We start from the raw sequence: 115,343 nt of genomic DNA, 5'->3' as shown, positions 1-115,343 counted from the left end.
ACCAGCGCGTGCCCATGCTGGCGGCGAGCTGCGAATACATGTGGACGACGGGCGCTGGCTGCTGCCCGGCCAGCACGGTGCCACTCATCTTCTGGCCGTCGAAATCCTGGCCGTGCATCTTCTGGACGGCGGCGAGATACTGTTCCCAGGTCCAGCTGCCGTCTTCCGGCACGGCAATGCCGGCCTTTTCGGCAAAGTCCTTGCGGTAGAGAACCATCTGGCCATAGGCCGCGACGGGCAGCGTTCCGACCTGGCCGCGCCACGTATTCAGCGAATAGAGGACTTCGGGAATGTAGTCCTCGATGTTGGTGTCGCTATCCGCCTTGATGAATTCGTTGAGCGGCGTGATCCACTTGCTCTCGAGATACTGACCAAGCCACATCTGGTCGACGGAGATGACGTCCGCGTCCGGCTCGTTGCTGATGAAGGATGAGGTCAGGCGAGCCTGCAGCGCTTCAAGCGAAATCGCCTCGATTGCCAGCTTGATGCCGGTTTCCTGCTCGAACTGGCCCTTCAGGCCCTCGATTGCATAGTAGAAGGGGTCGCCGGCAAGCAAAACCCGCAAAGTCTTGTCGGCCGCCATGGCTCGGCGGGGCATTAATCCTCCGCCGATAGCCGCGGTTCCGGCCAGCGCCACGCCGCTTTTCAGCAGGCCGCGGCGGGAAAGGTTGAAATCGAATCCAGACTTCATGTTCCCACTCTCCTCTTGGAAGGTTTTTCGGCGCCAGATCTATGCCTGGAGCTCGTTCTTCAATGACGAACGCAATTATGGGTGCGAACAACAGCTTCGGTTCCCGACGAAGCTTGTCGTGGCGTCTCGATCGTCTTGTTAGTATGAGGCTCGCACAAACATTTTAACTCGTCAACGACCCGATGTTCGGCTAAGAATTAATTCGGAGGTCGGACTGGTAGCGCGCGCACCCAGCCGACATTCCGTATAGGAAGCGCAAGACCGGCCGCCTGGCCGTCCGCAAGCAGGACGAGGACAGATTGGAGCGCGAAACTTCCCCGCAGCGTTGGCCTATGGACGAGGAAGACATTCCCGCCGATGTCCGCACCGCCCGGCCGGGGCGTGCGCTGCTTTCCTCTTCGATGGTCGGCTCGGCCAATCGTGGCCGCGTGCTGCAGACCTTGTTTGATCTGGGCCCGACGAGCCGGGCGGAGCTGGCGCGGCTCGCCGGCGTCAATCGCACCACCATTTCCGGGATCGTGCAGCCTCTGCTCGACCAGCAGGTTCTCGTCGAGGGCAAGCCGATCCGGCCGAGCGAGGCGGGCGGCAAGCCGGCGCGTCCGCTGTGGTTCTCGCCGGAGGCGCGGCCGATCTGCGGCATGATGCTGATGCCCGACGCCGTCCAGACCTGCCTCGTGACGCTCGCCGGCACGATATCGGCCGAGGAAAGCGTGCGCTTTCCCGCCGAAAACCCGACCCTCGCCGAGGTGACGCGCGCCATCGAGCAGGCGACGAAAAAAACCCTTTCCGCCGCGCATCGCGAGCCGCTCGGCATCGGCGTCGCCGTTGGCGGCATGGTCGACACGGATCGCCGCGCCGTCATCGCCGTCAATCTCGCGCCGGTGATGAACGGCTTTGAGCTTGGCGACATGCTGACCCGGCGCTTCGGCCTGCCGGCCCTGCTCGACCATCATCCGCGCGCACTGCTCGTTGGCGACCGCTGGTTCGGCAAGGGACGCGGCATGCAGAATTTCGCCGCCGTCTATACCGGAGAGGTTCTGGGCGGGGCGCTTTATCTCGGCGGCCATCTCTATCGCGGCCAGAGCGGCGCCGGCGGCGAGCTTGGCCACACCTTTGTGCAGGTCGATGGCGATCTCTGCGCGTGCGGCAGGCGCGGTTGCTGGGAGACGATCGCCACGGTCGGCTGGCTGCGCCGTCAGGCCCGCGCGATCGGCATCGACGCGCCGGACGCGATCAATTCGGCCCGCCTCGTGGCGCTGGCAGGCGCCGGCGTGCCGGGGGCGGCAAGCCTGCTCGATCTCTATGCGCGCAATGTCGCCGTGGGGATTGCCAATCTGCAGCAGACCGTGGCGCCGAATTTCTACATTCTGCATGGCGATGTCGTCGGCGGCGGGGAAATCATGGCCGAGGCGATTGCCGGACACGTTCGCGCGCTCGTACCATCGCGCAGCGGGGGGGAGATCCGCTTCGCGATTGGGGAGACGGAAGATCGCGCGGCGCTTCTGGGCGCGGCGGGTCTTGTCTTGTCGGAGTTGCTTCAGTTTCCGTTGTAGAGTTCAGGGGGAGTGCTTCATGGTCTACAAGATCGATCCAGAGATAGATCGACACTACATCGAGGAATTCCGCCAGAAGCCGATCGGTGCTCATAGCCCCGGCCTGCAACGGCTCCTCAATACGATGCGCCACGACCCTTCGGGCAAGCAGGTCGTGCTGGTCTGCAAGCGCCCGTTCGAGGAATGGGTGCTGGGCCTGATGCCGGTCGATCGGCGCGAGCCGATCGCGATCGAGGACGGGCCCGTCTTCACCGACATCGAAGAGGCGGAATGGGAAGTCTTCCGTCGCCGCTGGCGCCTTCTGACAGGCGAAAGCATCAATCGGCCGCTCCGCGACTGAGCCTTCCCGTTCGAACAGCAGGTCGCCGCCACGGCGATCCCGTTTCATGCGCCAATCTGGATGATATTCCATGCTCAAGATCGTCGGCTATCCCGAGCGCTACAGCGTCGCCCCTGGCGAGGAGATCGCCTTCAAGCTTTCGCTAGAAGAGGGGGAGACGTTTGAGGCCCGGCTGGTCCGCGTCGTCAACGGCGACTGCAATCCGGCCGGTCCCGGCCTGAAGTTTCCGCACATTCCGACCGAAATCGACGGCATCCATGCCGGCAAGCCGCAGCGCATCGACGCCGGCTCCTACATGATTGCCGCCGACATGCCGGCCGTTGCCGCGCAGCCCTTCTCCTTTCTCGGCTTCGTCTGGCCGACAATGCCGACGCGCGACGAACAGGTGATCGCCGCGCAATGGGATGCGGCCACCCAGGCCGGCTTCCAGATCAGCATCGGCGATGACGGCCGGCTTTCGCTGACGATCGGCGATGGCTCGGGCGAGACGGAAACGGTGCGCGTCGAACACGCCATGCTGGAACGACATTGGTATCAGCTCGCCGTGACCTTCGACCCGGCCAGCGGCGAGGTCACGCTCGACCAGCGCCCCTTGATCCCGGTCGCCGTGATCCGGGATCACGGCCAGTTCCGCGGCCGCATCCGGCTCGGCGTCAAGGCGTCGGCACTGCCGTTCTATCTTGCCGGTCGCCCGGAAGCGGACGGCACCATCGGCCGGCACTTCGACGGCAAGATCGACGGCCCGATCCTGCTCTCCGGCATTCGCAGCCATGCCGATCATGACAGCCTGCTCGCCGGCATCGCTCCGCGCGATGTGCAGACGGCGCGGATCGCGCAGTGGGATTTCTCCCGCGAGATCGAGAGCGTCGATGCCGTCGATATCGGCCCGTTCGGCCGGCATGGCAAGCTGATGCAAATGCCGGCGCGCGGCATGAAGGGGCATAACTGGACGGGCGAGGAGCAGGCCTGGCCGCGAAAGCCCGAGCATTACGGCGCGGTGCATTTCCACCATGACGACATTTATGACGCGGGCTGGGAGACCTCGGTCTCGCTGACGATCCCCGACGATCTGAAGAGCGGCGCCTATGCATTGCACGCCTCAGCCGGCGACAGCGACGAAACCGCGACGCGCGAGACCTACATTCCGTTCTTCGTCCGCCCGCCGCGCGACAAGGCCAAGCGCGGCAAGCGCCCGTCCGTCCTCGTGCTGGCCCCGACCATGTCCTATCTCTCCTATTGCAACCACGCCGAACACATTACGGCGCGGGGCGCCGAGCGGCAGATGGGCCGGCTTCTCACCTTCGGCCATGCCGATCTCTACATGTACGACCACCCCGAGCTTGGCGGCTCGCAATACGACACCCATGCCGATGGCTCGGGCGTCTGCTATTCGAGCCGGCTGCGGCCGAATTTGAACTTCTCGCCGCGCTATCATTCCTGGCTCGGCGGCCCCGGCTCGGCGCTCTACCAGTACAATGCCGATACGCATCTGTTCGACTGGCTCGACCACAAGGGCGTCGACTACGACCTGATCACCGACGAGGACCTGCACGAGGAAGGCTACGACCTTCTCGCCGACTACCGCGTCATTCTCACCGGCACCCATCCAGAATATCATTCGACGGCAATGTGGGATGGTATGAAGGCGTGGATCGATCGCGGCGGCCGGCTGATGTATATGGGCGGCAATGGCTGGTACTGGCGCATCGGCTTCCACAAGACCGAGCCCGGCGTTATCGAGGTGCGCCGCGCCGAGGATGGCATCCGCACCTGGGCGGCCGAGCCCGGCGAATATTACCAGTCGTTCAATGGCGAGTTCGGCGGCCTCTGGCGCCGCATCGGCCGCGCGCCCAACGTCATGGCCGGCGTCGGCTTCATCGCCCAGGGCTTTGATGTTTCGACCTTCTACCGGCGCGCGCCCGACGCGGATAATCCCCGTGCGGCGTTCATCTTCAAGGATGTGCCGGACGAGATCATCGGCGATTTCGGCCTGGTTGGCGGTGGTGCGGCTGGCATCGAGCTCGATTGCATCTCCCAAAATCTCGGCGGTCCGCCCAACATGCTGCGGCTCGCCTCGTCGGATGGTCACAGCGCCATGATGATGCTGGTCAACGAGGAATTCGGCGTCGTGCCGCCCAATCTCGGCGGCGACCAGAACGAGCGCGTCCACGCCGATCTGGCCTTCGGCGAGACGCCCTCGGGCGGCGCGCTGTTCGCTACGTCTTCCATCGCCTGGTGCGGCTCGCTGCTGCACAACGACTATGACAACAACGTCTCGCGCATCACCTGGAACGTGCTGGAGCGCTTCCTGGACGAAACGCCGTTCGTCTAGTGGATGGCGATCCGGATGGTGGCGCCGCCACCATCCGGATTACGGCTTGGCGCTATCCGCCGGAACGGAATCGCGCGAACGTCATTGGACTCCTCGTCCGTGCCCGTCAGGAATGGGTACGGGACACGCGTTTCGTGGCGTAGGAGTACGGCAAATGGCTCCAAGGGCAGTTTGGAAGGGCTTTCTCAAGGTCGCCGAAATTGTCTGCCCCGTGGCGCTGCACACGGCCGCCTCGACGTCGGATCGCATCACCTTCCACACGCTGAACCGCGCCACCGGCAACCGGGTCCGCCGGCACTATGTTGATCAGGATACCGGCAAGCCGGTTGAAACCGAGGACCAGATCAAGGGCTACGAGATCGCCGCCGGCGAATATGTCGAGATCGATCCGGAAGAGATCGCCGCCGCCACGCCGGAAAGCGACAAGACGCTGGCGGTGGAGGCGTTCGTCCGCAGCGACGAGGTCGACGACGTGTTCTTCGACCGTCCCTACTACCTGACGCCGAGCGACAAGGCGGCGGAAGAGGCGTTCGGGCTGATCCGCGAGGGCATGCGCAAGAGCCATGCGGCAGCCATCGCCCGCGCAGTGCTGTTCCGCCGGATGCGCAGCGTTCTGATCCGCGCCGAAGGCGATGGCCTTGTCGCCACGACGCTGAGCTTCGACTATGCGGTCCGCCCCGCTAGGGAAGCCTTCGATGGTATTCCGAAGCTGAAGATCGAAGGCGAGATGCTGGAGCTGGCGCAGCACATCATCCAGACCAAGCGCGGGACATTCGATCCGGCGGCTTTCGACGACCGCTATGAAGCGGCGCTCGCCGATCTCGTCAAGGCGAAGCTGGAGGGCAAGACTTTCGCACCGCCACCGCCGCGCAAGACCGACAAGGTGGTCGACCTGATGGCGGCGTTGCGCGAAAGCGCCGGGGCGATGAAGGCGGCAGGCGACAAGAGGGCGGCGCCCAAGAAGGTTGCCAAGTCTGATCCGAAGCCGGTAGTGCCACGGCGCAAGGCAAGCTGATATGGCCGCGCCGCTCGAAGCCTATCGCAGCAAGCGCGACTTCAAGACGACGCCGGAGCCAGCCGGCGCCAAAACGATCAAGGCGACCAGGTCTGCGAAAGTCGCCAAAAAGGCCGGGCCCAGCTTTGTCATCCAGAAACACGATGCGACCCGCCTGCACTACGACTTCCGGCTCGAGATGGATGGCGTCCTGAAAAGCTGGGCCGTGACGCGGGGGCCGAGTCTCGATCCTGAAGAGAAGCGCCTCGCTGTGCATGTCGAGGACCACCCGCTTGAATATGGCGGCTTCGAAGGCACCATTCCCAAGGGCGAGTATGGCGGCGGCACGGTCATCGTTTGGGATCGCGGCGTCTGGGAGCCGGTCGGGGACCCGCACAAGGGCTATGCCAAGGGCCATCTCGAATTCGAACTGAAGGGAGAGAAGCTGCATGGCCGCTGGCATCTGGTGAAGATGCACGGGCGCCCACGCGAAAAGCGCGAGAACTGGCTGCTGATCAAGGCCGAGGATGAGGAAGCCCGCTCGTCCGGCGCGCCGGATATCCTCGAGGAAATGCCGGATTCGGTGAAGACCGGCCGCGCCATCGCCGATGTCGAGAACGAGGCGCCGGGCTGGTCGTCCAAAACCGGCAAGATTCCGAAGGCCAAGCCAGTCGCCAAGTCGGCGGCCAAAGTAAAGGTCACCGACAAGCCGGAGCCGACTATCGAGGCGGCGCCGTCTCCGCCGTTGCCTGATCCCGCGAAACTGAAGGGCGCGACGAAGGGCCCGCAACCGGCTTTCGTCGAGCCCGCGCTGGCGACGCTCACGGACGCGCCGCCCGCCGGCGAGCGCTGGATCCATGAGATAAAGTTCGACGGCTATCGCCTGCAGGCGCATGTCGCGGCCGGGCGTGTAAAGCTTCTGACCCGCACCGGTCTCGACTGGACCAAAAAGTTCGGCAAGGAGATCGTCGGTGCGTTGCAGGCGCTGCCCATCGGCACGGCGCTGATCGACGGCGAACTCGTGGTCGAGACAGCGAGTGGGGCGTCGGATTTTTCGGCCCTGCAGGCGGATCTGAGCGAGGGGCGTTCCGATCGCTTCGCCTTCTACGTCTTCGATCTGCTCTATCTCGATGGCTATGACCTTCGTGAACTGCCACTTTCCGAGCGCAAGCAGGTCCTGGCGCAGATCGTGGCGGATGGAGCGCCGCTCCTCCGCGTCAGCCAGCACTTCGAAGAAGACGGCGAGGTCGTCTTTCGCCATGCCAAGCGGCTTGGGCTTGAGGGCATCGTCTCGAAGGTTCTGGATTCTCCCTATCGATCCGGCCGCAACAAAAGCTGGCTGAAGGCGAAAAGCTCCGATCGGCAGGAATTCGTCATCGGTGGCTATGTGCCTTCCTCGACCTCGCGCCGGGCCATCGGTTCGCTGGTGCTCGGCGTGCAGGAGGACGGCGCGTTGAAGCATGTCGGTCGTGTCGGCACCGGGTTTTCCGCGCGGCTGGCGGAAGACCTGTTCCAGACGCTGGAGCGCATGCGGGTGAGTGAAAGTCCGTTTGAAAAGCCGCTGACGGCGGAGGAAAGGCGGCAGGTTCGCTTTGTCCGGCCCGAACTGGTGGCCGAGGTGGAGTTCCGCGCCTGGACGGCGGACGGTCATCTCCGCCATGCTTCGTTCCGGGGGCTGCGCGAAGACAAGCCGGCCAGCGAGATCATACGGGAGGCGCCCACCATGGAAGCGAAACCGTCGAGGAAACGGGGGCTCAAGGTGGAGCCTAACTCCACCGTCAAGCTGACGCATCCCGACCGGATCTATTGGCCGGATGCCGGCGTCACCAAGCAGGGGCTTGCCGACTACTATGCCGAGATATGGCCGCATATCGCGCCGTTCATCACGCATCGGCCGCTGTCGTTATTGCGCTGTCCGAGCGGAATCACCGGCGAACAGTTTTTCCAGAAGAACGCCTGGAAGGGCCTGAACGAGGCGATCGTGCTGGTCGACGATCCTTCGACGGATGCGGTGGAACAACTGATCAGCATCGAGAATCTCGACGGGTTGATCGCGCTGGTGCAATCGGCCGTGCTCGAGATCCACCCCTGGGGCTCGACGATCGATGCCTGGGAAAAGCCGGACATGATCATCATGGATCTGGACCCCGGCGAGGGTGTCGATTGGCAGACGGTGATCGACGCGGCGCAGGAAGTTCGGCAACGGCTGGAGGACGCCGGGCTCGCCGCCTTCGTCAAGACGTCGGGCGGCAAGGGGCTGCATGTCGTTTCGCCGCTGACGCCGAAGGCGGAATGGCCTGAGATCAAGGCTTTTACCAAGGGGCTCGCCGACGCGATGGCTTCAGACAGTCCCGACCACTACGTCGCGACGATCAGCAAGGCGAAGCGGCCCGGCAAAATCCTGATCGACTATCTGCGAAACCAACGTGGCCAGACGGCGGTGGCGCCGTATTCGACGCGCGCCCGGGCCGGTGCTCCGGTTTCCGCGCCTCTCGCCTGGGACGAACTGAGTCCTGGCGTCGGTCCCAACTACTTCACAGTCCTTAATTTGCCGACCCGGCTCGCCTCGCTCGGCGTCGATCCTTGGGCTGATTTCCGCAAGGCGGCCAAGCCGCTGGAATTTGGCGCGGCGGCTGGGAAGAAGGGCAAAGTTCGCTCATCATCCTGAGGTGCCCGGCGGAGCCGGGCCTCGAAGGAGGGTTCAGGGAACACGCCTCTCGCCCCTGTGTGCCTCGCTAGATCTCCTTTCGAGGCTTCGCTCGCGCGAATGTCGGAGGCATTGCGGGCCTGACTGGGCTCGACGTCGATGAAGCCCGCCGCCCGAAAAGCCCTCTCCCGCGAGCGGGAGAGGGTGGGGTGAGGGGCTTGCTTGAGCGGTCCGGTCTACTTAACCGCGCCGGCCGTGAGGCCCTTGACGATGTAGCGCTCGAGGAAGATGCCGACGATGGCGAGCGGGGCGATCGCCGCCGTCGAGAGCGCCGCCATCGACCACCAGTTGATGCCCTGCGAACCGGTCTGGCTCGCCACCATGACGGGCAGGGTATTGGCGTTGGTCGAGGTCAAAAGCGCTGCGAAGAAATACTCGTTCCAGCACAGCACCACCGACAGGATGAAGGCGGCGACCATGCCCGGCAGCGAGATCGGCAGCACGATGCGCATGAACGCGCCCCAGGTCGAGCAGCCGTCGACCAGCGCCGCCTGTTCGAGTTCGACCGGGATGCCGCGGAACTGGTCGCGCATGATCCAGATAACGATCGGCAGCACCATCAGCGTGTAGACGACGATCAGGCCGATGCGCGTGTCGAGCAGTGCCAGTTCCTTGTAGAGAACGAGGAAAGGCATGGCGAGGACGACGGGCGGCAGGATCAGCTGCGACAGGAAGAAGAAGGAGATGTCGCGGTTGCGCCAGATGGCGAATTTGTAGTCGAACCGCACCAGCCCGTAGGCAGCGAGCGAGCCGAGAATGACGGCCAGAAGCGACGCGCCGATGGCCATGATGGCCGAATTCAGGAAGCGCTTCATGAACTCTTCGCGCACCGTCGAGGTGCTGAAGATGGTGTCCGGCGACAAGCCGATCGACCGCCAGCCACGCCAGTCGGGCGTGTAGTCGACCCAAGGGATCATATGGCCCTGGGTGACATCAACCGCGACTTTGAACGAGGTCGTGATTGTCCAGTAGATCGGGAACAGCGCGATGAAGGTCCACAGGATCAGCAGCGTGTAGATCGCGACCTTGCCGGCGATGCGTTTGGTGTTGCTGGCGAGCTCGCTCTGCGGTTCGCGGTAGGTGTAGGGACGGGTGGCCATGCCGGATTGTGCTTTCATTGTACTAGCCATCAGCCTGTCACCCGCTTCATCCAGCGGCTCGAACCCCAGAGCAGCAGCGCCACGAACAGGGCGATCAGGATGAAGTAGAACTCGGCCACCATGGTGCCGTAGCCGACATTCGAGCGATCGCGATACTCGCGGAAAATGAAGCTCGAGACGGTGTCAGTCGAGCCGCCGGGGCCGCCGGAGGTCACGGTGATGACGATGTCGGCGAGCTTCAGCTGGAAGATGATGCGGATGATGATCGCGGTGATCGAGACCGGCAGCATCAGCGGGAAGATGATCTGCCAGAACGAGCGCCAGCCATTGGCGCCGTCAACCTTGGCGGCTTCCAGAATTTCCTTGGGCAGCGCCTGCAGGCCAGCCAGCAGCAGGATCATTACGAACGGGATCCAGACCCAGGCGTCCATCGCCATGATCGAGAAGCGGGCGATCCAGGGCGAGGCGAAGAAGGCGGGGTTTTCCCAGCCGAGATGGCGGGCCAGCGTCGCGGCCGGGCCGAAGCGATATTCCATCAGCGACTTGCCGACCATCCAGCCGACGGCGACAGGGCTCAGCATGAACGGCATCAGGAAGGCGACGCGGAAAAACTTTCGCGCCCGGATTTCGGCGTTGAGGAGAAGCGCGAGGCCGAAGGCGATGGCGTACTGCACCAGCACGGCCAGCACATAATAGCCCATGTTGCGCAGGGCGTTCCAGAAGTAGCTGTCGTGCATCAACGCCCAGAAATTGGCGAGGCCGTTGAACGAGCGGCCGTCAAACGAGGCGAGGTTCCAGTCGGTGAAGGCGATGTAGAGCCCGGCCACCGTCGGGAAGATCACCACGGCGACGGTGAACAGGATCGCCGGAAGCACGAACAGCGCGCGCTTGCCGCCTTCGCCGCGCATGAGCACCTGGCCCCAGCCGAGCGCGACGCCCCAGGCGAGATAGGCATAGAGAACCGGCCGCCAGTTGGCGAAGCCCGTTTCCGTCTGGCCGGCGGCATAAAGCCCCTGATAGAGCACGATCGCGGCGAGCGCGAGGGTCGCCAGCGTGATCAGCCATTTGCCGGCCGAACGACGTGCCGGGGGTATGTCGTGCGTCGCGATCAAATCCTGCGGCGCGGCAATTTGGGACGTCTGCATGGGGTTTGCTCATCAAGGAGCGTCGAAAACGACACTGCAGAAAAAACCGGCTGGCGACGCCTTCGCGCCGCCAGCCCTGAAGGATCCCCAGACCTTGCCTCCATCGGGCAGCCCCGGCAGAGGCCGGCCAGCCCGAAGGCCGGCCGGGGTCCGTTGGCTCAGCTACCGAGCGAAGCCTTGTAGAGCTCGATCTGCTTTTCGCGGCCGATCTGGTCGGTCAGCTTCTCCCAGGCAGCGGCGATCTTGTCGGCGCCTTCCTGGGCGGTACCCTGACCGGCAAAGGTCTTGGCCAGTTCGTCCTCGGCGATCGAGTAGTACTGGAAGATGCCGGGGATGCGCGGCTCGATCGCCGCGTTCGGGTGGTTGTAGCTGTCCTTGTTGGCGTTGAGGTAGGCGGTGATGAACGCCTCGTCATAGCCGGCGGCAACCCATTCCGGGATGTTGAACTGGCTGTTCCGGTAAGGCTGGAAGCCCGACGGATAGGCCGACATCCAGAGCCCGATGTCCTTGCCGCCGAGATGGGCGGCAGCGGACCAGGCCGCCTTCTTCTTCTTTTCGTCCGCGTCGACGCGGGACATGACGTAAACGCCCCAGCCGATGAAGGCCATGTTCGGCGCGTAGTTCGGGCCGCTCGCGAGCTTGTCCCACTGGCCGGTCTTGGCGTTGTAGACGTCGTCCGAGCCCGGCAGGATCGAGAAGCCGGTGACGTCGCCGACGACCGAGGTGTCGCTGGTCTTGGCGTTGGAGCCGACATCGCCCCACCAGGAGACCATCGAGCCGGTGCCGCCGAGGAACTGCTGGAAGGCGGTGGTGTTCGGGTCGGCGTTGATCTGGTCGGCCGGCTCCGAAGGCAGCGCGTCGATCACGTCCTGGATGGCGCGCACCCAGGCCGGATTGTTGACCCGCGGCTTCATCGTGTCGGCGTCGAACAGCCAGGCCTTGTCGTCCGGATGCTTGGCGTAAGCGGTGGCGCGGCTGCCGAGGAAGTAGAAGCCGAAACCGCCCCATGCCTTCGGCGCGTCGAGATAGCCGTAGAGGTCTTGGCCACCGAGCTTCTTGCCCTTGAGGAACTTGGTCGCTGCCTGAACCTGCTGCCAGGTCTTGGGAACCTCCCACTCGGTCGTATTGCCGGCTTCCTTCCACGCCTTGGCGAGGTCGGCATCGGCGAACACGTCGGTGCGGTGGTTGAAGGTGTGGCAGTCGCCGTCGATCGAGACGCGATAGGTCTTGCCGTTCCAGGTGCCGACCGGCGCCTTGAGGTAGCCGACATAGTCGTCCATCTCGATCTGGGCCTTGACCCAGTCCGGCATTTCGGACGCGAGGCCCTTGCCGCAGACGTCGCCCTCGAAGGGAGCGCCCATCTCGATGACGTCGAAATCGACGGTGCCGGTAGCGATCGACTGCTGCAGGCGGGCGTTATAGTCAGCCTGGGCCAGATCGATCCAGTTGATCTTGGCGCCGGTATAGGTCTCCCACGGCTTCAGGAAGCCGCGGAACAGCATGTTGTGCAGGTTCTGGTTGTTGAGCCCCATGAAGGTCAGCTCGACACCGGCGAATTCGCCTTCCTTGACGTTCTTCTTGGTCGCGTCGAGAACCATCTCGCCGACCTTCTGCCAGTCGGCGTCGGTGGGCGAGCCCTTGCCAACACCGGGAACCGCCAGCAACTGGGCGCGAAGGTCGGATGCCTGCGCCAGGGCAGGCTGGGCGAACAGGCTGGCACCGCCCATGCCGAGCGCGCCGGTCGCAGCGAGCGCGCCGAGGCCGGCGGCGCCCTTCAGGACGCCGCGACGGCTGGCCTGCCACTTCGAATGCTGATCGTAGTCCTGCGTCTTCATGAAAATCCTCCCGATTTCGATGATATTTTGGCTTTTGCAGCAGCATCGCCGGACCGTTTTACGGCTCATCTGGCGCGCCTGCACACATCCACCCTGGATCCGCGAAAATCGCGCATCCAGCGTTCTCCGCACCACCCTCCAGCGGTGCAATCCCCTTCTGGCGAAGACCGCGCGAAGTATGCGTCAGCCCCACAGGGAGTCAACAAGAGCCACAATTTCGGCTTGCGTCAATCAGTAAGTTTTTCTTCCCTGCAGTATGCTTTTCACAGGTAAAAAATCAAACGTCGCGCATATGTTCTGTGTGCCTCAGCTATTTTAGAGGCGCATTATCAATCCGGAGCGGCCTCAAGGCGCCCCTGTTGAGGGGGGCGCTGGAGCCTCTACGTCATGTCCGTGTCGTTTCGAGCAGGGGCTCGACTTCGGCAAGATACGGCATGGACGGCGCCGTGCCCGCCCGCGTCACGGAGATTCCGGCGACGGCGCAGCCGAAGCGGGCCGCCTCGATGGGATCGGCGCCGCGCGCCAGCGCCGCCGCGAAGCCGCCGTTGAACGCGTCCCCCGCGCCGGCCGTCTCGACGACCGGACCGGCGCTGACGGCGGGAACGTGGATCGAGCCGGCTCGCGAATGCAGCAGCGCGCCCGCCTCGCCCAGCGTGATCAAGGCGGTGCCGACACCCTTTGCGAGAAACGCATCCCCCGCTTTTCGCGCGCTGTCGAGGTCCGTGACGGCGATACCGGTCAGGAACGCCGCCTCGCTCTCGTTCGGCGTGACGTAGTCGCAAAGCGGATAGAGTGCGTCGTCGAACGCCTCCGCCGGGGCGGGGTTGAAGATGGTGATGACGCCTGCCGCCCGCGCAATTTCGAGCCCTCGCTTCGCTGCCGCGACCGGCTGCTCAAGCTGGGTGATGAAGACGGCCGCCTCGCGGATCGCATCCGCTGCTGCGTCGACATCGGCGGCGCTGATGGTCGCTGCCGCGCCCGGAACGACGATGATGGCGTTTTCTCCGGAGGTCTCGTTCACATAGATGAAGGCGGCGCCCGTCGGCTCGTCCTCCATCTGGGTGACGCGGGCGGAAATTCCCTCGGCGCTCCACGTGTCGAGCGCGACGGCGCCAAATGCGTCCTTGCCAATCTTCGAGAGAAAGGTGACGGATGCGCCGGCTCGCGCCGCCGCTACGGCCTGGTTGGAGCCTTTGCCGCCCGGTCCCATCTTGAAGCCGGAGCCGGCGATCGTCTCGCCGACTGCCGGCATCCGTCCGGCTCGAAAGGCGAGATCCGCCACGAAGATGCCGAGAATGGCGACGCCGCGCCTGCTATCCGCCATGTTGTGTCTCCGGCCTAGAGCGTTTTCGAGCAAAGTGGGAAGCCGGGCTGCGTGAAGACGCGACCCGGCAAGACGCCCTAGCGCGCGTCGGGCGGAATGACGCCCTTTTTCAGGATGAAGCAGCCATAAAAGCGGCGCTCGCCGGTCTGGATGACGCAATAGGCGCTTCTGGCGCGCTCATAGAAATCGAAGCGCTCGACCGAGCCCATCGGCCAGGACCGGCCTTCCGCAGCGTCGATCTCAGCCTGAACTTCGTTCTGCACGTCGGGGAGCTGATCGGGGCTGCCGACGATCTCCATGCGCAGCGCCGGCTGGTCGACAAAGCTGTCGAGCGGCATCACGGAGAGGATCGCGTTCGCGGCTTCGGCGGCCGAAACATTGTCGATGCGCAGCAGTTCGCCCAGCACGGTTTCGCGGGCCACGGCATCAGCGGGGAAATTGGTGTCGCAGATGACGAGTTCGTCGCCATGACCCATCGCCCTCAGGGCATACAGCACATCCGCATTGAGGCGCGGGTCGATTGATTTCAGCATGAAGTCCTCCGTTGTGCGTCGGTCCGCTTGGGCGGATCTTGATGCGGCCGGCAGGCCGACTGAGCTGGCAGTCTAGCGTGACATTGACGGCGGCGGGAATGGGCGAAGCGAGGATTGTCGCCGGTCTTTTCGGCACGAAACAAAAAAATGAACAGCACGCCGCTGCCGCGAAAGCACGTTCGAGCACCGGCGTGACGACGGCCCACAAAGGAGCGTCGAGCGGCCTGTCGAGAAAAGAGGTGTTGCCGGGAGGTGGTCGAATCAGTCGACGGGCAGTTGCTGCAATTGCGACGAGGCGAGCTTTTGCGAGATCTGCGTCGTCGCCTCCTGCAGCCTGGCGATCATGCGCGGACGGATCTCTGTCGTGACGCGCCGCTCGGGCGCCGAGATGCTGATGGCCGCGACCGGATAGCCGGTCTCGTTGAGGATGGCGACGCCCATGCACATCGTGCCTTCCTCGTTCTCGCCGATTTCGATGGCAACGCCGCTCGTCGCCGCCTCGGCAAGCTGCTTCTCGATCGTCTTCAATTGCGTGATCGTGCGCAGCGTCCGTTGCGGCAGGGCGTCGGAGAGCAACTGTGTTCGTTCGTCGAGCGGCAGGCGGGCCAGGATCGCCTTGCCAAGCGCTGTCGAATGAACGGGATCGCGACTGCCGATGCGCGCCTGCATGCGCAGCGCGCGGGTCGATTCAATGATGTCGATATAGACGACGTGGTTCTCGGCCAATACGGCGAGATTGGTCGTCTCGTTGAACTCGCGATTGATTTCGGCCAGTGCCGGCATGGCGCATTCGCGCAGGCGCTGGATGCTCTTGTCCGCCGTTGCCAGCGCACGAAACCGGATGCCGACACTGTAACGGTCGCGATTGGCGTCATAGGTTAGGAAGCCGGCGGCGCTCAGCGTGCGCAGATAGCGGAAGACGCTGGTCTTCGGCAGCCCGAGTTCCGTGGCGATCGTCGTCAGCGAGGCCGGATGGCCTTTTTGGGCGATTGCGTCGAGAACCTTGAGGGCCTTCAAGACGGGACCGACAATGTAGCGGTCGTCCGGTTCCGTGCTCATGTTCCTGCAATCCATTCCTGCTTCCGTCGCCCGGAATCTAGCTTTTTTCCGTCACGCGAAACAAGCGCTCGTTTACATGAAACGGGCCTTCTGGCTTGGTACGGTTATACCAAGCACAGGAGCTAGCGTTGACCATCCACAACCAGGCGGCCAGCACGTCCACCGAAACCGCCCAGTCGTCCAAGCCGCTGACCTTCGAGCGTTCAGCGGAGGAAATCCGCCGTAACGCCCAGTGGATCGCCGGTGGCGTCAACAGCAATTTCCGCATGAACATCTCGCCGACGCCGCTCGTCTTCGAGAAGGCGGAGGGCCCGTATCTGTTCGACGTCGATGGCAACAAGCTCATCGATTATTACCTCGGCATGGGCCCGATGATCCTCGGCCACAATCCGCAGGCGCTGAGCGACGCGGTCACCGAGCAGATGAAGCACGGCATCCTTTTCGGCGGCCAATCGAAGGTCGAGGCCGAGGCTGCCCGTCTGGTCTGCGAGATGGTGCCCTGCGCCGAGCGCATGCGCTTTGCCTCGTCCGGCTCGGAAGCCGACCAGGCGGCCCTGCGCCTCGCCCGTGCTGCCACCGGCCGCCAGATCATCATCAAGTTCGAAGGCCATTATCATGGCTGGTTCGACAACGTCCTGTGGTCGACCGCGCCGCCGCTCGACGCAGCCGGCCCTGCCGACAAGCCGGTGCCGTTCGCCGGCAGCAAGGGCCAGTTGCCGCAGTCGATCGACGGGCTGGAAGTCCTGCCCTGGAACAATCTCGAGCTTCTTCAGCAGCGTCTTGCCAAGGGCGACGTCGCCGGCGTGATCATGGAAGCCTCGATGTGCAACGCGGGCGCCATCCATCCGGCGGCTGGTTATCTGGAAGGCGTGCGCGAGGCCTGCACCAAGGCCGGCACCATCCTGATCTTCGACGAAGTCATCACCGGCTTCCGTCTCGGCGCCGGCGGCGCGCAGGCGCATTTCGGCGTGACGCCCGACCTCGCCACCTTCGGCAAGGCCATCGCCAACGGCTTCCCGGTCGCGGCCATTGCCGGCCGCGCCGACCTGCTCGACATGTTCGTGTCGGGCGGCGTGGTGCATGGCGGCACCTATAATTCGCAGCCGCTCGCCATGGCGGCGACCGTTGCGACGTTGAAGTCGTTGACGCCGGAGCTTTATGCCACCATCGACCGCAACGGCACGCGGCTCATGGAGGGTATGCGCGCGGTGTTCGAGAAGGTCGGCGTCAAGGCGGTGGTCACCGGCTATCCGCAGGTGTTCCATGTCGCCTTCGGCATTGACGGCCCGGCACACGACTATCGCGATCTCGCCCGTTCCGACAAGAAGGCCTATGTCGCCTTCACCACAGCGCTGCTTCAGCGCGGCGTCCGTGCCCTCGAGCGCGGTGCGTGGTTCATGTCGGTGACGCATGACGAAGCGGTTGTCGACGCGACTCTGGTGGCCGTCGAGGGCGCTGTCGCGGAACTTAGGGAACGCGGCATCCTCTAGGGCTCTGAAGCCTGAGCCTCGCGGGTTCGCAGTTCCTTCGAGCGAACCCGCCCCACCCCTTGCTCGAAAAAGCTCGCAAGGCGGTTGTTGAAAATTCCATCAGGTGAAACGCTGTCGCCTTGCATTGCACTCTGCGGCGAGGGACGTTGTGCACCGCAGGATCGAAACGGCGACAGGACAGACGGCCCTCGCGCCGAGGTTCTGTTGGCAGTATCGTCGGGAAAGCTTGGGCAGGCGAAGTTTAATTCGCCGCCCGATCTAATTTAATCGTGGCGCGGCAGGGAATATCTTCGGATATGTCGCGCTACCTCAAAGAGGGGAATAAAATGCGCGCTACTGCATTGAAGGTCGCGGCGGGTCTTGGCGCCCTTTCGCTGGTATTGTCGTTCACGCAGACCGCTTCGGCCGGCAAGCTCCAGGACGTCCTGAGCCGCGGCAAGCTGGTTGTCGGCACCGGCAGCACCAACCCGCCCTGGCATTTCCGCGATGAATCCGGCGAACTGGTCGGCTTCGACATTGACGTCGCCAAGATCGTCGCCAAGGGCCTGTTCGACGACGAGACCAAGATCGAGTTCGTGAACCAGGCGTCCGACGCCCGCATCCCGAACATCGTCACCGACAAGGTCGACATTTCCTGCCAGTTCATCACCGTGACGGCAGCCCGCGCCCAGCAGGTCGCCTTCACCGTTCCCTACTATCGCGAGGGCGTCAGCCTGATGATGGTGGCCGGCGGCAAGTATCCCGACTATGCGGCGCTGAAGGCTGCCGGCAACGCCGTGACCGTCTCCGTCCTGCAGAACGTCTTTGCCGAGGGCATGGTCCATGCGGCCCTGCCGGAAGCCAAGGTCGACCAGTTCGAGAGCGTCGATCTCATGTACCAGGCGCTGAATTCCGGCCGTGCCGACGCGGCCGCGACGGATACCTCGTCGCTCGCCTACTATATGAAGCAGAACGAAGGTCGCTACGTGGATTCGGGCTTCAGCTGGAACCCGCAGACCTATTCCTGCATCGTCAAGCAGGGCGATCCCGACTGGCTGAACTTCGTCAACATCGCGCTGCGCGAGTCGATGACCGGCACCACCTTCCCGCAGTACAAGGCCTCCTACGAGAAGTGGTTCGGCACGTCGCCGTCCGATCCGACCATCGGCTTCCCGGCTGAATTCCGCTAAGCCTGGACCGTTCACACCGTGAACTACACGCTGCACTTCGGTGCCGTCTGGGCGAGCTTCGACCATCTTCTGGGCGGGCTCGCCATCGGACTGGCTCTTGCTGTCGCCGCCGTCGCGGTCGGCACCGTCATCGGCCTGCTGTCAGCCTTTGCCAGCGTGTCCAGGTCGCGTCTGCTGCGCGGGATCAGCGGGACTTATGTCCTGCTGATCCGCAACATCCCGCTGCTGGTTCTGGTGCTGCTCGTCTATTTCGCGCTGCCCCAGACCGGCATCCGGCTCGATAAATATGAGAGCTTCATCGGCTCGCTGGCGCTCTATGCCGGCGCCTATCTGACCGAGGTTTTTCGCGCCGGTCTGCTTTCCGTGCCGAAGGGCATTGTCGAAGCGGGCAGGGCGATCGGTCTGACGCGGATGCAGACCAACATCTCGGTCGTCATGCCGGTGATGCTGCGCAATTCGCTGCCCTCGCTCGGCAACACCTTCATCGGCATGTTCAAGGACAGCTCGATCGCCGCCGCGATCGCCATTCCTGAACTGACCTTTGAAGCCCGCAAGATCAACGTCGATACGTTTCGCGTCGTCGAGACATGGACGGTCGCGAGCGGCCTCTATATCGCCGCCTGCTTCACGATCGCCGCGCTGTTGCGGATGCTCGAGCGTCGTTTCCCCAAATTCTGATCGGGTCAAACCTATCCAATGGACGCTTTTCTCGCCCAGCTCTGGATCGCCCGATGGCCGCTCTTCGACGGCTTCCTGATGACGATCGGCATTTCGGTCGGGGCGATCGTGTTCGGCACGATCCTCGGCTGCATCGTCGGCATCCAGCTTGTCTTCGCGCCGCTTTGGCTCCGCCTTCCGTTCCGCGCCTATGTCGACATCATGCGCGGTACGCCCCTGCTCGTCCTCATCCTCGCCGCCTTCTACATTCCGGCGGTGATGGGGCTGTCGCTCTCGGCGGCGCAGGCCGGCACGCTGGCGCTCGGCCTGTTTGCCGGCGCGCATATCGGTGAGTTGGTGCGGGGGTCGCTGCAGGCGATCCCACCCGGCCAGATCGAGGCGGGTCGCTCCATCGGGCTCACCTTCCCACAGATCCTCGCCAATGTGCTGCTGCCGCAGGCGCTCCGCACCTCGCTGCCGCCCTGGATCAACACCGGCGTCGAACTGATCAAGGGTTCCAGCCTGCTGTCGATGATCGGCGTCGGAGAGCTTCTGTTGAAGTCGCAGGAAGTGATCGGCCGAAACTTCATGACCATCCAATTCTACGTCTTCGCCGGCATTCTCTATCTGCTCGTCAATGTCACCCTGGACCTGCTCGGCAAGTCACTGGAACGCCGCCTCGGAGCTCGCCTATGACCAAGATTGATACCGCGCGCCCGCTGCTCGACATCCGGGGCCTGAAGAAGAATTTCGGCGCCGTCGAGATCCTCAAGGGCGTCGATCTCAGCCTGCAGCCGAAGGATGTCGTCTCGATCATCGGATCGAGCGGCTCCGGCAAGACCACGTTGCTGCGTTGCGTCAACCTGCTGGAGGAATTCCAGGGCGGCGACATAATCCTCGACGGCGAGACGATCGGCTACAAGACGGTCGGCGCAAAGCGTACCCGGCTGCGCGATGCCGAGCTGTCGCGCCAGCGCGCCATGACTGGAATGGTGTTCCAGAGCTTCAACCTGTTTCCGCATCTGACCGCCGCCGGCAATGTCATGCTCGGCCTGCGCAAGGTGAAGAAGCTTGGCAAGGAAGAAGCCTTCGCCATCGCGGAGAAATGGCTGATCCGCGTCGGACTCGGCCCCAGGCTCGATCACTATCCGAGCCAGCTTTCCGGCGGCCAGCAGCAGCGTGTCGCGATTGCCCGTGCGCTTGCCATGAACCCGAAGCTGGTTCTGCTCGACGAAGTGACCTCGGCGCTCGATCCCGAGCTGGTGCAGGAAGTGCTGACGACCATCAAGAGCATCGCCGATGACGGCGCTACGCTCCTGATCGTCACGCATGAAATGCGCTTCGCCCGCGAAGTCTCCAGCCGGATCGTCTTCATGGAGCAGGGCCGGATCGCCGAGGAAGGCACACCTTCGGAGATTTTCGGCGAGGGTCGCAGCCAGCGCCTGAACGAGTTTTTGAAGAGCTCGCGCCACTGATCTTGTGGCAGGCGCGGGGTGTCAGGACGCGAGCGTCATGATAGGCCTTGGCCGGGGTGTCGCAGGTCGATGCCGGCATGATGCGTTTTGACGGAGATCGAGATGACGAAGGTAGCGTTCCTGGGCCTCGGCGTGATGGGCTATCCCATGGCGAGGCATCTGCAGGCGAAGGGTCACGAGGTGACCGTCTACAACCGCAACGCCGCCAAGTCCGCCAAATGGGTTTCCGAGTTTGGCGGACGCGCCGCCGCGACGCCGAAGGAAGCCGCAGAGGGCCAGGACATCGTGTTTGCCTGCGTCGGCAATGACGACGATTTGCGCGCCGTCACGATTGGCCCAGACGGCGCTTTTGCCGGGCTTGCCGCCGGTGTTGTCTTTGTCGATCACACGACGGCCTCGGCCGAAGTGGCGCGCGAGCTTCATGCCGAAGCCGAGAAGCGCGGCTTCGCCTTCATCGATGCGCCTGTTTCGGGCGGCCAGGCCGGTGCCGAGAACGGCGTGCTGACGGTGATGTGCGGCGGCGATGCCGAGCCGTTTGCCCGCGCCGAGCCGGTGATCCAGAGCTACGCCCGCGCCTGCCGCCTGCTCGGGCCGGTCGGCTCCGGCCAGTTGGCCAAGATGATGAACCAGATCTGCATTGCCGGCATCGTCCAGGGCCTGGCCGAGGCGCTGCATTTCGGCAAGCGCGCCGGTCTCGATGTCGAGGCGGTTGTGGAAGTGATCTCGAAGGGCGCGGCGCAGTCCTGGCAGATGGAAAACCGCTACAAGACGATGAATGCCGGCCAGTTCGAATTCGGCTTCGCCGTCGACTGGATGCGCAAGGACCTCGGCATTTGCCTGGACGAGGCGCGCCACAACGGCGCGAAATTGCCGCTGACGGCGCTGGTCGACCAGTTTTATGGCGACGTTCAGGCCATGGGTGGCAAACGCTGGGATACGTCCAGCCTGCTCGCGCGCCTGGAGAAGTAATTCCCCTCGATGGCAATGCGACGTTGGCGGCGAGGGGCTCCACGCTTCCAACTCCACCGGCGTCATCCCCGCGAAGGCGGGGACCCATGCAGCCGTGATTTTGGGCGTTTTGCGCGGGCGAAACCCGGCTGAATGGATCCCGGGTCTCCGCCCGGGATGACGACTGAGTGGGTGGCGTGGGAGCGCCACGCCACCGGGGCAAGGGCGACCGAAACGGCGCCCTCAAACCCGTGCGTAAATATCCTCGATGCGGACGATATCGTCCTCGCCGAGATACGAACCCGTCTGGACTTCGATCAGTTCGAGCGGGATCTTGCCGGGGTTGGAGACGCGGTGGATCGCGCCGAGCGGCAGGTAGATCGACTCGTTCTCGTTCACCGTCTTGATGGTGTCGTTCAGCGTTACTTCGGCCGTGCCTCGCACCACGACCCAGTGTTCGGCCCGGTGATGGTGCTTCTGCAGCGACAGCTTGGCGCCGGGCTCGACGACGATTTTCTTCACATGGAAGCGGTCGCCCCGGCAGATCGTCTGATACGTGCCCCAGGGGCGGTGGATCTTGATGTGCTCGTTGGCCTCGTTGCGCTTTTCCGCCTTGAGGCTGGTGACCAGATGCTTGACGTCCTGCGCGCGGTCCGACGGCATGATCAGAATCGCATCTTCCGAAGCGACGACGGTCATGTTGTCGAGGCCGATGCCGGTGATCAGCGGGCCTTCGGAGTGGATGAAGGCGTTGTGGCTGTCGATCAGCGCAACGGGGCCGGAGGTGACATTGCCATGCTCGCCGGCCTCGCGGCTGTCGCGCACCGCGTCCCAGCTGCCGATGTCGGACCAGCTGAAGCGCCCCTCGATGACAGCGGCGCGGTCGGTGCGTTCCAGCACGGCATAATCGATCGACTTCGCCGGCATCGCCACGAAGCTTTTCTCTTCCAGGCGGATGAAGCCGAGATCTTCATGGGCGCCGGCGATCGTCGCCTCGGCCCCGGCGGCGATCTCGGGCTCGAACTTCGTAGCCTCTGTCAGCATCAGCGAGGCCGGGAAGATGAAATTGCCGGAATTCCAGAGATAGCCTTCGGAAACATAACGCTCGGCGGTCTCGCGGTCCGGCTTCTCGACAAAGGACGTGACGGCGAAGGCGCCCGGCGTGCCGAGCGGTTTGCCCGGCTTGATATAGCCATAGCTGGTGCGCGGTTCGGTCGGGGTGATGCCGAAGGTAACGATGTGGCCTTCCTCGGCGGCGGCGGCGGCATCCAGGCAGGCCTGCCGGAACAGCGCCACATCCGGGACGAGATGGTCGGCGGCCAGCGCCAGCACGAGGCAATCATCGCCATGCAGCTTCTGCGCGTAGCGAGCCGCCACGATCAGGGCAGCAGCGGAATCGCGGCGTGCGGGCTCCAGAATGATGGTGGCGTCAATGCCGATTTCGGCGGCCTGACGGCGGGCAAAAAAGCGGAAGGCGTCCGCAGTGATGACGATCGGATCCGTACCGCCGCCGCTCTTGGGCGGCAGGCGCAGCAGCGTGTCCTGATAGAAAGTGCGTTCCGAACCGAGGGAGAGAAACTGCTTCGGCATGCTGTCGCGCGAAACCGGCCAGAGGCGTGTTCCGGATCCGCCCGCCAGTATCACCGGAACAATCTTCGAACCTGCCATAGTCATAGCCTCTCAAACGCTGCGCGCGCTTTCATGCGCTTTTGCCGGGGGTGCCACCCGCTTTGCCGGGATCTTGCATGGCGGTGGTTACCAATTCAACGTGCAAGCCCCGTCAAGAGTTCGACTCGGTTCGTTCGATTGGCGACATTCTTTCCGAATGGTTGCGCGGCGTGGGTTTGGCGGGCCGAGAGCGAGGGGCATAGTCGCGGTTTGGCTGGCGACCTGAGGCGTGATTGAGGGCGAGCCAGAGGTGGGCGGTGCCGTGTCCGCCACGCGCCAGTGTCCGCAGCCCGGCGCGAATATCGCGCGGCGGGGTGGAAGCCGCGACCACCATCACGATGTCGTCGGCATGCGGGCTCCACTGCAGTGCATCGATCGCGACCAGCGGGGACGGGCTGTCGATCACGACATGCTCAAAATTCTGTCGCGCCGTCTGCAACAGGGCAGCAAGACGGCTCGATTGCATCAGGACATCGATGTTGAGGCGCGGATCTGCCGGTCCGGCGGCCACGGAGAGGTGCGGGCCAATGTCGACGATCAGCCCGTCCGACGATGGGGCCGTTCCACGCCCGGCGAGATGGCTTGCCAGCCCATGTCGACGCTCGAGATCCAAAATCTCATGAAGGTCCGGCTGGCGGAGATTGCCGTCGATCAGCAGCGTCCTGCGGCCGGAAAGCGCCAGCGAGCGGGCCAGCGAGATCGCCGCCAGCGTCGCGCCTTCGCCGGGAAGGGCGGCCGTCACCACAACGACTCGGCCCGAGTTGTTCGCGCGCCTGCCGGCGGGGGAGAGGTCGAGGCCGAGCCGAAGCCGCCGGACAGCCTCGGCATAAGCGTCGTTGGGATGGTTCAGGACCTCGGTCGCCGGATTTTCGCCCGGACGATCGGCGCGGGCGGGGATCGTCGGCAGGGCGGAAAGCACGGGAACGTTCGAAAGCCGCTCCAACTCGTCCTCATCGGCGATGCCCCCGGAGACGTGGTCACGAAGAATCCCTGCGGCGACACCGAGGATCAGCGATAGCGCTCCGGCGAGGCCGAGGATCAGCGGTTTGTCGGGATAGGCCGGCGTCGCGGGCGACAGCGCCGCCGAGACGACGCGGCTGTCGGGAAGCTGCAGTTCGATTTCCGCGGTCGCGGTGGTGGAGTTGGTCGTCAGCTTGTCAACGACGAGGCGAAGGGCCGCCGCGTCGCTCTCCACCTCGCGAAAATGCCTCACGAGTTCAGCGGGCGCGTCGGCGTTGGCCAGCCGCTGGCTGAGGCGGGTACGAAGTTCGGTTTCGCTCTGCTGCGCGGCGCTTGCCTCCGCGGCGATCCTGCCGATAACCGCCTGCGCTTCCTTGTCGATCTGCTGGTCGATCTGGGCCAGTCGCGTCGGCGTATCATCCTTTTGACCGGCACCCAACCCGCGTCGGATTGCCGTATATTGCGCATGGAGGCGCACCATCCGTTCAGAGTTCAGCTCGGCAATCAGCGCTTCCCAGTCGCGCTTGCGCGCAAGTTCGCGTGCGCGACCGGCGAGCGCGTCGTAGCGCACCCGGTTTGCCTCCTGCTCCCGGATGGCGGCGCGGATCTCGGACAATTCGGCGCGCAGTTCAGGTGGTTCGATCTGGACGATGCGATCGTCGAGGAAACTATCGAGCTTGCGGTCGAGTTCGCGCAGCGTTTCGCGCGCGCTTTCCAGCTGCATCGCGAGGCGTTTGCGAACGCTGGCGGCGAAGTCGACCTTGGCGCGGATCTGTGCGTCGATATAGGCAGCGGCCAGCGCATTGGCGATCCGGGCGGCCTTGTCGGGATCTTTCGAGCGGGCGGCGACCTCGATCACATAGGTCGCGCCGCGCCGCGTGACTGCGACCGACGAGCCGAGCTTCTTCAGCGTCAGCTTCGCGGCCTGCTCCGGCGAGAGCGGTGGCGCCTTGATTCCGACGAGCGAGGCAAGCCTTGCACCCCATCCGGGCCTCGGCGCGAATTCCGCGTCCTGTGCCAGCTCGAGTTTGCGCAGCGCGGCGAGGAGAACGGAGGGCGATCGCAGGATCTCGACTTCGCTTTCGACGCGGGCTGCATCGGCCGGTTGGCTTGGGACACTGCGGTCGGCATCCAGCATGCTTTGCTGCCACGGATCGACGATGACGAGCGCCGATGTCTTGCAGATCGGTGGGATCTGCGACAGCCCCAGCAGGGTCAGGAGATTGAAGGCGAGGATTACGGCGAGGACGAACCAGGCTTGTCGGCGCAGCATCTTGAAGAACCGCCACGGATCGAGCGCCTCGGGACCGGGAAGCGGAAGACGTTCGGAAGCCGGCTGATCGCCGGTAGGCCAGCCGTCATCCGAGGCAAGGCGCAAGCCCCCGCCGTGCAACATCTGATCTCCCCGCCCAAGCCTGCCGACCAGATCTGCTGCCCAAGCATCGCCCGCCACAAAGCGCTCATCTCGTGCCGGTGGTGGGATGCAGCGATCGATCGCACAACCCAAGGTGACGTAACGGAAATATGGAGTCAACGCTGGCGGCTGCGGCTGCGTCCCGCATTGCGAACAAAACGGGAAACATGCTCCAATCCGGGACGATCCTGCCTTTGATTCGACGGAACGATCCATCTCCCATGACGGCTGCCCATCTCGCCAGGCTGAATGACGACCAGCGCCGCGCCGTCGAATTCGGTGTCACTACGCCGGAGCGCGGCCCGTTGCTGGTGATCGCCGGCGCCGGTTCCGGCAAGACGAATACGCTGGCGCACCGGGTCGCGCACCTGATCCTGAACGGTGCCGATCCGCGCCGCATCCTGCTGATGACGTTCTCGCGGCGCGCGGCGAGCGAGATGGCGAAGCGGGTCGAGCGGATCGCCGCCGGTGTTCTGGGAACCAAGGGCGGCGTGCTCACCGACGCGCTCGCCTGGTCCGGCACGTTTCATGGCATCGGCGCAAAAATCCTGCGCGAGCATGCGCAGTGGATCGGCCTCGATCCCGCTTTCACCATCCATGACCGCGAGGATTCGGCCGACCTGATGAACCTCGTCCGCCACGAGCGGGGCCTGTCGAAGAGGGAGAGCCGCTTCCCCGCCAAGGGTACTTGCCTCGCTATCTATTCCCGCGTCGTCAATGCCGAGACGACGCTCGACGAGGTGCTGGTCAAGGTCTTCCCCTGGTGCGCCATGTGGAAGGACGAGCTGAAGGCGCTGTTTGCGGCCTATGTCGAGGCGAAGCAGGCGCAGAACGTGCTGGATTACGACGATCTGCTGCTCTATTGGGCCTATCTGATGGCCGAGCCATCCATATCGGCCGAGATCGCCGCCCGTTTTGATCATGTGCTGGTCGACGAGTACCAGGACACCAACCGGCTGCAGGCTTCCGTCCTGCTCGGGCTGAAGCCGAAGGGCGACGGGCTGACGGTGGTCGGCGACGACGCGCAGTCGATCTATTCGTTCCGCGCCGCGACCGTGCGCAACATCCTCGATTTTCCCGGCCATTTCTCTCCGGCCGCCGAGATCGTCACGCTGGAGCGCAACTATCGCTCGACCCAGCCGATCCTCGCCGCCGCCAATGGCGTCATCTCTCTCGCGACCGAGCGCTTCACCAAGAACCTCTGGACCGAGCGCGAAAGCGGCGACAAACCGCAGCTCGTCACCGTACGCGGCGAGGCCGAGCAGGCGCGCTATGTCGTCGAGACCGTGTTGGAGGCGCGCGAGCGCGGCGTCGCGCTGAAGGAACAGGCGGTGATGTTCCGCGCCTCGCATCATTCCGGCCCGCTCGAGTTCGAGCTGACCCGGCGCAACATCCCCTTCGTGAAGTTTGGCGGGCTGAAGTTCCTCGATGCGGCGCATGTGAAGGACCTGCTGGCGGTCTTGCGTTTCGTCGAGAACCCGCGCGATCGCGTCGCCGGCTTTCGCGTCGCGCAATTGCTGCCGGGCGTCGGGCCGGGCACGGCCGGCAAGATGCTGGAATCGATGGCCGGGGCTGTCGATCCGGTCGCAGCTTTGGCCGAGTTCAAGCCGCCACAGAAGACGGCGGCCGACTGGCCTTCCTTCGTCGAGATGATCGGCGCGCTGCGGACCCGGTGCATGGGCTGGCCGGCCGAGATCGAGGCGGTGCGAAACTGGTACGAGCCGCATCTGGAGCGCATCCACGAGGACGCGACGGTGCGCCTCGCCGACCTCGTGCAACTCGAGCAGATCGCCGCCGGCTTCTCGTCGCGCGAACGCTTCCTGACCGAGCTGACGCTCGATCCGCCGGATGCGACCAGCGGCGAGGCGGGGGTGCCGTTGCTCGACGAGGATTATCTCATCCTCTCCACCATACATTCCGCCAAGGGGCAGGAGTGGAAATCCGTCTTCGTGCTCAACGTCGTCGACGGCTGCATGCCGATCGACCTCTCGACCGGCACGGCGGAAGAGATCGAGGAGGAGCGGCGGCTCCTCTATGTCGCGATGACGCGGGCGAAGGACGAGTTGCACCTCGTCATGCCGCAGCGCTTCTTCGTCACCCAGCAGACACGCGGCGGCGACCGCCACGTCTACGCGACACGCACCCGCTTCATCCCCTCCGTCATCATCGGCCTGTTCCAGCAGGTGATATGGCCGCCGGCGCCGAGCGAGGTCGAAGGAGCGGCAGCCCAGCCGCGCATCCCCGTCGACATCGCGGCGAAGATGCGCGGCATGTGGAAGTAGGGACGGCATCTGTCGCTCAAGCGCGATCGCTGTCCCACGCTCGCCGTCATCCTCGCGAAGGCGGGGATCCATGCATCCGAAGCCTCGCCCGCGCGAAACGCCGGGAAATCTGGCTGAATGGATCCCGGGTCTTCGCCCGGGATGACGGAGAGTTTTGGCTCCGCTTTCGGAAAAGAATGCTCCGTCAGCTCCCTCTCTCGCTGGCGGGAGAGGGTTGGGGTGAGGGGTTTTTTGGCCTACTCACGCGTCCGGCAGGCAGACGCGCAGGCGGTGGCCGTCGGGGTCGAGGGCGACGAAGGTCGGGCCGAAATCGAGCTCGACGAGTTCCTGCTCGATGGGCAGCCCGCGCTGCTGCCAGTCGGCATAGAGCGCCTCGATCTTCGCCTTGTTCTCGACCATGAAGACGATCTCGCCATTGGCGCCGTTCGCCGTGGCGGTGGTGGCGGGCTTGGCCTGGGCACGACCCCAGAGGCCGAGCGTCAGGCCGTTGTCGAGCGGCAGCGCGGCGAAATTGGGCGACGCGTTCATCGCCGGCTGGCCGAGCAGGTCGGTATAGAAGGCGGCGCTGGCCGCGGTATCCTTCACATAGAGCAGGATCATGTTCGGGGTGGTCGTCATGGTGTTGCCTCCGTTGTCGATGAAGGCAGACTATGCTGATCTGCTGTCAGTTTATGGCAGCAGTGTCGGATGGCTGATGCCCTCGGCGATCTTCCATTCCTTGAGCAGTACCTGTAGCCGGCGCGGATAGCGGGTCTCGGTGACGACGAGGTCGGCGATCCGCTCTGTGCGGAAATGCCGAAAATCCTGCCGGGTTTCGCACCAGGCGACGAGCACGCGGACCTTTTCGAAGAAGCCAAGCGCGAACGGCCAGACCATTCGCTGCGACCCGGCGCCGACGGCGTCGGTATAGGCGAAGGAAAGCTTGCGCTCCGATCGGATCGCGGCGCGGACCAGCGCGAGGTCGACGCCCGGCGTCTCGGTTGAACTGCTGCCGACCAGCAGCGTCGAGCTGTCGAGATCCTCGCGAAGATCGGCGGGAAGCACGGCGGCGATCTTGGCGAGCGCATTGCTCGCCGCCAGAGCCAGCCGGGGATCGGCGCGTTTGGAGACCCAGCGCGACCCGAGTACCAGCGCCTCGATCTCATCCTCGGAGAACATCAGCGGCGGCAGCATGAAGCCGGGCTTCAGGATGTAGCCGATGCCGGCCTCGCCCTGGATCGAGGCGCCCTGTGCCTGGAGGGTTGCGATGTCGCGATAGAGCGTGCGCAGGCTGACGCCGAGTTCGCCGGCCAGCACCTGCCCGCTCACCGGCCGGCGGTGGCGGCGCAGGAGTTGGATCAGGTCGAGCAGGCGTTGCGAACGGGACATTTTGAAAACTCCTCTCACGCCATGGTGCCACATTTTGTCAGCACTGGCGCGAGGGGGCGAGAGCCTGAAGGAAAGCAAGGCCCTCACCCCAACCCTCTCCCAGAGGGAGAGGGTTTTCCGGGCGCAGTGTGGTGGCAGCAAAGAGCGTTTTCTTCGGGGGAAGGCCACATCTTCGGGCCAAGACACGATCCGCCCCCTCTCCCTCTGGGAGAGGGTTGGGGTGAGGGCCTTTGACCGAGAGGACTAAGCCGCTTCCTCTGCCAGAAAGCCGCCCGACTGCCGACGCCAGAGCGAGGCGTAGTGGCCGTTCAGCGCCAAAAGTTCCTCATGCGTGCCGCTCTCGATGATGCGGCCCTTGTCGAGGATGATCAGCCGGTCCATGCGTGCGATCGTCGACAGGCGGTGGGCGATGGCGATCACCGTCTTGTCGGCCATCAGGCTTTCGAACTGCTCCTGGATCGCCGCCTCGACTTCGGAATCGAGCGCCGAGGTCGCCTCGTCGAGGATCAGGATCGGCGCGTTCTTCAGGATGACGCGGGCGATCGCGATGCGCTGGCGCTGGCCGCCGGAGAGCTTGATGCCGCGCTCGCCGACATGCGCTTCATAGCCGGTGCGGCCGCGCCAATCTTCCAGATCGCCGATGAACTCATGCGCATGCGCCCGCCGCGCTGCTTCCTCGACGCCGTTCAGCGTCACATGCGGCTGGCCGTAGCGGATGTTGTCGAGGATCGATCGATGCAGCAGCGAGGTATCCTGCGTCACCACCGAGATCTGCTCGCGCAGGCTTTCCTGGGTGACGCGGGCGATGTCCTGGCCGTCGACGAGGATGCGGCCGCCTTCGAGGTCGAAGAAGCGCAAGAGCAGGTTGACCAGCGTCGACTTGCCGGCGCCGGAGCGGCCGACCAGGCCGATCTTCTCGCCCGGTTTGATGGTGAGCGACAGGTCGTCGATGATGCCGCCGGAGCGTCCATAGTTGAAGTTGATGTGGTCGAAGACGATGCCGCCCTTGGCGACCTTCAATGGCTCGGCACCGGGCCGGTCGGTCAGGCGCAGCGGCTTGGCGATCGACATCATGCCTTCCTGCACGGCGCCGATATTCTCGAAAATCGCCGTCACCTGCTGGGCGACGAAGCCGGCGATATTGGCGATCTGCCAGGTCAGCGGCAGCACCATGGCGACGATGCCGACCTCGATCAGCCCGAACGACCACAACCGCACGGCGATGGCACCGGTCGAGACCACGAGGATGGCGTTGTTGAGCGCCAGCGCCAGGCCGAACATCGTGATCAGCCGCAACTGGCCGCGAAAGACGTTGGTGTGATAGTCGACGGCCTCGCGGACATAGTTGTCCTCTTCGCGGGCGCGTCCGAACAGCTTTACCGTGATGATGTTGGTGTAGCTGTCGACGATGCGGCCGGTGATCAGCGAGCGCGCTTCCGACATCTCGACCGAGCGGCCCTTGAGGCGCGGCACGAAGATGCGAAGCAGCGTCGCGTAGCAGACGAACCAGAACACGGTCGGCAGCATCAGCCAGGGATTGTTGTGGCCGAGCAGGATCAGCGCGCTGGTGCCATAGACGGCGATGTACCAGACCGCGTTGATCGAGGAGACGGCGCTGTCGCGCACCGAAACGCCGGTCTGCATGACGCGGGTGGCGATGCGGCCGGCGAAATCATGCTGGAAGAACGACCAGCTCTGCCGCACCACGTGCCAGTGGCTCTGCCAGCGGATCAGATTGGTGAAGCCCGAGGCAATGATCTGGTTGGTGATCAGGTTCTGCACGAAGATCGCGACCGGGCGCACCAGAAGCATGAACAGCGCCATGCCGACGAGCACATGCCAGTGCTCGCGCAGCAGGACGTCGGGCGATGTCTGGCTGAGCAGCGTCACCAGCTTGCCGATGAAGAAAGGGATGGTGGCGTCGAGCAGCGCGACGGTCAGCCCGGCGAGCAGCAGGGCGACGAAATACCAGCGCACCTGGCGGATGAAGAACCAGTAGAAGGCGCCAAGCCGATCGGGCGGCTCTCCGGGCATGCCACGATCGGTGGCCGGAATCCGTTCTTCGAAATAGCGGAACATGATGATCTCGACGGCAGGCGGGTGGGTGCAAACGGGGCGAACGTCGCGGCGCAAAAGCGGGGCGATGAACGCGTCCAGGCAGGGGAAACGCGCCCGGGCGTCGTTGAGAAAGGATGCTAGCCTGATTTGTGGCGATTCTTAAGCCGTATTGCCGTTCTATTGGCCGCCGAAGGTTAAATTCGCTCGACGCGGGCTTCGGGAAACAATTCTGGTCGATCTTGCGCCTCTTTCTCGCCATGGGTCGCCGCCGCAGCGGCATGTCGCAAGGCTGGGAAGTTCGCCTGTCGCGCGATTGACTCTTGCTCGATTTGGAGTCGTATTAGATAGAACAAAACAGGAACAATGACGGTTGGATCGGACAGCGACTGAAGACGATGAGCACGGCGAAGGCGACCCTTTCCGCATTGCGACAGCGCATTGCCGCGATCGAGACGACGGCGCGATCCGTGCCGCCGGCCGAGGCGGCATCGAGCGGGTCCGCGCCGGCCATATCGACGTCGCGCGCCGGCCGCATCGCGCTCGATCGGGACGAGGTCGACCTGACTTTGGGCGGAGGGCTGGCGCGCGGCGCGCTGCATGAGATCCATGCCGCCTCCGGCGCCGACAACATCGCGGCTTCAGGCTTTTCGCTGGCCTTGGCGCTTGCCGCTGCTCCCGCCGGGCGGACGATCGTCTGGGTGCGGCAGGATTATGCGGCCAAGGAGGGCGGCGAGCTTCACGCCGATGGCTTGCAGGCGCTTGGCCTCGATCCTGCCGCGTTGATCCTGGTGCAACTGCGCGATCCGCTCGCGGTGCTGCGTGCCGGCGGCGAGGCGACGCGTTGCGGCGCGCTCGGCGCCGTCATCATCGAACCCTGGGGCGAGCCGAAGGCGCTCGACCTGACGACGCAGCGCCGGTTTTCGCTCGCCGCCGAGATTTCCGGCGTCACCGTCTTTTTGCTGCGCCCCGGCGCGCGACCGATGCCCGGCGGGGCGGAGACCCGCTGGCAGATTGCTTCCAGCCCGGCGACGCCGATGGCGATGAACGCGCCCGGCCATCCGACTTTCGATCTGACCTTGTTGCGCCATCGCCATGGACCGCCCGGCGGGCCGTGGCGGCTGGAGTGGAACCGCGATGAAAAATGCTTCCAGCGCCCGACGCTATTGCGCGATCCGGCTACCCTTTCTCGCATCGAACCGGCTCCGCACCCTGCCGAACGCGCCCCATTCCGGCTTGCCGGCTGATGCGCCGCTGCTGATCGTCGAAAAGGCGAAGGGCGCGCTGGTGCTTGCCGCGCCCGATCCGGCGGCGATCGATCAGGGGCTTGCCCCCGGCCTGTCGCTGGCCGAGGCGCGGGCACGCATCTCCGACTTGGCTGTCGCCGATCACGATCCCACCGCCGACGAGACGCTGATGGAGCACATCGCCGATTGGTGCGACCGCTATACGCCCCTGGTCGCGCGCCATGGCGAACGCGGCATGATGCTCGATATCACCGGCGTCGCCCATCTCTTCAAGGGCGAGGCGGCGCTGTTGGATGACCTGCTGGCTCGGCTGGCCGGCTTTGGCCTGACCGCCTTTGGCGCGATCGCCGGAGCGCCAGCCACCGCCCGCGCCTTGGCGCGCTCCAGGAAACCGGTCATCGTGCCGCCGGGGCGCGAGGCGGAAGCGGTGCGGCCGCTGCCCGTCACCGCGCTCGGCCTCGATCCGGCGCGCGTCCAGGCATTGCGGCGGGCCGGATTGAAATGCGTCGCCGACCTGATCGATCGGCCGCGCGCGCCGCTTGCCGCCCGCTTTGGCGCCGATTGCGTCGAGCGGCTGGAGCGGTTGGCAGGGATTGCCGAACATCCGATCTCGCCGCGCCGGCTGGTGCCGGCGGCCCTGGCCGAACGGATCTTCTTCCAGCCGATCGCGCTCACCGATGATATCGCCGCGACGCTCGCCCGCCTCGCCGTCGATGTCGCCTCGCTGCTGGAGGCGCGCGGCGAAGGCGGCCGCCATTTCGAGGCGAGCTTTTACCGGGTCGATGGCGCGGTGCGGCGGATCGCGGTCGCGACGGCCCGGCCCAATCGCTCGCCGAAGGCGATCGCCCGGCTGTTTCACGAAAAGATGGATGCGCTCTCCGATCCGCTCGATGCCGGCTTCGGTTTCGATCTGATCCGCCTTGGCGCCTTCCATACCGAACCCTTCCTCGCCGCGCAGGCGAACTTGGACGGCCACGCGCTCGATGACGAGGCGGTTGCTGATCTCGTCGATCGGCTCGGCGCCCGTTTCGGGCCGGAGCATGTGCAGGGCTTTGTCTCCTCCGATACGCATATTCCGGAGCAGCGGGCGAAGCTGGTGCCGGTCTTTTCCATCGGCGATCGACCGCAGGTATGGGGCGGTGGACTGGAGACAGGCGAGCCGCCCTTGCGGCCGTTGAGCCTGTTCAACCCGCCCGAACCGGTCGAGGCGCTGGGCGAAGTGCCGGACGGCCCGCCGCTCTCCTTCCGCTGGCGTCGCGTGCTGCATCAGGTGGCCCGGGCCGAGGGGCCGGAGCGGATCGCGCCGGAGTGGTGGCGTGGTGGCGGCGACACGCCGGACCGCGATTATTACCGCGTCGAGGATCGCAATGGCGGCCGCTTCTGGCTCTTTCGCGAGGGGCTCTATGCGGCGGACCGGCCGCAGCCGCGCTGGTTTTTGCATGGATTGTTTGCGTGAAGGGGCAGACAAAATCCTCACCCCTGCTGATCAACCTCAGCCATCATCCTGAGGTGCTTCGCGTCAGCGAAGCCTCGAAGGAGGATCCAGCGGGACGCCGCAATGTGCAGACGAATGCAGGCAGTACGGCGCTCGCTGGATCCTCCTTCGAGGCCCGGCTTTGCCGGGCACCTCAGGATGATGGTCGAAGGTCGACAAGACCGTTGTGCGAAGGCAGGGCACGGATGATGACGGAGGCGCTATGACCGCCTACGCCGAACTCGCCGTGATGTCGAACTTCTCCTTCCTGGAGGGCGGGGCGCATGCCTATGAGCTGATCGTGCAGGCGCATGGATTGGGGCTGAAGGGCATCGGCATAGCCGACCGCAACACTTTTGCCGGCATCGTCCGGGCACATGATGCGTGGTCCAGCGAGGACTATGGCAACACGCGGGCTGCCGGGTTTCGCCTCGTCGTCGGCGTCCGGCTGGTGTTTCGCGATGGCACCCCGGATATCCTCGCTTATCCCGTGGATCTCGCCGCCTATAGTCGGCTTTGCCAGTTTCTGAGCCTCGGCAAGCGTCGTGCGCCGAAGGGCGAATGCCATCTCGATTTCGAGGATCTCGCGGCGCATGCGGAAGGCTCGCTGTTCATCCTGATGCCGCCCGCCCGGGTGCCTGCTGATTTTGCCGCCGCGGCGCGAAAACTCGCCGGTCTGGCATCGGGCCGCGCGTGGATCGCCGCCGTGCTCTACCGCAAGGGCGACGATCGCCGCCGGCTCGCCGCCCTCACGGAGATTTCGCGCGAGAGCCGGCTGCCGCTCATCGCCGTCAACGACGTGGTTTATCACGCGCCGGAGCGTCGTCCCTTGCAGGACATCCTGACCTGTATCCGTGAGAAGACGACGATCGAGAAGGCGGGGCGCTTGCTGCAGGCGAATGCCGAGCGGCATCTGAAGCCCGGCTTCGAGATGGCGCGGCTGTTCCGCGATTTTCCGAGCGCCATCGGCGAGACGATGCGCTTCCTGAAGCGGATCACCTTCACCCTCGACGAGATAAAATACGAATATCCGCACGAGGCGGTGCCGCCCGGCATGAGCCCGCAGGACTATCTGGAAATCCTGACGTGGCAGGGGGCGGAGCGCCATTATCCGGATGGCATCCCGGCCGATGTCCGCGCGACGCTCGCCAAGGAATTCGCGCTGATCCGGGAGCGGAACTACGCCGCCTATTTCATTACCGTACACGACATCGTTGTCTTCGCCCGCAGCGTCGGCATTCTTTGCCAGGGGCGGGGGTCGGCGGCCAATTCCGCCGTCTGCTATTGCCTGGGCGTCACCTCGGTCGACCCGGTCAAGCACCAGCTCCTGTTCGAGCGCTTCCTGTCGTCGGAGCGCGAGGAGCCGCCGGATATCGACGTCGATTTCGAGCATGAGCGGCGCGAGGAGGTGATCCAGTTCATCTATGAACGCTATGGCCGCGACCGCGCCGCGATCTGCGCTACCGTCATTTCCTACCGGACGAAAAGCGCCATTCGCGAGGTCGGCAAGGCGCTGGGGCTCTCGGAGGACGTCATCGTCGCGCTCGGCGGCACGGTCTGGGGCGGCGGCTGGGGCTCGGCCATCCAGGACAAGCATATCAGCGATTCCGGCCTCGATCCAAGAAATCCGGAGGTCGAGCGCGCGGTGAAACTGGCGATGGAACTGCGCGGCTTTCCGCGTCACCTGTCGCAGCATGTCGGCGGCTTCGTGCTGACCGAGAAGCTTTTGAACGACCTGGTGCCGAGCGGCCCGGCAGCGATGAAGGACAGAAGTTTCATCGAATGGGACAAGGACGATATCGACACCGTCAACATGATGAAGGTCGATATCCTGGCGCTCGGCATGCTGACCTGCATCCGCAAGGCGTTCGACCTGATCGCCGATATGGGTGGCAAGCGCTACGAGCTCCATACCATCGATAATGAAGACCTTGCCGTCTACGACATGCTCTGCAAGGGCGACTCGATCGGCGTCTTCCAGGTCGAGAGCCGGGCGCAGATGAACATGCTGCCGCGCCTGCAACCGCGAAAATTCTATGATCTCGTCATCCAGGTGGCGATCGTCCGGCCCGGTCCGATCCAGGGCAACATGGTGCATCCCTATCTGAAACGACGGGCTGGCTTGGAAGAGGCGACCTATCCGTCACCGGCGCCGGAGCATGGCCATCCCGACGAACTGAAGGAGGTTCTGTCCCGGACGCTGGGCGTGCCGATCTTCCAGGAACAGGCAATGAAGCTCGCCATGGTCGCTGCGAAGTTCACCGGCAACGAGGCGAACGGACTGCGCCGCGCCATGGCGACGTTCCGGCACAATGGCACCATCCATCGCTATGAGGAGAAGATGGTCGGCCGCATGATCGCGCGCGGCTATGATCCCGCCTTCGCCCATGGCTGCTTCGAGCAGATCAAGGGCTTTGGCGAATATGGTTTTCCCGAAAGCCATGCCGCGAGCTTTGCCCGCCTCGTCTATGTCTCGGCCTGGATCAAGTGCCATCACCCGGCCGCCTTCGCCGCCGCGCTGCTGAATTCGCAGCCGATGGGCTTCTACGCTCCGGCGCAGATCGTGCGCGACGCCGCCGATCACGACGTGCCGATCCATCCCGTCGATATCAATGCGAGCTTCTGGGACAACACGCTGGAGCCGACGGAAAAGGGGCTGGCGCTGCGCCTCGGCCTTCGCCAGATCGACGGCTTCCGCGAGGACTGGGCGAAGACGATCGCGGCACGGCGCGGCGCCGGCTTCGCGGCGATGGACGATCTCGTCCGCCACACGGAGCTCGAGCGGCGCGCCTATGAAAAACTCGCCGACGCCGATGCGCTGCGTTCGCTCGGCCTCGACCGGCGGCAGGGGCTCTGGGAAGTGCGCCGCCTGCCGAGCGCCGAAATCCTACCGCTCTTCGCCGCCGCCGACGCGGCCGAACTGGGTCGGGAGCAGGACATGCCGCTGCCCATCATGCCGCTCTCCGAGCATGTCGTCGCCGACTACCAGACGCTGCGGCTTTCGCTGAAGGCGCATCCGATGAGCTTCTTGCGCGAGCGCTATACCAGCGAGCGGATCCTGTCGGCCGCCGCGATCACGGCGCTTCGGGATGGCCAGTGGGCGCGGACGGCCGGCGTCGTGCTGGTGCGCCAGCGGCCGGGCAAGGGCAATGTCGTGTTCATGACGCTCGAGGACGAGACCGGCATCGTCAATGTCGTGGTCTGGACGCGGCTGTTCGACGAGTTCCGCCGCACCATCATCGGCGCCAAGCTGGTGCTGGTCGAGGGCCAGATCCAGAAGAGCCCGGAAGGGATCGTCCATCTGGTGGCAAAGAGGCTGGTCGATCGAACCGGCGATCTCGATCATCTCGCCGAGGACCGCCGGCCGAGGCTAGATCCTGCCCGCGCCGACGAATTCGCCCATCCGAGTCGCCCGAGCCACCCCGGCAGCCATCCGCGCAACGTCCGCATCATCCCGAAATCGCGTGATTTTCATTGAGGGAAGAGCGAAGCAAAACGTGGGTCCCGCGCGATGACGGCCGTCACACGCTCTTCGTCATCCCTGCGAAAGCAGGGATCCACTTAGCCGGATCGCGCGCCGCGTGGGGCTCCCGTGCGGTCGTCGACATGGATCCCTGCTTTCGCAGGGATGACGACCGAGTGGGGGGCATCCGGTTTCGGAGCGCTCAGGGGAGCGTGTTGTCGGCGTTGCCCTTCACCTCTCCCATGGGGGAGAGGTCGAGCGAAGCTCCAGCGGCGGGATGCAATCTCGCCGGGGAGGACTGAACCCGTCAGTGCTCCAGGTCGTAAACCAGGATTCCGTCCACACCACCTTCCGCCGCCGCGACGATGGCGGCGCCGACCTTCGCGTGCTCTTCGTCGACGAGATACTGGTCACGCGCCGCGACATCGCGGAAGGTCACGATGAAGCCCTCCGAAAAGCCCTTGTCGAGGCCTTCGGGGCTCATGTTGTTGCCGACGATGATGTTGATCAGTCCGTCAATCCGGGGGCGCAATGCGAGCAGCGCGTCGAGGATGGCCACCTTGGTCGTGGCGGTGGTGTCGGCGCGGTAATTGATGAAGACGCAGTGGGTGATCATTATTCTTGGTTTCCTCCGTGGCCCGCAGGATAGGCCGTCGGGAGGCCAGACGTCACCTGTTTCGAGCGGGGCTTGAAGCAAGACCCTCACCCAACCCTCTCCCGCGAACGGGCGAGGGCTTTTCGGCCGGCCAGATGTCGGCGCCGAGCCTCGTATGGCAGGTCGAGGCGCCGTCTGCTCCCTCTCCCGCGTGCGGGAGAGGGCTGGGGTGAGGCTCTTTCAAAGCCCTGAGCGACGTTACTCCGCCGCGATCCGCAGTTCCTTGCTGAGCGGCGGCAAGACGCCGGTCGGCTTGTGGCCGGTATCCGCCTCGTCTTCGTCGACCTCGTTCGGCGCGAAGGCCCAATGGAACAGGTGCGCGACGAGCCGCGAGAGGTCGTCCATGATCGTATAGACGGACGGGATGAAGACGAGCGACAGGATCGTCGACAGGAACAATCCGCCCATCACGGCGATCGCCATCGGCGCGCGGAATTCTCCGCCTTCGCCGAATGCCAGCGCCGCCGGCAACATGCCGGCGCCCATGGCGATGGTCGTCATCACGATCGGCCGAGCGCGCTTGCGGCCGGCGTCGATGATCGCTTCCTTGCGGTCCATGCCGTGCTTGACCTGCTCGACCGCGAAATCGACCAGCATGATCGCGTTCTTGGTGACGATGCCCATCAGCATCAGCATGCCGATGATGACCGGCATGGAAAAGGCGTTGTTGGTCAGGAGCAGCGCTGCCACCACGCCGCCGATCGAGAGCGGCAGCGAGGCAAGGATGGTGAGCGGCTGGAACACACTGTTGAACAGGATGATCAGCACGACGAAGACCAGCAGAATGCCGGAGCCCATGGCGACGCCGAAGGCGGAAAAGACCTCGGCCTGGGCCTCGGAATCGCCCGTCTCCTGCAGCCGGACGCCATCCGGGAAGTTCTTGACGACGTCCATCGTCTTGATCCGCTCCGTGCCCTGGCCGGACGTAAAGCCCTTGGCCATGTCGGTGCCGACCTTGACCAGCCGCTCGCGATCGAAGCGTTCGATCGTCGCCGGGCCCTGGCCGAAGCTGACATCGGCGACGGTGGCGAGCGGAACCGAACCGCCGGCCGGCAACGGCACGCGCAGCGCCGACAGGATCGACAGATCGGAACGGGCAATCCGATCCAACTCGACCCGGATCGGCACCTGGCGGCCATCGACGGTGAACTTGGCCAAGTTGGCGTCGGCGTCGCCGGTGGTGGCGACGCGGATGGTCTCCGAGATCCGATCCGGGGCGATGCCGAGCGCGGATGCCTCGTCCAGCTTCGGCACGATGCGGATTTCCGGACGCGCGAAGGAGGAGAGCGCGACCGGGTTCAGGAACATCGGATCGGCCTTCATCGCCGCCTCAAGATCACCGGAGGCCTTGGCGACGCCGTCGCCATCGGGGCCGGTGACGGCGATGGTCGTTTCGCGGTCGCCGCGTTCGTTGACGACGTAGAAGCGGATGTCGGGAATGGTCGAAAGCACGGAAGCGACGAGCGGCTTCATGTCCTTCTGGCTGACCGTGCGCTCCGCCTTCGGCACCAGTTCGAGGATGACGGCGGCGCGGCGGGTTTCCAGCGTTCCGGTGGGCGAAGTGCCGCCCATGACAAAGACGTTGCGGATCTGCGGCAATTGCCCCAGTGCGGCGGCGATCTTGTCGGTGGTGACAGTGGTCTCGGCCAGCCCGGTTCCTGGCGGCAGTTCGACGGAAACCGCGAGACGGCCCTCATCGCCTTCCGGGATGAATTCCGACGGCAGCAGGCCCATCGCCCAGATCGAGACGGCAAAGGTGGCGATACCAGCGCCAAGCGTCACCCAGCGCATGCCGCGGGCGAGCGTCCCGCGGAGCAGGCCGGTGTACATCCGCATGATCAGGCCGTCATGCTCCTCCATCGGATGCGGCTGGCCGAGCCAGGCGCGCACGAGGGCGAAGCCGGCGGCGAGCGCCAGGGCGCCAAGCGCAATCTTGGTCCAGCCGATCGACACGACGCGTTCGGCCAGGGTGCCAAGCAACGGTACGCCGGTCAGTGCCTCGCCGGTGATCTGCAGCACGAGCGCACCGAGGCCGATTACCACGGCGATGGGGATCATGGCCCTGAGCTTGCGGCCGAGATCGTTCAGGAAGCCGCCATAGATCGGTTCGCCATCGGAGCCGTCGCCGACATAGGGCGCGCGCATGAAATAGGCGGCCATCATCGGCGTGATCAGGCGGGCAACGAGCAACGAGAAGAACACCGCGATGGCGACGGTCAGGCCGAATTGCTTGAAATACTGGCCGGCAATACCGCCCATGAAGGAGACCGGTGCGAAGATCGCAATGATCGTCGCCGAGATCGCGATAACGGCGAGGCCGATCTCGTCGGCCGCCTCCAGCGCCGCCCGATAAGGTTTCTTGCCCATGCGGGTATGGCGGACGATGTTCTCGATCTCGACGATGGCGTCGTCGACGAGAATGCCGGTGACCAGCGTGATGCCGAGCAGGCTGATGAGGTTGAGTGAGAAGCCCAGCATCGACAAGGCCCAGAAGGTCGGGATCGCCGACAGCGGCAAGGCAATCGCCGCGACAAGCGTCGCGCGCCAGTCACGCAGGAACAGGAGCACGACGAGGATGGCGAGGACCGATCCCTCATAGAGGGTATCCATCGCGCTTTCGTAATTGCCGTAGGTGTAGTGGACGGTGTTGTCGATCACCGAGAAGGTGACGTCGGGATGGGTCTGGCCGATTTCGGCAATCTTGGCGTCGACGACATCGGCGACAGAGGCATCGCTGGCGCCCTTGGCGCGGTAGATCGCCAGTGCGACGACGGGCTTGCCGTCGAGGCGAGCGAAGGATTTCGGCTCCTCCCAATGGTCCTCGACTGTGCCGAGATTGCCGAGACGGACCTCGCGGCCGCCCGAGATGACGATCCGCGCATTGGCGAGATCCTCGATCGACTTGGCGCCGGCAAGGGTGCGGATGGTCTGTTCCTGGCTGCCGACTTCGCTCTTGCCGCCGGCGAGATCGACATTGGTGATCTGGAGCTGGCGATTGACGTCGGCCGCCGTGACGCCCAGCGCCATCAGGCGGTCGGGATCAAGGCGGATCTGGATTTCGCGGGTCACGCCACCCATGCGCTCGACGCGGCCGACGCCCTTCAGCGCCTGCAAATCGCGGATGACGCTGTCGTCGATGAACCAGGAAAGCTGCTCCGGCGACATGGTCGGCGCCAGCGCGCCGTAGGTGATGATCGACTGGTTCTCGACGTCGATGCGCTGGATGATCGGTTCGTCGACGGTGCGGGGCAGGTCGCCGCGTATCTTGGCGATGGCATCCTTGACGTCGTTCAGCGCACGGTCGGTGTTGACCTCGAGCCGGAACTCGATACCGGTCGACGATTGGCCGTCCGTGATGGTTGAACTGACATGCTTGACGCCGGTGATGGCGGCAACCGCGTCCTCGACCTTCTTGGTGACCTGCGTCTCCAACTCGGCCGGCGCGGTGCCGGCGTCGGTGACCGTCACCGAGATGACGGGCACGTCGATGTTGGGAAAGCGCGTGATCGGCAGTCCCATGAAGGAGATGATGCCGAAGGCGCAGAGGACGACGAAGAGGAGAATGGGCGGGACCGGATTGCGGATCGCCCAGGCGGAAAAGTTCCAGCTCATCCCTTCGCTCCCTCGCTCGGCGCTTCGACTGCGGTGACGGCGTCGCCGTCGCGCACGAAGGTGCCGGCGCGCAGGATCACGGAGTCGCCGACGGAAATGCCTTCGACGACCTCAATCAGGCCCTTGCCGGAAATGCCGGTCTGGATCGGCCGAGTCCGCACCTTGCCGTCGACCACGATCTGCGCCGTTGCTTCGCCAGCGGTGGTGACCACTGCCGAGACGGGGATCGTCACGCTTTCATGCCGGGCGAGCTCAACCGTGCCGCGCGCGAAGGCTCCGGCATTGACCTTGACGTCGGGCGGCAGCGCCACGCGCAGGCGGCCGAGGCGGCTGGTGTTGTCGATCTTGGGCGAGACGAGGCGTACCGTGCCCTTGATCCCGTTCGGGATACCCTGGACGGTGATGGTCACCGGCTGGCCGACGGCGATCTGCGCCAGTTCGGCTTCCGGGACCTGCGCTTCGAGCTCAATGGCGCCGTCTTCAGCCAAGCGGAACAGCGGTTCGCCGCCGCCAGAGACGATGGCGCCGATGCGGGCGGAGCGCGACAGCACGAGACCGTCGGTGGGGGCCTTGATCTCCGTCTTGGAGACGCGCAGTTGCAATTCGCGGCGCTGGGCCTCGGTCAGGGTCTTGTCGGCTTCTGCAAGCGCCAGGCCCTGCGCCGCGGCGTCGCGGCGGGCGGCCGCCGTCTTGGCGGTCGATTCGCGTGCGTCGAGCGCGTCCTGGGCGACAAATCCCTTGGTCTTGAGGGATTGTCCGCGATCAAGGGCGGCGATCGCCATCGCCTCGATGGCGGTGGCTTCCGCGATCTGGCTCTTGGCCTGCGCGATGGCCGCGTCATTGCGGGCGAGCGAGGATTCGTTCTGGGCAAGCTGGACGTCGAGCATGTCGGTCGAGAGGCGCGCCAGCACCTGCCCTGCCTTGACGTGGTCGCCTTCCTCGGCCGAGAGGTCGGTCAGCCGGTAGCCGTCGAGATCGACGCCGACAAGTATCTCTTCACGCGGCACCAGCGAGCCGACGACGATGGCGGTCTGTACGACCTCCTTGCGAACGGCGGGAACGACGGTGATGGCCGGCGGCTTCGGAGCCTCGGCAGCCGGCTTCGGCTCCTCCGCCACGGCAGGGAACATCGATTCGGGCAGCGCGAGCGCTCCCGCGGCGATGGCGGCGACAAAGGCGGCCGAGGCCGCGAGACGGGTCATACGCTTCATGTTCATCCAGCCGCCTCGGCGGCTCCTCTGGTCAGGCAGGCACGGGCGGTCTTTCGCCGCCGTCATGCCGCTCAGGCTTTCATTCCCAACAGACCGGCGACGAGCCGCCGCAGCAGCGGTTCCACCCGGTCCAGTGATAGGTCTGCATCATGGATCTGGCGCAGCGCGATGCCGTCGACAGCGGCCTGCAGCACGCCGATCGTGGCATCCAGATCGGCGATCTCAGGCATTTCGCCCTTCTCGATCGCTTCGGTGAGAACTTCCCGCATGACGTCGCGAACGCTGTCGTCGATCTTGGCAAAGCGCTTGCCGATCTCGGAGTTGCGCAGGCTTTCGGCGCTGATTTCGGCCATTAGTTCGCAGGCGCCGGGATCGCGCATATAGGCGAAATAGCCCATGGCGCAGCCGATCATCCGGTCAAGCAGGGGGCCGGTCCCGCGCATCGTCTCGACCAGTTCGGCCGCGCCGCAGCGTTCGTCCTGGGCGATGGCTTCGATGATCGCTTCCTTGGACGGGAAGTAGCGATAGAGCCCACCGGGACTCATCTTCGCCTCCAGACAGATCTCCTGCATCGAAGCGCCGCGAAATCCCGAGCGCGCAAAACAGGTCCGAGCGGCGTCGAGAATTTGGGAACGTCGCGCATCCTGCGCGCTTTCGCGCGGCGTGAGTTCGATCGGATCCGGTTGGACTACAGCGGTCATGGGCATCCATATGCTTGCGAATGAATGTTCGCTCGCAGCAGATGCGACTGGCCTGCCCTTAAGTCAAGACACGCCCCGGTGACTTCGTGTCGATTTTCTTTGGAGTCCGCCTTTTTGCGGTAAATCCGTCACAGCGTCCCCGGACAAACGCAGGGTCGACAGGAGAGATGGTGCCGAATGCGCCCGATGTAAGGCCCCGCCTTGGCGAGGCGCGGACCGGTGCGCCATGTCAGGCGATTTCCTGCGCGCGGAAGTCAGCCAGCCAGCGCGCAGCTTCCACATCGGCACGGTGTATTTCATCCGCAAATCGCCTAAACAAAGAGCCTTCGCACGGCCTTCGGACCGGGCGGAAAGGGAGACGATGCCTGGGGAGGCAACGCGTGGAGACAATCGACCGCGAACTGGCGGCGTGGCTGGCGCATGCCGGGCTCGTCGACGACCCTGACACGATTTTCGCGGAGCCGCTGACCGGCGGTGTCGCGTCGGATATCTGGCGTGTCGAGGCAGGAGGCCGAACCTTCGCCGTCAAGCGCGCGCTGGCAAAGATGCGCGTGGCGCGCGACTGGCGCGCGCCGGTTTCGCGCAACGGCACCGAGGTGGAATGGCTGCTGGAAGCCGGGCGCATCGTGCCGGGCGCCGTGCCGCATGTCCTGGCGCATGACGCGTCGATCGGTGCTTTCGCCATGGACTTTCTGCGGCCGGAGGATCATCCGGTCTGGAAGGCCGAACTGCGGGCCGGCCGCGCCGATCCGGTCTTCGCCGCTGCGGTTGGCCGGGCGATCGCCACCATCCACAGCGCGACGGCGTATTCGGACACGCTTGCCGCTCGTTTCGATACGGACACGATCTTTCACTCGATCCGGCTTGAGCCCTATCTCGAAGCGACGGCGGAAGCCCATCCCGATCTGGCGCCGCAATTGATGTCGCTGTCGCGCGAAACGCTGGCGACCAAGATCGCGCTGGTGCATGGCGATGTCAGCCCGAAGAACATCCTGGTCGGCCCGAAGGGGCCGGTCTTCCTCGATGCCGAATGCGCCTGGTATGGCGACCCGGCCTTCGATCCAGCTTTTTGCCTGAACCAGTTGCTGCTGAAATGCCTCTGGGTACCCGCGTCTCGTGAAGCCTACCTCGCCTGTTTCGATGCGCTCGCCGGGGCCTATCTCGATGCTGTCGACTGGGAGCCTCGCGACAAGGTCGAGGCGCGGGTCGCCCGCCTGCTGCCGGGCCTTTTCCTGGCGCGCGTCGATGGCAAGTCGCCGGCCGAATACATCACGAATGACGAAGACCGCGACCGCGTGCGCCGGGTGGCGCGCCCGCTGATCGCAACACCGCCAACATCTCTCGCGGTCATCCGCGACGCATGGGAAGAGGAACTCCTGAAGTGACCGACACGACAATCAGCAAAGTTCTTGGCCGCCGTGTCTGGGATTCGCGCGGCCGGCCGACGGTCGAAACCGAGATCCATCTGGCGTCGGGCGCCATCGGCCGCGCCATTGCGCCGGCGGGCGCTTCGACCGGCAGCGGTGAGGCCGTCGATCTTCGCGACGGCGGCGAGCGTTTTGGCGGCCACGACGTGGTTCGGGCGGTGACGGCGGTGCAGGGGGAGATCGCCACGGCGCTGACCGGCATGGACGCTTCCGACCAGGCAGGCATCGACGCGGCGCTGATTGCCCTCGACGGCACGCCGAACAAGGGGCGCCTTGGCGGCAACGCGCTGATCGCCACTTCGATGGCGGTCCTTCATGCGGCCGCTGCCGGCGCCGACCAGCCGCTCTGGCGCTATCTGGCGGGTGGCAACAAAGTCCGCATCCCGGTGCCGGAAATCCAGATTTTTGGCGGTGGCGCCCATGCGGCCCGGCGTGTCGACGTGCAGGACTTCATGCTCATCTGCCCCGGCGCCGGCTCCTTCGCCGAGGCGCTGGATTGGACCGCCGAAGTCTATCGCGCCGCCGGGGTGCGCATGAAGAAGGCCGGCAAGTTGCAGGGCGTCGCCGACGAGGGCGGCTTCTGGCCGGCCTTCAACTCGAACGAGGAAGCGCTCGACGAACTGGTCGGCGCGATCGCCGACGCCGGTTTCACGCCCGGCCCTGATATCGGGATCTCGCTCGACATCGCCGCGTCCGAATTCGGTCGCAACGGCCGCTACAAGCTGGCGCTCGACGACAGCGAACTCGATACGGGCGGCATGATCGACCTGCTCGGCCGCTGGCTCGACGCCTATCCGATCCTGTCGATCGAGGATCCGGTGGCGGAAGACGACGAGGCGGGCTTCCTCGCCTTCACCGAGCGCTATGGCGACCGCTGCCAGGTGATCGGCGACGATTTCCTCGTCACCAACGCTGCGCGGGTCGAATCTTCGGCGAAGAAGGGCTCGGCGACCGCCGTGCTGGTCAAGCCGAACCAGGCCGGCACGATCACCGAGACCAAGGCGGCGCTGGACGCCGGCAAGAAGGCCGGATTTGGCACCATCGTCTCGGCGCGTTCCGGCGAGACGGAGGATGTCACCATCGTCCATCTCGCGGTCGGTTGGGACGCGGGCCAGTTCAAGGTCGGTTCCTTCTCGCGCTCCGAGCGGATGGCGAAGTGGAACGAGATGCTGCGCGTCGAGGAAGCGCTTGGCGCCGATGCCGTTTATGCCGGCAAGGCAGCGCTCGGCTTTCGCAAGGCCGGTTGAAACGAAAAAAGCCTCCGGCCGGTGCGCGATATGCCCGGCCGGAGGCTCAATTCGAGTGGAGCCGATCAGTAGGTCGCGCGGCCGCCCGAGAGGTCGAACACGGCGCCGGTGGTGAACGAGCATTCCTCGCTGGCGAGCCAGGTCAGGATGGCAGCCGCTTCCTCGACGGTGCCGAAGCGGCCCATCGGAATCTTCGACAGCATGTAATCGATATGCGCCTGGCTGACCTGCTTCAGGATCGGGGTGTCGATCGTCGCCGGCGTGATGGCGTTGACCGTGATGTTGTCCTTGGCCAGTTCCTTGCCGAGCGACTTGGTGAAGCCGATCACGGCCGCCTTGGCCGCCGAATAGGCGGATGCCGTCGGATTGCCTTCCTTGCCGGCGATCGAGGCGACGTTGACGATGCGGCCATAGCCGTTCTTCTGCATCAGCGGCGCGACGAAGCGGTTGCAGTAGAAAAGGCCGTGGACGTTGATCTCGAAGACGCGCTGCCATTCCTCGATCGGATAATCGACGACGAGGGCGTTCTTGCCGGCGATACCGGCCGAGCAGATCATGATGTCGATCTTGCCGAGATGGGATTCGGCCGTCTTGGCGGCGGCTTCGACCTGCTCAGGCTTTGAAATGTCCAGCTGGACGCCATGCGCCTTCGGGCCGAGGGCTGCCTTGGCCGCGTCGATGCGCGCTGCATCCACATCCCAGATACAGACTGTTCCGCCTTCGGCGACAATCCGCTCCGCCGTCTTGAAGCCGATTCCGGAAGCGCCACCTGTCACGATCGCTCCACGACCGGAAAAACGCTGATTATCTGCCATTCTCGTTCTCTTCCTCTGTTCGCGTCCGAACAACGCCGCCTCTACGGTGGCGATACTGGTAAGGGGCAGCGGGTCATCAGACAACCCGTTTTGAACGGGCTTGCAGTGGCGCTCCGTCCTCGATCGCTTATAAGAACAGGATCTTCCCCGCTTACGGACATGGTTCATGGCCCTCAATACGATTGAAGAAGCCGTCGCCGCGATTGCTGCCGGCGAACTGGTCGTCGTCGTCGACGATATGGATCGCGAGAACGAGGGCGATCTGATCATGGCTGCCTCGAAGGCGACCGCCGAAAGGGTCGCTTTCATGATTCGCCATACCAGCGGCATCCTCTGCGTGCCGGTCGACGCCGATCGTGCCGAGGCGCTGCACCTGCCGCCCATGGTCGCCAACAATCGCGATCCGATGCGAACCGCCTTTACCGTCTCCGTCGATTACAAGGTCGGGCTCACGACCGGCATTTCCGCCGAGGAGCGCGCCAACACCATCCAGGCGCTCGCCAACGACAATTGCACGGCGTCCGATTTCCTTCGGCCCGGCCACATTTTCCCGCTGATTTCGCGCGAGGGCGGCGTGTTGATCCGTTCGGGCCATACCGAGGCGGGGACCGATCTCGCCCGGCTGGCCGGTTTGGAGCCGGCCGGTGTGCTGGCCGAGATCGTCAACGATGACGGCACGGTCAAGCGCTTGCCGGAACTCCTGGAATTCGCCGCGGAGCACGGGCTGAAGATCATCTCGATCGAGGATCTGATTGCCTACCGCGCCCGCACGGAGAACTTCGTCAAGGTCGTCGATAGCTTCCAGGTCCCCGTCGGCGGCCGCACCGCGACCGCCTTTGTCTACGAGACCCCGTTCGATCCGCTGCAGCATCTGGCCATCGTTTTCGGCGACGTGGCCGAGCAGTCGGACGTGCTGGTCCGTATTCATCGCGCCAATCCGATTTCGGATCTGATTTCGCGTGGGCCTGATTCGAAGGGATGGTTGGAGACGACGCTGCGCAAGGTCGGCGCAGCCGATCGCGGCGTGTTCGTGCTGATCCGCGATCCGGCAGTGGTCCGGCCAGACGGGTCGGCCGCTGGCGATGGCGAGGAGCGGCACTTCTCGGCGCGGCAGCGCAAGGAGCGCTGGCGTGAGATCGGCGTCGGCGCCCAGATCCTGCGCGACCTCAAGGTACGATCCATCCGCCTGCTGTCGTCGCAGGAGCGCCAGTATGTCGGCCTTCAGGGCTTCGGCATTGCCATCACGGGCCGTGATATCACTGGCGAATAGCCGGCGGAGAATTCTTGGCCGCCACTACCTCGGGAATGGAACCTCTTCCTGCGCTAGCGCGTTGGTTTGACGAGCGGTTTGAGGCCGCGTCCACCCATGGAGGGGTTTGATGCTGAACTGGGCGATACTGTTTCTCGTCGTCGCGCTTGTCGCTGCCGTGCTGGGTTTTGGCGGCATAGCCGGCACAGCGATTGGCATTGCGAAGATCATTTTCGTCGTCGCTATCGTGCTGTTCCTGATCTCCGGTGTTCTGCACCTGTTGCGACGGGCCTGAGAACGACACGGACGAAAAAAACCCCGCGATCCTGGATCGCGGGGTTTTTTTTGTTGGTCGTCCGGCGGGAGCGCTCAGCCTGTGCGCAGCGCCATGGCCTGCTCGATCTCGTCGGCCGAACGCTTGGCGGTATCGGGCGGCGGCAGGGGGACGCCTCCGCTCATGATTTCTTCCAGCCGGGCGCGAGCGCGAGACACGCGACTCTTGACCGTGCCGACCTTCACTTCGCAAATTTCCGCCGCTTCCTCGTAGGAGAAGCCGCTGGCGCCGATCAGGACCAGCGCTTCGCGCTGTTCGTCCGGAAGCAGCTGCATCGCGCGCAGGAAGTCGTCCAGCTCGAGATGGCCGTGCTGCGCGCCGACATCCGACAATCGGGCAGCATGTGTCCCTTCGGCGTCCTCGACCTCGCGACGGCGCTTCCGTCCTTCCGAATAGTATTGATTGCGCAGGATGGTCACGAGCCAGGCATGCAGATTTGTGCCGACCTGGAACTTGTCCTTGTTGGCAAGGGCTCGCATGACGGTTTCCTGCACGAGGTCGTCGGCACGATCGCGATTGCCGCTCAGCGAACGTGCGAAGGCTCGCAACATTGGCAAGGCTTCGACCAGTTCATTTTTCATGTCTGTCTCCGGGGCACCTGGTGCCTTGAAGCAGTTGCAGGAAGTGCGGTCGCAGGCTCATGCGGCGCCTTTGTCGGCTTTTGAGTCGGACAACGACGGTTCGTCGTCGATCCGGTCAAGAAGCGACATGATGTCGTCCGGCAAGGGTTCGCTCAGAGAATTGTCGAAGACCCGGCGCAACTGCCGGCCGATCCAGTCCTCTTTTTCGCCTTGGCTGTTCACGCCAGCGGGTGCCGAGCGAAACTCGGCGCCTTTCGCGTTGCTGTCTTTATTATCCACGTCTCTAATCCTGGCTGTGCCCAACTTGCGCTCCGATCCTAGCTGCGGCGCGTCTCGTCGGGAGGCAAATGCAGCACCTGAAAAAAGGTTCCTTGTTTTGGAACCGAATTGCGCCGAGCACGTTTTGATATCGAGATCAGGATTAGAAGGGGGAAACTATGCCCGAAAGTCTGTCGCAGGCGCTTGCACCGCATTTGCCTTTTTTGCGGCGTTACGCGCGTGCTCTCACAGGCGGTCAGGTCAGCGGCGATGCTTATGTGCGGGCCTGCCTGCAGGCCATCGTCAACGCGCCCGGCATTGTGGATCGAAGCGTACATCCCAAGATTGCTCTCTATCGTCTCTTTCATGCGATCTGGTCGGGTACGCAGCTGGGTAGCGATGAGGCCATCGATGGCCTGAGCCGGCAGGAAATGACCGCGCAACAACGTCTGGCCGACATGACGCCGGAAAGCCGGCAGGCCCTTCTTCTGACGACGATGGAAGGGTTTTCCGATGAAGACGCCGCCGCTGTCATGGGTATTTCGAGCGACCGCATCCAGCCGCTGCTGACGGAAGCCCTGGCCGAAATCGATCGCCAGACGCGCACTCGCGTTCTTATCATCGAGGATGAGCCGCTGATCGCGATGGATCTTTCCGGCATCGTCCAGGAACTGGGGCATGAGGTTGCCGCCGTGGCGCGCACCCGTACCGACGCCGTCGAGGCGGCCCTCCGGGAGAAGCCCGGCCTGGTGCTTGCCGATATCCAGCTCGCTGATGGTTCGTCCGGGATCGATGCCGTCAAGGACATCCTGGCGGGCTTCTCGCTTCCCGTGATCTTCATCACGGCGTTCCCCCAGCGTCTGTTGACCGGCGAGCGGCCGGAGCCGACATTCCTGCTGACCAAGCCGTTCGATCCGCGAACCGTGAAGGCAGCCATCAGCCAGGCGCTGTTCTTCAACTCGACCGCGTCGATCGCCGCCTAGAACAAGGGCCCGGCCACAAGCCGGGCCTTTTTCGCGGAGCCGTTGCTCACCGCGGTTTTTTCATCGACTTCGATCTCGGCTTCCGCCTCTCCTGGCTGTCTCCTCGACACTGGGCGAGCTTGCCGCGCATCCAGGCTAAGGTTGCGTCGCGCCTCCCAAATGAGCTGTTGTAGGGCGAGGGCCGGTTCGTTCGGTCATCCTCGATTCCAGCGGCGCAAAAGGACCGTCACATGGACTGGCTGCTCAACATCCTTTCTCAAGCGTCGGATGCGCTGGGTGGAGATATCTGGCGGCCGGTTCCAAGGCTGGTCATTGCGTTCAGCACGCTTGCGATCGCCGTGGCTGCGCTGTCCTTCCTTTGGCGGCGTCGCGACCTGCCAGCCATCTATCGGCGCGTCGCGTTTTCCTTCGTCCTTCTGCTGCTCGGCGTCGCATTCAACTATTTGATGGCGGCTTTCCCTCTCTTGGCGCCCGCCGTCTATTCCCGGATGATCGAGATCGTCGCGGCGTTGAGCGCGCTGGTCGCCGTGTTTCTCATCCGCTTCGTCCTGCCGGAGCTCCTCGCTCTGCCGTCGCCGCGACTTCTCGAGCGCAACAATCGTCACCTCAAGTCCGAGATCGACGCGCATATCGATACGATGCGGCAATTGACCGACATTCGAAGCGAGCTGGAGGAGAAGGTCCGAGCCCGGACACGCGAACTGACGGCGACCAAGCAGCGGTTCGAGGCAGCCCTTTCCGGTTCCGACATCGCAGTCTTCAACCAGGACAACGATCTCGTTTTCACCTGGGCCTACGACCCGCGGCGCGGCCTGACGCCGGAGGAAGTGGTTGGCAAGACGGATGCCGATCTGTTTCCCGCCGATGTCGCGCCATCGGTCTCAGACGCCAAACGCAGCGTGACGGAAAGCGGCAAGGGCACCTCGCTCAACGTCGTGGTTCAGACCGACGATGGCGCGTCGCAATATCTGCGCCTGTCGATCGAGCCGCTGCGCGACGGCGCCGGCGAGATCATCGGATTGACCTCGGCAGTCGTCGACATGACCGAACGCCATGACTACGAAACGCGCCTGTCCGCACTCACGTCGAGCCTCGCCGAAGCCAATGCCCGTTTCGACCTGGCATTGCGCGGCTCCTCGATCATGGTGTTCAGCCACGACCGCGACCTGCGCTACAACTGGGTCTACAACCCGGCCATCGGCTTGAGCGCCGATGCAATGCTGGGTCATACGGATGAGGAATTCTGGCCGGACGAGCGCGGCTTCCCGATCATTGCGATGAAGAAAGCAGCGGTCGCGTCCGGTGAGGCGCAGCACGGTGAAATCGCCTTGTCGATCGGCGGCGAGGACCGGCATTTCCAGCTCAGCATCGAGCCTATCCTCGGCCCCGACCGTACCGTTCGGGGGTTGGCGGGCGTCGCCGTCGATACAACCGAGGCACATCAGCAGGAGGCACATCTGCGCCTGGTGATGCGCGAACTGACCCATCGGTCCAAGAACCTGCTCGCCGTGATCCAGGCGATGGCGCGGCAGACAGCTGCCCGCTCGGATGATCCGCAGACCTTCGTCACGCGCTTTTCGGCCCGCCTCCGCGCGATGGCGGCGTCGCACGATCTGCTTGTCGCTCGTGAATGGCACGGCGCGATCCTGAAAGATCTGGTCAACGCCCAACTCGGCCAGGCCATCGATCCGGGATCTGACCAGCTAGTCATCGAGGGGCCGATGCTCAGCCTCCGGCCCGATGCGGTTCAGAATATCGGGCTCGCTTTGCATGAACTGACCACCAACGCGGCGAAATATGGTGCGCTGTCGGTTCCCGGCGGCAAGATCTCGCTGAATTGGGGCATCCGCAATGGCGACAAGTTGCACCTGCGGTGGGAAGAAACCAACGGCCCCCTTGTGCAGCAGCCCGAGAAGACGGGCTTTGGCGTCACCCTGCTGGAGCGCAGCGTCGGTCAGGCGCTGGACGGCACCGTCACGCTCGAGTTCATGCCGGGCGGAGTGGTGTGCGAGATCTGCATCCCCTCAAGCCACGCCCTGGTTTGATTTGTCCGATGCATGGAGAGCGGGCGCAGGGATGATCGGCCGGCTGTTCCGCCATGAAAAAGGAGCCCTCGAGGGCTCCTTTGTTTCGTCGGGGCCATAGGGCCGCTAGAGCGCCTGTGTGCCTCAGCGCTTGCGCGACAGGCCTCCGAGAAGGCCCATGGCGAAGGCGAGGGCAACGCTGGTGGTGCCGACCTCCTGCTGCTGGCGGCGGCCGCTGCGCCAATTCGCGACCAGCAGGATGATCAGCCCGAGCACAAGGAACGCCCCGCCGACGACCAGCTTGGCGACGAGTGAGCCATAGCTGAAGGCCAGCGCCTGATAGCCCGCCGCGACGCCGAAGCAGACGCCAACAATGATGAAGACCCCCGCGACTGCCAGGAGGCCTACCTTTTTCAGGGTCCGAACCGTGGTTTGCGTGGCGGCCGCTGCCGCCACGCTTGTCAGGGCCTGGAACAGGCCACTCATCGCCGGCCTATGAGCGCACCGATGAACAGGCCGATACCGGCGGCGATCAGAACGGCGGGAACCGGATTGTTGGTGATCTGTCCTTCGATGTCTTCGGCAACCCTCTGGCCACGGCGGCGTGCTTCCTCGGCCGAGGCGCGGAAGGTTTCGCCAGCCCGATCGGCAGCATTATGCAGCGCGTCCGCGCTGGCGCTCGCATGCTCGGAGCCGAATTTACGGATCGTATCCGTCAGCGAAGCCAATTCGGCCTGGATGGCCTTCACCTGATCCGAGAGGTCGGAGCCGTCTGTCTTGGTGACCATGTTGGCACTCCTGTGGGTTGCTCAGGTCTGCGAAGACTTGAGAGATCTACGGGGAAGTATATGCGGTGTGGGAGCCGAGTTGTCGATATCGGCCAGCGCGGTAGACAATTCCATGGTTAGCTTTTGATAAGCTTCCCGCTCCTCGGCAGATGCAAGCGGAGCCAGTCGCGCGACGGCTCGTCGCCAGTGCAGCAGCGTTTCCGCCTTCTGGCTATCGGAGAGAACCTTGTCGGCGAGAATGTCTCCGGGCCGCCAAAAGCCGGCATATCCTTGATATGCGATCATTTGCTTTCATCCTGGTTATTCCAACGCGACCCATTCAGAGAACGAGCCAAATCGGCAATGGTTCCAGAGGGATCGAGGCGTGATCTGGCCTGTGGCTAAAATGCACGCCGCCGCGCCGGAGGACCGGACGCGGCGGAAATTTTGGGACAATTGGGGCCGTCGGTGGCGCGGCTTCCCTGTCAGGCTGTGCCCTTGCCGGCGTCGGAGCCGTGTCGTTTCCGGCGGTGCTGGACCACCAGCATGAGGACGATGGTGAGTCCGATCGCCGCGAACGAGACCGCGGTCGTGACCGTGCCCAGCGCATAGATTACCGGCGTCGTTACCGTGGTGGTGAGGCCGCGAAGCGTCAGTGGCAAGGTATTGACCGAACCGACCGTCTGGCTGGAACGCGCGATTTCATCCCAGGACAGCGTGAATCCGAACAGCGCCACGCCGACCAGCGAGGGCAGGATCATCGGCAGCACGACATGACGGAAGGTCTGCCAGGACGAGGCACCGAGATCGCGCGCCGCTTCTTCATAAGCCGGATTGAAGCGATTGAAGACGGCGAACATGATCAAGAGGCCGAAGGGCAGGGTCCAGGTCAGATGCGCGCCGAGGCCGGAGGTGAACAGGCCCATCAGGGTCTGGAAATTGTCCTGGATCAGGATGCCGATATTGCCGAGGAAGTTCGTCCATATCGTTGGCGCGTCGATGTCGACGTAGTTCTCGACCAGATAGTCTCCAACGCCGGTGATGGTCTGGTTGAAAAGCTGGAACTCGAGCGCGATGCCAAGCGATACGACGATAGACGGCAGGATCAAGCTGGCGATCGCTGCGAAGAACAGCAGGTTCGCGCCCTTGAACTTGGTGCGGAAGGCATAACCCGCCATCACCGAGATCACCACGGTCACAAGCGTCACCACGAGGCCCAGCTTCAGCGAACTGATCAGCGCGCCGACGACGTTGGGCACGCCGATGCCGGCCCACAGATTGTGGAACCAGTGCAGCGAGACCCCGTTCATCGGGAAAGTCATGCCGCCGTTCGGCCCCTGGAAGGACAGCACCAGGATGGTGATGGTCGGGCCGTAGAGGAACAGCACATAGAGGGCGAAGACCGCCGCGAGAATGTAGAATGTGCGGGAGCGTCCTTCGGTCATGATCAGAGCTCCTTGCGAATGTCGACGAAGCGCAGCAGCGTCCAGATGATCATCAGCACGATGGCCAGGAGGACGACCGCGTTGGCGGCGGCGATCGGGAATTGCAGCGCGTTGATCTGGCTCTCGATCACCTTGCCGGCCGAGGCGATCTGCTGGCCGCCCATCAGGCCGATCGAGATGAAGTCACCCATCACCACAGTGATGACGAAGATCGAGCCGATGGCGATGCCTGTCTTCGACAGCGGGATGATGACGTTCCACAGCGTCTGCCAGCCCGACGCGCCCGTGTCGTAGGCGGCCTCGACGAGAGACTTGTCGATGCGCGACATCGAATTCAGGATCGGCACGATCATGAACACGGTGTTGAGGTGGACGAGCGCCAGCACCACGGAAAAATTGGAATAGAGCAGCCAGTCGAGTGGCTCGGATATCAGCCCGACCGAGAGCAGCCATTGGTTGACCACGCCGTTGCGCCCAAGCAGCGGGATCCAGGAGATCATGCGGATAACGTTCGAGGTCCAGAACGGGATCGTCGTGATCAGCGCCAGGATCAGGCGCATGTTGTTCGACTTGACCTCGAAAACGAGGAAATAGGCGACGGTGAAGCCCAGAACGAGGGTGATCAGCCAGACGATCAGGCAGAATTTCAGCGTCGACAGATAGGTCCGGAAGGTGGTGCACAGGTCCGGCAGCGAGGCGAGGCACTTGTCGAAGGCGCTCGCGTAATTATCGCTGACCATGGCCGGTTCGATCGAATAGCCCGTATAGGTCCAGAAACTGACGGCAAGCGTGACCAGCAGCGGCAGGACAAAGAAGATCAGCAGCACGATCGCGAGCGGCGCGGCCTGCCAATAGGGTGCCCAGCGCGATTTCATTTCCAGCATGGTCGGGCGGGCTCCGTGTCGATGGAAGAGGGGCGCGTCTGGTTGCCTTGGGAGGGCAAGCTCGCTGCTTCAAGACGGCGCGGCTGTTTAGGCAGGCAAGGGGAGAGGTGCGCGGCAGAACCCGCGGGCGAGATGCCCACCCGCGGGAAAAAGGAGGTCAGGCCGATCAGGCGGCGATGAACTCGTTCCACTTCTGGATCATGTAGGCGTTCTCATCCATGATCGAGTTCCAGCAGGCGACGGCACCCATGCGGGTGTTGTACGAGCCGCCATCGCGGACCGAGCCGGCCTTCTCGAGCAGGCCGCCATCCGGACCGAGGATGTCCTTCTCGGCCGGCTTGCCTTCCATCCAGAATGCCCACTCGAAGGGCTCCATGTTGGCCTGCGCGGTGTCGAGCACGGCGGCGTAATAGCCCTGGCGGTTCAGATGCGCGCCGGCCCAGCCGTCGAGGAACCAGTTGATGAACTCGTAGGCCGCGTCGAGTTGCTTGCCCTTCAGCGTCTTCGGCAGTCCGAAGCCCGATGCCCAGGCGCGGTAGCCTTCCTTGAGCGGCTGGAAGGTGCAGGGGATGCCCTTGAGGCGGACGGCGGTCACGGCCGGCGACCACATCGACTGGATGACCGTCTCGCCCGAGGCCATCAGGTTGACGCTTTCGTTGAAGTCGGACCAGAAGGCGCGGAACTGGCCGGCCTTCTTGGCTTCGATCAGGGTCGCGATCGTCTTGTCGATTTCTTCCTTCGTCATGTTGCCCTTGTCGCCGTACTTCACGGTGCCGAGGGCTTCATTGACCATCGCGGCATCCATGATGCCGATCGACGGGATGTTGAGGATCGAGGCCTTGCCCTTGAATTCAGGGTTGAGCAGTTCGGCCCAGCTCTCGATCGGGCGCTTGATAAGGTCGGGGCGGATGCCGAGCGTATCGGCGTTGTAGGTCGTCGGGATCAGCGTCAGCCATTCGGTCTGCTCGTTGGCAAAAGTCTTGCCGCGCTGCTTCTCGAGGTAGAGCACCTTGTGCGGCGCCGTGCCCTGATGGCCGATCTTCTTGCCGTCTACTTCGCCCTTGGTGATCGCGGTGGCGAGCTTGTCGACCAGCTTCACCTTGTTGGCGTCGATCGCCTGGAAGTTGCCGGACGGGATCAGGTTGCGCAGCGAGAAATACTCGGTGTCGACCAGGTCGAACGAGTCCGGCTGCGTGATGATGCGCTTGGTGACGTCATCGGTGGTGACCGTGACGTATTCGATGTTGATGCCGGTGATTTCCTTCGCCTTGGCGGCGATCGCGGCCGACTGGTTGGTCGCAGTCGAGAGGTAGCGCAGCGTGATCGGCTCATCGGCATGGACAGCCGGGAAGCCGGTCACGGCGGTGGTGCCGAGGAAGCCGGCGGTGATGGCCGAGCCCTTCAGCAGCGTGCGGCGCGAAATACCGCTCTGGCTGATACCGTTCTTGGTCTTGTCGTTCATTGCCTGTTCCCCTCTGGTTTGTTGCAGTGATCCGCGCGCTCAGGCGGAGGCAGAAAGCTCGTGGATATCGTCGGGATTCCAGTGCACCGTCACGGTGTCGCCGGTCTCGAAAGGCTGCTGGTAGAAGGCGCGCTCGGGCACGATCGCGGTCATCTCGATGCCGGCGTCGGTGGCGAGGCTCACATAGACGGCGGTGCCCTGGTACTCGACCTCGCGCACTGAAGCGGCGACGCCGTCGCCGCCGCCGGGCGAAAGGCTCAGCCGGTCGGCGCGGACGCTGATCGAGCGTCCTTCCAGCGGCATGACATTGTGGCCGCCGATGAAGCGGGCGACGAATTCGGTCGAGGGCGCGTTAAAGATCTCGCGCGGTGTGCCCATCTGCTCGATCTTGCCGTTGTTCATGATGACGATCAGGTCGGCGAGGGCCATCGCCTCTTCCTGGCTGTGCGTCACATGGATGAAGGAGATGCCAAGCTCGCGCTGGAAGCGCTTCAGTTCGGCGCGGACCTTGATCTTGAGGAAGGGGTCCAGCGCCGAAAGCGGTTCGTCGAGCAGCAGAAGCTGCGGATCGGTGACGAGGGCGCGGGCGAGCGCCACGCGCTGCTGCTGGCCGCCGGAAAGCTGTGCGGGCAACCGCTCGGCATAGCGAGTCATATCGACCAGTTTCAGCGCCTCGGTTGCCTTGATCGAGCGGTCGACCTTGCCGACACCCTTCATCTTCAGCGAGAAGGCGACGTTGTCGCGCACCGAAAGGTGCGGGAACAGGGCGTAGGACTGGAACATCATTGCGGTGCCGCGCTTGGCGGGCGGCAGCTTGTTGACGATATCGTGACCGAGCACGATGTCGCCGTCGGAAACCGCCTCATGCCCGGCGATCATGCGAAGCGTCGAGGACTTGCCGCAGCCAGACGGGCCGAGCAGGCAGCAATAGGTGCCGGCCTTGATCTTGAGGTTGATCGAATCGACGGCGGTCGTATCGCCATAGCGCTTCGTGACCGAGGCTAGTTCAAGATCTGCGGGTCTTGCCATCGTCGTCTCCGATTGAGCTTGCGGAGAGAGTGGCAAGTCGCGTGCCAGCGGCGGAATTCCAACGATTTTCGAGTTGTTTTCTGGGATCCACGGTCGGCGCATGCGCTCAGAGTCTGTTCAACTAACAGGCTTGTCTAACAAATAGGCAATTGATGATTTTGGCGGTTGGGGTGGTCTGCTGGCGGGGAACCGCATTGCGCCTTTTGGAGGCAGCTTTCTCCAGCGCGCCCTCGCGTCGTGGCGAGTGGCGTCGCCTTGTGCAGTGCACACTTTGGAATGGCTCAAATCAAGCCTTGACGAAATTTCTGGAATTTGTCCAAATGATCAAGCTTTTGAGCCGCGACCCCAAAAATCAAAAATATGAGGGGTGGTCGCGGCGCAGTTGTCGACCGGTGGGCGGAGCGTCCGCCGGACCATGGGAACCCAGGGCCACGCTTGGCCGGTAGGGAGGGATCAGCGAATGCCGTCGCATCTGCCGGGGATCGCATCGGGCCGTCTTTCGCCCGACGAATATGCCGCCAATTTTCTCGATATCCATCCGCCTCTCGACCATCACCAGGCCGTCGTCGAGGCGGATCGCTGCTACTTTTGTTATGACGCGCCCTGCGTGAAGGCGTGTCCGACCTCGATCGACATCCCGCTCTTCATCCGCCAGATCATGACCGACAATCCGATCGGCTCGGCCGAGACGATCCTGTCGCAAAATATTCTCGGCGGAATGTGCGCGCGCGTCTGCCCGACCGAGACATTGTGCGAAGAGGCCTGCGTCCGCGAGGAAGCCGAAGGCAAGCCGGTGAAGATCGGTCTCTTGCAGCGCTACGCCACCGATGTCCTGATGGACGAGCGCGGCGAGCAGCCGTTTGAGCGCGCTGACTCCACCGGCAAGCGCGTCGCCGTTGTCGGCGCTGGGCCAGCCGGCCTTGCCGCCGCCCACCGCCTCGCCATGCATGGCCACGACGTCGTCATTTATGACGCCCGCGAAAAGGCTGGCGGCCTCAACGAATACGGTATCGCCGCCTACAAGGCGCCGGATGATTTTGCGCAGAAGGAAGTCGATTTCGTCCTTTCCATCGGCGGCATTACCGTCGAGCACGGCAAGGCCATCGGCCGCGACGTCAGCCTGTCTGACCTGCGCAACAGCTATGACGCCGTCTTCCTCGGCATGGGGCTGGCCGGCGTGAATGCGCTCGGCCTCGAAAACGAGGATCTCGACGGAATTGCCGACGCGGTCGACTACATCGCCGACCTGCGCCAGGCCACGGACCTCTCGACCTTGCCTGTCGGCGCCCGCGTCGTCGTCGTCGGCGGCGGCATGACGGCGATCGACGTCGCCGTGCAGTCGAAGCGTCTTGGTGCCAAGGACGTCACTCTTGTCTATCGTCGCGGCCAGGAGAAGATGGGCGCGTCGGGCTATGAGCAGGATCTCGCCCAGACCGACGGCGTCGTCATCCGCCATAACGCCAAGCCGAAGAGCCTCGTCACGGAGGCGGGACGCGTCACCGGTATCGAGTTCGAAGAGACGCTGGAGGATGGCGGCCGGCTGGTCGGCACGGGCGTGACCTTCACGCTCCCCGCCGACACCGTGTTCAAGGCCATCGGCCAGACCCTCGTTCCCGCAGCTTTGAACGGATCGGCCGAGACGATTGCCCTGGATGGTGGCAAGATACGCGTCGACGACGAGCGACGCACGACGCTTCCGGGCGTCTGGGCTGGCGGCGATTGCGCCGCTACCGGAGAGGATCTGACGGTTGCTGCCGTCGCCGACGGCCGCATTGCCGCCGAGTCCATCCATCGCGCGCTCTCGTCAGTCGCGGCCTAGGAGGAACCCATGGCCAATCTCGCGTCCAATTTCGTCGGCATCAAATCTCCGAATCCGTTCTGGCTGGCCTCCGCGCCGCCAACCGACAAGGCCTATAACGTCGTCCGCGCCTTCAAGGACGGCTGGGGCGGCGTCGTCTGGAAGACGCTCGGCACGGACCCGCCGGTCGTCAACGTCTCGGGCCCGCGCTATGGCGCGATCCACTCCAACGACCGCCGCCTGATCGGCCTCAACAATATCGAGCTGATCACCGATCGGCCGCTCGAGATCAATCTGCGCGAGATCAAGGAGGTCAAGCGCGATTGGCCGGATCGGGCGCTGGTCGTCTCGCTGATGGTCCCCTGTGAGGAGCACTACTGGAAGGACATCCTCGCCAAGGTCGAGGAGACCGAGGCGGATGGCGTCGAGCTGAATTTCGGCTGTCCGCACGGCATGAGCGAGCGCGGCATGGGCGCCGCCGTCGGACAGGTGCCAGAATACATCGAGATGGTGACGCGCTGGTGCAAGCAGCACACGCGCATGCCTGTCATCGTCAAGCTGACGCCCAACATCTCCGACATTCGCAATCCCGCCCGTGCAGCCCATAGTGGCGGCGCCGACGCGGTGTCGCTGATCAACACCATCAACTCGATCATCGGCGTCGACATCGACAATTTCGCGCCGATCCCGACGGTTGACGGCAAGGGCAGCCATGGCGGCTATTGCGGCCCGGCCGTGAAGCCGATCGCCCTCAACATGACGGCCGAGATCGCCCGCGATCCGCAGACCCGCGACCTGCCGATCTCCGGCATCGGCGGCATCACGACATGGCGCGACGCGGTCGAATTCATGGCGCTGGGCGCCGGCAATGTGCAGGTCTGCACCGCCGCCATGACCTATGGCTTCCGCATCGTGCAGGACATGATCACGGGCCTGTCCGAATACATGGACAAGCACGGCTTCACCTCGGTCGACGAGATCGTCGGCCGCGCGGTCGGCAATGTCACCGACTGGAAGTACCTGAACCTCAACTACGTGGCCAAGGCCGTCATCGATCAGGATTCTTGCATCAAGTGCGGTCGCTGCCACATCGCCTGCGAGGATACCTCGCACCAGGCGATCACCTCGATGCTCGACGGCAAGCGCCACTTTGAAGTGATCGACGCCGAATGCGTCGGCTGCAACCTCTGCGTCAGTGTCTGCCCGGTCGAGAACTGCATCACGATGGAGCAGATGACCGAGGGCGTCGATCCGCGTACCGGCATGCCGATCTCGAACGAGTATGCCAACTGGACGACGCACAAGAACAACCCGATGGCGCAAGCCGCCGCGGTCGTCGAACCGGCAGAGTAAGTCCCTCACCCGGCCCCTCTCCCGCATGCGGGAGAGGGGATTCCAGAGATCGAGTCCGTAAATTTGTGAGAGGCGCCGCCCGGCTCCCTCGCCCGCTTGCGGGAGAGGGCTGGGGTGAGGGTTTCTACCGCCTCAGCTGCGAAAAATGCCCTTGAGGAACAGGTCCTCGAGCGTCCGCGTCGCCGTCGCGAAGTGGCGGTTGTCGTCCGCCTCGTCGCCGAGCATGGCGCGAACCTGAACGTCGAAATCCGCGTAATGCTGCGTCGTCGCCCAGATCATGAACAGCAGGTGGTACGGATCGATCGGCGCCATGCGCCCTTCGTCGATCCAGCGCCGAATGACCTCCGTCTTGCTGTCGACAAGCGTCTTCAGCCGGCTGTTGAGGATGGTCCCGACGACCGGCGCGCCTTGCAGGATTTCCATGGCGTAGAGCCGCGACGCCTTCGGGTTCTCGCGCGAGATTTCCAGCTTGCGGTCGATATAGGCGCGAATTTCCGTGACCGGATCGTCACCATGGCCAAGCGATTCCAGCGGCTGCAGCCAAAGCTCCAGCGTCCGGCGCAGGATGGCGAGGTAGATGTCGTCCTTGCGTCGGAAATAATACAGCAGGTTCGGTTTTGTCATGCCGGCCAGCTCGGCAATCTGGTCGACCGTCGCGCCGCGAAAGCCATAGGTCGAGAAGATTTCGAGCGCGGCGTCGAGAATGCGCTCCTCATTCTCTTCCTGGATGCGCGTCCGCTTCTTTGTCTGGCCGGCGCGGGCGGTGTTCGCAGGTGTCATGACGGTCGTCGACTTTCCCGTTTGTTTGCCATCCCGCGTCAGGGTGTCCGGCCGATACCGGCCTGTCTGCATGGCGTATCGCGACGCCGTCTTGCGATCGATACGGAACTTTCGGTCGATTCCGCCTCGATTTCAATGGGTTCGGCAGGTGCGCGGCAGCTAGAAGCTCGGCGGTGTGCAGGCCGAGACCAGTTCAAGGTCCTCGTCCCCGATATTCTTGAAGGCGTGCGGCTTGTGGCTGTCGAAGAAATAGGCATCGCCGGGGTTGAGTTCATAACGCTGGCCGTCGACCTCCAGTCCCATCCGGCCGCGGATGATCAGCCCGGCTTCCTCGCCCTGGTGCGACAGCATCGCCTTGCCGGAAACCGCGCCCGGCTTGTAGCGTTCGTGCAGCATCTGCAGCGAGCGGCCCTCCAGATTAACGCCGACCTGTCGGAACGAGATCTTGCCGCCGGCGATCTCCTTCAGCTCATTCGCGCGGAAAACCACCTGTTCGACGGCCGGCCTCGCCTCGGCGAAGAACTCCGACAGGCTGTAGGGAATGCCGGACAGGATCTGCCGCAGGCCGGAAACGGACGGGCTCATCCGGTTCGCCTCGACCATCGAGACGGTCGCGTTGGAGACTCCGGCGCGCTTTGCCAGCGCCCGTTGCGACAGGCCGTGCCGGATACGCAATTCGCGCAGTCGGGCGCCGACATCGACATCAAAATTCGAAACGTTCATCTGTTCAATATAAAGAACATTCTTAACGGGCGCAACGAATTGACCGGCCAAGACCCTGCCGCTACGTTCATAAAAATGATCGGCCGCGCATGGAAATCGGCTGCATGAGGGTCCCCAAAAAATGACAAGTGCCCAGTACTCGAACAATCTCGACGCCTTCTGGATGCCGTTCACGGCAAACCGCCAGTTCAAGCAGAATCCGCGCATGCTCGTCGCTGCGAAGGACATGCACTACACCTCGGCGGATGGGCGTCAGATCCTCGACGGCACGGCGGGCCTCTGGTGCGTCAACGCCGGCCATGGCCGCCCGAAGATTATCGAGGCTGTCTCGAAGCAGGTCGCCGAGCTCGACTACGCGCCGGCTTTCCAGATGGGCCATCCCAAGGCCTTCGAACTGGCCGCGCGTCTCGCCGCGATGATGCCGTCGCCGCTCGACCATGTCTTCTTCACCAATTCGGGCTCGGAATCGGTCGATACGGCGCTGAAGATCGCGCTCGCCTATCATCGCGCCAAGGGCAACGGCACCAAGTATCGCCTGCTCGGCCGCGAGCGCGGCTATCACGGCGTCGGCTTCGGCGGCATCTCGGTCGGCGGCATCTCTGGCAACCGCAAGACCTTCGGCACGATGCTGACCGGCGTTGATCACATCCGCCATACGCACGACCTTTCGCACAACGCCTTCACGCGCGGCCAGCCGGAATATGGCGTCGAGTTCGCCGATGATCTGGAGAAGGTCATCGCGCTGCATGATGCGTCCAACATCGCGGCCCTGATCGTCGAGCCGGTCGCCTGCTCGACCGGCGTGCTGGTTCCCCCGAAGGGCTATCTGAAGCGCCTGCGCGAGATCTGCGACAAGCATGACATCCTGCTGATCTTCGACGAGGTCATCACCGGCTTTGGTCGCCTCGGCACGCCCTTCGCCGTCGATTACTTCGACGTCATTCCGGATCTCGTCACCACCGCCAAGGGCCTGACCAGCGGCGTCGTGCCGATGGGCGCCGTGTTCGCTTCGAGCAAGATCTACGAAGCGTTCATGAACGCGCCGGAAAACACGATCGAGCTGTTCCACGGCTACACCTATTCGGCCCATCCGGTCGCCTGCGCCGCGGCGCTCGCAACCCTCGACGTCTATGAGGAAGAGGGCCTGCTGACCCGCGTTTCCGAGATCGCGCAGTATTGGGAAGACGGCCTGCACAGCCTCAAGGGCCTGCCGCACGTCATCGACATCCGCAATCTCGGCCTGATCGGCGCGATCGAGCTGGAGCCGATCCCGGGCGCGCCGACAAAACGTGCCTTCCAGGCTTTCCTGAAGGCCTATGAGAGCAATCTTATGGTCAGGACGACCGGTGACATCATCGCTCTGTCGCCGCCCCTGATCATTGAAAAGAGCCACATCGACCAGATCTTCGACACGCTTTCGGGCGTGCTGAAGCAGATCGATTAAGGCTCGCGGAGGAAACCATGGACGCCATCACCTTGAACACGATTACCAATCTGATCGACGGCAAGCCGTCGCCTTCGACCTCGACGCGCAGCCAGCCCGTCTATAATCCGGCGACCGGCGAGCCCGTCGCGACGCTGCCGCTCTCGACGGCTGCCGAACTGGACGCTGCCGTTGCCTCGGCCAAGAAGGCATTTCCGGCCTGGTCCAATCTGCCGCCGCTGAAGCGGGCGCGCGTGATGTTCAAGTTCAAGGACCTGCTGGAGCAGAACGCCGACCGGATCGCTCGCGCGATTTCGGCCGAGCATGGCAAGATGCATGACGACGCGCTCGGCGAAGTGCAGCGCGGCCTCGAAGTGGTCGAGTTCGCCTGCGGCATCCCGCATCTGCTGAAGGGCGAGTATTCAAAGAATGTCGGCCCCGCGATCGACACCTATTCCGACCGCCAGGCGCTCGGCGTCGTCGCCGGCATCACGCCGTTCAACTTCCCCTGCATGGTGGCGCTCTGGATGTATCCGGTGGCGATTGCCTGCGGCAACACCTTCATCCTGAAGCCGTCTGAGCGCGATCCGAGCGCGGCGTTGCTGGTGGCTGAGCTTCTCAACGAGGCCGGCCTGCCGCCGGGCGTGCTCAACGTCGTGCATGGCGACAAGGAAGTCGTCGACGCGATCCTGCATCACCCCGACATCAAGGCTGTCTCTTTCGTCGGCTCGACCCCGATTGCCGAATATGTCTATGCGACCGGCACGGCGGCTGGAAAGCGCGTGCAGGCGCTGGGCGGCGCCAAGAACCACATGGTCATCATGCCGGATGCCGATATGGACAAGGTTGCCGACGCACTGATGGGCGCGGGCTACGGCTCGGCCGGCGAGCGCTGCATGGCGGTCTCGGTGGCGGTTCCTGTCGGCCAGAAGACGGCTGACGCGCTGATCGAGACGCTGGCGCCGCGCGTCCGCGCGCTGAAGATCGGCCCGGCCACGGATCGTGACGCTGAAATGGGGCCGCTGGTCACCAAGCAGCACAGGGACAAGGTTGTCGGCTACATCGACAAGGGCGTCGAGGAAGGCGCCAAGCTCGTCGTCGACGGTCGCGGCTTCAAGCTGCAAGGCTACGAGAACGGCTATTTCGTCGGCGGCACGCTTTTCGACAATGTCAGCAAGGACATGACGATCTACCGCGAGGAGATCTTCGGCCCGGTGCTCGCGGTGTTGCGGGCGGAGACCTATGCCGAGGCACTTCAGCTCATCAATGATCATGAATTCGGCAACGGCACCGCGATCTTCACCCGCGATGGCGATGCCGCGCGTTCCTTCGCCGACAAGGTCGAGGCCGGCATGGTCGGCATCAACGTGCCGATCCCGGTCCCCGTCGCTTATCATTCCTTCGGCGGTTGGAAGCGGTCGGTCTTCGGTGATCACGCCATCTACGGTCCGGAAGGCGTGCATTTCTATACGCGCCTGAAGACGGTGACGACGCGCTGGCCGGACGGAATTAAGTCCGGCGCGGTCTTCAATTTCCCGACGATGTGACGCTAAGCTGTTGTCGGGACAATATCTTGTTGCCGCGTCCCCCGCTCAGGCGGGGGAGCGTCCGGTCGGATCTTTCGTCGGCTGGGTGTGGCGCGGAAATTGCCTGACTCTGCCCGAGCTGATGGCTGAAAGCCTTCCTAACGAGAGATAGCACGCATGACCGGTCCGACCGATAATCTCCGCATCAATGGCGAACGCCTTTGGGATAGCTTGATGGAGATGGCCAAGGTCGGGCCGGGCATTGCCGGCGGCAATAATCGCCAGACGCTGACCGACAGCGACCGCGAAGGGCGCGACCTGTTCAAGTCCTGGTGCGAGGCGGCGGGCATGATGCTGGGCGTCGACAAGATGGGCACGATGTTCGCGACCCGTCCCGGCACCGATCCCGACGCGCTGCCCGTCTATGTCGGCAGCCATCTCGACACCCAGCCGACCGGCGGCAAGTATGACGGCGTGCTGGGCGTTCTGTCCGGGCTCGAGATCATCCGCTCGATGAACGATCTCGGCATTCGCACCAAGCATCCGATCGTCGTCACCAACTGGACCAATGAAGAGGGCGCCCGTTTCGCGCCTGCGATGCTGGCCTCCGGCGTGTTCGCCGGCGCGATCCCGCTGGAATATGCCTATGATCGCAAGGATCCTGACGGCAAAAGTTTTGGCGATGAGTTGAAGCGGATCGGCTGGCTTGGCGACGAGGAAGTCGGCGCGCGCAAGATGCACGCCTATTTCGAGTATCACATCGAGCAGGGCCCGATCCTCGAGGCCGAGGCGAAGCAGATCGGCGTCGTCACCCATTGCCAGGGGCTGTGGTGGCTTGAAGTGACGCTGACGGGTCGCGAGGCGCATACCGGCTCGACGCCGATGAACCTTCGCGTCAATGCCGGGCTCGCGATGGCGCGTATCCTAGAGATGGTGCAGACGGTTGCGATGGACAGCCAGCCGGGTGCCGTGGGCGGCGTCGGCCAGATGTTCTTCACGCCCAACTCGCGTAACGTATTGCCGGGCAAAGTGGTTTTCAGCATCGACATCCGCACGCCGGACCTCGCCAAGCTGAATGGCATGCGCGCGCGGATCGAGGCGGAAGCCGCCGAGATCGCCGAAGCGCTTGGCGTCGGCTGCGCCATCGAGCCGGTTGGTCATTTCGACCCTGTCACCTTCGACCCGACACTGGTCGAGCGCGTGCGCAGCGCGGCGGAGCGGCTCGGCTACAGCCACATGAACATCATTTCCGGTGCCGGTCATGATGCCTGCTGGGCGGCGAAAGTTGCGCCTGCCACCATGGTCATGTGCCCATGCGTCGGCGGCTTGTCGCATAATGAGGCCGAGGAAATCAGCCCGGAATGGGCGACGGCCGGTGCAGACGTGCTGTTCCACGCCGTGCTGGAGACCGCTGAAATCGCCGGCTAGGGCGTTTTCGAGCGAAGTGGATTCCGGTTCGCGTGAAGAAAACGCGACCACTCAAGGCGTTAGGGCGTTTCGTCGTTCAACGAAACGGTGAAAGGCTCTAACCTCGGACAAAAGAATAAATGGCTGGCAAAGTCGGCCGAGGGACCAGAGGGAAAATCACCATGTCGACGGTAATCAAGGGCGGAACGATCGTGGCGGCGGATCGCAGCTACGAAGCGGACATCCTGATCGAAGGCGAGACCATCAAGGCGATCGGTCCGGATCTTTCCGGCGACACGGTCGTCGATGCGTCGGGCGCCTACATCATCCCCGGCGGCATCGACCCCCATACCCATCTGGAAATGCCCTTCATGGGCACGACGGCGGCTGAAACCTGGGAAAGCGGCACCTTCGCCGCCCTTTCCGGCGGCACCACCACGGTGGTCGATTTCGTCATTCCGGGCGAGGCCGGCATGCTGGCGGCACTCGAGGAATGGGAAGGCCGGGCCACGCGGCAGGCATCTTCCGACTATTCCTATCATATGTGCGTCACCGGCTGGTCACAGAAGCACTTTGACGACATGGCCAAGGTGGTGGACCGAGGCATCAATACTTTCAAGCACTTCATGGCCTACAAGGGCGCCTTGATGGTGAATGACGACGAGATGTTCGCGTCGTTCCAGCGCTGCGCGGCACTCGGCGCGCTGCCGCTCGTGCACGCCGAAAACGGCGATATCGTCGCGGCGCTGCAGCAGAAATACATGGCCGAGGGCACGACGGGCCCCGAAGGCCATGCCTTTTCGCGGCCGCCGGAAGTCGAGGGCGAGGCGACCAACCGCGCCATCATGATCGCCGACGCCGCCGGCGTGCCGGTTTATATCGTGCACGTCTCCTGCGAGCAGAGCCACGAGGCGATCCGTCGGGCCCGCCAGAAGGGCATGCGCGTCTATGGCGAGCCGCTGATCCAGCATCTGACGCTGGATGAAGGCGAATACTTCAACCGCGACTGGGACTATGCCGCTCGCCGCGTGATGTCGCCGCCCTTCCGCAACAAGCTCCACCAGGACAGCCTCTGGGCAGGTCTGGCTGCCGGGTCGTTGCAGGTGGTCGCCACCGACCATTGCGCCTTCACCACCGAGCAGAAGCGTTTTGGCCTTGGCAATTTCACCAAGATTCCGAACGGCACCGGCGGTGTCGAGGACCGGCTCTCCGTGCTCTGGACCAAGGGCGTCGAGACCGGCCGGCTGACGCCGAACGAGTTCGTCGCCGCGACCTCGACCAACATCGCGCAGATCCTCAACATCTACCCGCAGAAGGGCGCGATCCTGCCGGGTTCGGATGCCGATCTCGTCGTCTGGGATCCCAAACTGTCGAAGACAATTTCCGCCGCCAACCAGAAATCCATCATTGATTACAATGTCTTCGAGGGTTTCACGGTCAACGGCCTGCCGCGCTACACGCTGTCGCGTGGTGAGATCGTCTGGGCGGACGGGCAGAACTCGCAGCCGCAGCCCGGCCGTGGAAAATTCATCAAGCGCAAGCCGTTCCCGGCGGTGAATGCAGCCCTTTCGAAGTGGAAGGAAGTCACGGCGCCGCGTGCCGTGACCCGTTCGCCCGAGCATATGCCGATTGGCGTTTGAGGCGGGGATGAGCGCCGTGTTCAAACCTTACGAGGATAGAGCCGACGGTCAGCCAAACGCCGAAAACGCCGCATCCGTCATCGATATCAGGGGGCTTTCCCTCACTTTCGAGACGAATGACGGGCCGGTTCACGCGCTGTCCAATATTGATCTCGACGTGAAGCGGGGCGAGTTCGTCTCGTTCATCGGGCCATCGGGTTGCGGAAAGACCACGCTGCTCCGGGTCATCGCCGATCTCGAGCAGCCGACCGGCGGCTCGATCACCGTCAACGGCGTGTCGCCGGAGGAGGCGCGGCAGGCCCGCGCCTATGGCTATGTGTTTCAGGCGGCAGCCCTTTATCCGTGGCGGACGATCGCCAGGAACGTTGCTCTGCCGCTCGAAATCATGGGCCTGCCCAAGGCCGAGCGGGAACGGCGGATTGCCGACAACCTCGCGCTGGTCAATCTCGCCGGCTTCGAGAAGAAGTATCCCTGGCAGCTTTCCGGCGGCATGCAGCAGCGGGCCTCGATCGCCCGCGCGCTGGCGGTCGAGCCGGAGCTTTTGCTCATGGACGAACCCTTTGGCGCGCTTGATGAAATCGTCCGGGATCATCTCAACGAACAGCTGCTGAAGCTCTGGGCCAAGACGCAGAAGACGGTGGTTTTCGTTACCCACTCGATCCCCGAGGCCGTGTTCCTCTCGACCAAGATCGTCGTGATGTCGCCGCGCCCCGGCCGCGTCACCGATATCATCGACTGCGGTTTTCCCCGCGACCGGACGCTCGATATCCGCGAAACGCCGGAATTCCTGGAGGTCGCCGCCCGCGTCCGCAATGGTTTGAGGGCAGGGCATTCCTATGAGGACTGACGAGACCGGCACGTTCCGGACGGGGGTTAACACGCACCCGGCGCGTTACCCCTCCGTTAGCCTTCCGTCAGCGCGGCACGAGGCTTTCCAGTTCCGGCAGCAGGACGACGCTTTCCTGCTCGTTCGGATCGGTCCGGGAGATGACCGCGACGCAGGGCTCAGTTCCCCGGTTGGCAGCGAGATGCGGCATGTCGGCGGGGATGTAGAACATCTCGCCCGCCTTGACGACGACATGGTGCTCCAGCCGCTCGCCGTACCAGGTGTCGGCCTCGCCAGCGATCATGTAGATCGCGGTCTCGTGGTGCTCATGCTTGTGGGCGCTGGCGCGACCGCCGGGTGGGATGGTCAGCAGGACCATGCAGAGGCCGGTCGATCCCACCGACTGGGCCGAGATGCCGTCGAGGTAGGAAAAGCCCTGCTTGCCGGCATAGCTCTCGTTCGGCCGGATGATCCGGCAGGTCGGCCTGGTCGCGGTTGTCGTGCTCATCTCGTTTCCCCTCGTCTGATGACATCTTCGCCTTACCTTAGCGGAAGATATGGGGAGGGAGTGGCCGCATGACCACGCTTGTTGCCCCCGGTCTCATCGCCGCCCGGCCGCGCTCTCTGAAAAAGCCCGGCCATGTCTTTCCGGTGACGGTCGTCGTCGTCGCCATCCTCGCCATCTGGTATGTCGGCGCGTTTTTCCTGAACGCGCAGCTCGCCCGCGATGTGTTTGCCCGCCAGAAGGTCGAGCCGACGATCAGCCAGATGGTCGATGCCACCATGTCGATGGAGCGGCCGCTGCTGCCGGCGCCGCATCAGGTCGCGACCGAGCTCTGGAAGAGCACCACCGGCTACGCCATCAATTCCAAGCGCAGTCTCGTCTATCACGGCTGGGTGACGCTCTCGGCGACGCTCGCCGGCTTCGTCATCGGCACGCTGCTCGGCCTGCTGCTCGCCGTCGGCATCGTCCATGTCTCGAGCCTCGACAAGAGCCTGATGCCCTGGGTCGTCGCCTCGCAGACGATCCCGATTGTCGCCATCGCGCCGATGATCGTCGTGGTCGGCTACAACCTGATGAACGGCCAACTCGGCCTTTCGACCGATACGTCGCGCTTCCTCGCCAAGGCGATGATCTCGACCTACCTGTCCTTCTTCCCGATCACGGTCGGCATGGTGAAGGGCCTGCGCTCGCCCGATCCGATGCATCTCGATTTGATGCGGACCTATACGGCGACCGGCTGGCAGGCGTTTTGGAAGCTGCGCTTCCCGTCTTCGTTGCCCTATCTCTTCACCTCGATGCAGATCGCCATCGCCATCAGCCTTGTCGGCGCCATTGTCGGCGAATTGCCGACCGGCGCATCGGCCGGGCTTGGCGCGCGCCTGCTGGCCGGTTCCTATTATGGCCAGACGGTTCAAATCTGGGCAGCGCTCCTGGCCGCCTCGATCCTCGCCGCCGTGCTGGTGGCGATCGTCGGCTTCGCCAATCGCATCGTGCTCAAGCGGATGGGGATGGCCCGATGAACGACAGGATATCGGTCGGCTCCCTCGCCCGCTTGCGGGAGAGGGCGGGGGTGAGGGGCTTTCTTGTCCCCACCCGCATCGCAAGCAAGACCCTCACCCAACCCTCTCCCGCAAGCGGGCGAGGGCTTGAGCACCGGGAGGCGCAGGCGTGAGTTCCACCATTTCTCGAAACCATCGAGGACATCTCCAGCCCTGGATCGCCTTTCTCGGCCTGTTCGCGGCGGTCGCGCTGCCGCTCGACGCGGCCAATGTCGAGCGGTTGCTGCCGCGCGAAGGGCTCGGCGGCTGGGTGGTCATTCTGTTGCTCGCCGCCGCCGCCTATGCCGCCGTCAAGGCGGAGCGCAGCGCTGTCACCGCCATCCTGCTGGCGCTTGCCTCCAGCGTCGGCGCATGGCTGGCTCTCGATAGGCTGCCCGGCCTCGCCGGCCATGCCGGCCCCGGCTTCTGGGCGTTGCTCTTGACGTCGTGGCTGTTGGCCTGGGCACTCGTGTCGCAGCTTTCCGCCATCAAGCCGCGCGCCGGCCCGGCCGGGTTCCTGCTCAAGCTCGCCATACCGTTCATCTTTGGCGCTTGGCTGCTGGTCTTCTGGCAGGTGAACGTCATCGCCCTCCAGGTGCCGTTCGTGCTGATCCCGCCGCCCTCGGCGATCTGGTTGAAACTGACCTCGTCGGTACCGATCCTTGTTGCCGATTTCCGCCAGACCATCTTGAAGGCGGTCATCGCCGGCTATGTGATGGGCTGCGGCGCCGGCTTCCTCGTCGCCATCCTGGTCGACCGGGTGCCGTTCCTGCAGCGCGGCCTGCTGCCGGTCGGCAATCTGGTCTCGGCTCTGCCGATCATCGGCATCGCGCCGATCATGGTGATGTGGTTCGGCTTCGACTGGCCATCCAAGGCGGCGGTGGTCGTCGTGGCGACCTTCTTCCCGATGCTGGTCAACACCGTCACCGGCCTTGCCGCCTCGCAACCGATGCAGCGCGACCTGATGCGCACCTATGCCGCGAATTATTGGCAGTCACTCTTCAAGCTTCGGCTTCCCGAAGCGCTGCCGTTCATATTCAATGCACTCAAGATCAATTCTACACTGGCTCTGATCGCGGCCATCGTGGCCGAGTTCTTCGGAACACCGATCGTGGGCATGGGGTTCCGTATCTCCACCGAAGTCGGGCGCATGAACATCGACATGGTGTGGGCGGAAATTGCGGTGGCGGCCCTGGCCGGCTCCGTCTTCTACGGGGTGATCGCGCTCATCGAGCGGGCCTCGACCTTCTGGCATCCGTCTTTCCGCACCTGAGGGCGGGGCCAGAGCGTTTTCGTGCGAAGTGGTTACCGGTTCGCGGGGAAAACGCGACTAAGCAAGAACCAACGAAGAACCTGGAGGGGTCAATGAAGAAGCTTATGATTGGAGCGCTCGCGGTTGCCGCGGGGCTCATGACCAGCGTCTCGGCCCATGCGGCTGATGCGCTAACGCTGCAGCTGAAATGGGTCCCGCAGGCCCAGTTCGCCGGCTACTACGTCGCCAAGGAAAAGGGCTTCTATGAAGCCGAGGGCCTCGACGTGACGATCAAGCCCGGTGGCCCGGATATCGCCCCCGAGCAGGTGATCGCCGGCGGCGGCGCTGACATCATCACCACCTGGATGCCGGCGGCGCTGGCTTCGCGCGAAAAAGGCGTGCCGCTCGTCAACATCGCCCAGCCCTACAAGAAATCGGGCATGATGCTGACCTGCCGCAAGGATACCGGCATCAAGTCGCCGGATGATTTCAAGGGCAAGACGCTCGGCGTCTGGTTCTTCGGCAACGAGTATCCGTTCCTCGCCTGGATGGCCAAGCTCGGCCTTTCGACCGATGGCGGCCCGAATGGCGTCACCGTGCTGAAGCAGGGCTTCAACGTCGACCCGCTGATCCAGAAGCAGGCCGACTGCATCTCGACCATGACCTATAACGAGTTCGGCCAGGTGCTGGACGCCGGCATTCCGGAAAGCGAGCTGATCGTCTTCAAGTATGAGGACCAGGGCGTCGCGACGCTGGAAGACGGCCTCTATGTCATGGAAGACAAGCTCAAGGATCCGGCCTTCGTCGAGAAGATGGCGAAGTTCGTCCGCGCCTCGATGAAGGGCTGGGCCTATGCCCGTGACAACACCGACGAAGCCGCCAAGATCGTGCTCGAGAACGACGACACCGGCGCGCAGACCGAATCCCACCAGAAGTTCATGATGGGCGAGGTCAACAAGCTGACCGAGGGCACGACCGGCGCGCTGAATGAAGCCGATTACAAGCGCACCGTCGCGACGCTGCTGGCAGCGGGCGGTGAATCGCCCGTCATCACCAAGGAGCCGACCGGCGCCTGGACGCACGCGGTTACCGACGCGGCTGGGCTGAAGTAAGCCGGCGTTTTTTAACGGTACTCAACGCGAACGGGCGCCATTCTGGCGCCCGTTTTCGTTTTCGCCACGAAATGTGTTTCGAGACGTTCCTGGAAGTGGACGCCTCGGCTGTATGGATCCCTGCTTTCGCAGGGATGACGGCGAGGGGGCGGTGAGGGGGAGCGTTAGCCGCTGTCGAGGGAGCGCAAGACCCTCACCCCAACCCTCTCCCGCAGGCGGGCGAGGGGGCGCATCGCGCCCGGTCCCCATGCCGACACCACACCGGCCGGAAAAGCCCTCGCCCGCCTGCGGGAGAGGGTTGGGTGAGGGGCTTGCTTTGGCTTTTGTCGCGGCCCTCACGCACCGCCGTGGTGCGTCCTTCGAGACGGCCCTTCGGGCCTCCTCAGGATGTTGAGGACGGTGGCTGCATAAAGTCGGGAAGGATTGGCATAATGGTCGCGAGGTTGATCTCCCCGACCGTTCTGCCAAATCCCCCGTTCCTCATCCTGAGGGGCTTTCGAAGAAAGCCGTCTCGAAGGACGCACGATCGGAATGCAGCCCGTCCTGCATCACGATCCACCTGGGTGGATTCCGACTTTTCACCTCTCCCTGAGGGAGAGGTCGGAGCGCAGCTCCGGGAGAGGGTTTAGGGAACCATCCGGGGAGGCCGTAAATCCTCACCCGCCGGCCTGCGGCCGTCGACCTCTCCCTCAGGGAGAGGTGAAGAAGGATGCTTCAAAGAAGAGGCAGCCCGCTCTAGACGGCCCCAAAAAGCCCTCAGGCCATCGCGAACTGGTCGTCGAAGGAATAGCCCGAGCCGCGCACGGTGCGGATCGGATCCTTGACGCGGCCGCGATTGACCGCCTTGCGCAGGCGGCCGATATGGACGTCGACGGTGCGCTCGTCGACATAGACGTCGCGGCCCCAGACCCCATCCAGAAGCTGTTCACGCGAAAACACGCGGCCGGGGCTCTTCATCAGATATTCGAGCAGGCGGAACTCGGTCGGGCCGAGATGCAGTTCGCGGCCCGAGCGGCGGACGCGGTGGGTTTCGCGGTCCAGCTCGATGTCGCCGGCCTTGAGCAGCGAGGCGATCACTTCCGGCTTCGAGCGGCGCAGCATGGCGCGCACGCGGGCCATCAGTTCCGGCACGGAGAACGGCTTGACGACATAGTCGTCGGCGCCGGTGGCAAGGCCGCGAATGCGCTCCTGCTCTTCGCCGCGCGCCGTCAGCATGATCACCGGCAGGGTGCGGGTGGCGTCGCGCGCCCGAAGGCGGCGGCACAGTTCGATGCCCGATATGCCGGGCAGCATCCAGTCGAGCAGCAGCAGGTCCGGCACGGTTTCGAGCAGGCGCATCTCGGCGTCGTCGCCGCGCGTCACTACCTCGACAGCATAGCCCTCGGCTTCGAGGTTGTAGCGGAGGAGGAGGCCCAGTGCCTCCTCGTCCTCGACGATCATAACGCGTGGCGTCATTCACGATTATCCCGATAGTGAGCCTTTCACCGCGACGGTGAAAGGCTCCAACTCTTTGTCTATTCGCGCTTTTTCACGCGAACCGGTATCCAGTTCGCCCGAATACGCTCAAGGACCGACGAGGCGTCAGTTCTTCTCGTAGGCGACGGCGGTCGAGCTCGATTCGTCCTGCTTGGGGCGATCTTCGGCAAGGACCTGGCCGGTGACGACATAATGCACCGTCTCGGCGATGTTGGTCGCGTGGTCGCCGATGCGCTCGATGTTCTTGGCGCAGAACAGGAGATGCGTGCAGAACGTGATGTTGCGCGGATCTTCCATCATGTAGGTCAGCAGCTCGCGGAAGAGCGACGTGTACATGGCGTCGATTTCTTCGTCGCGCTTCCAGACCTGATACGCCTGCTCGACGTCGCGCGTCGCATAGGCGTCCAGCACGTCTTTGAGCTGGGCCAGCGACAGCTGGGCCATGTGCTCGACGCCGGTGTTGAAGCGCTTCGACTGGAACTGGCCGTCCAGCGCCATGACGCGCTTGGCGATGTTCTTGGCCAGGTCGCCGATGCGCTCGAGATCGCTGGCGATCCGCTGCACGCCGATGACTTCGCGCAGGTCCATCGCCATCGGCTGGCGCCGGGCGATGATCATGATGGCGCGCTCTTCACATTCGCGCTGCAGGATGTCGAGCTTCTTGTCGTCGGCGATGACGGTCTTGGCCGTCGCCGTGTCGACGCGCATCAGCGAGCCGACCGCGACATCAACCAGCCGCTCGGCCATGCCGCCCATTTCGGCGATGCGACGGGCGACGTCGTTCAGTTCTTCGTCGTAGCGGGTAACAATGTGTTCGGACATGTCGTGCTCCTACCCGTGGCCCGGCCTTAGCCGAAGCGACCGGTGATGTAGTCCTGGGTGCGCTTGTCGGACGGCGACGTGAAGATCTTCGTCGTCTCGTCGAACTCGATCAGCTCGCCGAGATACATGAAGGCCGTGTAGTCGGAGACGCGGGCCGCCTGCTGCATGTTGTGGGTGACGATGGCGATCGTGTACTCGGTCGTCAGTTCGTCGATCAGCTCTTCGATCTTGGCGGTCGAGATCGGATCCAGCGCCGAGCAGGGCTCGTCGAGCAGCACGACTTCCGGCCGCACCGCGATGGTGCGGGCGATGCAGAGGCGCTGCTGCTGGCCGCCGGAAAGGCTGAGGCCGCTGGAGTTCAGCTTGTCCTTGACCTCTTTCCAGAGCGCGCCGCGCGTCAGCGCCGCCTCGACCCGGCCGTCCATCTCGGAGCGCGAGAGGTTTTCGTAGAGGCGGATGCCGAAGGCGATGTTCTCGTAGATCGACATCGGGAACGGCGTCGGCTTCTGGAACACCATGCCGACGCGAGCGCGCAGCATGTTGCGATCCTGGTTCGGGTCGAGCACGTTCTGCCCGTCGAACATCACTTCGCCCTCGGCGTGCTGGCGCGGATACAGGTCGTACATCCGGTTCAGCACGCGCAGCAGCGTCGACTTTCCGCAACCCGACGGGCCGATGAAGGCGGTGACCTTCTTCTCGTAGAGCGGCAGGTTGATGGTCTTCAGCGCCAGGTTGTCGCCGTAGAAGAACTTCAGGTTGCGGATCGAGATCTTCTCGGCCATGCCGGCCGTGTTCATCGCGGTCTGGGTCATTTTTGAGCCTTGGGGCTGAGGAAGGCGCGAGCGACGATGTTGAGCGCCAGCACGGTAAAGGTGATGAGCAGCGCGCCGGTCCAGGCCAGCTTCTGCCAGTCCGGGTAGGGCGACAGGGCGAACTGGAAGATGGTCACCGGCAGCGACGACATCGGCGCGTTCAGATCGGCGCTCCAGAACTGGTTGTTCAGCGCCGTGAAGAGCAGGGGAGCGGTTTCGCCGCTGACGCGGGCAATCGCCAGCAGGACGCCGGTGACGATGCCCGACATCGCCGCCTTGTAGGCGACATGGCGGATCATGATCGAGCGCGGCAGGCCAAGCGCCGCGGCCGCTTCACGCAGCTGGTTCGGCACCAGGTTGAGCATGTCTTCCGTGGTGCGGACGACGACCGGGATCACCAGGATGGCGAGCGCCGCCATACCGGCGAAGGCCGAGAAGTGACCCATCCGGACGACGACCACTTCATAGACGAACAGGCCGATGACGATCGAAGGCGCCGCCAGCAGGATGTCGTTGATGAAGCGGACGACGGTCGACAGCTTGTTGCCGCGGCCATATTCCGACAGGTAGGTGCCGGCGAGGATGCCGACGGGCGTGCCGATGATGACGCCGCCGAAGGTCATGATCAGGCTGCCCCAGATGGCGTTGAGCAGGCCGCCGGACGAACCGGGGGGCGGGGTCATTTCGGTGAACACCGCCAGCGAAAGGCCGCTGAAGCCCTGGTAGAGCAGTGCACCGAGGATCAGCACCAGCCAGGCCAATCCGAAGATGGTGGCGCCGATGGAGAGCGACAGCAGGACGGTGTTGCCACGACGGCGACGGCGGTAGATCGCCTGGGCGGTCGGGCTGGAGACGGCGGAATTGCCGAGTGAAGTGGGGTTGCCGAGAGTGCTTGCCATGATCGCGCGCCTCAATTGCCGGCTTTGACGTTCATGCGCATCAGCAGCAACCGGGCCGCGGCGAGAACGAAGAAGGTGATGACGAACAGGATCAGGCCGAGCGCGATCAGCGACGAGGTGTAGAGATCGCCGACCGCTTCGGTGAACTCGTTGGCGATCGAGGCCGAGATGGTCGTGCCGGGCGCCATGATCGAGGCGGAGATCTTGTGGGCGTTGCCGATGACGAAGGTGACAGCCATCGTTTCGCCGAGGGCGCGGCCGAGGCCGAGCATGACGCCGCCGATGACACCGACGCGGGTGTAGGGCAGCACCACCTTGGTGACCACTTCCGATGTCGTGCAGCCGAGGCCGTAGGTCGCTTCCTTGAGGACCGCCGGCACGGTGTCGAACACGTCACGGGTGATCGAGGTGATGAAGGGCAGCACCATGATGGCCAGGATGAAGCCGGCGGTCAGGATGCCGATGCCGTAGGGCGGGCCGGCGAAGAAGCTGTTGAGGATCGGGATCGGCTCGAAGAACGAGATCAGGTAGGGCTGGATGTTGGTCTGGAAGAAGGGGGCGAAAACGAACAGGCCCCAGATGCCGTAGATGATCGAGGGTATGCCGGCGAGCAGTTCGATGGCGACGCCGATCGGACGCTTCAGCCAGGGTGGGCACAGCTCGGTCAGGAAGATGGCGATGCCGATGCCGACGGGAACGGCGATCAGCAGCGCGATGAACGAGGTGACGATCGTGCCGTAGATGGGCGCCATCGCGCCGAATTTCTCGGTGACCGGGTTCCAGGACTGGGTGGTCAGGAAGCCGAAGCCGTAGGTGGAAAGTGCAGGGATTGACCCGTGGATCAGCGAGATGATGACGCCGCCCAGGAGAAGCAGCACCAGCAGCGCGGCGCCCAGCGTCAATCCGCGGAACGTGGCGTCCCCGGCTCGGAACCGTCGCATGCGTTTCAGCTTGGCACTATCCATGCCGGCGCTGATCACGCCCGTCATCGCAGCATCGACCATGTTGTTTTCCCGGTTCCGCATTGGGAGCCATTTGCTGGAGAGAGAGGGAGAGGGGCGACGCGCCCCCCTCCCGTCCGACCAAACTTAGTTGGGGGTGAAGACCGGCTTGCCGTCGGCACCAAGGATTTCCTTGGCCCAGGTCGCCTTGATCTGGGTCACGACCGAGTCGGGAAGCGGGATGTAGTGCAGGTCCTCGGCCATCTTGTCGCCCTCGGCATAGGCCCAGTCGAAGAACTTGAGGGCCGATGCGACGTCTTCCGGCTTTTCCGGCTTGGCGTGCACGAGGATGAAGGTAGCGGCGGTGATCGGCCAGGAGGTAGCACCCGGCTCGTTCGTCATGATCACGTAGTAGCCGGGAGCATTGGCCCAATCGACGTTCGCAGCGGCGGCGGCGAAGTTGGCTGCATCCGGAGCGACGGTCTGGCCGTCCTTGTTGATCAGCTTGGCGTAGGACATGCCGTTCTGGGCAGCGAAGGCGTACTCGACGTAGCCGATCGAACCCTGGGTCTGGCCAACGTTGGCGGCGACGCCTTCATTGCCCTTGGCGCCGAGACCGACCGGCCATTCGACGGCCGAAGCCGCGCCGACTTCGTCAGCCCAGGACTTGGAAACCTGCGAAAGGTAGGTGGTGAACACGAAGCTGGTGCCCGAACCATCCGAGCGGCGCACGACGGCGATGGCCGTCTCCGGCAGCTTGACGGACGGGTTGAGCTTCTGGATCGCCTCGTCGTTCCACTTGGCAATCTTGCCCTGGAAGATGTCGGCCAGCGTCTGGCCGTCGAGGGTCACTTCACCCGGCTTCAGGCCGGGAACGTTGATGATCGGGACAACGCCGCCGATGACGGTCGGGAACTGGACGAGGCCGGCAGCGGCGAGCTCTTCCGGCTTCAGCGGCGCATCGGAAGCGCCGAACGTGACGGTCTTCGCCTTGATCTGCTTGATACCACCGCCGGAACCGATCGACTGGTAGTTCATGCCGACGCCGGTTTCCTTCTTATACGTGTCCGCCCACTTGGCGTAGACCGGATAGGGGAAGGTCGCGCCGGCGCCGGAAATGTCCGCTGCCTGGGCTGCGTGGATGCCGAGCGCAGAGACAAAGATACCTGCTGCGAGTGCGATGTTCTTGAGTTTCACCTGACGTCTCCCTGACGGGTTACCGGAACTTGCGATCTGTTGCACCGGCCATTGCGACCGGGACGCGAGCGGAACCTAGCCACCGCAGGTAATGGTTCTATGACGGTATCATCACCCTTTTATGACAGTCTAACTGTATGAATTTGCTGGCTTAATATCCGGGTCGGGTGCCTTGGATGTCGAGAATCCGGTATTGAATGCGACAGTGAAGCTGGACCCTTCCCCAGGACGGCTCTCGATCAGCAGCCGGGCGCGGTGCCGGTTCAGGATGTGCTTGACGATGGCGAGGCCCAGTCCCGTGCCGCGCTGGGCATGGCTTGCCTGGATGTCGGCGCGGTAGAATCGTTCGGTCAGACGCGGCAGGTGTTCGGCCGGAATGCCGGCGCCGAAATCGCGCACCGTGATGACCGGGCCGCCCCTTCCGCCGGGCGGCGACAACGCCGTGACCTGCACGCGCTGGCCCAATTTTCCATATTTGCAGCCATTTTCGATCAAATTCTGGAACACCTGCACCAGTTCGTCGCGATCGCCCGGCACCACCAGCGGCGTCTCCGGCAGCTCGGTCTCGATGGTGACGCCGAGGTCGCGCGCAAGCGGCTCCAGCGCATCGACGACGCCGCGGATGACGCCGGTCAGGTCGACCGGTGCCTCGGGTCGCATATGCGCCTTCATCTCGATGCGCGACAGCGACAGCAGGTCATCGATCAACCGGCTCATGCGAGTCGCCTGATCATGCATGATGCCGAGGAAGCGCTCGCGCGCCTTGGTGTCGTCGCGCGCCGGTCCCTGCATCGTTTCAATGAAGCCGGAAAGCGAGGCGAGGGGGGTGCGGAGTTCGTGGCTGGCGTTGGCGACGAAGTCGACGCGAATCTTCTCGCTCACCCGCTGCTCGGTCAGGTCGGAAAAGATCAGCACGATGAAGCCGGCGCGATCATTGTCGCTACCGGCCGGCTCGAGCTCGGAGAACCACGCCGAATACCAGCGCTCGGTCGGGCCGCGCTCGATGAATTCGACCCGCTCGGCCGGACCGCCGGTGGCGACGCGGTCGAAAGCGCCGACGAAATCGGGATTACGCAGGCGGAAGGTCAGCGGATCGCCCGGCCGGATTGGAAAGGTCGCCTCGGCGCGGCTGTTGGCATAGCGCACGACACCGCGACGATCGAGGATGACGCAGGGGTCCGGCAGCGCGTCCGCCATCCGCTTGACGCCGGTTTCGGGCCAGATCGACTTCGCCGGACGGATCGCTCGCCGGGCAGGCGCCATTTCGGGCCGCTGGGTGAAGACGGCGAAGAAGGCGACCATCGTGGCAAGCAGCACGCCGGCGGCAATCGGGTTGAGCTGGTCGATCAGCACGAGGAGAAGCAGAAGAGCGCCCGTCATCACGAAGAAAGCGCGCGCGGCGACCAGTCGCGCCATCACGCCATGCTTCGTGTCACCCGGCATTTCCTCGTCGATCCCGGACCGATTTTCGTCGCTCATTCCGTCTTCCGTTCCCAAGATGCCGATCCGTCATGACTATGCCGGCTCATCATCGCATGTCGTACAGGACAAGCAGATGACAGCGTGGCAATCTCACGCGCAGCGGCTCCTATGTAAGAGATCGGGATCGACATGGCGAATGATGACCAGAAGAAGCCCAAGGTCAGGAACCTGAGGGCAGACTTGAGCAAGCTCGACGAACCGAAGGACGGCAAGGACGACAAGCCTGGCAAGGGCGACAAGCCTGGTAAGGACGCCAAACTTGCCAAGGACAGCAAGCCTGCGAAGGACAGCAGCGACCCCAAATCCAGCAAGGAATCCAAGGACAGCGACGACAGCAAATCCAGCAAGAACGGCAAGAAGGACGACGCCAAGGTGGCGGCGCCGCTGCCGAAGCAACTGCAACCGACCGTTGACGCCGCACCGATTGAAACCAAGCTGGGCAGCTTCGATCTCGATGATCCGGTCCTGCCCGAATGGGTCAGCGACGCCGCCTTTGCATCCGGCGGCTACCCTTATGACAAGTCGATGAAATCCGACAAATATGAAGAGGAGCTGACCGCGCTGCAGATCGAGCTGGTCAAGCTGCAGCACCACGTCATCGAGAAGGGCCTCCGGGTCGTGATGGTGTTCGAGGGCCGCGACGCCGCCGGCAAGGGCGGTGCGATCTTCGCGCTCCGGCAATATCTCAATCCGCGCAATGCGCGCGACGTCGCCCTGCCGAAGCCGTCCGACACCGAGCGCGGCCAGTGGTATTTCCAGCGCTATGTCGAGAAACTGCCGACCGCCGGCGAGATCGTCACCTTCGACCGCTCCTGGTATAACCGCGCCGGCGTCGAGACGGTGATGGGCTTCTGCACACCGGAGGAGCGCAAGGTGTTCCTGGAGCAGGCACCGCTTCTGGAGGCCGGGCTGATCAATGCCGGCACGATCTTGTTCAAGTTCTGGCTCGATATCGGTCAGGAAATGCAGTTGAAGCGCTTCCACGAGCGTCGGCACAATCCGCTCAAGATCTGGAAGCTGTCGCCGATGGACTATGCGGCGCTTGGCAAGTGGAAGGACTATTCGAAGGCGCGCGACTCCATGCTGGAGGAGACGCACACCGACAAGTCGCCCTGGATCGTCGCGCTGGCCAACGACAAGCGCCGCGCCCGCCTCAACATCATCCGCCACGTGCTGGGCAAGATCGATTATCCCGGCCGCGACAAGGATGTCGTGCGCGAACCCGATCCGCTGATCCTGGGAACCGGCCCGCGCTTTCTGAAAAAGAACTGACGACGAACAGCCTCCTTCAGGCGGCGGGTCCCAGAACTCGCGCCTGAAGGCGGCGTAACCTTGCCGAAGTTTCGCCTTCTGGCAGTGTTATCAACGGTTCGTTCACTCTTTTCCGGTCAACCCGAGCGATATGAGCCAACTTCAAACGGTCCTGCGCCGCTCCGTCGCGCATCTTGACCCGTCCGATCACGACGGTCGCGAACGCATGTTTACCAGTGCGCGCGAAGCCATGATCCGGCTGCTGTGGTCGTATGACCCGCCGCTGACGCCGAAGGAGATCGACAGCAAGATCGAGGAATTCGACAGCGTCGTCTCCGCGATCCTTGAGGAAGTGCCCGATTCGGAAGCCGAATCTGCTGTCTCTGACGGCGATGCGAACGCGATTTCGAGCCTGATCACGCCGGAACCCGAGGCGGACGAAGCGCTGGAACCGGAAGTCGGCGACGCAGCCGAACCTGCGCCGTTCTCCGCCAGCATCGCGCTGCCGCCGCGTGAGCCGATCCGCAAGTTGCCCCGATTCCAGCCCTTGTCGCAGATCGGTTCGCCAACGCCCGGCAAGCCGGACACGAACAAGATCCCGGACACGATCCAGACTCGCGACGGGATCGCGCCTCCGGCCGTGCCGGACGCCAACGCCGCCGCCATCGCGGCGCTTGCCGCCTTCGACAGTACGGTCGGCAGCGAGCGGTCGACAGCGACTGCCGCAGGACCCGTCGCGGCGCGCTCGGCCGTCCATATCGGTGGCGAGGCACGTTCGACGCCGCGGGCGGACGAGGACGATTTCGACACCGACGCGACAGATCCCGACGCAGCAGATCCCTACGAGGGCAGCGCCGACACGCTGGACGATTTGCTGTTCGACGTGCGCGACGACGAGCTTTCGCCGGAAGATCCGGCGCCGGACGAAGACGACGCTGTCGAGGAAGACGAGACGGTCGAGGAGGACCTGGACGACGACGCCTCGCAGTATCCAGACGAGGAAGCAACGCCCGATGACGGGCTCGCCGACGACGATCTGGACGCGGACAGGGACGAGCCCGACCGGCTGTCGGCGGAGGACGTGCTTCGCTATCACCGCGAACGCTTCGACGATCGCGTCGTGGTCGCGGTCGCGGACGATGGCAACGACGATCGCACCGACGAGCCGGTTGACGAGGATCGGCTCGATTTGGACGAGGAAGAGCCACGCCGGGGGCTTGGCGAGCGCCTGCGCGAGATGAGCGAAGCGATCAGCGGCCGGATGATCGCCATCCTCGCCGGTGTCGTCCTGCTTCTCGGTGTCGGTGGCGGTGGCGCGGTCTATCTGTTCTCGCGCAGCCCGACGCCCGCGTCGACCGCAAGCCCGGCCGAGACTTCCGAGCCTGTTTCGACGCGACCTACCGATATCGCCGGCATGATCGAGGCGGCGCCGGAGACGCCTGTGCCGGCCCCGGCTGCGCAGCCCGGCTCGACGCCGGCCGAGCCAAGAGCGGCAACGCCTGCCCCGGCGCCGGAAGCGGCGGCTGGAGCGCTGGCTCTCGAAACATTGAACCTGTTCGACGGCCGCGATCCCAGCGTGTTCCAATCGGCGCCGGCCAATCCCGTGCGCTTCGAGGGCGATACGCAGGGCGGTTTTGCACGCGTTTCATCCTCGACGAATTCGACGGGGTCGCGGATCACGGTCGGTCGCGGCGTTTACGAACGCTTGGCCGGGCGGACGATCCGCCTCGTCGTGGTGGCGCGCGGCGCGAAGACCAACCCGGCCAGTACGCTGCGCTTCGCCTTTCAGAACGGCCGCAGCCTCAGTCCCTGGCATGACGGAGCGCTCGGCCCCGACTATGCGCCGCTCTCGTCGGTCTGGACGGTGCCGAAGGAGCGCGGCGGCCCGGAGACGGACGCCGTCCTGATCGAGCCGGGCATTCCCGGCGACGGCACCGCCGTCGACATCAAGTCGGTCCGGATCGAAGTCCTGAAGTAGGGGAAGACCCTCACCAAGCCCTCTCCCGCATGCGGGAGAGGGGGCTCACCGAGCCCGGTCCTTCAGCCTGTCGCAATCCATCACGGCGTCCAATCACGGCGTCGATGCAGGGGCGCGGCCGAAATAGCCCTCGCCCGCTTGCGGGAGAGGGTTGGGTGAGGGGCTTGCTTCCTTGACGAGCTAACCCGCCGAATAACCCTTGGCGACGAGATACGCCACGATCTGATCGGCGAGCGCCTCGCTGTCGCCGGTCGTCGTATCCAGATGGATATCGGCCGCCAGCGGCGCTTCATACGGGCTGTCGATGCCCGTAAAGTTCTTGATCAGCCCTTCGCGCGCCTTCTTGTAGAGGCCCTTCACGTCGCGCTCCTCGGCGACTTCAAGCGGCGTATCGACGAAGATCTCGATGAACTCGCCTTCCTCCACCAGATCGCGCGCCAGCTGGCGTTCCGAGCGGAACGGCGAGATGAACGAGACCAGCACGATCAGGCCGGCATCGACGAACAGCTTGGCTGTCTCGGCGACGCGGCGGATGTTCTCCACCCGGTCGGCGTCGGTGAAGCCGAGATCGCGGTTGAGGCCATGGCGGACGTTGTCGCCATCGAGCAGATAGGTGTGCCGCCCCATCAGGTGCAGCTTCTTCTCGACCAGATTGGCGATGGTCGATTTGCCCGCGCCCGAAAGGCCGGTGAACCAGAGCACGCCGGGCTTCTGGCCCTTGGCCGCCCCGCGCGCCGCCTTGTCGATGTCGAGCGCCTGGCGATGGATGTTGGTCGCGCGGCGCAGGCCGAAACGGATCATGCCGGCCGCCACCGTCTGGTTGGTGAAGCGGTCGATCAGGATGAACGCGCCGGTGGCTCGGTTGTCCTCGTACGCGTCGAAGGCGATCGGCTCGGCAAGCGACAGATTGGCGAAGCCGATGTCGTTCAGCTCCAGCGTCTTGGCGGCGAGCGTCTTGAGCGTGTCGGCTTCGACCCGGTGCTTCAGTTCCGTCACCGCCGCGCCAATGGTGCGGGTGCCGATCTTCATCAGATAGGGCCGGCCGGGCAGCATCGGCTCTTCGGCCATCCAGATCAGATGGGCGGCGAGTTGGTCTGACACCTCCGGCCGCGCTTCGGCGGCAACCAGAACATCGCCGCGTGAAACATCGATCTCGCGGTCGAGGGTCAGGGTTACGGCATCGTCGGTGCCGGCAGAGGCGAGGTCGCCGTCATAGGTGACGATGCGTTCGATCCTGGCCAGCTGGCCGCTGCGCGCGACGACCAGTTCGTCGCCGGGGCGGACGGTGCCGCTGGCGATCGTGCCGGCATAGCCGCGGAACGTCAGATCCGGTCGGTTGACCCATTGCACGGGAAAGCGGAACGGCCGGTCGGTGCCGGGTTCCAGCTCGACGTTCTCCAGATGCTCGATCAGCGTCGGGCCGCGATACCAGTCGGTATTGGGGCTGAGCGTGCTGACATTGTCGCCACGGCGGGCCGAGAGCGGAATGGCGACGCGGGTGGCGAAGCCGTAATGGTCGGCGTCGGCATCGAAGGCAGCGACGATGGCGTCATAGACGGCGCGGTCGTAGTCGACGAGGTCGATCTTGTTGATCGCCAGCACGACATGGCGGATGCCGAGCAGCGAGGCGATGGTGGCGTGCCGGCGCGTCTGGGTCAAAATGCCCTTGCGGGCATCGATCAGGAGCACGGCGACATCGGCGGTCGAGGCGCCGGTCGCCATGTTGCGGGTGTATTGCTCGTGGCCGGGCGTATCGGCGACGATGAACTTGCGCTTTTCGGTGGCGAAGAAGCGATAGGCGACATCGATGGTGATGCCCTGCTCGCGCTCGGCCTCGAGCCCGTCGACCAGCAACGCAAGGTCGATGTCGTCGCCGACCGTGCCGAACTTCTTCGAATCCTTTTCGAGCGTGACCAGCTGGTCCTCGAAAAGCTTCTTGGTGTCGAACAGCAGGCGGCCGATCAGGGTCGACTTGCCGTCGTCGACGCTGCCGCAGGTCAGGAAGCGCAGGATGCCCTTGTCGTCCTGTCGGGCGAGGAAGCTGCTTGTGCCCTCGTCCTCGGCGATGGTCGGGGCGGAAAAAATATCGGCCATTAGAAATATCCCTCGCGCTTCTTCTTCTCCATCGAGCCGGATTCGTCATGGTCGATCAGGCGACCCTGACGCTCGGACGTGGTGGCGAGGAACATTTCGCGGACGATTTCGGGCAGGGTGTCGGCGTCGGATTCAACCGCCGCCGTCAGGGGATAGCAGCCGAGCGTGCGGAAGCGGACGCGGCGGTTCTGCGGGACTTCGCCGGGGAGCAGGCGCATCCGGGCATCGTCCGCCATGATCAACTGGCCATTGCGCTCGACCACAGGCCGCTCGGCCGAAAGGTAGAGCGGCACGATCGGGATTTCCTCGGCGAGGATGTATTGCCAGATGTCCAGCTCGGTCCAGTTCGACAGCGGGAAGACGCGGATCGTCTCGCCTTGTTGGATGCGGGTGTTGTAGAGCGACCAGAGCTCGGGCCGCTGGTTCTTCGGGTCCCAGCCGTGATTGGCCGAGCGGAACGAGAAGATGCGCTCCTTGGCGCGGCTCTTTTCCTCGTCGCGGCGCGCGCCGCCAAAGGCCGCGTCATAGCCGCCGGCGTCGAGCGCCTGCTTCAGCGCCTCGGTCTTCATCACCTGGGTGTAGTTGGACGAGCCGTGATCGAACGGATTGATGCCGGCCGCCTTGCCCTCGGCATTGGTGTGGACCCGGAGTTCGATGCCGAGCCGCTTCGCGGTCTCGTCGCGGAACGCGATCATCTCGCGGAATTTCCACGTCGTATCGATATGCAGCAGGGCGAAGGGCGGCTTGGCCGGATAGAAGGCCTTCATGGCCAGATGCAGCATGACCGACGAATCCTTGCCGATCGAATAGAGCATCACGGGGTTGTCGAAATTCGCCACGACCTCCCGAAGGATGAAGATAGCCTCGGCTTCGAGGCGGCGAAGATGCGGCTGCAATGGTGACGGCATGAAGTACTCCGGACTGGAGCCCGAAACCTAGTCTGGCACCCCCCGTGCCTCAAGCAACCATCATAGCGTATATCGACAGCGTTGGCTTAATCCTTGGCGCGATCCGGCCGAATCTCGCAACCTGATTTCAGCAAACTTGATGGATTTAGTCGTGTTTCGCTAGATCCACGCAAGCGAGCCGCGGGCGACAAACCACGGGTTGGCATAGGCCGAAACGCCGACGCCGGCACCCGGGCCATAGCCGAGCGCGACGCCCTCGATCGTATCGACAGCGCCGCCCGCCGCCCGCAAAATGGCGTCGCCCGCTGCCGTGTCCCATTGCATAGTCGGTCCCATGCGGGGATAGAGATCGGCCTCGCCCGCCGCCATCAGGCAGAATTTCAGCGACGAACCGGCCGCGACCAGCGACGCGCCGGGGAAGCGGGCGATGAAATCGTCCGTTTCCGGCGTGCGATGCGAGCGGCTGGCGAGGATGCGCGGCGGATTGCTTGCCGGATCGGCGACGTGGATCGCGCGGCGCGCACCCTTTTGGAAGTCGACGATGGAGATGTGTTCGGCGCCATGGCCGGCGCGTCCGGCATAGAGATCGCCGCGCGTCGGCGCGTAGACGAGGCCGAGGATCGGCACACCATCCTGCACCAGGCCGATATTGACGGTGAAATCGCCATTGCGGCTGATGAACTCGCGCGTGCCGTCAACCGGATCGACCAGGAAGAATGCCCCGCCAACCGTCGGTATATGCCCGCCGGAACAGGCTTCTTCCGCGACAACGGAAACGTCCGGCACGAGACGGGCGAGATCCTCGAGGATGACGATCTCGGCCAGGCGGTCCGCTTCGGTCACCGGCGAGGCGTCGCCCTTGTGCTCGATGGCGAAGGCGCTGTCATAAACCTGCATGACGACGCGCCCGGCTTTGAGCGTCGTTTCGATCAGGGCTTCGTAGAGGACGTCGTCGAGCAGGTGCATGGTGCCTCGTGGGGCTTGTCGGCGGACACGGTGCAGCAACCGGCCGTCATGGCTGCGGGCTCGTAACCTTTAGCGACGCCCGCGACAAGCGTGGATGCAATCGCGCGAACACGGTAGCCCGGACACGCCGCCGATTGCCAGATGGAGGCGGCGCGGCCATGATCGCGCCGATCAAGAGGACAACCAGCATTTCCGCCCAGTCGCCAAGCCAAGACCGATCCCCGCAAGATCCCGCCCCATATGACCGATCCGCGCGCGAGCCCGATATGCGCCAAGCGATGGATCATCGCGCTCTCATCTTTTTCGCCACCTTCGGGCTCTGCCTTGCCATCCGGCTTTCGACGCTGGGACATCTGGCGTTCTGGTTTGACGAGACGATCACGGCGGATGTTATTGCCGGCACCTGGCCGAACCTCGTCGCCGACCGGCTCGCCAACGGTCATTTCTCGACCTATTTCGCGATTCTGAAAGCGCTGGGGCTGGCCGGGGCGGATGAATTCTGGCTGCGCCTGCCTTCCGCCATCCTCGATAGCCTTGCCGGCGGTCTCATCGCGCTGGTGGCGCAAAAGCTTTCCGGCCGGATCGGCGCGGTGGCGGCGGCGCTGCTCTATGCGCTGTTTCCGGCCCTCATCCAGTATGGCCAGGAAGCGCGGCCCTATGCGCTGATGCTTTTCTTCCTCGCGCTCGCCATCACCGGGCAGATGGGCCTGCTTATGGGCGGCGGTCGACCCGGCCGGCAGGCGATCCTCGCCACCATCGGTACGATCGGCGCGGCGCTGGCGCTTCCCGCCGGCATCATTTCGGTCGCCATGCAGCATCTGGCGCTGTTCGCCTGCGGCTTCAAAAGCTTCGCGCCGCGCGAAAAGCGCCTCTGGATCCGGCACATCGTCGTCACCTGGGCCAGCATCGCCGCTGCCGCCTCCTTTCTCGTTCCGGCCGTCCGCCAACAGGCGGAAAAGCCGGTCGGGCTGATGAAATGGCAAAGCGAGTTGCCCTCCGCGACCCGCATTCGCGAGGCTTTTGGCGAGACCTATGGCCTTGTCGTGCCGCGCGATGTCGATCGTTTCCTGCCGGCCGATTGGGCGACGCCGCTGGCGCTCGCCTTCCTGGCGTTGATGGCAATCGGCCTGATCGCCAACCGCAACCGACCGACGCATCGCATGCTGGCGGTTTCTGCCTTCCTGACGCCGTTGGTGTTCCTGGTGGTTGGCGCATTTTCCGCCACGGCCGGGCGCTATCTGATCGGCATGTTGCCGGCAGCCCTCCTGCTCGCCGCTGCCGGTGTCGCGTCGCTCTTGGCCGACCGGGGCATGCGGATCGCTGTCGGCGCGACGCTGGCGCTGCTGCTCGTCGGGCTGTCGCTGCAGGCGCTCGACATGCTGGTGTCGCCGCGCAAGTTCGATTGGCGGCCGGTGGCGAACTTCCTGCACGACAAGGGGGTTCGCGATACGACGATCCTGACCGATGCGCCGCCCGTCGAAAGGGCGCTGCGCCACTATGCCGGTGCTGCGGATGGAGTGGCTTTCGAGGCCCTCGACCCGGACCGCGAGACCATCGCGGCGCTCTGGGCCAAGGCCGCCGACCGGCCGATCGCCTTCCTGATGATCGGCTCCTATCGGACGATTCCGGCGGCGATTTCGAGGGATGCCACCGTTTGCGCCTTTCCGCTTGGCGATGTGAAGCTGGTGATGGTCGCTCGCGACCTTGGCCTCATCCCGCCGATGCTTCGGGACTGCGATCGGATCGAGTGAGGGGGCACGTTCCCGCAGCGGCAGCGCTGTGCGTCCTTAGAGACGGCCTTCTCCGGAGGCCTCCTAGGGTCTGGCCCGTAATACATGATTGAAGGGAGCAGGCAGTGTTCAACCTCCCCACTGGCGCGGTCCGAAATGCCCTTTCTTCACCTCTCCCTGAGGGAGAGGTCGACAGCCAAAGGCTGGCGGGTGAGGGTTTACGGCCTCTCCGGATGGTTCCCTAAACCCTCACCCGGAGCTGCGCTCCGACCTCTCCCTCAGGGAGAGGTAAGGGGCAATCCGCTCGATGTGCATCAACCTGAGACGGCTTTCGCAGAAAGCCGTCTCGAAGGACGCACGGCGCTTCTGCAATCCCCAACACGGACGCCGGCCGACATTTCGGTCGTGGCCGAAACGTCCTTCGATGACCGCGCGGGCGCGAGCGGCTATTCTGCCGTCATGAGCAATCTCGTCTCCGGCACCACCATCGCGGAAGTCGCCGCCCTGATCGGCGATGTCGCCCGCGGCAACATGCTGTCGGCCCTGATGGATGGGCGGGCGCTTTCGGCCGGCGAACTCGCCTTTCATGCCGGCGTCAGCGCGCCGACCACCAGCGGGCATCTGGCCAAGCTGACGGAAGCGCAGATCCTCGCCGTCGAGAAGCAGGGACGTCATCGTTATTACCGGCTCGCTTCGCCTTCGGTCGCGGCGGCGCTCGAAGCGCTGATGTCGCTTTCGGCCGAGGGCCCGAAGCGGCACCGGCCGACCGGACCGCGCGACGAGGCGATGCGCGCGGCGCGCACCTGCTACGATCATCTCGCCGGCAGGCTTGGCGTCGCCATCGCCGACAGCCTTGTTTCCCGCGACTGGGTCCGTCTTGCCGATGGCGCGGGATTGGTGACGCCGGAGGGCAATCGCTTCCTGTGCGATTTCGGCATCGATCTCGGCCAGGGGGCGGGCCAACGGTCGGGCAAGGGCGCGGGCAAGCGGGCGGTTCAGGATCTTGGCGCTACCGTGGTCCATAGCGCCCGGCCGCTCTGCCGCACCTGCCTCGACTGGAGCGAGCGCCGGCCGCATCTCGCCGGCCGCCTGGGCGCAGCGCTGTGCAGTCATCTGCTGCGGAAAGGCTGGATCGACCGGGTGAAGGACAGCCGCGCCATCGCGGTTACGCCCGCCGGCGCCAGCGGTTTTCTCGAGACCTTTGGATTTAGCCCGGCCTGACGGCGCGCCCGGCTACCAGTCTCGCGAGACAGCCAGGACAAAAACAAAAAAAACGGCCGCGCGCCTCGGGAGGAGGGCGACACGGCCGGGTTTTTGAACTGGCTTTGGTCAGCGCGCGGAGCGCTGAAGCGTTTTCAGGCGAAGCGCGGGGGCGCGGATCGCAGGCAAACGGATGTCAAAGACCAGCGATGGGTCGGCGCGATCAGGCGCCGACGGCCTTCTTCTGGCGACGGTCATGCACGGGCTGGTAAGCGACCCGCGAATGATATTCGCAATAGGGAATGCCGGAGCTGGAGCGCTGGCCGCAGAAGTGGAAATCCTCGGTGCTCGGATCGCCGATCGGCCATTTGCAGGTCTGCTCGGTCAAGGTGAGGATCGTCGCGTGCAGGCTGATCGGAACGACGACGTCGTCCGAGCCGACCGGCCGGGGCATGCGCCGCGGCTCGGGAGCGATCTGGGTCATCGGCTTCAGCACGGTGTTGCCGGCCACGAGGGGCCTGACAGGATTGGGGCGGCCCGTTGTCACGGAACGTCCATTGCTCGCCGTCGCCGGCTTGCGGGTGCGGGCGGCCGGCGTCGACGCCGGCTTGGCGCGACCCGACAGACTCAGCCGATGTACCTTACCGATGACCGCATTGCGTGTTACGCCGCCAAGCTCGGCTGCGATCTGGCTTGCGCTCAGACCGTCTGCCCAGAGCTTCGTGAGCAACTCAACCCGTTCGTCCGTCCAAGTCATAGCGTGTCCTTGTCGGTCGGAGCGATACCCGGAATCCTGTCGCAGTCGTCAGCCGGAATGCCGGACGACCGAGAACGCCATACATGGGTCAGGGGGAGGTACCTGCTCGATATTTCGTGTCTTAACGAAAATTAAGATACTATATAGCGTGACTCGGTGACAAGAGTCGGAGGGTTTCCCGAGGGGCGGATCTGGCTGTTTTCCCCAACTTGAGTCGGACGCCCGATCCGTGAGTCTCGTCAAGCGCTTAGCCGGCAGGCGCCCTATCCAGCGGCGATTTGATTGACACAAATCGTCACCGCCGTGATATAAGGGCAACGCATAAAGGTGCTGCCCGGCGCGTCGGCCTCGGGTGGCACCTTTGATTTTTGAGCACCCGTTTCCGTGGTTTTATCCGAAGGAGGGGATATGAGCGCCCCCGATACCAGCGTCAAAAAGACCTCGACCAGCCTCTATGACACCTTTTCGCGTGCACCGCTCGAGTTCGAGCGAGGCGAGGGGGCCTGGGTCTTTACGCGAGACGGAGACGCCTATCTCGACTTCTCCGCCGGCATCGCGGTGAACACGCTCGGCCATGCCAATCCGATCCTCGTGAAGGCGCTGACCGAACAGGCCGGCAAGATCTGGCACACGTCCAACCTGTTCCGCATTTCGGGCCAGGAGACTCTTGCCGATACGCTGGTGGCGAACAGCTTCGCCGACCGCGTCTTCTTCGCCAATTCGGGCGCGGAAGCGAACGAGGCCGCCATCAAGACGGCCCGGCGCTATCACTATGTCAACGGCCAGCCCGAGCGGTTCCGCATCCTCACCATTGAGGGCGCGTTCCACGGCCGGACGCTGGCGACGCTGGCCGCCGGCGGGCAGCAGAAATATCTCGACGGCTTCGGCCCGAAGGCGGACGGCTTCGACCAGGTGCCGTTCGGCGACATGGCGGCGATCAAGGCGGCGGTAACGCCGGCCACGGCGGCGATCATGATCGAGCCGATCCAGGGCGAGGGCGGCGTCCGCACCTTCTCGAACGACTTTTTGCGCGAGCTCCGGGCCCTTTGCGACGCCGAAGGCATGTTGCTGATCTTCGACGAGGTCCAGACCGGCATCGGCCGGACCGGCAAGCTGTTCGCCTATGAGTGGACCGGCATAGCGCCCGACATCCTGACGGCGGCCAAGGGCATTGGCGGCGGTTTTCCGCTCGGCGCCTGTCTCGCCACCAACGAAGCGGCCAAGGGCATGACGCCCGGCACGCATGGCACCACCTTCGGCGGCAATCCGCTGGCGATGGCGGTCGGCAATGCCGTGCTCGACACCGTGCTTTCCGATGGCTTCCTCGAGCATGTCCGCGAGACCGCGCGCTATCTGACCCAGCGCCTCGGCGGCCTGGTCGATAGCCATCCGGGTGTGATCGACGAGATCCGTGGCGAGGGCCTTCTCATCGGCCTGCGTGCCTTGAAGCCTATCCCTGAGGTTGTCGCGGCGGTGCGAGGCCAGAACATGCTGGTCGCTGGCGCCGGCGACAATGTCCTGCGCCTGCTGCCGCCGCTGAATATCGGCAAGGCAGAGGTCGACGCGGCGATCGACAAGCTCGACGCTGCCTTTTCCGCAATCGAAGCCGATGCCGCGAATGCGGCACGGCAATCCGCCTGAGCGGACGGGACACATCATCATGGTTCGGCATTTTCTCGACCTGACGGAATTTGATTCCGCCACGCTCAGACAGATCATGGAAGGCGCCAAGCGCATCAAGTCGACGCGCAACGGTGCGCGCGACGGCGTCGGTCCCTTGGCCGGCAAGGTGCTGGCGCTGGTGTTCGAGCAGCCTTCGACCCGTACGCGAGTCTCCTTCGATGTCGGCATGCGCGAGCTTGGCGGCCAGACGCTGATGCTGACCGGCGCCGAGATGCAGCTTGGCCGCGGCGAGACAATCGCCGACACGGCGCGCGTCATGTCGCGCTATGTCGACGGCATCATGATCCGCATCCTCGACCATGACTCGCTGACCGAACTGGCGGCCAACGCCACCGTGCCGGTCATCAACGGGCTGACGCGCCGCTCGCATCCCTGCCAGATCATGGCGGATATCCTCACCTATGAGGAGCATCGCGGGCCGATCACCGGCAAGACGGTGTCTTGGCTGGGCGATAGCAACAACGTCATGGCGTCGTGGGTTCACGCCGCCGCGCGCTTCAATTTCCGCCTGAAGATCGCGACGCCGGAGGAGCTTGCGCCGCCGCACAAGCTGCTCGACTGGGCGCGGACGAATGGCGGCGAGGTGATCGCCGGCGAGGATGCCGAGGACGCGGCAGCAGATTCCGATTGCATCGTCACCGACACCTGGGTGTCGATGGGCGACAGCGAGGCCGAGCGTCGGCACAATCTGCTGAAGCCCTACCAGGTCAATGCCCGCCTGATGTCGCGCGCCAAGAAGGATGCGCTGTTCATGCATTGCCTGCCCGCCCATCGCGGCGAGGAGGTGACGGCCGAAGTCATGGATGGACCGCAATCGGTCGTTTTCGACGAGGCCGAAAACCGGCTGCACGCACAGAAGGGCATCCTGGCCTGGTGCCTGGGCGGCCCGGAGGCGCTTTGATGGTTGATATCGAAACTTTGGGCCCGGGATCGATCGATCCGGCGGGCGACGATGCCGTTCTGCCTTTCGAGGTCAACGGTCTCGACGTGCGCGGTCGCGCCATTCAGATGGGGCCGGCGCTGTCGGCCCTGCTGGCGCGCCACGACTATCCGCTGCCGGTGTCGAAGCTGCTCGGCGAGGCCGTCGTGCTCGCCGTGCTGCTCGGCTCGTCGCTGAAGTTCGAGGGCCAGTTCCTGCTGCAGACGCAGACGGACGGCCCGGTCGACATGCTCGTGGTCGACTACCGCACGTCGGGTGACATCCGCGCCTATGCCCGCTTCAACAAGGAGCGGGTCGCCGAGATGGACAAGGATGGCTTGTCCAAGCCCGAACTGCTGCTCGGCAAGGGCATCCTGGCGATGACCATCGACCAGGGCGAGTTCAGCAGCCGCTACCAGGGCATCGTCCAGTTGGACGGCGTCAGCCTGGAAGAGGTGGCGCATATCTATTTCGCGCAGTCGGAACAGATCCCGACCCTCGTCCGCCTTGGCGTGGCCGAGATGATCACCCGCGAAGACGGCGGGACGGCGCATAGCTGGCGCGCCGGCGGCATGATGGTGCAGTTCCTGCCGCAGGCGTCCATCGGCGTGCAGCGCGACCTGCCGGGCGGCGACGCCCCGGAAGGCCATGATGCCGATGGCGAGGAAGCGGACGAATGGGCCGAAGCGGTCTCTCTCGTCTCCACGGTGCAGGATCACGAGCTGATCGATCCCGAGGTCCCGGTGGAACGGCTGCTCTATCGCCTGTTCCATGAGCGCGGCGTGCGGGTCTTCGACCCGATTCCGGTGCGTGAAAAGTGCTCGTGCTCGCGCGACCGCATCCAGGGCGTGCTGTCGAGCTTCTCGGCCGAAGAGATCACGGACAGCATCGAGGATGGCGAAATCTCGGTGACGTGCGAATTCTGCGGCGCGAAGTATGATTTCGACCCGCAGGAATTCTTGGGCTGAGGGCCTGAGTAAGAGCCCTTACCCCGTCCCTCTTCCGCAAGCGGGCGAGGGGGCGGGGCTGCGCTTCATGCCTTGCTGGCTACCGACGCGTCGTGATCGCAACTCGCTCGCCGTCATCCTCGCGAAAGCGAGGATCCATCCATCCGAAGCCTCGGGAATTTCCGAGAGTTCGAGCCATCAATGCCCAAAACCCCCGCTGTATGGATCCTCGCTTTCGCGAGGATGACGGCGGAGGCGGGCATTCGCGTCGAGGCGAACCTCGGAGCCCCTAGACTAGAGCGAGATCCATCTGGGTCGAACCCGACTTTTCACCTCTCCCTGAGGGAGAGGTCGGCTCGAAGAGCCGGGTGAGGGTTTAGGGAACCATCCGGTGAGGCCGTAAACCCTCACCCGCCGGCCTTTGGCCGTCGACCTCTCCCTCAGGGAGATGTGAAGAAGGATGCTTCAAGGAAGATGGATCTTGCCCTAATGCAAAACGCGGCGGGCGTTGGGGATGTCGAGCGAGAAGGCCGGGATCTCGACGGAGAACAACTCGCCGCTCTCGGTCTGCATCTGATAGGTGCCGACCATGATGCCCGAGGGCGTCGAAAGCGGACAGCCGCTGGTATATTCGAAGCTCTCGCCCGGCTTCAGCGACGGCTCCTTGCCGACGACGCCGACGCCGCGCACTTCTTCCGTGCGGCCCTTGCCGTCTGTGATCCGCCAGAAGCGCGAGCGCAGCTGGACGTTCTCAAGCCCCAGATTGACGATTTCGATCGTGTAGGCCCAGACGTAGCGGTTTTCGCCGGGCGACGAATCGTCCTCGACGAAACTCGGCTGCACGGTCACTTGGATCGATCGCGTGACAGTTCGGTACATCGGCGCTCTTTTCGAAAATGTTCCGTGGCTCATAACGCCAAGCGAGGCGGGGCGTCAATCGTGCGTGACGCCGCATGGTTAGCTCGCCGTACCGCGCGAGTAGGCCATCGACAATCCGACCTGCACATTCCGTTGCACGAAGACGTGCGCTATAGTCGCAGTTGTAGTTGATCATTATTGCAAACGCCGGCCTGGCGAGAAGGAACGTTCAATGCTGAAGGAATTCCGGGAGTTCGCCCTCAAGGGCAACGTGATGGACCTGGCCATCGGTATCATCATTGGTGTCGCCTTCAGCGGCCTGGTCAATTCGATCGTCAACGACCTCATCATGCCGATCGTTGGCGTGATCACGGGCGGCATCGACTTCTCCAACAAGTTCATCCAGCTCGCTGGCGACCCGCAGACGAACCTCGAAGCCGCCCGCAAGGCTGGCGCGACCATCGCCTACGGCAATTTCATCACGCTGGTGATCAACTTCATCATCATCGCCTGGATTCTGTTCCTGCTGGTCAAGGGCATGAACCGCCTGAAGCGCGAGAAGGCGGTCGAGCCGGCTCCGGTGGCGACGCCGGAAGACGTGGCGCTGCTGCGTGAAATCCGCGACCTGCTCGCCAAGAGGTAATCAGCGGCATACCGATAGCGCCATCTGGCGCAGCATGCGGCGGCCCCTTGGCCGCCGTTTTGTCTTGGTTGGGAGTTACAAGCTCTCGATTGAGATCTAGAAGCTCTTGGTTGAGCTTTAGAAGCTTTTGGTCGGGCGCTCGAAACGCCCGGTCGAGCCAATTCGCGACATCCTCCGAAACGGCGCCTTGATCTGAAGGACTTTGGGTCTCCCGGACAGGCGCCTGCAAAACTGGAAACGTGCGTGTCAGTCCATTCCGCATTGAATACGCTGCGCCCGGAAGCAAGCGAAGCTCCGGAAAGCGGCATCGTCGAGGTCTTCAACTACGGTCGTGACCGCGAAGGCCTGATCCCGCTCTGGGTCGGCGAGGGCGACCTCTCGACCCCCGCCTTCATCAGCGAAGCGGCGCAGGCAGGGCTGGCGGCCGGTGAGACCTTCTACACCCACCAGCGCGGAATTCCGGAATTGCGGCAGGCGCTGGCCGGCTATCACGAGCGCCTCTATGGCCGCCCGTTCGATGCCGAGCGCTTCTTCGTCACGTCCGGCGGCATGCCGGCGATCCAGATCGCGCTGCGCATGGTCGCGGGCCATGGCGATGAAGTCGTCGTGCCGACGCCGGCCTGGCCCAATTTCGCCGCCGCCGCGGAAGTCGGCGCCGCCAAGGTCGTCGAGGTGCCGCTGACCTATGGCAATGCCGGCTGGACGCTCGATCTCGACCGTTACTTCGACGCCGTCACGCCGCGGACGAAGGCGCTGTTCCTGAATTCGCCGTGCAACCCGACTGGCTGGACGGCGACACGCGAAGAGCTTCAGGCGATCCTCGATTTCGCCCGCGCTAAGGGCCTCTGGATCGTCTCGGACGAGGTCTATACGCGCTTCTTCTATGAGGGCGAGCGCTCGCCTTCCTTCTACGACATCGCCGAGCCGGACGACCGCATCCTCTACGTCAACACCATGTCGAAGAACTGGGCGATGACCGGCTGGCGCGTTGGCTGGCTGTCGGCGCCGCCTGCCTTCGGCCAGGTGATCGAAAACCTCATCCAGTATTCGAGCTCCGGCACGCCAAAATTCCTGCAGCGCGGGGCTGTCGCAGCACTCGACCAGGGCGACGCCTTCATCGATTTCCAGCGCAAGCGGGCCGAGGAAGCGCGTGAGATCGTCTGTTCCGGCCTCGAAAAGACGGGTCGCGTCCGCCTCGTGCGGCCTGCCGGCGCGTTTTACGCCTTCTTCGCCGTCGACGGCGAGCCGGACACGCGGAAGCTCGCACTGAAGCTGGTCGATGAGGCCAATGTCGGTCTCGCACCGGGCGATGCCTTTGGCGCAGGCGGGGCGGGATTCATGCGGCTCTGCTATCTCCGCAACCCGGACCAACTGCGCGAAGCGACGCGCCGTCTGGCGGATTGGCTCGCGAAGTAGGGTCTTTGGCTTCAGGCTTGGGTGTCCGGCGGTCTTGCCAGACACCCACCTCCAGCATCCTGAGGGCTTTCGCCCAAAACGTCTCGACTCCCTCCGCCGTCATCCTCGCGAAGGCGAGGATCCATGCATCCGGGTTGTTGAGCGTCGGTGGCGAAGACTTTTGGTTGTCGGGACAGGGCGCTGCTGTATGGATCCTCGCCTTCGCGAGGATGACGGCGAGCGTGTGGGCTAAGCCGAGCCCGCACTTGAGTTCGCGTTTCATCCCAGGCCTCTATCCCGACCGCGCCCTGCGATCGTCTCGATGGCAGCCGTTGCTGGACCCTGTTGCCAACGGGCCTTGGCTCGGATAAATCATGAGCTACATCAAGAGTTGGGCCGACGCCCGACGCCAACCTGCCTTTCCGGGCAAGGTGGCACTCCCGCAAGGGAGGATGTGGCCGATCCGGCAACCAAACGGACCCAGTCACACAAAAGCGTCGGCTCTTCCAGACAGGACGATGCCGAAATGCCGATCAAGATCCCCGACGATTTGCCAGCCCGCCGCAAGCTTGAAGCCGAAGGCGTCATGGTCATGCGCGCGGCGGATGCGATGCGCCAGGATATCCGGCCGCTGAAGATCGGCCTGCTCAACCTGATGCCCAACAAGATCAGCACGGAGACGCAGATCGCGCGCCTGCTGGGCGCGACGCCGCTGCAGATCGAGCTGTCGCTTGTCCAGATCACCGATCACGCCCCGCGCAATACGTCGGCCGAGCATATGCTTTCCTTCTACCGCCCCTGGGAAGAGGTGAAGGACGAGCGCTTCGACGGCTTCATCATCACCGGTGCGCCGGTCGAGCGGATGCCGTTCGAGGAAGTGACCTACTGGGACGAGCTGCGCCGCATCTTCGACTGGACGCAGACCCATGTGCATCGCTCGTTCAACATCTGCTGGGGCGCGCAGGCGGCCGTGCATCATTTCCACGGCATGCAGAAATATGATCTGCCGGCGAAGGCGTTCGGCATCTTCCCGCATCAGGTTCCGGCCTCGGCTTCGGCCTCGCCCTTTCTGCGCGGATTGGCCGATGAGTTCACCGTGCCGGTGTCGCGCTGGTCGGAAGTGCGCAAGAGCGAGATCCCGCGCGACAGCGGCGTGATCGTGCTGGCGGAGAGCGACGCGACGGGGCTGTGTCTGCTCGCCGACCCCCGCCATCGCGCCCTGCACATGTTCAACCATCTCGAATACGACACCAATTCGCTTGGTGACGAGTATTTCCGCGACGTGGCGGCGAAGGTCGAGGTCGGGATTCCGGCCGGCTATTTCCGCAAGGATGATCCGTCGCAGCCGCCGGTCAACAACTGGCGGGGCAACGCGCATCTGCTGTTCGGCAACTGGATCAACGACATCTACCAGACGGTGCCGTTCGACATCAGCCGCATCGGCCAGAGCGAGGCGGCGGAGGTCGCCGCCTAGTCCATCGGTTCTTGCTCCTGGGTTAGAGGCCTCTCTTTACCTCTCCCTGAGGGAGAGGTCGGAGCGACGCTCCGGGTGAGGGTTTAGGGAACTTTCCGGTGAGGCCGTAAACCCTCACCCGCCGCACTTTGTGCGTCGACCTCTCCCTCAGGGAGAGGTGACGGCAAGCGACTGCAGTGATTTCATCTTAAGCAAAAAGGCCCGCCGAGCGATCGGCGGGCCTTTTTTATGTCGAAGGAGATCCGTTCAGCCGCCGGCGGGCGGGAACAGGTCGAAGCGCGAGTTGCCGCCATTGGCGACCATGCGGCCGGCATCGGCCGGCGCGGTGCGGCCGAGCGGCAGCCAGAGGCGGTGCCAGACATCGACCAGCGCATCGCGCAGGCCGAGGATCAGCTTTTCATCATGGCAGGGCGTCGGCGTGATGCGCAGCCGCTCCGTGCCGCGCGGCACGGTCGGGTAGTTGATCGGCTGGATGTAGATGCCGTGCTCTTCGAGCAGCATGTCGGAGGCGCGCTTGCAGAGATCCGGGTTGCCGACAAAGAGCGGCACGATGTGGGTCTCGGACGGCATCACCGGCAAACCGGCATGGATCAGCACCGACTTGGTCAGTTGCGCGTGCTTCTGCTGCAGATCGCGCTCGACCTGCGAGGCCTTGAGATGGCGGATCGAGGCGGTCGTCGCGGCGGCGATCGCCGGCGGCAGCGCCGTCGTGAAGATGAAGCCCGGCGCATAGGAGCGCACGGCGTCGACCACGGCGCGGCTGGCGGTGATGTAGCCGCCAAACGTGCCGAATGCCTTGGCCAACGTGCCCTCGATGACGTCGATGCGGTGCATCACGCCGTCGCGCTCGGAAATGCCGCCGCCGCGCGGGCCGTACATGCCGACCGCGTGGACCTCGTCGATATAGGTCATGGCGCCGTATTTCTCGGCCAGGTCGCAGATGCCAGAGACCGGCGCGATGTCGCCGTCCATCGAGTAGACGCTTTCGAAGACGATCAGCTTGGCGCGGCCGGGGGCGGCTTCCTTGAGCAACTCTTCGAGATGCTCGAGGTCGTTGTGGCGGAAGATGCGCTTCTGCGCGCCGGAGCGACGGATGCCCTCGATCATCGAGGCATGGTTCAGCTCATCCGACAGGATCAGGCAGTCGGGCAGCAGCTTGGCGATGGTCGAGATGGCGGCGTCGTTGGAGACGAAGCCGGAGGAGAAGACGAGGCCGGCTTCCTTGCCGTGCAGGTCGGCCAGTTCGGCTTCCAGCTCGACGAGCGGATGGCTGTTGCCGGAGATGTTGCGCGTGCCGCCAGCGCCGGTGCCCAGGCCCTGCGCGGTTTCAGCCATGGTGCGGACGACGTCGGGATGGTGGCCCATGCCGAGATAATCGTTCGAGCACCAGATGGTGATTTCGCGCGCGCCGCGCTCGGAGCGCCAGACCGCGTGCGGAAAACGACCGACGATGCGTTCGAGATCGGCGAAGACGCGGTAGCGCTTCTCGGAGTGGAGAGCGTCGATCGCGTCCACGAAGAAAGATTGATAGTCCATCAGCAGCGCCCGCTTCCTGGATGAATTCCAAACTATCCGAAGAATCGAAGCGAGTCCAACGGCGTCTGGCTTGGCGGCAGTCAACTTGGCGTCAATAATCATGGACATGTCTGCGCCGCCACTGCGCAATTTAGCGCATCTTGCAACTTTTCTGATCTGGAGGCGGCTCCAGCGCTTGTCCGGATGTCAAAAAGCCACCGGAACGGGCGCGTTCCGGTGGCTTTTTGGATAGGGATCCGAGCGCGATCAGGCCTGATCGAGCGCCAGCTGGATGTCCTCGATCAGGTCGGCGGGATCCTCCAGGCCGATCGAAAGCCGCAGCATGCCCGGCGTGATGCCGAAGCCGAGGCGGGCTTCCTCGGTCAGGCGCTGGTGCGTCGTCGTCGAGGGGTGGGTGATCAGGCTCTTGGCGTCGCCGAGATTGTTGGAGATCGTGATGACCTCCAGCGCGCTGGCGACGCGGAACGCCGCTTCCTTGCCGCCATCGACCTCGAAGGCGATCATCGTCGAGCCGGCGCCCATCTGCTTCTTGACCACGTCGGCCTGCGGGTGGTCGGCGCGGCCGGGATAGATCAGCCGCGCAATCTTCGGATGGGCGGCGATCACGTCGGCGATCTTCGCCGCGCTCTCGGTCTGGCGGCGGACGCGGATATCCAGCGTCTCCAGGCCCTTCAGCAGAACCCAGGCATTGAAGGCCGACAGGGTCGGGCCGGTCTGGCGCAGAAAATTGTGCAGGTGGTCGGTGACATAGGCTTCATCGGCCGAAAGAATGACGCCGCCGAGCACGCGGCCCTGGCCGTCAATATGCTTGGTGCCGGAATAGACGACGACGTCGGCGCCGAGCTTGATCGGCTGCTGCCAGATCGGCGTGGCAAACACGTTGTCGACGATCAGCAGCGCGCCGCCCTCATGCGCGATCTTCGCGATCTCGGCGATGTCCAGCACTTCGAGCGTCGGGTTGGTCGGGCTTTCGAGGAAGAACGCCTTGGTGTTCGGCCGCACGGCGTCGCGCCACTGGTTCAAATCGGTGCCGTCGACCAGCGTCGACTGCACGCCGAAGCGCGGCAGCAGGTCTTCCACGACGTAGAGACAGGACGAGAACAGCGCCTTGGCGGCGACGACGTGGTCGCCGGCCTTCAGCATGCACATCAGCGAGGCCGTGACGGCGGCCATGCCGCTGGCGGTCGAGCGCACGGCGGCAGCACCCTCCAGCAGGCGCATCCGCTCTTCGAACATCGCGACGGTGGGATTGGAGAAGCGCGAATAGATGAAGCCCGGATCCTCGCCCGTGAAGCGCGCTTCCGCGGCTTCGGCGGTGTCGTAGGCGAAGCCCTGGGTCAGGAACATCGCTTCGGACATTTCGCCGAATTGCGATCGAAGGACGCCACCATGCACGAGGTCGGTGGCGGGGCGGCGGGGGCGTTTGGACTTGGCTTCGGACATGCTTTTCTTATCCCGATCAAGAAAAACCCGACGCGAGGTCGGGCAAAAATCGGATGTCGGATTTCCGGCAACCGACCTTTTAGCGACATTGTTTAACGTGGCGGCAAGCCGGTCGGCTCAAATAGACCACGGTAGATGTGTTTTTTGATATGCCTCTGGCGGCTTGGCGTCAACGGGCAGTTCGGATAAGGAGGACAACCGTTCGGAGCCGAGTGTCGCAGGTTTCTTTACCTCTCCCTGAGGGAGAGGTCGGACCGTAAGGTCCGGGTGAGGGTTTACGGCCTCACCGGAGCCTTCCCTAAACCCTCACCCGCCGGCTTCGCCGTCGACCTCTCCCTCAGGGAGAGGTGAAGACATAACGGATTGCTGACTAGAGTTGGGGAACGGGTGAGATGACGGACAAGGCAGCAATCGGAATTCTTTCGGCGGAGCAGATCCGGGCCAGCCTCGCGGCCGGCCAGATCCTCATCGACCGGCCGCTCGATGCCGATCAGGTGCAGCCGGCAAGCCTCGATCTTCGCCTCGGCGCCGTCGCCTACCGTGTGCGCGCCAGCTTCCTGCCCGGCCCGAACGTGCTGGTGAAGGACCGCCTCGCCGAACTCACCCTGCACGAGATCGATCTCAGCCATGGCTCCGTGCTGGAGACGGGCTGCGTCTACATCGTGCCGCTGCTCGAAGGGCTGGCGCTGCCGGCCGATATCCAGGCTTCGGCCAATCCGAAATCCTCGACCGGCCGGCTCGACATCTTCACCCGCGTCATCACCGACCGGGCGCAATCCTTCGACACGATTCCGGCCGGCTATCAGGGGCCGCTCTATCTGGAAGTTTCCCCGCGCACTTTCCCGATCGTCGCCCGCACCGGCTCGCGTCTGTCGCAGATCCGGTTTCGTCGCGGTGACACGCACCTGACCGACACGGAGCTTTCGGCGCTCAACGCCCGCGAGCCGCTCGTCGACGGCGCGTTTCGCGCGTCGGGCGGCCTGCTGCTCTCGATCGACCTCGAAGGCTCGAACGGCATCATCGGCTATCGCGCCAAGCGCCACACCGGCGTCGTCGATGTCGACCGCCGCGCCGCCTGCGACGTGCTCGATTACTGGGAGCCGATCCCGGTGCGCGGCAAGGCCGAGTTGATCCTCGATCCCGATCAGTTCTATATCCTCGTCTCTCGCGAAGCCGTGCATGTGCCGCCGGATTACGCCGCCGAGATGGTCGCCTTCGACCCGCTGGTCGGCGAATTCCGCGTTCACTATGCGGGTTTCTTCGATCCGGGCTTTGGCCATCAGGCAGCCGGCGGCGCCGGCAGCCGCGCGGTGCTCGAAGTACGCAGCCATGAAGTGCCGTTCATCCTCGAGCACGGCCAGACGGTCGGTCGTCTCGTCTACGAGACGATGTCGGAACGCCCGGCCAAGCTCTATGGCAGCGACCTCGGCTCCAACTACCAGGCCCAGGGCCTGAAGCTCTCGAAACATTTCCGGTAGGGTGGCCGGATAGCGCCCTTCCTTCACCTCTCCCTGAGGGAGAGGTCGGAGCGACGCTCCGGGTGAGGGTTTACGGCCTCTCCGGATGGTTCCCTAAACCCTCACCCGCCGCACTTCGTGCGTCGACCTCTCCCTTAGGGAGAGGTGAAGGGGCTGCATTGTCTGCCGCTATTCCGAAACCGTCAGTGTCACCTCGCCAAGCCCGGAGATCGCGATCGCGACCCGGTCGCCGGCGTTGAGCCAGCGCGTTTCGACCAGGCTTCCGGTCAGCACGATCTCGCCCGCTCGCAACATCTCGCCTTGCGCCAACAGGTTGTTGGCGAGCCAGGCCAGCGCCGCGAACGGATGGCCGAGCACATCCGCGCCCCGCCCTCGGCCGACCTCGATGTCGTTGATCGTCGTGACGCCGACGACCTCGGCGAGATCCGGCGCATCCGCCGGCGACAAGGGCTCGCCGAGCACGCAGCCGGCGGCGAAGAAATCGTCGGCGATCAGCGTCGGCGTATCGGTCTTGCGCCAGTCGGCATAGCGGTCGTCGACCAGTTCGATCGCCGCCATCACGCTCTCGACCGCGCCCGCGACATCCTCCGCCCGATACGGCGTCGCCTGCGCCGGCAGGTCGCGGCTGAGCTTTACAGCGATCTCGCATTCGATGCCGACATGGCAAAAGTCCGCCGCCGAAACCGTCGCGCCGGAACGATGCTTGGTGCCCTCGAACAGGCCGGCGCCACAGGGGTTGGGAATGCCGAGATAGGTCTGCATCACCGGCGTCGTGCAGCCGATCTTCCAGCCGATCCGCCGCCCATAGCGGTCTTTCGCGAGGTGCTGGTGCACGGCGGCCTGCAGCGCATAGGCGCCCGTCTCGTCGGCCGGGCGGATCGCCTCGGGCAGCAGGTCGAGCGGCGCGCGGCCGATGCGCGCCGCCGCAATCATGTCGGCGGCCTGGTCGAGCGGCGGGGCGGAAGCAGAGGGCATGGCGATCTCGTTTGCGAGGCATGACGGCAGGCAGGGGGAGATCTGTCGCGCACGAGTTGCATAGCCCGGACGAGCCCGGCTAGGATCGCGCGCAAATCTTGTTCTCGCCCCTTCGGCTCAGCGTGCCGCGACGGCGCGCCATGGGCAAGTCTGAACTATGGACGGGCAAGTCTGAACTATGGACGGGCAAGTCTGAACAACGAAATCCGCTGGCCAACGGCGAAATCGAGCAGGGAAGAGACGATGGAAGCGCGCGTAGACGGCAAGATCCTTCTGGTAACCGGCGGCACGCAGGGCGTGGGCCGGGCCGTGGCGCTGGAGGCGGCGCGCTCCGGCGCGGAAGGCGTGATGCTGGTCGGGCGCAATCCGCAGCGCGGCGCGGCGGTCGTGGCCGAGCTGGAGGCGCTTGGCGTCGGCGGTGGCTTCGTCTCGGTCGATCTCTCCGATTCCGATGCGGCCGAGATCGTCATCGACGCGACGCTCGATCGCTTCGATCACGTCGACGGCCTCGTCAATGCCGCTGCCAGCACGGATCGCGGCTCGATCGCCGAGGCCGACATCGACTTCTTCGACACGGTGTTCGCCACCAATGTGCGCACGCCGATGTTCCTGATGCAGGGCGTCATCCGGCATCTGAAGGGCCGCGGCGCGCCCGGCACCATCGTCAACATCCTCTCCGTCAACGCCTATGGCGGCACGCCGGAGCTTGGCGTCTATGCCTCGTCCAAGGCGGCTCTGTCGATCCTGACCAAGAACGCCGCCCATTCGCATCGTTTCGACCGTATCAGCGTCAACGGCATCAATCTCGGCTGGGCCGATACGCCGGGCGAGCGCGAGATGCAGGCGGTCAAGCTCGGCAAGGGCGAGGGCTGGCTGGAAGAGGCCGAGGCGATGATGCCCTGGGGCCGGTTGATCAAGCCGGAAGACGTGGCCCGTCTGGCGCTGTTCCTGATGAGCGACGCGGCCATCCCGATGACCGGCGCCATCGTCGATCAGATCCAGGACTATGTCGTCGGCGTGCGCGACTAGCTTGTCGATCCGCGCGGATAGCCCTTGCGGGATCGTGTTGCTGAGCGCCCGCCGGTGCGGCGCCGTCCTGACGGCGCTGCTTGCTGTTGGCATCGGCGCCGGTGCGACGGTCGCCATGGCGGCCAAAATTCCCTCACCGCCCGTCAATCGGGATTTTCACGACGAAGCGACGGGGCTTGCCTTCACGGCGCCGTCGCTGCTCGTCGTCGGCAAGCGGCGCGGCCATCATGGGCATGATTTCGTCATCGATGTCGACAGCCAGAAAATTCCCCGCGCCGGAACGTCGAAGAACCTGTGCGGCGTCGGGCTGAAGACGCAGCCGGACGAGGTTCAGGCGCTGGACCAGGCGTCGTTGATCGCGCCGGAGATGATCGATCGGCAGATGCAGTCGATGCGCTCGTCGCTCGGCCTGCTGGGCCATATCGATTTCGTCGAGCCGGTCGCGTTTGGTGGCGGTCTGCGCGGCGTTGCGGCCCTTACGACGCCCCGTTTCGGTCGCGGTCACGCTCATGTCCGGCAATACGTCGCCATCGCGGAAACCCCGGCCTATCGAATCAGCCTTTCCTGTGCCACGACCGCAACGGCAATCGACAGGGCGCTTCCGCTGTTCGAGGCGCTGGTCGGCACTTTGCGGATCGAGCCTGTCCGGTGATGGACGTCGGTCGTGACCGCTGAGACGGAATGAACTCGCTGCAATCGGCCCTTTCGCAGACAGGCATGTGATGACGCTCGACACGAATTCGCCCGACGGGGCCATTCTCCAGGCTCTATTCGACGCCGCGCTGGCGGCATCCCTACCGGATGGCCGCTTCGAAGGACGTCTTCCGGTGGCGCCAAAGGGCCGGACGATCGTGCTGGGCGCCGGCAAGGGTGCGGCGCGGATGGTGCGGGCGTTCGAGGATGCGTGGGAAGCGGCCGGTAATCCGGCCCCGGAAGGTCTCGCCGTCACCCGCTATGGCCATGGCGCGCCGACCCGCTTCGTCGAGGTGGTGGAAGCCTCGCATCCGGTTCCCGACGCTGCCGGCATGGCGGCCGCGCAGCGCATCCTCGATATCGCCAGCTCGGCAGGGCCGGAGGATCTCGTCGTCTTCCTGATGTCAGGTGGCGCGTCGTCGCTGCTGGCGCTGCCAGCCCCCAGGCTGACGCTAGAGGACAAGCAGGCGTTGAACCGGGCCCTGCTGAAGAGCGGCGCGCCCATCGGCGCGATGAACCGCGTGCGCAAAGCGCTTTCTGCCATCAAGGGCGGCCGGTTGGCCGCCGCGGCGTCGCGTGCGAAAATCGTGACCTATCTGATCTCCGACGTGCCGGGCGATGATCCCGGCGCGATCGGCTCCGGCCCGACCATTCCGGAGGCCTCCGACCCGGACGGCGCCCTGGCGATTCTGGCCGAATACAACATCGCGATCGAACCGCGCATCGAGGCGGCGATCCGCGCCAACGCGGTCGCGGCCGGCCAGGGTGGCGCGGTGGAGATGCTGGCAACGCCCAAAATGGCGCTGGATGCGGCGGCGGAAGCGGCGCGCGCCATCGGCCTGACGCCGCTGGTGCTCGGTGATGCGCTGGAAGGCGAGGCCCGCGACGTGGCGCGCGTTCTGGCGGCGATTGCGACCTATGCGGCGGCGCATGACCAGCCGGTGGCAAAGCCCTGCGTGATCCTGTCGGGTGGGGAGACCACCGTCACCGTGCGGGGGCGGGGCAGGGGCGGCCGCAATGCCGAGTTCCTGCTGGCGCTGGCCGTGGCGCTTGGCGGCCACAAGGGCATCGCGGCGATTGCCTGCGATACCGACGGCATCGATGGCTCCGAAGACAATGCCGGCGCCTGGATCGATGCGGGCATTCTCGACGAGGCGAAGGCGAAGGGAATCGATCCCGTCGCCCGCCTTGCCAACAATGACGGCTATGGCTTCTTTGACGCGCTCGACCGGCTCGTCGTCACCGGCCCGACGCTGACAAACGTCAATGATTTCCGGGCCATCCTCATTCGCTGAGCGTCTTCGCGACTGTCCGGATCGTTCGAAATTCGATCGAACTTCTGTTGCAGCGATGCCGCTATGGATGACTCTTCGTCACCCTCACGGCTGCTTGTCTTGACGAGAGCGTCGCCGATACCGATCTCTGGACTCCAAGAGCCAAGATGACGCCTTCTTTCGGCGGCAGTCTGGGTCCGGGTGGCGTGTTCGACGAAGTTTGGTCGAGAGGGTATGTGATGAGGCATCTACTTTTGGCGGGCGCCGCCTTGCTGGCGCTTTCGGGCGCGGCTTCGGCTGCCGACATTTCGTATGAGCAGCCTCTCCCCGTCGCCCCCGCGGCTCCGGCCGGTTTTGACTGGAACGGCTTTTACGCCGGTGTGCATGGCGGCTTTGGCTGGGGCAGCGGCACCAAGGACGCCGATTTCCTCGACAGCCTGAGCGGCGGCCTCTTCGGCGCGCAGGTCGGCTATAATTTCCAGGCCAATCCGTGGCTGGTCGGCTTCGAGACGGATATCGCCTATAGCGGCCTGAGCGACACGGCCGGCCCTGCCTCGATCGACCTGAACTGGATCGGCTCGACCACGGGGCGCATCGGCTTCACCTATGACAAGTGGCTGTTCTACGGCAAGGGCGGCGTCGCCTATGGCGACCTTGAGGCCACACAGGCCGGGCTCGGCTCGGACAGCAAGTGGGCGGTCGGCTGGACGGCAGGCGCCGGCGTCGAATACGGCTTCACGAAGAACCTTACCGGCCGTCTCGAATACGACTATGTCGATCTCGGCAACAAGACCGTTTTCGAAGGCACACCGGCGCAGTCGGATGTCGGCGTGACCACCAACGCGGTCAAGGCGGGCCTGAACTACAAGTTCTGAACCCATCGCGGGATGCGTGGAAGTCCACCGTCCCGCAGAGGCGCGCTAGATCCTGTCGTACGCGACAAAGGAAATCACGTTTCCGTCGGGATCGCGGACGTGAAAGTCCGTTCCGCCCCAAGGCTGTCGGGTCGGCGTTTGGGCAAATTCCACGTCGCGCGCCCTGAACTCCTCGAAAAGCCGCTGGATATCGGAGACCTCGACAGTGGCGAGGATCAAGGACAATTCCCGCGCCGCAAGTTCCGCGAAGTTCGGTTGATGGACGCAGCGAAGGTGGAGGCAGGCAGCCGCCCCGCGCGATACCGAGCCGTAGAATGGCGGCTCGCCATAGAGGAAGTCGATCTTGAAACCGAGCTTCCCTCGGTAGAATTCCGCGCTCTTGGATACGTCGCGAACAAACAGGATCGGGACGAAGGACTTCAGGACCGGGTCGCTCATCAAGGGCCAACCTGCAAATTGCCGCCTGGCGCAGGGTAGCTGCCCGTGCGGCGGCTGCAAAGATCGTTTGTCGACCGCGGCGAAACCGTCCCGGTGCTCGACACCTCCGGTGTTCCGATCAGTCAGCAGGGCGTGACGGTTGCAGATAAAAAAAGGCCCGGTCATGCCGGGCCTTTTTCGGGTTCGAAATGCTGTGTCTCAGCCGTTTACATAGGGCTGCAGGAAGGCGAGGTCGGCGGGGCCGAGGCGATCGCTGGCTGCGGCGGCCTGGTGCCAGTAGGGATAGTTCAGCGGCTGCTGGCTGACCTTGTCGAGCCGGGCGCGTTCTTCCGCCGAAAGCTTCAGGTCGGCGGCGGCGAGGTTATCCTTGAACTGCGCGTCGGTGCGGCCGCCGATGATCGCCGAGGTGACGCCCGGACGGCCAAGCAGCCAGGCCAGCGCGACCTGCGCACCGGAGACGCCGCGCGCGTCGGCAATCGAAACCAGCTCGTCGACGATGTCCCAGAGGCGGTCCCAATTGTGGATCGGCGGCTCGGTCCAGCCCTGCGACAGGCGGCTGTCCTTGGGTGTTTCCTTGTCGCGACGATGCTTGCCCGACAGCAACCCGCCGGCGATCGGGCTCCAGACGAGGATGCCGAGCTTCTGGTCGATGGTGATCGGCACCAGCTCCTGCTCGGCCTCGCGCGCCTGCAGCGTGTAGTGGATCTGCTGCGAGACGAAGGGAATGCGGTTGTCGCGGCGGGCGATTTCCATCGCCTTCATGATGTGCCAGCCGGAGAAATTAGAGCAGCCGACATAGCGGACCTTGCCCTGGCGCACGAGCGTGTCGAGCGCTTCCAGCGTCTCTTCCAGCGGCGTCAAGCCGTCCCACTGGTGGACCTGGTAGAGATCGATGACATCGGTCTTCAGGCGGCGCAGGCTCGCCTCGCATTCGCGGATCAGGTGGTAGCGCGACAGGCCCCGATCATTCGGACCGTCGCCCATGGCGAAGCGCGCCTTGGTGGCGAGCAGGACGCCGTTCTTGCGCTTGCCGCCCAGCGCATTGCCGATGATCTCCTCGCACTCGCCGCCCGAATAGGCATTGGCGGTGTCGAGCAGATTGACGCCGGCGTCGATCACCATGTCGATCTGGCGCTGCGCGTCCTTGACCTCGGTGATGTCGCCAACCTTGGCGAAGCCGCCCTTTCGACCGAAGGTCATCGTGCCCATGGTGAGCACGGAGACCAACAGTCCCGAATTGCCGAGTTGCCGATATTCCATCGTCCGCTCCATTGCCGTTGCGGTGATTCCGCTGAAGTTTGACAGCACCGTCCTGCATTGGGACAGCGCTGTCAAAGCGGAATTGGGCTACGCGGCAAACGGTCAGATGGTGATGATCGCCTTGATCAGGCCGCGCTTGTCATGGCTCCAGAGCGGCATGTCGGTGGTCAGCTTGTTGAGCGTCGTGCTGTGCGTTGCCAGCGCGTCGAGCGGCACGAGACCGGCCTTGATCGAGGCGACGACGTGGTCGAAATCGATCTTGGTGGCGTTGCGGCTGCCGATCAGCATCATCTCGCGCTTGTGGAACTCGGGGTCCGAGAACGAGATCCGGTCCTTGACGATCGAGACCAGCACATAGGCGCCACCATGCGCGACCATCGCAAAGCCTGCCTCGATCGCCTGGCCGTTGCCGGTGGCGTCGAACACGACGTCGAAGCCGTCGCCGTTGGTCTCCGCCATCAGCGTCTTCTGCGCGTCCGGGCCGGTCAGGGCCGTGTTCTTGAAGCCGAGCGTGTCGCGGGCAAAGGCGAGCCGCTCCTCGCTGGAGTCGAGCAGCGTTACCTCAAGCCCTGCGATGCGGGCGAAGATCGCCACGCCAAGGCCGATCGGACCGATGCCGACGACGAGCGCGCGGCCGCCCTCCGGCTGCGCGCGGCGAACGGCGTGGGCGCCGATCGCCAGGAACTCGACCATCGCCGCGTCGCGCAGCGACAGGCCCTCGGCCGGGTAGAGATTGCCTTCCGGCATGACGATCTGCTCGGCCATGCCGCCATCGGTATGGACGCCGAGCACCTTGATCGCCGTGCAGCAGTTCGGCTTGCCCTTGCGGCAGGCGACGCAATGACCGCAGGAAATATAGGGATTGACGACGACCGGCGTACCGACCTTGAGCGCAACGCCGGGGCCGACGGCGGAGACGACGCCGGAGAGCTCATGGCCCATGATGCGCGGATATTCGAGGAAGGGGTGCTTGCCTTCGAAGATGTGATAATCGGTGCCGCAAATGCCGACATGCTTGACGTCGACGGTCGCCCAACCGGCGGCGGGTGCTTCCGGAGCGGGCCGCTCGACATAGTCCAGCCGTCCCGGTTCCACGCAGATCACGCTTTTCATACAGTCCTCTTCGACAAATTCCCCAGTCGCGATGGTCCTAGCGCAGCCGGATCGCCGCGGCCAGTCGGGAATGGCGATCGAGGGAGCCAAAGGCCGGCTCGTGCGTTGAAGGCAGCAGTTGCAGGGGAACCCTGTTGGGCGCATTTGTGCGTGCGGGATACTTGTTCTCTCGCTTCGGTTGCTCGATATATGACTGCTAAATTCAATAATGGAGATGGCGATGCCGCCCCGGAAAACAGCGATTGATCTCAAGTCCAACACCAAGACCGCCGCGATCGAACTGCTGAATGCGGTTCTCGCCGATGGCATCGATCTGGCGCTGGTGACCAAGCAGGCGCACTGGAACCTCAAGGGCCCTCAGTTCATCGCCATCCACGAAATGCTCGACACGTTCCGCGCCGATCTGGACGGTCATGTCGATACCGTCGCGGAGCGGGCGGTGCAGCTGGGCGGGTTCGCGCTCGGAACGACGCAGGCGGTCGCCTCGGCGACGAAGCTCAAGCCCTATCCGACCGATATTTCGGCGATCAAGGACCATCTGGCGCAGCTGATCGAGCATTATGCCCAGGTCGCGAATGAGGTCCGCAAGGGCATCGACAAGGCAGCGGATATCGGCGACGCCGACACGGCCGACATCCTGACCGCGTTCTCGCGCAGCCTCGACAAGTCGCTCTGGTTCCTGGAATCGCATCGCGAAGTGTAGGAACCAGCCTTCGCTACGAAGCATCCCAAAACAAAGCCCGCCAATCGGCGGGCTTTGTCGTATCGGGCGGTGCGTCTTGCTGGAGCAAGATCCATCTTCTTCACCTCTCCCTCAGGGAGAGGTCGACGGCCAGAGGTCGGCGGGTGAGGGTTTACGGCCTCACCGGATAGTTCCCTAAACCCTCTCCCGGCTCTTCGAGCCGACCTCTCCCTGAGGGAGAGGTGAAAAGTCGGGTTCGACCCAGACAGATCTACTCTAGTAGGGCGAGACGCACTGGCGGCGCGGGCCGTTGTTCGGTTGGAACGTGTTGTCCGAGGCGCGATACGAACGGTAGCGATCCTCGCACCACTGATAATGGGCGCTGGCATAGCCGCCGCCATAAGAGGGCTGGGCGATCGCCGAACCGACTGCGGCGCCGACGCCGAAGGCGGCAAGCGGATACCACCAGCCATTATAGTAGCGATAGCCGGGCCGCTGATAGCGATAGCCATAGTGGCCGTTCCAATAGCCCGGCCGATAACCTGGGCGGTAGCCCGGACGATAGCCGGGCCGGTAACCAGGGTGGTAGCCGGGACGATAACCGGGACGACGGACATAATCCCGGTGCGGGCCACCATGCCGAATGTCGATGACGTTGCTGGTGGAGTCCGGAAGGGCAGGCATGGGTGACGCCATTATCGGTGCCGCCATTGCCGGAATCGGCACAGAGGCCAGAAACGCGATGGCAAGCGTGCCAGCGCAGAGTTTCGCGAAGATACGGGTCAAGGCGATACCATCCTTTCGAACAGGGTCACTATCGAGGCGCACTTACTCATTGCGCATCCAATTCGCGAAAGTTGGATTCGTTCCAACCGGAGATAGGGTCGCAACGCCTCCCCCGTTGAACCGGGACGCGACCAAGCCTATCCATGAGCGGACCGGGCGGCCTGCGATGGCGACGCCACGCCATCCAGCGGCAAGGATCGAAGCATGACCAGGCCAGAATCGGCAACCGACTTCCGCCCTTCGAGCGAATCCGCCTGGCGCGAACTGGCCGTGAAGGCAATCAAGGGCGCGGATTTCGAGGCAAAGCTGGTTTCCCGCACCGCCGACGACATCCGCATCGAGCCGCTCTATCCAAAGGCGGAAGGGAGCCATGCCCGGCCTGCGCGCGCCGAACTTGGCGATTGGCGCGTTGTCCAGCGCATCGACCTGCCCGAGCCAGACGCGGCGCGCACGCAAGCGCTTGAGGATCTGAACAACGGCGCGAGCGGGCTGGCGCTCGTTTTCGCCGACGCCGTTTTTGCACGCGGCTTTGGTCTTCGTGCAGCCGACGAACCGACGATCGCCGCAGCGCTGGACGGCGTGATGCTGGATCTCGTTTCGCTGCGTATCGAGGCTGGACGATCGGCGGTCGAAGCGGCGCGATCCGTCGTGGCGCTGGTGCGTGGCCAGGGGCTCGATCTCGACAGCCTACGCCTCGATTTCGGCATCGACCCGTTCTCCGTGCTCGCGCGCGAGGGGGGCGACGGGATCGACGCCGCGCTTGATGAAGCGGTCGAACTGGCAGGGTCGTTTGGCGCGAGCGCGAAGGCGCGCTTTCTGCGCGCCGATGGCCGGGTTTTCCACGATGCCGGCGCTTCGGAAGCGCAGGAGCTGGCGTTTTCGATCGCCTCTGCCGTGGCGGGGTTGCGCGGTCTTGAAGCGCGCGGCGTCGCGCTGGAGCGGGCGCGAGACATGGTTTCGTTCCTGCTCGCCGCCGATGCCGATGAGTTTCTTGGCATCGCAAAATTCCGGGCGCTGCGGCGGCTCTGGGCGCGGGTGGAAGTTGCCTGCGGCCTCGCTCCAAAGCCGATCCAGCTCGATGCCGAAACCAGCTTTCGCATGACGACCCGGCACGACCCGCACGTCAACATGCTGCGCAACACGATTGCAGCATTTTCGGCCGGACTTGGCGGCGCCGATAGCGTCACGGTGCTGCCTTTCACGCTGCCGCTCGGCCTGGCCGACGCCAGCGCGCGTAGAATTGCCCGCAATACGCAGACGGTTCTGCTGGAGGAATCCGGCCTCGGCCATGTCTTCGATCCGGCGGCGGGAGCGGGCGGGTTCGAAGCGCTGACCGATGCGCTTTGCGAAAAGGCCTGGGCGATCTTCCAGCATGTCGAGCAGCAGGGCGGACTTGCGGCGGTTCTTGCCTCGGGCTGGGTTGCGAGCGAGATCCGCGTTGTCGCCGACAAGCGGGAGCGCGATGTGCGCCGCCGCAAGCTGCCGATCACCGGCACCAGCGAATTCCCCAATCTCGCCGAGGCGCCGGTCGAAATCCTCGCTCCCGCGCCGCCCTTGCCGATCGCGGGAGACAGCCCGGCGCGTCTCGTTTCGCGTCGCACAGCCGAGCCGTTCGAGCGACTGCGTGACCGCGCCGATGCGCTTGCTATTGCGACCGGCCGTCGTCCGGCAGTGTTCCTCGTCACGCTCGGCAAGACGGCTTCCTTCAGCGCCCGCGCCGGCTTCGCCAAGGGCGTGTTCGAGGCGTCCGGCATCGAGGCGTCGATTTCAGAAGGCTTTGCTTCGCTCGACGAACTTCTGGAAGCCGCGCGCGCCTCGGGCGCGGTTGCCGCCTGCTTCTGCTCGTCCGACGAGGTCTATGAGTGCGAGACCGGCCACGCCGTCTATGAGGGCGAGACCTTTGCCGAGGAAGCAGCGCGGCGGCTCGTTGGGATCGGTATGGCGCATGTCGTCCTGGCCGGCCGGCCGGGCGAGCGCGAA

At 64.4% G+C, this 115,343-nt stretch carries 96 protein-coding genes and 2 riboswitches (2 of these 98 only partly in view); of the genes, 48 read left to right on the top strand and 48 right to left on the bottom strand.

All coding sequences use genetic code 11. The features are described 5' to 3' along the window. On the bottom strand, positions 1-691 hold the 5' portion of the coding sequence (locus OSH12_RS19360; protein ID WP_266345247.1) for an extracellular solute-binding protein. 758 nt of this gene lie to the left of the window's left edge; the window shows 691 of its 1,449 coding nt (coding positions 1-691); its start codon is at positions 689-691; its stop codon lies off the left edge, out of view. A gap of 332 nt (positions 692-1,023) precedes the next feature. On the opposite strand from OSH12_RS19360, the gene OSH12_RS19355 reads away from it, so the two are divergent. From OSH12_RS19355 to ligD, 5 genes are all read left to right on the top strand, one after another. Then, positions 1,024-2,244: an ROK family protein gene (locus OSH12_RS19355; protein WP_266345246.1), complete on the top strand. Its 1,221-nt coding sequence runs from the start codon at positions 1,024-1,026 to the stop codon at positions 2,242-2,244. A 19-nt stretch (positions 2,245-2,263) separates the two neighbouring features. Further along, on the top strand, positions 2,264-2,584 hold the full coding sequence (locus tag OSH12_RS19350; protein ID WP_266345245.1) for a hypothetical protein: 321 nt from the start codon (positions 2,264-2,266) through the stop codon (positions 2,582-2,584). A 70-nt stretch (positions 2,585-2,654) separates the two neighbouring features. Further along, positions 2,655-4,916, top strand: a complete 2,262-nt coding sequence (locus OSH12_RS19345; protein ID WP_266345244.1) for a N,N-dimethylformamidase beta subunit family domain-containing protein — start codon at positions 2,655-2,657, stop codon at positions 4,914-4,916. Positions 4,917-5,070: 154 nt separating this feature from the next. After that, positions 5,071-5,931: a non-homologous end joining protein Ku gene (gene ku / locus OSH12_RS19340; RefSeq protein ID WP_266345243.1), complete on the top strand. Its 861-nt coding sequence runs from the start codon at positions 5,071-5,073 to the stop codon at positions 5,929-5,931. A 1-nt stretch (position 5,932) separates the two neighbouring features. Continuing rightward, positions 5,933-8,578 carry a DNA ligase D gene (gene ligD / locus OSH12_RS19335; RefSeq protein WP_266345242.1) on the top strand — a complete coding sequence of 882 codons (2,646 nt, stop codon included), beginning with the start codon at positions 5,933-5,935 and terminating at the stop codon, positions 8,576-8,578. Positions 8,579-8,793: 215 nt separating this feature from the next. On the opposite strand, the gene OSH12_RS19330 is transcribed toward ligD, so the two are convergent. From OSH12_RS19330 to OSH12_RS19305, 6 genes are all read right to left on the bottom strand, one after another. Then, the gene (locus OSH12_RS19330) at positions 8,794-9,735 is read right to left on the bottom strand and encodes a carbohydrate ABC transporter permease (RefSeq protein WP_380224928.1); all 942 of its coding nucleotides are present in this window, start codon (positions 9,733-9,735) and stop codon (positions 8,794-8,796) included. A gap of 11 nt (positions 9,736-9,746) precedes the next feature. Beyond that, complete coding sequence (locus OSH12_RS19325; protein ID WP_266345241.1) at positions 9,747-10,862, bottom strand: carbohydrate ABC transporter permease; 1,116 nt, start codon at positions 10,860-10,862, stop codon at positions 9,747-9,749. 158 nt (positions 10,863-11,020) lie between these two features. Continuing rightward, positions 11,021-12,697, bottom strand: a complete 1,677-nt coding sequence (locus OSH12_RS19320; RefSeq protein WP_266345240.1) for an extracellular solute-binding protein — start codon at positions 12,695-12,697, stop codon at positions 11,021-11,023. A 385-nt stretch (positions 12,698-13,082) separates the two neighbouring features. Further along, the gene (rbsK, locus tag OSH12_RS19315; protein WP_266345239.1) at positions 13,083-14,021 is read right to left on the bottom strand and encodes a ribokinase; all 939 of its coding nucleotides are present in this window, start codon (positions 14,019-14,021) and stop codon (positions 13,083-13,085) included. A 77-nt stretch (positions 14,022-14,098) separates the two neighbouring features. After that, positions 14,099-14,554 carry an RbsD/FucU family protein gene (locus tag OSH12_RS19310; protein ID WP_266345238.1) on the bottom strand — a complete coding sequence of 152 codons (456 nt, stop codon included), beginning with the start codon at positions 14,552-14,554 and terminating at the stop codon, positions 14,099-14,101. Between the two features lie 261 nt (positions 14,555-14,815). After that, positions 14,816-15,613 (bottom strand): IclR family transcriptional regulator, encoded by a 798-nt coding sequence (locus OSH12_RS19305; RefSeq protein ID WP_266345237.1) that lies wholly within the window; start codon positions 15,611-15,613, stop codon positions 14,816-14,818. A 128-nt stretch (positions 15,614-15,741) separates the two neighbouring features. On the opposite strand from OSH12_RS19305, the gene OSH12_RS19300 reads away from it, so the two are divergent. The 6 genes from OSH12_RS19300 (at position 15,742) to OSH12_RS19275 (ending at position 21,373) form a co-directional block, all read left to right on the top strand. Beyond that, positions 15,742-17,103: an aspartate aminotransferase family protein gene (locus OSH12_RS19300; protein WP_266345236.1), complete on the top strand. Its 1,362-nt coding sequence runs from the start codon at positions 15,742-15,744 to the stop codon at positions 17,101-17,103. Positions 17,104-17,429: 326 nt separating this feature from the next. Continuing rightward, the gene (locus OSH12_RS19295) at positions 17,430-18,272 is read left to right on the top strand and encodes a transporter substrate-binding domain-containing protein (RefSeq protein ID WP_266345235.1); all 843 of its coding nucleotides are present in this window, start codon (positions 17,430-17,432) and stop codon (positions 18,270-18,272) included. 18 nt (positions 18,273-18,290) lie between these two features. Then, the gene (locus OSH12_RS19290) at positions 18,291-18,950 is read left to right on the top strand and encodes an amino acid ABC transporter permease (RefSeq protein WP_266345234.1); all 660 of its coding nucleotides are present in this window, start codon (positions 18,291-18,293) and stop codon (positions 18,948-18,950) included. An 18-nt stretch (positions 18,951-18,968) separates the two neighbouring features. After that, the gene (locus OSH12_RS19285; RefSeq protein WP_266345233.1) at positions 18,969-19,625 is read left to right on the top strand and encodes an amino acid ABC transporter permease; all 657 of its coding nucleotides are present in this window, start codon (positions 18,969-18,971) and stop codon (positions 19,623-19,625) included. Then, complete coding sequence (locus OSH12_RS19280; protein ID WP_266345232.1) at positions 19,622-20,404, top strand: amino acid ABC transporter ATP-binding protein; 783 nt, start codon at positions 19,622-19,624, stop codon at positions 20,402-20,404. Before OSH12_RS19285 ends, OSH12_RS19280 begins: the two co-directional genes overlap by 4 nt. Before the next feature lie 102 nt (positions 20,405-20,506). Then, on the top strand, positions 20,507-21,373 hold the full coding sequence (locus tag OSH12_RS19275; protein WP_266345231.1) for an NAD(P)-dependent oxidoreductase: 867 nt from the start codon (positions 20,507-20,509) through the stop codon (positions 21,371-21,373). A gap of 222 nt (positions 21,374-21,595) precedes the next feature. Here OSH12_RS19275 and OSH12_RS19270 read toward each other — a convergent pair whose 3' ends face one another. Beyond that, positions 21,596-23,026 (bottom strand): mannose-1-phosphate guanylyltransferase/mannose-6-phosphate isomerase, encoded by a 1,431-nt coding sequence (locus tag OSH12_RS19270; RefSeq protein WP_266345230.1) that lies wholly within the window; start codon positions 23,024-23,026, stop codon positions 21,596-21,598. Between the two features lie 106 nt (positions 23,027-23,132). After that, complete coding sequence (locus tag OSH12_RS19265; protein ID WP_266345229.1) at positions 23,133-25,376, bottom strand: GumC family protein; 2,244 nt, start codon at positions 25,374-25,376, stop codon at positions 23,133-23,135. Between the two features lie 239 nt (positions 25,377-25,615). Here OSH12_RS19265 and OSH12_RS19260 point away from each other — a divergent pair, with 239 nt between their 5' ends. Beyond that, entirely contained in the window at positions 25,616-27,676 is a 2,061-nt protein-coding gene (locus OSH12_RS19260) for an ATP-dependent helicase (protein ID WP_266345228.1), read from the top strand. A gap of 240 nt (positions 27,677-27,916) precedes the next feature. Here OSH12_RS19260 and OSH12_RS19255 read toward each other — a convergent pair whose 3' ends face one another. From OSH12_RS19255 to OSH12_RS19245, 3 genes are all read right to left on the bottom strand, one after another. Beyond that, a complete protein-coding gene (locus OSH12_RS19255) occupies positions 27,917-28,294 on the bottom strand; it encodes a VOC family protein (protein ID WP_266345227.1) in 378 nt (125 codons plus the stop codon). Positions 28,295-28,345: 51 nt separating this feature from the next. Next, a complete protein-coding gene (locus OSH12_RS19250; protein ID WP_266345226.1) occupies positions 28,346-29,044 on the bottom strand; it encodes a helix-turn-helix transcriptional regulator in 699 nt (232 codons plus the stop codon). Between the two features lie 243 nt (positions 29,045-29,287). Beyond that, complete coding sequence (locus OSH12_RS19245; protein WP_266345225.1) at positions 29,288-31,123, bottom strand: ABC transporter ATP-binding protein; 1,836 nt, start codon at positions 31,121-31,123, stop codon at positions 29,288-29,290. A gap of 374 nt (positions 31,124-31,497) precedes the next feature. On the opposite strand from OSH12_RS19245, the gene OSH12_RS19240 reads away from it, so the two are divergent. From OSH12_RS19240 to OSH12_RS19230, 3 genes are all read left to right on the top strand, one after another. Beyond that, a complete protein-coding gene (locus OSH12_RS19240) occupies positions 31,498-32,346 on the top strand; it encodes an ImuA family protein (protein WP_266345224.1) in 849 nt (282 codons plus the stop codon). Continuing rightward, positions 32,237-33,802 (top strand): Y-family DNA polymerase, encoded by a 1,566-nt coding sequence (locus OSH12_RS19235; protein ID WP_266345223.1) that lies wholly within the window; start codon positions 32,237-32,239, stop codon positions 33,800-33,802. Before OSH12_RS19240 ends, OSH12_RS19235 begins: the two co-directional genes overlap by 110 nt. 241 nt (positions 33,803-34,043) lie before the next feature. After that, positions 34,044-37,298, top strand: a complete 3,255-nt coding sequence (locus OSH12_RS19230) for an error-prone DNA polymerase (protein WP_266345222.1) — start codon at positions 34,044-34,046, stop codon at positions 37,296-37,298. A gap of 292 nt (positions 37,299-37,590) precedes the next feature. Here OSH12_RS19230 and OSH12_RS19225 read toward each other — a convergent pair whose 3' ends face one another. The 4 genes from OSH12_RS19225 to OSH12_RS19210 form a co-directional block, all read right to left on the bottom strand. Further along, positions 37,591-37,899, bottom strand: coding sequence for a Dabb family protein (locus tag OSH12_RS19225; protein WP_266345221.1), 309 nt, complete (start codon positions 37,897-37,899; stop codon positions 37,591-37,593). A 237-nt stretch (positions 37,900-38,136) separates the two neighbouring features. After that, positions 38,137-41,550: an efflux RND transporter permease subunit gene (locus OSH12_RS19220; protein WP_266345220.1), complete on the bottom strand. Its 3,414-nt coding sequence runs from the start codon at positions 41,548-41,550 to the stop codon at positions 38,137-38,139. Further along, positions 41,547-42,767 (bottom strand): efflux RND transporter periplasmic adaptor subunit, encoded by a 1,221-nt coding sequence (locus tag OSH12_RS19215; protein WP_266345219.1) that lies wholly within the window; start codon positions 42,765-42,767, stop codon positions 41,547-41,549. Before OSH12_RS19215 ends, OSH12_RS19220 begins: the two co-directional genes overlap by 4 nt. A 65-nt stretch (positions 42,768-42,832) precedes the next feature. Further along, positions 42,833-43,462 (bottom strand): TetR/AcrR family transcriptional regulator, encoded by a 630-nt coding sequence (locus OSH12_RS19210; protein WP_266345218.1) that lies wholly within the window; start codon positions 43,460-43,462, stop codon positions 42,833-42,835. Positions 43,463-43,842: 380 nt separating this feature from the next. Between OSH12_RS19210 and OSH12_RS19205 the strand changes: the two genes are divergently transcribed. Together OSH12_RS19205 and eno are read left to right on the top strand one after the other, a co-directional pair. After that, entirely contained in the window at positions 43,843-44,847 is a 1,005-nt protein-coding gene (locus OSH12_RS19205) for a phosphotransferase family protein (RefSeq protein WP_266345217.1), read from the top strand. Next, the gene (gene eno, locus OSH12_RS19200) at positions 44,844-46,136 is read left to right on the top strand and encodes a phosphopyruvate hydratase (protein ID WP_266345216.1); all 1,293 of its coding nucleotides are present in this window, start codon (positions 44,844-44,846) and stop codon (positions 46,134-46,136) included. The genes OSH12_RS19205 and eno overlap by 4 nt, the downstream gene beginning before the upstream one ends. Before the next feature lie 65 nt (positions 46,137-46,201). Here the strand turns inward: eno and OSH12_RS19195 are convergent, their stop codons facing one another. Continuing rightward, the gene (locus OSH12_RS19195; RefSeq protein WP_266345215.1) at positions 46,202-46,951 is read right to left on the bottom strand and encodes an SDR family NAD(P)-dependent oxidoreductase; all 750 of its coding nucleotides are present in this window, start codon (positions 46,949-46,951) and stop codon (positions 46,202-46,204) included. A 166-nt stretch (positions 46,952-47,117) separates the two neighbouring features. Between OSH12_RS19195 and ribB the strand changes: the two genes are divergently transcribed. Together ribB and OSH12_RS19185 are read left to right on the top strand one after the other, a co-directional pair. Continuing rightward, positions 47,118-48,221, top strand: coding sequence for a 3,4-dihydroxy-2-butanone-4-phosphate synthase (ribB, locus tag OSH12_RS19190; protein WP_266345214.1), 1,104 nt, complete (start codon positions 47,118-47,120; stop codon positions 48,219-48,221). A 109-nt stretch (positions 48,222-48,330) separates the two neighbouring features. Then, positions 48,331-48,495 carry a DUF1328 domain-containing protein gene (locus OSH12_RS19185; RefSeq protein ID WP_266345213.1) on the top strand — a complete coding sequence of 55 codons (165 nt, stop codon included), beginning with the start codon at positions 48,331-48,333 and terminating at the stop codon, positions 48,493-48,495. A gap of 74 nt (positions 48,496-48,569) precedes the next feature. Here OSH12_RS19185 and OSH12_RS19180 read toward each other — a convergent pair whose 3' ends face one another. Both OSH12_RS19180 and OSH12_RS19175 read right to left on the bottom strand, forming a co-directional pair. After that, entirely contained in the window at positions 48,570-49,115 is a 546-nt protein-coding gene (locus OSH12_RS19180; RefSeq protein WP_266345212.1) for a sigma-70 family RNA polymerase sigma factor, read from the bottom strand. Between the two features lie 57 nt (positions 49,116-49,172). Further along, a complete protein-coding gene (locus tag OSH12_RS19175; protein ID WP_266345211.1) occupies positions 49,173-49,394 on the bottom strand; it encodes a NepR family anti-sigma factor in 222 nt (73 codons plus the stop codon). 158 nt (positions 49,395-49,552) lie between these two features. Between OSH12_RS19175 and OSH12_RS19170 the strand changes: the two genes are divergently transcribed. Together OSH12_RS19170 and OSH12_RS19165 are read left to right on the top strand one after the other, a co-directional pair. After that, positions 49,553-50,356, top strand: coding sequence for a response regulator (locus OSH12_RS19170; RefSeq protein WP_266345210.1), 804 nt, complete (start codon positions 49,553-49,555; stop codon positions 50,354-50,356). 230 nt (positions 50,357-50,586) lie between these two features. Continuing rightward, positions 50,587-52,401 (top strand): sensor histidine kinase, encoded by a 1,815-nt coding sequence (locus OSH12_RS19165; protein WP_266345209.1) that lies wholly within the window; start codon positions 50,587-50,589, stop codon positions 52,399-52,401. A 123-nt stretch (positions 52,402-52,524) separates the two neighbouring features. On the opposite strand, the gene OSH12_RS19160 is transcribed toward OSH12_RS19165, so the two are convergent. The 7 genes from OSH12_RS19160 to OSH12_RS19130 all read right to left on the bottom strand — a co-directional run bounded on the left by OSH12_RS19160 (position 52,525) and on the right by OSH12_RS19130 (position 57,967). Further along, on the bottom strand, positions 52,525-52,866 hold the full coding sequence (locus OSH12_RS19160; protein ID WP_266345208.1) for a hypothetical protein: 342 nt from the start codon (positions 52,864-52,866) through the stop codon (positions 52,525-52,527). After that, on the bottom strand, positions 52,863-53,168 hold the full coding sequence (locus OSH12_RS19155) for a DUF883 family protein (protein ID WP_266345207.1): 306 nt from the start codon (positions 53,166-53,168) through the stop codon (positions 52,863-52,865). Before OSH12_RS19155 ends, OSH12_RS19160 begins: the two co-directional genes overlap by 4 nt. A gap of 21 nt (positions 53,169-53,189) precedes the next feature. Then, positions 53,190-53,453 (bottom strand): hypothetical protein, encoded by a 264-nt coding sequence (locus OSH12_RS19150; protein ID WP_266345206.1) that lies wholly within the window; start codon positions 53,451-53,453, stop codon positions 53,190-53,192. A gap of 179 nt (positions 53,454-53,632) precedes the next feature. Next, on the bottom strand, positions 53,633-54,592 hold the full coding sequence (locus OSH12_RS19145) for an ABC transporter permease (RefSeq protein WP_266345205.1): 960 nt from the start codon (positions 54,590-54,592) through the stop codon (positions 53,633-53,635). 2 nt (positions 54,593-54,594) lie between these two features. Next, on the bottom strand, positions 54,595-55,476 hold the full coding sequence (locus OSH12_RS19140) for an ABC transporter permease (protein WP_266345204.1): 882 nt from the start codon (positions 55,474-55,476) through the stop codon (positions 54,595-54,597). 166 nt (positions 55,477-55,642) lie between these two features. After that, positions 55,643-56,938 (bottom strand): ABC transporter substrate-binding protein, encoded by a 1,296-nt coding sequence (locus OSH12_RS19135; protein ID WP_266345203.1) that lies wholly within the window; start codon positions 56,936-56,938, stop codon positions 55,643-55,645. Positions 56,939-56,977: 39 nt separating this feature from the next. Further along, positions 56,978-57,967: an ABC transporter ATP-binding protein gene (locus tag OSH12_RS19130; protein WP_266345202.1), complete on the bottom strand. Its 990-nt coding sequence runs from the start codon at positions 57,965-57,967 to the stop codon at positions 56,978-56,980. Positions 57,968-58,427: 460 nt separating this feature from the next. On the opposite strand from OSH12_RS19130, the gene OSH12_RS19125 reads away from it, so the two are divergent. Together OSH12_RS19125 and preA are read left to right on the top strand one after the other, a co-directional pair. Beyond that, positions 58,428-59,786, top strand: a complete 1,359-nt coding sequence (locus OSH12_RS19125; RefSeq protein ID WP_266345201.1) for an NAD(P)-dependent oxidoreductase — start codon at positions 58,428-58,430, stop codon at positions 59,784-59,786. A 9-nt stretch (positions 59,787-59,795) separates the two neighbouring features. After that, the gene (gene preA / locus OSH12_RS19120) at positions 59,796-61,118 is read left to right on the top strand and encodes an NAD-dependent dihydropyrimidine dehydrogenase subunit PreA (protein WP_266345200.1); all 1,323 of its coding nucleotides are present in this window, start codon (positions 59,796-59,798) and stop codon (positions 61,116-61,118) included. 132 nt (positions 61,119-61,250) lie between these two features. On the opposite strand, the gene OSH12_RS19115 is transcribed toward preA, so the two are convergent. Both OSH12_RS19115 and OSH12_RS19110 read right to left on the bottom strand, forming a co-directional pair. After that, positions 61,251-61,898: a TetR family transcriptional regulator C-terminal domain-containing protein gene (locus OSH12_RS19115; RefSeq protein ID WP_266345199.1), complete on the bottom strand. Its 648-nt coding sequence runs from the start codon at positions 61,896-61,898 to the stop codon at positions 61,251-61,253. A 159-nt stretch (positions 61,899-62,057) separates the two neighbouring features. Then, positions 62,058-62,621, bottom strand: coding sequence for a cupin domain-containing protein (locus tag OSH12_RS19110; protein ID WP_266345198.1), 564 nt, complete (start codon positions 62,619-62,621; stop codon positions 62,058-62,060). 121 nt (positions 62,622-62,742) lie between these two features. Between OSH12_RS19110 and OSH12_RS19105 the strand changes: the two genes are divergently transcribed. From OSH12_RS19105 to OSH12_RS19085, 5 genes are all read left to right on the top strand, one after another. Continuing rightward, on the top strand, positions 62,743-64,065 hold the full coding sequence (locus tag OSH12_RS19105; protein ID WP_266345197.1) for an aspartate aminotransferase family protein: 1,323 nt from the start codon (positions 62,743-62,745) through the stop codon (positions 64,063-64,065). Positions 64,066-64,082: 17 nt separating this feature from the next. Beyond that, positions 64,083-65,591 (top strand): CoA-acylating methylmalonate-semialdehyde dehydrogenase, encoded by a 1,509-nt coding sequence (locus tag OSH12_RS19100; RefSeq protein WP_323180692.1) that lies wholly within the window; start codon positions 64,083-64,085, stop codon positions 65,589-65,591. A 156-nt stretch (positions 65,592-65,747) separates the two neighbouring features. Continuing rightward, complete coding sequence (locus tag OSH12_RS19095; RefSeq protein WP_266345196.1) at positions 65,748-66,998, top strand: Zn-dependent hydrolase; 1,251 nt, start codon at positions 65,748-65,750, stop codon at positions 66,996-66,998. Positions 66,999-67,159: 161 nt separating this feature from the next. After that, positions 67,160-68,617 carry a dihydropyrimidinase gene (gene hydA, locus OSH12_RS19090; RefSeq protein ID WP_266345195.1) on the top strand — a complete coding sequence of 486 codons (1,458 nt, stop codon included), beginning with the start codon at positions 67,160-67,162 and terminating at the stop codon, positions 68,615-68,617. A 7-nt stretch (positions 68,618-68,624) separates the two neighbouring features. Next, a complete protein-coding gene (locus tag OSH12_RS19085; protein ID WP_266345194.1) occupies positions 68,625-69,464 on the top strand; it encodes an ABC transporter ATP-binding protein in 840 nt (279 codons plus the stop codon). Between the two features lie 67 nt (positions 69,465-69,531). On the opposite strand, the gene OSH12_RS19080 is transcribed toward OSH12_RS19085, so the two are convergent. Further along, positions 69,532-69,951, bottom strand: a complete 420-nt coding sequence (locus tag OSH12_RS19080) for a cupin domain-containing protein (RefSeq protein WP_266345193.1) — start codon at positions 69,949-69,951, stop codon at positions 69,532-69,534. A gap of 68 nt (positions 69,952-70,019) precedes the next feature. On the opposite strand from OSH12_RS19080, the gene OSH12_RS19075 reads away from it, so the two are divergent. The 3 genes from OSH12_RS19075 (at position 70,020) to OSH12_RS19065 (ending at position 73,349) form a co-directional block, all read left to right on the top strand. After that, positions 70,020-70,967 (top strand): ABC transporter permease, encoded by a 948-nt coding sequence (locus OSH12_RS19075; protein WP_266345192.1) that lies wholly within the window; start codon positions 70,020-70,022, stop codon positions 70,965-70,967. A 160-nt stretch (positions 70,968-71,127) separates the two neighbouring features. Beyond that, positions 71,128-72,258, top strand: a complete 1,131-nt coding sequence (locus tag OSH12_RS19070) for an ABC transporter permease (RefSeq protein ID WP_380224979.1) — start codon at positions 71,128-71,130, stop codon at positions 72,256-72,258. A gap of 92 nt (positions 72,259-72,350) precedes the next feature. After that, complete coding sequence (locus OSH12_RS19065; RefSeq protein WP_266345191.1) at positions 72,351-73,349, top strand: ABC transporter substrate-binding protein; 999 nt, start codon at positions 72,351-72,353, stop codon at positions 73,347-73,349. A gap of 756 nt (positions 73,350-74,105) precedes the next feature. Here the strand turns inward: OSH12_RS19065 and phoB are convergent. The 7 genes from phoB to OSH12_RS19030 all read right to left on the bottom strand — a co-directional run bounded on the left by phoB (position 74,106) and on the right by OSH12_RS19030 (position 80,975). Next, positions 74,106-74,804, bottom strand: a complete 699-nt coding sequence (phoB, locus tag OSH12_RS19060) for a phosphate regulon transcriptional regulator PhoB (protein ID WP_266345190.1) — start codon at positions 74,802-74,804, stop codon at positions 74,106-74,108. 126 nt (positions 74,805-74,930) lie between these two features. Beyond that, positions 74,931-75,647 carry a phosphate signaling complex protein PhoU gene (phoU, locus tag OSH12_RS19055; protein WP_266345189.1) on the bottom strand — a complete coding sequence of 239 codons (717 nt, stop codon included), beginning with the start codon at positions 75,645-75,647 and terminating at the stop codon, positions 74,931-74,933. Positions 75,648-75,673: 26 nt separating this feature from the next. Then, the gene (gene pstB, locus OSH12_RS19050) at positions 75,674-76,459 is read right to left on the bottom strand and encodes a phosphate ABC transporter ATP-binding protein PstB (RefSeq protein WP_266345188.1); all 786 of its coding nucleotides are present in this window, start codon (positions 76,457-76,459) and stop codon (positions 75,674-75,676) included. Next, positions 76,456-77,358: a phosphate ABC transporter permease PstA gene (pstA, locus tag OSH12_RS19045; protein ID WP_266345187.1), complete on the bottom strand. Its 903-nt coding sequence runs from the start codon at positions 77,356-77,358 to the stop codon at positions 76,456-76,458. The genes pstB and pstA overlap by 4 nt, the downstream gene beginning before the upstream one ends. An 11-nt stretch (positions 77,359-77,369) precedes the next feature. Beyond that, positions 77,370-78,323, bottom strand: coding sequence for a phosphate ABC transporter permease subunit PstC (gene pstC, locus OSH12_RS19040; protein ID WP_380224977.1), 954 nt, complete (start codon positions 78,321-78,323; stop codon positions 77,370-77,372). Positions 78,324-78,446: 123 nt separating this feature from the next. Then, positions 78,447-79,496, bottom strand: coding sequence for a phosphate ABC transporter substrate-binding protein PstS (gene pstS / locus OSH12_RS19035; protein WP_380224906.1), 1,050 nt, complete (start codon positions 79,494-79,496; stop codon positions 78,447-78,449). A gap of 129 nt (positions 79,497-79,625) precedes the next feature. Further along, positions 79,626-80,975: an ATP-binding protein gene (locus tag OSH12_RS19030; protein ID WP_266345186.1), complete on the bottom strand. Its 1,350-nt coding sequence runs from the start codon at positions 80,973-80,975 to the stop codon at positions 79,626-79,628. A gap of 375 nt (positions 80,976-81,350) precedes the next feature. Between OSH12_RS19030 and ppk2 the strand changes: the two genes are divergently transcribed. After that, positions 81,351-82,250: a polyphosphate kinase 2 gene (ppk2, locus tag OSH12_RS19025; protein WP_266345327.1), complete on the top strand. Its 900-nt coding sequence runs from the start codon at positions 81,351-81,353 to the stop codon at positions 82,248-82,250. A 130-nt stretch (positions 82,251-82,380) separates the two neighbouring features. Continuing rightward, complete coding sequence (locus OSH12_RS19020) at positions 82,381-84,207, top strand: hypothetical protein (protein WP_266345185.1); 1,827 nt, start codon at positions 82,381-82,383, stop codon at positions 84,205-84,207. 180 nt (positions 84,208-84,387) lie between these two features. Here the strand turns inward: OSH12_RS19020 and cysN are convergent, their stop codons facing one another. The 3 genes from cysN to cysQ form a co-directional block, all read right to left on the bottom strand. Continuing rightward, on the bottom strand, positions 84,388-86,301 hold the full coding sequence (cysN, locus tag OSH12_RS19015) for a sulfate adenylyltransferase subunit CysN (protein ID WP_266345184.1): 1,914 nt from the start codon (positions 86,299-86,301) through the stop codon (positions 84,388-84,390). After that, positions 86,301-87,209 (bottom strand): sulfate adenylyltransferase subunit CysD, encoded by a 909-nt coding sequence (cysD, locus tag OSH12_RS19010; protein ID WP_266345183.1) that lies wholly within the window; start codon positions 87,207-87,209, stop codon positions 86,301-86,303. The genes cysN and cysD overlap by 1 nt, the downstream gene beginning before the upstream one ends. Positions 87,210-87,368: 159 nt before the next feature. Beyond that, positions 87,369-88,175 carry a 3'(2'),5'-bisphosphate nucleotidase CysQ gene (cysQ, locus tag OSH12_RS19005; RefSeq protein WP_266345182.1) on the bottom strand — a complete coding sequence of 269 codons (807 nt, stop codon included), beginning with the start codon at positions 88,173-88,175 and terminating at the stop codon, positions 87,369-87,371. Positions 88,176-88,441: 266 nt separating this feature from the next. Between cysQ and OSH12_RS19000 the strand changes: the two genes are divergently transcribed. Further along, entirely contained in the window at positions 88,442-89,926 is a 1,485-nt protein-coding gene (locus OSH12_RS19000; RefSeq protein WP_266345181.1) for a glycosyltransferase family 39 protein, read from the top strand. Positions 89,927-90,364: 438 nt separating this feature from the next. Then, entirely contained in the window at positions 90,365-91,126 is a 762-nt protein-coding gene (locus OSH12_RS18995) for an ArsR/SmtB family transcription factor (protein ID WP_266345326.1), read from the top strand. Between the two features lie 202 nt (positions 91,127-91,328). On the opposite strand, the gene OSH12_RS18990 is transcribed toward OSH12_RS18995, so the two are convergent. Further along, positions 91,329-91,862, bottom strand: coding sequence for a GcrA family cell cycle regulator (locus OSH12_RS18990; RefSeq protein ID WP_266345180.1), 534 nt, complete (start codon positions 91,860-91,862; stop codon positions 91,329-91,331). Positions 91,863-92,270: 408 nt separating this feature from the next. Here OSH12_RS18990 and OSH12_RS18985 point away from each other — a divergent pair, with 408 nt between their 5' ends. The 3 genes from OSH12_RS18985 to OSH12_RS18975 are packed head-to-tail and all read left to right on the top strand — an operon-like array spanning position 92,271 to position 95,432. Beyond that, a complete protein-coding gene (locus OSH12_RS18985; protein ID WP_266345179.1) occupies positions 92,271-93,503 on the top strand; it encodes an aspartate aminotransferase family protein in 1,233 nt (410 codons plus the stop codon). Between the two features lie 19 nt (positions 93,504-93,522). Next, entirely contained in the window at positions 93,523-94,446 is a 924-nt protein-coding gene (gene argF, locus OSH12_RS18980) for an ornithine carbamoyltransferase (RefSeq protein WP_266345178.1), read from the top strand. Next, on the top strand, positions 94,446-95,432 hold the full coding sequence (locus tag OSH12_RS18975) for an Hsp33 family molecular chaperone (protein WP_266345177.1): 987 nt from the start codon (positions 94,446-94,448) through the stop codon (positions 95,430-95,432). Before argF ends, OSH12_RS18975 begins: the two co-directional genes overlap by 1 nt. A 465-nt stretch (positions 95,433-95,897) precedes the next feature. Here OSH12_RS18975 and apaG read toward each other — a convergent pair whose 3' ends face one another. After that, a complete protein-coding gene (gene apaG / locus OSH12_RS18970) occupies positions 95,898-96,290 on the bottom strand; it encodes a Co2+/Mg2+ efflux protein ApaG (protein WP_266345176.1) in 393 nt (130 codons plus the stop codon). 211 nt (positions 96,291-96,501) lie between these two features. On the opposite strand from apaG, the gene mscL reads away from it, so the two are divergent. The 3 genes from mscL (at position 96,502) to OSH12_RS18955 (ending at position 99,781) form a co-directional block, all read left to right on the top strand. Then, on the top strand, positions 96,502-96,912 hold the full coding sequence (mscL, locus tag OSH12_RS18965) for a large conductance mechanosensitive channel protein MscL (RefSeq protein WP_266345175.1): 411 nt from the start codon (positions 96,502-96,504) through the stop codon (positions 96,910-96,912). Between the two features lie 243 nt (positions 96,913-97,155). Then, entirely contained in the window at positions 97,156-98,328 is a 1,173-nt protein-coding gene (locus tag OSH12_RS18960; protein WP_266345174.1) for a pyridoxal phosphate-dependent aminotransferase, read from the top strand. 355 nt (positions 98,329-98,683) lie between these two features. Then, positions 98,684-98,791, top strand: a riboswitch (SAM-I-IV-variant riboswitch). Positions 98,792-98,833: 42 nt separating this feature from the next. After that, positions 98,834-99,781, top strand: coding sequence for a homoserine O-succinyltransferase (locus OSH12_RS18955; protein WP_266345173.1), 948 nt, complete (start codon positions 98,834-98,836; stop codon positions 99,779-99,781). A gap of 246 nt (positions 99,782-100,027) precedes the next feature. Here OSH12_RS18955 and hemA read toward each other — a convergent pair whose 3' ends face one another. Together hemA and OSH12_RS18945 are read right to left on the bottom strand one after the other, a co-directional pair. Beyond that, entirely contained in the window at positions 100,028-101,317 is a 1,290-nt protein-coding gene (gene hemA / locus OSH12_RS18950) for a 5-aminolevulinate synthase (RefSeq protein ID WP_266345172.1), read from the bottom strand. A 246-nt stretch (positions 101,318-101,563) separates the two neighbouring features. Then, positions 101,564-102,760: an O-succinylhomoserine sulfhydrylase gene (locus OSH12_RS18945; RefSeq protein ID WP_266345171.1), complete on the bottom strand. Its 1,197-nt coding sequence runs from the start codon at positions 102,758-102,760 to the stop codon at positions 101,564-101,566. A 59-nt stretch (positions 102,761-102,819) separates the two neighbouring features. Then, positions 102,820-102,900, bottom strand: a riboswitch (SAM riboswitch). A gap of 252 nt (positions 102,901-103,152) precedes the next feature. Here OSH12_RS18945 and OSH12_RS18940 point away from each other — a divergent pair. Continuing rightward, a complete protein-coding gene (locus OSH12_RS18940) occupies positions 103,153-104,238 on the top strand; it encodes a 2'-deoxycytidine 5'-triphosphate deaminase (protein ID WP_266345170.1) in 1,086 nt (361 codons plus the stop codon). A gap of 168 nt (positions 104,239-104,406) precedes the next feature. On the opposite strand, the gene OSH12_RS18935 is transcribed toward OSH12_RS18940, so the two are convergent. Then, positions 104,407-105,213 (bottom strand): 2-keto-4-pentenoate hydratase, encoded by an 807-nt coding sequence (locus OSH12_RS18935; RefSeq protein ID WP_266345169.1) that lies wholly within the window; start codon positions 105,211-105,213, stop codon positions 104,407-104,409. Positions 105,214-105,456: 243 nt separating this feature from the next. On the opposite strand from OSH12_RS18935, the gene OSH12_RS18930 reads away from it, so the two are divergent. The 4 genes from OSH12_RS18930 to OSH12_RS18915 all read left to right on the top strand — a co-directional run bounded on the left by OSH12_RS18930 (position 105,457) and on the right by OSH12_RS18915 (position 109,084). Next, positions 105,457-106,242 carry an SDR family oxidoreductase gene (locus OSH12_RS18930; protein WP_266345168.1) on the top strand — a complete coding sequence of 262 codons (786 nt, stop codon included), beginning with the start codon at positions 105,457-105,459 and terminating at the stop codon, positions 106,240-106,242. A gap of 34 nt (positions 106,243-106,276) precedes the next feature. Next, complete coding sequence (locus OSH12_RS18925; protein ID WP_266345167.1) at positions 106,277-106,894, top strand: hypothetical protein; 618 nt, start codon at positions 106,277-106,279, stop codon at positions 106,892-106,894. 70 nt (positions 106,895-106,964) lie between these two features. Continuing rightward, entirely contained in the window at positions 106,965-108,230 is a 1,266-nt protein-coding gene (locus OSH12_RS18920; protein WP_266345166.1) for a glycerate kinase type-2 family protein, read from the top strand. Positions 108,231-108,448: 218 nt separating this feature from the next. Next, positions 108,449-109,084, top strand: a complete 636-nt coding sequence (locus OSH12_RS18915; RefSeq protein WP_266345165.1) for an outer membrane protein — start codon at positions 108,449-108,451, stop codon at positions 109,082-109,084. Positions 109,085-109,129: 45 nt separating this feature from the next. Here OSH12_RS18915 and OSH12_RS18910 read toward each other — a convergent pair whose 3' ends face one another. The 3 genes from OSH12_RS18910 to OSH12_RS18900 form a co-directional block, all read right to left on the bottom strand. Beyond that, on the bottom strand, positions 109,130-109,687 hold the full coding sequence (locus OSH12_RS18910; protein ID WP_266345164.1) for a glyoxalase superfamily protein: 558 nt from the start codon (positions 109,685-109,687) through the stop codon (positions 109,130-109,132). A gap of 33 nt (positions 109,688-109,720) precedes the next feature. Next, positions 109,721-110,782 (bottom strand): aldo/keto reductase, encoded by a 1,062-nt coding sequence (locus tag OSH12_RS18905; RefSeq protein ID WP_266345163.1) that lies wholly within the window; start codon positions 110,780-110,782, stop codon positions 109,721-109,723. Between the two features lie 102 nt (positions 110,783-110,884). Beyond that, entirely contained in the window at positions 110,885-111,895 is a 1,011-nt protein-coding gene (locus OSH12_RS18900) for a zinc-binding alcohol dehydrogenase family protein (RefSeq protein WP_266345162.1), read from the bottom strand. Between the two features lie 220 nt (positions 111,896-112,115). On the opposite strand from OSH12_RS18900, the gene dps reads away from it, so the two are divergent. Beyond that, positions 112,116-112,598 (top strand): DNA starvation/stationary phase protection protein Dps, encoded by a 483-nt coding sequence (gene dps, locus OSH12_RS18895; RefSeq protein ID WP_266345161.1) that lies wholly within the window; start codon positions 112,116-112,118, stop codon positions 112,596-112,598. A 255-nt stretch (positions 112,599-112,853) separates the two neighbouring features. On the opposite strand, the gene OSH12_RS18890 is transcribed toward dps, so the two are convergent. After that, a complete protein-coding gene (locus tag OSH12_RS18890; RefSeq protein WP_380224974.1) occupies positions 112,854-113,288 on the bottom strand; it encodes a BA14K family protein in 435 nt (144 codons plus the stop codon). 279 nt (positions 113,289-113,567) lie between these two features. Here OSH12_RS18890 and OSH12_RS18885 point away from each other — a divergent pair, with 279 nt between their 5' ends. After that, positions 113,568-115,343 carry the 5' portion of a methylmalonyl-CoA mutase subunit beta gene (locus OSH12_RS18885; RefSeq protein WP_266345159.1) on the top strand. It continues 102 nt past the right edge of the window, so 1,776 of the gene's 1,878 nt are visible here — the first part of the coding sequence; the start codon lies at positions 113,568-113,570; the stop codon falls past the right edge of the window.

Source organism: Kaistia terrae (genome assembly GCF_026344005.1).
Classification (GTDB): domain Bacteria; phylum Pseudomonadota; class Alphaproteobacteria; order Rhizobiales; family Kaistiaceae; genus Kaistia; species Kaistia terrae.
This window is presented reverse-complemented; position numbering and strand designations above follow the sequence as displayed.

Bases quoted from the DNA above. Each gene is read 5' to 3' on its own strand.
- OSH12_RS19355 (WP_266345246.1), top strand. From the start codon at position 1,024: ATGGACGAGGAAGACATTCCCGCCGATGTCCGCACCGCCCGGCCGGGG.
- OSH12_RS19350 (WP_266345245.1), top strand. From the start codon at position 2,264: ATGGTCTACAAGATCGATCCAGAGATAGATCGACACTACATCGAGGAA.
- OSH12_RS19345 (WP_266345244.1), top strand. From the start codon at position 2,655: ATGCTCAAGATCGTCGGCTATCCCGAGCGCTACAGCGTCGCCCCTGGC.
- ku (WP_266345243.1), top strand. From the start codon at position 5,071: ATGGCTCCAAGGGCAGTTTGGAAGGGCTTTCTCAAGGTCGCCGAAATT.
- ligD (WP_266345242.1), top strand. From the start codon at position 5,933: ATGGCCGCGCCGCTCGAAGCCTATCGCAGCAAGCGCGACTTCAAGACG.
- OSH12_RS19330 (WP_380224928.1), bottom strand. From the start codon at position 9,735: ATGAAAGCACAATCCGGCATGGCCACCCGTCCCTACACCTACCGCGAA.
- OSH12_RS19325 (WP_266345241.1), bottom strand. From the start codon at position 10,862: ATGCAGACGTCCCAAATTGCCGCGCCGCAGGATTTGATCGCGACGCAC.
- OSH12_RS19320 (WP_266345240.1), bottom strand. From the start codon at position 12,697: ATGAAGACGCAGGACTACGATCAGCATTCGAAGTGGCAGGCCAGCCGT.
- rbsK (WP_266345239.1), bottom strand. From the start codon at position 14,021: ATGGCGGATAGCAGGCGCGGCGTCGCCATTCTCGGCATCTTCGTGGCG.
- OSH12_RS19310 (WP_266345238.1), bottom strand. From the start codon at position 14,554: ATGCTGAAATCAATCGACCCGCGCCTCAATGCGGATGTGCTGTATGCC.
- OSH12_RS19305 (WP_266345237.1), bottom strand. From the start codon at position 15,613: ATGAGCACGGAACCGGACGACCGCTACATTGTCGGTCCCGTCTTGAAG.
- OSH12_RS19295 (WP_266345235.1), top strand. From the start codon at position 17,430: ATGCGCGCTACTGCATTGAAGGTCGCGGCGGGTCTTGGCGCCCTTTCG.
- OSH12_RS19285 (WP_266345233.1), top strand. From the start codon at position 18,969: ATGGACGCTTTTCTCGCCCAGCTCTGGATCGCCCGATGGCCGCTCTTC.
- OSH12_RS19280 (WP_266345232.1), top strand. From the start codon at position 19,622: ATGACCAAGATTGATACCGCGCGCCCGCTGCTCGACATCCGGGGCCTG.
- OSH12_RS19275 (WP_266345231.1), top strand. From the start codon at position 20,507: ATGACGAAGGTAGCGTTCCTGGGCCTCGGCGTGATGGGCTATCCCATG.
- OSH12_RS19270 (WP_266345230.1), bottom strand. From the start codon at position 23,026: ATGACTATGGCAGGTTCGAAGATTGTTCCGGTGATACTGGCGGGCGGA.
- OSH12_RS19265 (WP_266345229.1), bottom strand. From the start codon at position 25,376: ATGTTGCACGGCGGGGGCTTGCGCCTTGCCTCGGATGACGGCTGGCCT.
- OSH12_RS19260 (WP_266345228.1), top strand. From the start codon at position 25,616: ATGACGGCTGCCCATCTCGCCAGGCTGAATGACGACCAGCGCCGCGCC.
- OSH12_RS19255 (WP_266345227.1), bottom strand. From the start codon at position 28,294: ATGACGACCACCCCGAACATGATCCTGCTCTATGTGAAGGATACCGCG.
- OSH12_RS19250 (WP_266345226.1), bottom strand. From the start codon at position 29,044: ATGTCCCGTTCGCAACGCCTGCTCGACCTGATCCAACTCCTGCGCCGC.
- OSH12_RS19245 (WP_266345225.1), bottom strand. From the start codon at position 31,123: ATGTTCCGCTATTTCGAAGAACGGATTCCGGCCACCGATCGTGGCATG.
- OSH12_RS19240 (WP_266345224.1), top strand. From the start codon at position 31,498: ATGAGCACGGCGAAGGCGACCCTTTCCGCATTGCGACAGCGCATTGCC.
- OSH12_RS19235 (WP_266345223.1), top strand. From the start codon at position 32,237: ATGAAAAATGCTTCCAGCGCCCGACGCTATTGCGCGATCCGGCTACCC.
- OSH12_RS19230 (WP_266345222.1), top strand. From the start codon at position 34,044: ATGACCGCCTACGCCGAACTCGCCGTGATGTCGAACTTCTCCTTCCTG.
- OSH12_RS19225 (WP_266345221.1), bottom strand. From the start codon at position 37,899: ATGATCACCCACTGCGTCTTCATCAATTACCGCGCCGACACCACCGCC.
- OSH12_RS19220 (WP_266345220.1), bottom strand. From the start codon at position 41,550: ATGAGCTGGAACTTTTCCGCCTGGGCGATCCGCAATCCGGTCCCGCCC.
- OSH12_RS19215 (WP_266345219.1), bottom strand. From the start codon at position 42,767: ATGAACATGAAGCGTATGACCCGTCTCGCGGCCTCGGCCGCCTTTGTC.
- OSH12_RS19210 (WP_266345218.1), bottom strand. From the start codon at position 43,462: ATGACCGCTGTAGTCCAACCGGATCCGATCGAACTCACGCCGCGCGAA.
- OSH12_RS19195 (WP_266345215.1), bottom strand. From the start codon at position 46,951: ATGGCAGATAATCAGCGTTTTTCCGGTCGTGGAGCGATCGTGACAGGT.
- ribB (WP_266345214.1), top strand. From the start codon at position 47,118: ATGGCCCTCAATACGATTGAAGAAGCCGTCGCCGCGATTGCTGCCGGC.
- OSH12_RS19185 (WP_266345213.1), top strand. From the start codon at position 48,331: ATGCTGAACTGGGCGATACTGTTTCTCGTCGTCGCGCTTGTCGCTGCC.
- OSH12_RS19180 (WP_266345212.1), bottom strand. From the start codon at position 49,115: ATGAAAAATGAACTGGTCGAAGCCTTGCCAATGTTGCGAGCCTTCGCA.
- OSH12_RS19170 (WP_266345210.1), top strand. From the start codon at position 49,553: ATGCCCGAAAGTCTGTCGCAGGCGCTTGCACCGCATTTGCCTTTTTTG.
- OSH12_RS19165 (WP_266345209.1), top strand. From the start codon at position 50,587: ATGGACTGGCTGCTCAACATCCTTTCTCAAGCGTCGGATGCGCTGGGT.
- OSH12_RS19160 (WP_266345208.1), bottom strand. From the start codon at position 52,866: ATGAGTGGCCTGTTCCAGGCCCTGACAAGCGTGGCGGCAGCGGCCGCC.
- OSH12_RS19155 (WP_266345207.1), bottom strand. From the start codon at position 53,168: ATGGTCACCAAGACAGACGGCTCCGACCTCTCGGATCAGGTGAAGGCC.
- OSH12_RS19150 (WP_266345206.1), bottom strand. From the start codon at position 53,453: ATGATCGCATATCAAGGATATGCCGGCTTTTGGCGGCCCGGAGACATT.
- OSH12_RS19145 (WP_266345205.1), bottom strand. From the start codon at position 54,592: ATGACCGAAGGACGCTCCCGCACATTCTACATTCTCGCGGCGGTCTTC.
- OSH12_RS19140 (WP_266345204.1), bottom strand. From the start codon at position 55,476: ATGCTGGAAATGAAATCGCGCTGGGCACCCTATTGGCAGGCCGCGCCG.
- OSH12_RS19135 (WP_266345203.1), bottom strand. From the start codon at position 56,938: ATGAACGACAAGACCAAGAACGGTATCAGCCAGAGCGGTATTTCGCGC.
- OSH12_RS19130 (WP_266345202.1), bottom strand. From the start codon at position 57,967: ATGGCAAGACCCGCAGATCTTGAACTAGCCTCGGTCACGAAGCGCTAT.
- OSH12_RS19125 (WP_266345201.1), top strand. From the start codon at position 58,428: ATGCCGTCGCATCTGCCGGGGATCGCATCGGGCCGTCTTTCGCCCGAC.
- preA (WP_266345200.1), top strand. From the start codon at position 59,796: ATGGCCAATCTCGCGTCCAATTTCGTCGGCATCAAATCTCCGAATCCG.
- OSH12_RS19115 (WP_266345199.1), bottom strand. From the start codon at position 61,898: ATGACACCTGCGAACACCGCCCGCGCCGGCCAGACAAAGAAGCGGACG.
- OSH12_RS19110 (WP_266345198.1), bottom strand. From the start codon at position 62,621: ATGAACGTTTCGAATTTTGATGTCGATGTCGGCGCCCGACTGCGCGAA.
- OSH12_RS19105 (WP_266345197.1), top strand. From the start codon at position 62,743: ATGACAAGTGCCCAGTACTCGAACAATCTCGACGCCTTCTGGATGCCG.
- OSH12_RS19100 (WP_323180692.1), top strand. From the start codon at position 64,083: ATGGACGCCATCACCTTGAACACGATTACCAATCTGATCGACGGCAAG.
- OSH12_RS19095 (WP_266345196.1), top strand. From the start codon at position 65,748: ATGACCGGTCCGACCGATAATCTCCGCATCAATGGCGAACGCCTTTGG.
- hydA (WP_266345195.1), top strand. From the start codon at position 67,160: ATGTCGACGGTAATCAAGGGCGGAACGATCGTGGCGGCGGATCGCAGC.
- OSH12_RS19085 (WP_266345194.1), top strand. From the start codon at position 68,625: ATGAGCGCCGTGTTCAAACCTTACGAGGATAGAGCCGACGGTCAGCCA.
- OSH12_RS19080 (WP_266345193.1), bottom strand. From the start codon at position 69,951: ATGAGCACGACAACCGCGACCAGGCCGACCTGCCGGATCATCCGGCCG.
- OSH12_RS19075 (WP_266345192.1), top strand. From the start codon at position 70,020: ATGACCACGCTTGTTGCCCCCGGTCTCATCGCCGCCCGGCCGCGCTCT.
- OSH12_RS19065 (WP_266345191.1), top strand. From the start codon at position 72,351: ATGAAGAAGCTTATGATTGGAGCGCTCGCGGTTGCCGCGGGGCTCATG.
- phoB (WP_266345190.1), bottom strand. From the start codon at position 74,804: ATGACGCCACGCGTTATGATCGTCGAGGACGAGGAGGCACTGGGCCTC.
- phoU (WP_266345189.1), bottom strand. From the start codon at position 75,647: ATGTCCGAACACATTGTTACCCGCTACGACGAAGAACTGAACGACGTC.
- pstB (WP_266345188.1), bottom strand. From the start codon at position 76,459: ATGACCCAGACCGCGATGAACACGGCCGGCATGGCCGAGAAGATCTCG.
- pstA (WP_266345187.1), bottom strand. From the start codon at position 77,358: ATGGCAAGCACTCTCGGCAACCCCACTTCACTCGGCAATTCCGCCGTC.
- pstC (WP_380224977.1), bottom strand. From the start codon at position 78,323: ATGGATAGTGCCAAGCTGAAACGCATGCGACGGTTCCGAGCCGGGGAC.
- OSH12_RS19030 (WP_266345186.1), bottom strand. From the start codon at position 80,975: ATGAGCGACGAAAATCGGTCCGGGATCGACGAGGAAATGCCGGGTGAC.
- OSH12_RS19020 (WP_266345185.1), top strand. From the start codon at position 82,381: ATGAGCCAACTTCAAACGGTCCTGCGCCGCTCCGTCGCGCATCTTGAC.
- cysN (WP_266345184.1), bottom strand. From the start codon at position 86,301: ATGGCCGATATTTTTTCCGCCCCGACCATCGCCGAGGACGAGGGCACA.
- cysD (WP_266345183.1), bottom strand. From the start codon at position 87,209: ATGCCGTCACCATTGCAGCCGCATCTTCGCCGCCTCGAAGCCGAGGCT.
- cysQ (WP_266345182.1), bottom strand. From the start codon at position 88,175: ATGCACCTGCTCGACGACGTCCTCTACGAAGCCCTGATCGAAACGACG.
- OSH12_RS19000 (WP_266345181.1), top strand. From the start codon at position 88,442: ATGCGCCAAGCGATGGATCATCGCGCTCTCATCTTTTTCGCCACCTTC.
- OSH12_RS18995 (WP_266345326.1), top strand. From the start codon at position 90,365: ATGAGCAATCTCGTCTCCGGCACCACCATCGCGGAAGTCGCCGCCCTG.
- OSH12_RS18990 (WP_266345180.1), bottom strand. From the start codon at position 91,862: ATGACTTGGACGGACGAACGGGTTGAGTTGCTCACGAAGCTCTGGGCA.
- OSH12_RS18985 (WP_266345179.1), top strand. From the start codon at position 92,271: ATGAGCGCCCCCGATACCAGCGTCAAAAAGACCTCGACCAGCCTCTAT.
- argF (WP_266345178.1), top strand. From the start codon at position 93,523: ATGGTTCGGCATTTTCTCGACCTGACGGAATTTGATTCCGCCACGCTC.
- OSH12_RS18975 (WP_266345177.1), top strand. From the start codon at position 94,446: ATGGTTGATATCGAAACTTTGGGCCCGGGATCGATCGATCCGGCGGGC.
- apaG (WP_266345176.1), bottom strand. From the start codon at position 96,290: ATGTACCGAACTGTCACGCGATCGATCCAAGTGACCGTGCAGCCGAGT.
- mscL (WP_266345175.1), top strand. From the start codon at position 96,502: ATGCTGAAGGAATTCCGGGAGTTCGCCCTCAAGGGCAACGTGATGGAC.
- OSH12_RS18955 (WP_266345173.1), top strand. From the start codon at position 98,834: ATGCCGATCAAGATCCCCGACGATTTGCCAGCCCGCCGCAAGCTTGAA.
- hemA (WP_266345172.1), bottom strand. From the start codon at position 101,317: ATGGACTATCAATCTTTCTTCGTGGACGCGATCGACGCTCTCCACTCC.
- OSH12_RS18945 (WP_266345171.1), bottom strand. From the start codon at position 102,760: ATGTCCGAAGCCAAGTCCAAACGCCCCCGCCGCCCCGCCACCGACCTC.
- OSH12_RS18940 (WP_266345170.1), top strand. From the start codon at position 103,153: ATGACGGACAAGGCAGCAATCGGAATTCTTTCGGCGGAGCAGATCCGG.
- OSH12_RS18935 (WP_266345169.1), bottom strand. From the start codon at position 105,213: ATGCCCTCTGCTTCCGCCCCGCCGCTCGACCAGGCCGCCGACATGATT.
- OSH12_RS18930 (WP_266345168.1), top strand. From the start codon at position 105,457: ATGGAAGCGCGCGTAGACGGCAAGATCCTTCTGGTAACCGGCGGCACG.
- OSH12_RS18920 (WP_266345166.1), top strand. From the start codon at position 106,965: ATGACGCTCGACACGAATTCGCCCGACGGGGCCATTCTCCAGGCTCTA.
- OSH12_RS18915 (WP_266345165.1), top strand. From the start codon at position 108,449: ATGAGGCATCTACTTTTGGCGGGCGCCGCCTTGCTGGCGCTTTCGGGC.
- OSH12_RS18910 (WP_266345164.1), bottom strand. From the start codon at position 109,687: ATGACCGGGCCTTTTTTTATCTGCAACCGTCACGCCCTGCTGACTGAT.
- OSH12_RS18905 (WP_266345163.1), bottom strand. From the start codon at position 110,782: ATGGAATATCGGCAACTCGGCAATTCGGGACTGTTGGTCTCCGTGCTC.
- OSH12_RS18900 (WP_266345162.1), bottom strand. From the start codon at position 111,895: ATGAAAAGCGTGATCTGCGTGGAACCGGGACGGCTGGACTATGTCGAG.
- dps (WP_266345161.1), top strand. From the start codon at position 112,116: ATGCCGCCCCGGAAAACAGCGATTGATCTCAAGTCCAACACCAAGACC.
- OSH12_RS18890 (WP_380224974.1), bottom strand. From the start codon at position 113,288: ATGGCGGCACCGATAATGGCGTCACCCATGCCTGCCCTTCCGGACTCC.